Source organism: Rhizobium sp. BR 314 (assembly GCF_047445805.1).
In the GTDB taxonomy this organism is placed as follows: Bacteria; Pseudomonadota; Alphaproteobacteria; order Rhizobiales; family Rhizobiaceae; genus Rhizobium; species Rhizobium lusitanum_B.
In genome coordinates this window covers 230687-339047 of the sequence record NZ_JARWLA010000006.1, presented here as the reverse complement: position 1 = coordinate 339047, position 108361 = coordinate 230687, and the positions used below count along the sequence as shown (strand labels likewise).

At 59.8% G+C, this 108361-nt stretch carries 94 protein-coding genes and 5 pseudogenes (1 of these 99 only partly in view); 45 read left to right on the top strand and 54 right to left on the bottom strand.

Going from position 1 to position 108361, the window contains the following annotated elements:
* Positions 1-130: 130 nt before the first annotated feature.
* Positions 131-397 (bottom strand): hypothetical protein, encoded by a 267-nt coding sequence (locus tag QD461_RS11780; protein WP_414087926.1) that lies wholly within the window; start codon positions 395-397, stop codon positions 131-133.
* A gap of 248 nt (positions 398-645) precedes the next feature.
* The gene (locus tag QD461_RS11775; RefSeq protein WP_414087925.1) at positions 646-1107 is read right to left on the bottom strand and encodes an Lrp/AsnC family transcriptional regulator; all 462 of its coding nucleotides are present in this window, start codon (positions 1105-1107) and stop codon (positions 646-648) included.
* Between the two features lie 184 nt (positions 1108-1291).
* On the opposite strand from QD461_RS11775, the gene putA reads away from it, so the two are divergent.
* A complete protein-coding gene (gene putA, locus QD461_RS11770) occupies positions 1292-4996 on the top strand; it encodes a trifunctional transcriptional regulator/proline dehydrogenase/L-glutamate gamma-semialdehyde dehydrogenase (protein WP_414087924.1) in 3705 nt (1234 codons plus the stop codon).
* Positions 4997-5095: 99 nt separating this feature from the next.
* Here the strand turns inward: putA and QD461_RS11765 are convergent, their stop codons facing one another.
* The 11 genes from QD461_RS11765 to murA all read right to left on the bottom strand — a co-directional run bounded on the left by QD461_RS11765 (position 5096) and on the right by murA (position 19308).
* Positions 5096-7366: an FdhF/YdeP family oxidoreductase gene (locus QD461_RS11765; RefSeq protein ID WP_414087923.1), complete on the bottom strand. Its 2271-nt coding sequence runs from the start codon at positions 7364-7366 to the stop codon at positions 5096-5098.
* 117 nt (positions 7367-7483) lie between these two features.
* Entirely contained in the window at positions 7484-8434 is a 951-nt protein-coding gene (locus tag QD461_RS11760; protein ID WP_414087922.1) for a lytic transglycosylase domain-containing protein, read from the bottom strand.
* 109 nt (positions 8435-8543) lie between these two features.
* Positions 8544-9659, bottom strand: a complete 1116-nt coding sequence (locus QD461_RS11755; protein WP_414087921.1) for an anhydro-N-acetylmuramic acid kinase — start codon at positions 9657-9659, stop codon at positions 8544-8546.
* Positions 9660-9669: 10 nt separating this feature from the next.
* Positions 9670-10686, bottom strand: a complete 1017-nt coding sequence (locus QD461_RS11750; RefSeq protein ID WP_414087920.1) for a serine hydrolase domain-containing protein — start codon at positions 10684-10686, stop codon at positions 9670-9672.
* 21 nt (positions 10687-10707) lie between these two features.
* Entirely contained in the window at positions 10708-12447 is a 1740-nt protein-coding gene (locus QD461_RS11745; protein WP_414087919.1) for a dipeptide ABC transporter ATP-binding protein, read from the bottom strand.
* Entirely contained in the window at positions 12444-13283 is an 840-nt protein-coding gene (locus QD461_RS11740) for an ABC transporter permease (RefSeq protein WP_414087918.1), read from the bottom strand. The genes QD461_RS11745 and QD461_RS11740 overlap by 4 nt, the downstream gene beginning before the upstream one ends.
* Positions 13283-14242 carry an ABC transporter permease gene (locus QD461_RS11735; protein WP_414087917.1) on the bottom strand — a complete coding sequence of 320 codons (960 nt, stop codon included), beginning with the start codon at positions 14240-14242 and terminating at the stop codon, positions 13283-13285. The genes QD461_RS11740 and QD461_RS11735 overlap by 1 nt, the downstream gene beginning before the upstream one ends.
* Before the next feature lie 129 nt (positions 14243-14371).
* On the bottom strand, positions 14372-15892 hold the full coding sequence (locus QD461_RS11730) for an ABC transporter substrate-binding protein (protein WP_414087916.1): 1521 nt from the start codon (positions 15890-15892) through the stop codon (positions 14372-14374).
* Positions 15893-15968: 76 nt separating this feature from the next.
* Complete coding sequence (murQ, locus tag QD461_RS11725) at positions 15969-16892, bottom strand: N-acetylmuramic acid 6-phosphate etherase (protein ID WP_414087915.1); 924 nt, start codon at positions 16890-16892, stop codon at positions 15969-15971.
* A 272-nt stretch (positions 16893-17164) separates the two neighbouring features.
* Complete coding sequence (locus tag QD461_RS11720) at positions 17165-18055, bottom strand: BadF/BadG/BcrA/BcrD ATPase family protein (protein WP_414087914.1); 891 nt, start codon at positions 18053-18055, stop codon at positions 17165-17167.
* On the bottom strand, positions 18052-19308 hold the full coding sequence (gene murA, locus QD461_RS11715) for a UDP-N-acetylglucosamine 1-carboxyvinyltransferase (protein ID WP_414087913.1): 1257 nt from the start codon (positions 19306-19308) through the stop codon (positions 18052-18054). The genes QD461_RS11720 and murA overlap by 4 nt, the downstream gene beginning before the upstream one ends.
* Positions 19309-19548: 240 nt before the next feature.
* Between murA and QD461_RS11710 the strand changes: the two genes are divergently transcribed.
* Positions 19549-20409 carry a MurR/RpiR family transcriptional regulator gene (locus QD461_RS11710; RefSeq protein WP_414087912.1) on the top strand — a complete coding sequence of 287 codons (861 nt, stop codon included), beginning with the start codon at positions 19549-19551 and terminating at the stop codon, positions 20407-20409.
* A gap of 114 nt (positions 20410-20523) precedes the next feature.
* A complete protein-coding gene (locus QD461_RS11705) occupies positions 20524-21300 on the top strand; it encodes an SDR family oxidoreductase (protein WP_414087911.1) in 777 nt (258 codons plus the stop codon).
* 17 nt (positions 21301-21317) lie between these two features.
* On the opposite strand, the gene nadC is transcribed toward QD461_RS11705, so the two are convergent.
* The 5 genes from nadC to QD461_RS11680 form a co-directional block, all read right to left on the bottom strand.
* Positions 21318-22175, bottom strand: a complete 858-nt coding sequence (nadC, locus tag QD461_RS11700; protein WP_414087910.1) for a carboxylating nicotinate-nucleotide diphosphorylase — start codon at positions 22173-22175, stop codon at positions 21318-21320.
* Between the two features lies 1 nt (position 22176).
* Entirely contained in the window at positions 22177-23718 is a 1542-nt protein-coding gene (locus tag QD461_RS11695) for an L-aspartate oxidase (RefSeq protein WP_414087909.1), read from the bottom strand.
* Positions 23715-24686 carry a quinolinate synthase NadA gene (gene nadA / locus QD461_RS11690; protein WP_414087908.1) on the bottom strand — a complete coding sequence of 324 codons (972 nt, stop codon included), beginning with the start codon at positions 24684-24686 and terminating at the stop codon, positions 23715-23717. The genes QD461_RS11695 and nadA overlap by 4 nt, the downstream gene beginning before the upstream one ends.
* A gap of 69 nt (positions 24687-24755) precedes the next feature.
* Positions 24756-25658: an NUDIX hydrolase gene (locus QD461_RS11685; protein WP_414087907.1), complete on the bottom strand. Its 903-nt coding sequence runs from the start codon at positions 25656-25658 to the stop codon at positions 24756-24758.
* 113 nt (positions 25659-25771) lie between these two features.
* The gene (locus QD461_RS11680; protein WP_414087906.1) at positions 25772-26464 is read right to left on the bottom strand and encodes a GntR family transcriptional regulator; all 693 of its coding nucleotides are present in this window, start codon (positions 26462-26464) and stop codon (positions 25772-25774) included.
* A 226-nt stretch (positions 26465-26690) separates the two neighbouring features.
* On the opposite strand from QD461_RS11680, the gene araD reads away from it, so the two are divergent.
* Positions 26691-28427 (top strand): L-arabinonate dehydratase, encoded by a 1737-nt coding sequence (araD, locus tag QD461_RS11675; protein WP_414087905.1) that lies wholly within the window; start codon positions 26691-26693, stop codon positions 28425-28427.
* An 18-nt stretch (positions 28428-28445) separates the two neighbouring features.
* A complete protein-coding gene (locus QD461_RS11670) occupies positions 28446-29171 on the top strand; it encodes a ribonuclease activity regulator RraA (protein ID WP_414087904.1) in 726 nt (241 codons plus the stop codon).
* A gap of 52 nt (positions 29172-29223) precedes the next feature.
* Here the strand turns inward: QD461_RS11670 and QD461_RS11665 are convergent, their stop codons facing one another.
* From QD461_RS11665 to QD461_RS11655, 3 genes are all read right to left on the bottom strand, one after another.
* Positions 29224-29793: a DUF922 domain-containing Zn-dependent protease gene (locus QD461_RS11665; protein WP_414087939.1), complete on the bottom strand. Its 570-nt coding sequence runs from the start codon at positions 29791-29793 to the stop codon at positions 29224-29226.
* Between the two features lie 70 nt (positions 29794-29863).
* Complete coding sequence (recX, locus tag QD461_RS11660) at positions 29864-30439, bottom strand: recombination regulator RecX (RefSeq protein WP_414087903.1); 576 nt, start codon at positions 30437-30439, stop codon at positions 29864-29866.
* 160 nt (positions 30440-30599) lie between these two features.
* Positions 30600-31634 (bottom strand): aldo/keto reductase, encoded by a 1035-nt coding sequence (locus QD461_RS11655; RefSeq protein ID WP_414087902.1) that lies wholly within the window; start codon positions 31632-31634, stop codon positions 30600-30602.
* A gap of 93 nt (positions 31635-31727) precedes the next feature.
* Between QD461_RS11655 and QD461_RS11650 the strand changes: the two genes are divergently transcribed.
* Entirely contained in the window at positions 31728-32630 is a 903-nt protein-coding gene (locus QD461_RS11650; RefSeq protein ID WP_414087901.1) for a LysR family transcriptional regulator, read from the top strand.
* Positions 32631-32675: 45 nt separating this feature from the next.
* On the opposite strand, the gene QD461_RS11645 is transcribed toward QD461_RS11650, so the two are convergent.
* The 4 genes from QD461_RS11645 to msuE form a co-directional block, all read right to left on the bottom strand.
* A complete protein-coding gene (locus QD461_RS11645) occupies positions 32676-33335 on the bottom strand; it encodes a peroxiredoxin (RefSeq protein ID WP_414087900.1) in 660 nt (219 codons plus the stop codon).
* Between the two features lie 113 nt (positions 33336-33448).
* Positions 33449-34033 carry an RBBP9/YdeN family alpha/beta hydrolase gene (locus tag QD461_RS11640; RefSeq protein WP_414087899.1) on the bottom strand — a complete coding sequence of 195 codons (585 nt, stop codon included), beginning with the start codon at positions 34031-34033 and terminating at the stop codon, positions 33449-33451.
* A 57-nt stretch (positions 34034-34090) separates the two neighbouring features.
* The gene (locus QD461_RS11635) at positions 34091-34267 is read right to left on the bottom strand and encodes a hypothetical protein (protein WP_414087898.1); all 177 of its coding nucleotides are present in this window, start codon (positions 34265-34267) and stop codon (positions 34091-34093) included.
* A 64-nt stretch (positions 34268-34331) separates the two neighbouring features.
* Positions 34332-34892, bottom strand: coding sequence for an FMN reductase (gene msuE, locus QD461_RS11630; RefSeq protein WP_414087897.1), 561 nt, complete (start codon positions 34890-34892; stop codon positions 34332-34334).
* 416 nt (positions 34893-35308) lie between these two features.
* Here msuE and QD461_RS11625 point away from each other — a divergent pair, with 416 nt between their 5' ends.
* Together QD461_RS11625 and QD461_RS11620 are read left to right on the top strand one after the other, a co-directional pair.
* On the top strand, positions 35309-36304 hold the full coding sequence (locus QD461_RS11625; protein ID WP_414087896.1) for an ABC transporter substrate-binding protein: 996 nt from the start codon (positions 35309-35311) through the stop codon (positions 36302-36304).
* A gap of 206 nt (positions 36305-36510) precedes the next feature.
* Positions 36511-37947, top strand: coding sequence for a family 16 glycosylhydrolase (locus QD461_RS11620; protein ID WP_414087895.1), 1437 nt, complete (start codon positions 36511-36513; stop codon positions 37945-37947).
* 25 nt (positions 37948-37972) lie between these two features.
* Here the strand turns inward: QD461_RS11620 and QD461_RS11615 are convergent, their stop codons facing one another.
* The 6 genes and pseudogenes from QD461_RS11615 to QD461_RS11590 form a co-directional block, all read right to left on the bottom strand.
* A complete protein-coding gene (locus QD461_RS11615) occupies positions 37973-38623 on the bottom strand; it encodes a glutathione S-transferase family protein (protein WP_414087894.1) in 651 nt (216 codons plus the stop codon).
* Positions 38624-38703: 80 nt separating this feature from the next.
* Entirely contained in the window at positions 38704-40017 is a 1314-nt protein-coding gene (locus QD461_RS11610) for an HlyD family type I secretion periplasmic adaptor subunit (protein ID WP_414087893.1), read from the bottom strand.
* On the bottom strand, positions 40014-41750 hold the full coding sequence (locus tag QD461_RS11605; RefSeq protein WP_414087892.1) for a type I secretion system permease/ATPase: 1737 nt from the start codon (positions 41748-41750) through the stop codon (positions 40014-40016). The genes QD461_RS11610 and QD461_RS11605 overlap by 4 nt, the downstream gene beginning before the upstream one ends.
* 335 nt (positions 41751-42085) lie before the next feature.
* Entirely contained in the window at positions 42086-42859 is a 774-nt protein-coding gene (locus QD461_RS11600) for a siderophore-interacting protein (protein WP_414087891.1), read from the bottom strand.
* 271 nt (positions 42860-43130) lie between these two features.
* Positions 43131-45020 (bottom strand): molecular chaperone HtpG, encoded by a 1890-nt coding sequence (gene htpG, locus QD461_RS11595; protein WP_414087890.1) that lies wholly within the window; start codon positions 45018-45020, stop codon positions 43131-43133.
* 99 nt (positions 45021-45119) lie between these two features.
* Positions 45120-45356 (bottom strand): annotated as a pseudogene (locus QD461_RS11590) (nucleotidyl transferase AbiEii/AbiGii toxin family protein); the annotation flags it as partial.
* A gap of 110 nt (positions 45357-45466) precedes the next feature.
* On the opposite strand from QD461_RS11590, the gene QD461_RS11585 reads away from it, so the two are divergent.
* The 5 genes from QD461_RS11585 (at position 45467) to QD461_RS11565 (ending at position 48086) form a co-directional block, all read left to right on the top strand.
* Positions 45467-45991 (top strand): SIP domain-containing protein, encoded by a 525-nt coding sequence (locus QD461_RS11585; RefSeq protein WP_414087889.1) that lies wholly within the window; start codon positions 45467-45469, stop codon positions 45989-45991.
* Between the two features lie 351 nt (positions 45992-46342).
* Positions 46343-46552: a cold-shock protein gene (locus QD461_RS11580; RefSeq protein ID WP_184708194.1), complete on the top strand. Its 210-nt coding sequence runs from the start codon at positions 46343-46345 to the stop codon at positions 46550-46552.
* A 113-nt stretch (positions 46553-46665) separates the two neighbouring features.
* A complete protein-coding gene (locus QD461_RS11575) occupies positions 46666-46947 on the top strand; it encodes a cold-shock protein (RefSeq protein ID WP_414087888.1) in 282 nt (93 codons plus the stop codon).
* Between the two features lie 73 nt (positions 46948-47020).
* The gene (locus QD461_RS11570) at positions 47021-47251 is read left to right on the top strand and encodes a hypothetical protein (protein WP_414087887.1); all 231 of its coding nucleotides are present in this window, start codon (positions 47021-47023) and stop codon (positions 47249-47251) included.
* 661 nt (positions 47252-47912) lie between these two features.
* Complete coding sequence (locus tag QD461_RS11565; RefSeq protein WP_015342656.1) at positions 47913-48086, top strand: hypothetical protein; 174 nt, start codon at positions 47913-47915, stop codon at positions 48084-48086.
* Between the two features lie 77 nt (positions 48087-48163).
* On the opposite strand, the gene QD461_RS11560 is transcribed toward QD461_RS11565, so the two are convergent.
* Both QD461_RS11560 and QD461_RS11555 read right to left on the bottom strand, forming a co-directional pair.
* The gene (locus tag QD461_RS11560; protein ID WP_414087938.1) at positions 48164-48997 is read right to left on the bottom strand and encodes an alpha/beta fold hydrolase; all 834 of its coding nucleotides are present in this window, start codon (positions 48995-48997) and stop codon (positions 48164-48166) included.
* A gap of 342 nt (positions 48998-49339) precedes the next feature.
* Positions 49340-50344, bottom strand: coding sequence for an alpha/beta hydrolase (locus QD461_RS11555; RefSeq protein ID WP_414087886.1), 1005 nt, complete (start codon positions 50342-50344; stop codon positions 49340-49342).
* Positions 50345-50649: 305 nt separating this feature from the next.
* Between QD461_RS11555 and QD461_RS11550 the strand changes: the two genes are divergently transcribed.
* Both QD461_RS11550 and QD461_RS11545 read left to right on the top strand, forming a co-directional pair.
* The gene (locus tag QD461_RS11550) at positions 50650-51669 is read left to right on the top strand and encodes an alginate lyase family protein (RefSeq protein WP_414087885.1); all 1020 of its coding nucleotides are present in this window, start codon (positions 50650-50652) and stop codon (positions 51667-51669) included.
* Between the two features lie 97 nt (positions 51670-51766).
* On the top strand, positions 51767-52675 hold the full coding sequence (locus QD461_RS11545) for an acetamidase/formamidase family protein (protein ID WP_414087884.1): 909 nt from the start codon (positions 51767-51769) through the stop codon (positions 52673-52675).
* 14 nt (positions 52676-52689) lie between these two features.
* Here the strand turns inward: QD461_RS11545 and QD461_RS11540 are convergent, their stop codons facing one another.
* Both QD461_RS11540 and QD461_RS11535 read right to left on the bottom strand, forming a co-directional pair.
* A complete protein-coding gene (locus tag QD461_RS11540; RefSeq protein ID WP_414087883.1) occupies positions 52690-54432 on the bottom strand; it encodes a cation:proton antiporter in 1743 nt (580 codons plus the stop codon).
* 169 nt (positions 54433-54601) lie between these two features.
* Positions 54602-55648 (bottom strand): NAD(P)-dependent alcohol dehydrogenase, encoded by a 1047-nt coding sequence (locus tag QD461_RS11535; protein ID WP_414087882.1) that lies wholly within the window; start codon positions 55646-55648, stop codon positions 54602-54604.
* 257 nt (positions 55649-55905) lie between these two features.
* Here QD461_RS11535 and QD461_RS11530 point away from each other — a divergent pair, with 257 nt between their 5' ends.
* Positions 55906-56046, top strand: a complete 141-nt coding sequence (locus QD461_RS11530; RefSeq protein ID WP_414087881.1) for a hypothetical protein — start codon at positions 55906-55908, stop codon at positions 56044-56046.
* Between the two features lie 12 nt (positions 56047-56058).
* On the opposite strand, the gene QD461_RS11525 is transcribed toward QD461_RS11530, so the two are convergent.
* Positions 56059-57522 carry a DHA2 family efflux MFS transporter permease subunit gene (locus QD461_RS11525; RefSeq protein ID WP_414087880.1) on the bottom strand — a complete coding sequence of 488 codons (1464 nt, stop codon included), beginning with the start codon at positions 57520-57522 and terminating at the stop codon, positions 56059-56061.
* 467 nt (positions 57523-57989) lie between these two features.
* On the opposite strand from QD461_RS11525, the gene QD461_RS11520 reads away from it, so the two are divergent.
* Positions 57990-58733 carry a FadR/GntR family transcriptional regulator gene (locus QD461_RS11520; RefSeq protein ID WP_414087879.1) on the top strand — a complete coding sequence of 248 codons (744 nt, stop codon included), beginning with the start codon at positions 57990-57992 and terminating at the stop codon, positions 58731-58733.
* Positions 58734-58799: 66 nt separating this feature from the next.
* Here the strand turns inward: QD461_RS11520 and QD461_RS11515 are convergent, their stop codons facing one another.
* Entirely contained in the window at positions 58800-60296 is a 1497-nt protein-coding gene (locus QD461_RS11515) for an MDR family MFS transporter (RefSeq protein WP_414087878.1), read from the bottom strand.
* A 309-nt stretch (positions 60297-60605) separates the two neighbouring features.
* Between QD461_RS11515 and QD461_RS11510 the strand changes: the two genes are divergently transcribed.
* The 11 genes and pseudogenes from QD461_RS11510 (at position 60606) to QD461_RS11460 (ending at position 71379) form a co-directional block, all read left to right on the top strand.
* Complete coding sequence (locus tag QD461_RS11510) at positions 60606-61739, top strand: ROK family protein (protein ID WP_414087877.1); 1134 nt, start codon at positions 60606-60608, stop codon at positions 61737-61739.
* A 7-nt stretch (positions 61740-61746) separates the two neighbouring features.
* A complete protein-coding gene (locus QD461_RS11505) occupies positions 61747-63189 on the top strand; it encodes a M81 family metallopeptidase (RefSeq protein WP_414087876.1) in 1443 nt (480 codons plus the stop codon).
* Between the two features lie 151 nt (positions 63190-63340).
* Positions 63341-64030, top strand: a pseudogene (locus QD461_RS11500) (site-specific integrase); the annotation flags it as partial.
* A 56-nt stretch (positions 64031-64086) separates the two neighbouring features.
* A complete protein-coding gene (locus tag QD461_RS11495) occupies positions 64087-64422 on the top strand; it encodes a helix-turn-helix domain-containing protein (protein ID WP_098107539.1) in 336 nt (111 codons plus the stop codon).
* Complete coding sequence (locus tag QD461_RS11490; RefSeq protein WP_414087875.1) at positions 64415-65662, top strand: type II toxin-antitoxin system HipA family toxin; 1248 nt, start codon at positions 64415-64417, stop codon at positions 65660-65662. The genes QD461_RS11495 and QD461_RS11490 overlap by 8 nt, the downstream gene beginning before the upstream one ends.
* 266 nt (positions 65663-65928) lie before the next feature.
* Positions 65929-66312, top strand: a pseudogene (locus QD461_RS11485) (ABC transporter permease subunit); the annotation flags it as partial.
* Positions 66309-66981 (top strand): annotated as a pseudogene (locus QD461_RS11480) (ABC transporter permease). The pseudogenes QD461_RS11485 and QD461_RS11480, both read left to right, overlap by 4 nt.
* Before the next feature lie 22 nt (positions 66982-67003).
* Positions 67004-68791: a gamma-glutamyltransferase family protein gene (locus tag QD461_RS11475; protein ID WP_414087874.1), complete on the top strand. Its 1788-nt coding sequence runs from the start codon at positions 67004-67006 to the stop codon at positions 68789-68791.
* A 47-nt stretch (positions 68792-68838) separates the two neighbouring features.
* Positions 68839-69327, top strand: a pseudogene (locus tag QD461_RS11470) (ATP-binding cassette domain-containing protein); the annotation flags it as partial.
* Between the two features lie 253 nt (positions 69328-69580).
* Positions 69581-70132, top strand: a complete 552-nt coding sequence (locus QD461_RS11465; protein ID WP_414087873.1) for a glutathione peroxidase — start codon at positions 69581-69583, stop codon at positions 70130-70132.
* 185 nt (positions 70133-70317) lie between these two features.
* The gene (locus QD461_RS11460; protein ID WP_414087872.1) at positions 70318-71379 is read left to right on the top strand and encodes a class I SAM-dependent methyltransferase; all 1062 of its coding nucleotides are present in this window, start codon (positions 70318-70320) and stop codon (positions 71377-71379) included.
* Between the two features lie 43 nt (positions 71380-71422).
* Here QD461_RS11460 and QD461_RS11455 read toward each other — a convergent pair whose 3' ends face one another.
* The 7 genes from QD461_RS11455 to QD461_RS11425 all read right to left on the bottom strand — a co-directional run bounded on the left by QD461_RS11455 (position 71423) and on the right by QD461_RS11425 (position 79256).
* Entirely contained in the window at positions 71423-72508 is a 1086-nt protein-coding gene (locus tag QD461_RS11455) for an ABC transporter ATP-binding protein (protein ID WP_414087871.1), read from the bottom strand.
* Between the two features lie 3 nt (positions 72509-72511).
* Positions 72512-73414, bottom strand: coding sequence for a carbohydrate ABC transporter permease (locus QD461_RS11450; protein ID WP_210325682.1), 903 nt, complete (start codon positions 73412-73414; stop codon positions 72512-72514).
* A 5-nt stretch (positions 73415-73419) separates the two neighbouring features.
* Positions 73420-74358, bottom strand: coding sequence for a carbohydrate ABC transporter permease (locus QD461_RS11445; RefSeq protein ID WP_414087870.1), 939 nt, complete (start codon positions 74356-74358; stop codon positions 73420-73422).
* 73 nt (positions 74359-74431) lie between these two features.
* A complete protein-coding gene (locus QD461_RS11440) occupies positions 74432-75679 on the bottom strand; it encodes an ABC transporter substrate-binding protein (RefSeq protein WP_414087869.1) in 1248 nt (415 codons plus the stop codon).
* 208 nt (positions 75680-75887) lie between these two features.
* Positions 75888-77009, bottom strand: a complete 1122-nt coding sequence (locus tag QD461_RS11435) for a Gfo/Idh/MocA family protein (RefSeq protein ID WP_414087868.1) — start codon at positions 77007-77009, stop codon at positions 75888-75890.
* A 12-nt stretch (positions 77010-77021) separates the two neighbouring features.
* Positions 77022-77951, bottom strand: coding sequence for a sugar phosphate isomerase/epimerase family protein (locus QD461_RS11430; RefSeq protein ID WP_414087867.1), 930 nt, complete (start codon positions 77949-77951; stop codon positions 77022-77024).
* A 243-nt stretch (positions 77952-78194) separates the two neighbouring features.
* Positions 78195-79256 carry a LacI family transcriptional regulator gene (locus QD461_RS11425; RefSeq protein WP_414087937.1) on the bottom strand — a complete coding sequence of 354 codons (1062 nt, stop codon included), beginning with the start codon at positions 79254-79256 and terminating at the stop codon, positions 78195-78197.
* Between the two features lie 230 nt (positions 79257-79486).
* Between QD461_RS11425 and QD461_RS11420 the strand changes: the two genes are divergently transcribed.
* On the top strand, positions 79487-79633 hold the full coding sequence (locus tag QD461_RS11420; protein WP_414087866.1) for a hypothetical protein: 147 nt from the start codon (positions 79487-79489) through the stop codon (positions 79631-79633).
* 154 nt (positions 79634-79787) lie between these two features.
* On the opposite strand, the gene QD461_RS11415 is transcribed toward QD461_RS11420, so the two are convergent.
* From QD461_RS11415 to QD461_RS11405, 3 genes are all read right to left on the bottom strand, one after another.
* A complete protein-coding gene (locus QD461_RS11415) occupies positions 79788-80579 on the bottom strand; it encodes an HpcH/HpaI aldolase family protein (protein ID WP_414087865.1) in 792 nt (263 codons plus the stop codon).
* A gap of 492 nt (positions 80580-81071) precedes the next feature.
* The gene (gene rhaI / locus QD461_RS11410) at positions 81072-82364 is read right to left on the bottom strand and encodes an L-rhamnose catabolism isomerase (protein WP_414087864.1); all 1293 of its coding nucleotides are present in this window, start codon (positions 82362-82364) and stop codon (positions 81072-81074) included.
* 64 nt (positions 82365-82428) lie between these two features.
* Positions 82429-84525 carry a bifunctional rhamnulose-1-phosphate aldolase/short-chain dehydrogenase gene (locus QD461_RS11405; RefSeq protein WP_414087863.1) on the bottom strand — a complete coding sequence of 699 codons (2097 nt, stop codon included), beginning with the start codon at positions 84523-84525 and terminating at the stop codon, positions 82429-82431.
* Positions 84526-84745: 220 nt separating this feature from the next.
* Between QD461_RS11405 and QD461_RS11400 the strand changes: the two genes are divergently transcribed.
* From QD461_RS11400 to QD461_RS11370, 7 genes are all read left to right on the top strand, one after another.
* Complete coding sequence (locus tag QD461_RS11400; RefSeq protein WP_184708135.1) at positions 84746-85558, top strand: DeoR/GlpR family DNA-binding transcription regulator; 813 nt, start codon at positions 84746-84748, stop codon at positions 85556-85558.
* 53 nt (positions 85559-85611) lie between these two features.
* Complete coding sequence (gene rhaS / locus QD461_RS11395) at positions 85612-86607, top strand: rhamnose ABC transporter substrate-binding protein (protein ID WP_414087862.1); 996 nt, start codon at positions 85612-85614, stop codon at positions 86605-86607.
* 73 nt (positions 86608-86680) lie between these two features.
* Entirely contained in the window at positions 86681-88216 is a 1536-nt protein-coding gene (locus QD461_RS11390) for a sugar ABC transporter ATP-binding protein (RefSeq protein WP_414087861.1), read from the top strand.
* A gap of 112 nt (positions 88217-88328) precedes the next feature.
* Positions 88329-89333 (top strand): ABC transporter permease, encoded by a 1005-nt coding sequence (locus QD461_RS11385; RefSeq protein ID WP_414087860.1) that lies wholly within the window; start codon positions 88329-88331, stop codon positions 89331-89333.
* Positions 89330-90346, top strand: a complete 1017-nt coding sequence (locus QD461_RS11380) for an ABC transporter permease (RefSeq protein WP_414087859.1) — start codon at positions 89330-89332, stop codon at positions 90344-90346. The genes QD461_RS11385 and QD461_RS11380 overlap by 4 nt, the downstream gene beginning before the upstream one ends.
* Positions 90343-90669 (top strand): L-rhamnose mutarotase, encoded by a 327-nt coding sequence (gene rhaM, locus QD461_RS11375; protein WP_414087858.1) that lies wholly within the window; start codon positions 90343-90345, stop codon positions 90667-90669. The genes QD461_RS11380 and rhaM overlap by 4 nt, the downstream gene beginning before the upstream one ends.
* Positions 90666-92048 (top strand): FGGY-family carbohydrate kinase, encoded by a 1383-nt coding sequence (locus tag QD461_RS11370; protein ID WP_414087857.1) that lies wholly within the window; start codon positions 90666-90668, stop codon positions 92046-92048. The genes rhaM and QD461_RS11370 overlap by 4 nt, the downstream gene beginning before the upstream one ends.
* Here QD461_RS11370 and QD461_RS11365 read toward each other — a convergent pair.
* Positions 92045-92869, bottom strand: coding sequence for an aminoglycoside phosphotransferase family protein (locus QD461_RS11365; RefSeq protein WP_414087936.1), 825 nt, complete (start codon positions 92867-92869; stop codon positions 92045-92047). The genes QD461_RS11370 and QD461_RS11365 overlap by 4 nt on opposite strands.
* 408 nt (positions 92870-93277) lie before the next feature.
* Between QD461_RS11365 and QD461_RS11360 the strand changes: the two genes are divergently transcribed.
* Complete coding sequence (locus tag QD461_RS11360; RefSeq protein ID WP_414087856.1) at positions 93278-94384, top strand: branched-chain amino acid ABC transporter substrate-binding protein; 1107 nt, start codon at positions 93278-93280, stop codon at positions 94382-94384.
* Positions 94385-94465: 81 nt separating this feature from the next.
* On the opposite strand, the gene QD461_RS11355 is transcribed toward QD461_RS11360, so the two are convergent.
* The 4 genes from QD461_RS11355 to QD461_RS11340 all read right to left on the bottom strand — a co-directional run bounded on the left by QD461_RS11355 (position 94466) and on the right by QD461_RS11340 (position 98499).
* Complete coding sequence (locus QD461_RS11355) at positions 94466-95290, bottom strand: sugar phosphate isomerase/epimerase family protein (protein WP_414087855.1); 825 nt, start codon at positions 95288-95290, stop codon at positions 94466-94468.
* A gap of 29 nt (positions 95291-95319) precedes the next feature.
* Entirely contained in the window at positions 95320-96495 is a 1176-nt protein-coding gene (locus QD461_RS11350; protein WP_414087854.1) for a dihydrodipicolinate synthase family protein, read from the bottom strand.
* 12 nt (positions 96496-96507) lie between these two features.
* Entirely contained in the window at positions 96508-97665 is a 1158-nt protein-coding gene (locus QD461_RS11345) for a Gfo/Idh/MocA family protein (protein WP_414087853.1), read from the bottom strand.
* A 129-nt stretch (positions 97666-97794) separates the two neighbouring features.
* The gene (locus tag QD461_RS11340) at positions 97795-98499 is read right to left on the bottom strand and encodes a TetR/AcrR family transcriptional regulator (RefSeq protein ID WP_414087852.1); all 705 of its coding nucleotides are present in this window, start codon (positions 98497-98499) and stop codon (positions 97795-97797) included.
* 257 nt (positions 98500-98756) lie between these two features.
* Here QD461_RS11340 and QD461_RS11335 point away from each other — a divergent pair, with 257 nt between their 5' ends.
* The gene (locus tag QD461_RS11335; protein WP_414087851.1) at positions 98757-99974 is read left to right on the top strand and encodes a TIGR03862 family flavoprotein; all 1218 of its coding nucleotides are present in this window, start codon (positions 98757-98759) and stop codon (positions 99972-99974) included.
* Between the two features lie 45 nt (positions 99975-100019).
* On the opposite strand, the gene QD461_RS11330 is transcribed toward QD461_RS11335, so the two are convergent.
* Positions 100020-100787, bottom strand: a complete 768-nt coding sequence (locus tag QD461_RS11330; RefSeq protein WP_414087850.1) for a GntR family transcriptional regulator — start codon at positions 100785-100787, stop codon at positions 100020-100022.
* 183 nt (positions 100788-100970) lie between these two features.
* On the opposite strand from QD461_RS11330, the gene QD461_RS11325 reads away from it, so the two are divergent.
* The 5 genes from QD461_RS11325 (at position 100971) to QD461_RS11305 (ending at position 105894) form a co-directional block, all read left to right on the top strand.
* Positions 100971-101957 carry an ABC transporter substrate-binding protein gene (locus tag QD461_RS11325; protein ID WP_414087849.1) on the top strand — a complete coding sequence of 329 codons (987 nt, stop codon included), beginning with the start codon at positions 100971-100973 and terminating at the stop codon, positions 101955-101957.
* A gap of 88 nt (positions 101958-102045) precedes the next feature.
* A complete protein-coding gene (locus tag QD461_RS11320) occupies positions 102046-102825 on the top strand; it encodes an ABC transporter ATP-binding protein (RefSeq protein WP_414087848.1) in 780 nt (259 codons plus the stop codon).
* A 7-nt stretch (positions 102826-102832) separates the two neighbouring features.
* Positions 102833-103756: an ABC transporter permease gene (locus QD461_RS11315; RefSeq protein ID WP_414087935.1), complete on the top strand. Its 924-nt coding sequence runs from the start codon at positions 102833-102835 to the stop codon at positions 103754-103756.
* Between the two features lie 19 nt (positions 103757-103775).
* Positions 103776-105023, top strand: coding sequence for a kynureninase (gene kynU, locus QD461_RS11310; protein WP_414087847.1), 1248 nt, complete (start codon positions 103776-103778; stop codon positions 105021-105023).
* Between the two features lie 40 nt (positions 105024-105063).
* Positions 105064-105894 (top strand): alpha/beta hydrolase, encoded by an 831-nt coding sequence (locus tag QD461_RS11305; protein WP_414087846.1) that lies wholly within the window; start codon positions 105064-105066, stop codon positions 105892-105894.
* A 63-nt stretch (positions 105895-105957) separates the two neighbouring features.
* Here QD461_RS11305 and QD461_RS11300 read toward each other — a convergent pair whose 3' ends face one another.
* Positions 105958-106389, bottom strand: coding sequence for a VOC family protein (locus QD461_RS11300; protein ID WP_414087845.1), 432 nt, complete (start codon positions 106387-106389; stop codon positions 105958-105960).
* A gap of 270 nt (positions 106390-106659) precedes the next feature.
* Here QD461_RS11300 and QD461_RS11295 point away from each other — a divergent pair, with 270 nt between their 5' ends.
* Together QD461_RS11295 and QD461_RS11290 are read left to right on the top strand one after the other, a co-directional pair.
* A complete protein-coding gene (locus QD461_RS11295; RefSeq protein WP_414087844.1) occupies positions 106660-106818 on the top strand; it encodes a hypothetical protein in 159 nt (52 codons plus the stop codon).
* Between the two features lie 28 nt (positions 106819-106846).
* Positions 106847-108361, top strand: partial view of a glycoside hydrolase family 2 protein gene (locus QD461_RS11290; RefSeq protein WP_414087843.1) — the 5' portion only. 954 nt of this gene lie beyond the right edge of the window; only the first 1515 of its 2469 coding nucleotides appear in the window; its start codon is at positions 106847-106849; the stop codon falls past the right edge of the window.

The following is a 108361-nucleotide window of genomic DNA, read 5'->3' as shown; positions in this document are numbered from 1 at the left end:
CCACCGGAATCGGTGGAAATCATCATTACCGAGATTTCGAAGGATGCTTGGGCAACGGCGGGCAAGCTGAAATCGGATAGCTGAGCCAATTCGACAAAGCCATTCCTGCCTGACGGTCCGAACGCGGCCGTCAGGCAGGATCTGTCGCCAAATCCTGACGTCCCCACGCCTCGGCCCAATCCATCAACCGGGCCAGCTCCTGCTTGAGGGAATGCGAGTGAAGGATATCGGTGGCGTGATCAATATTGATGCGGGGATTGTAGAAGACCTCGATCTCCTCGCCGCTTTCCCGCCTTGCCGCTTCGAGGCGGATCTTTACATCCTCTACCTCGGCCTTGACAGCAAAGTACCGCTTCATAACCTCAACAAGGTCGCGGTCGCGTGCGTTCATTTCCATGCATACTCCACCTTACTAATTTTAGCCCTCGGCAATGATCCGATTCGGATGGCGAAATCTAGATCAACGTCTCGGTGACAGGATGGGGTATCGTCGAACGAGGCCAAATTGCCCCCCTGTTCGAAATGGCCTAGCAAAAGCTATTCAGCGCGCATCGCGATCCCCAAGATACGCTTGTTGCGCCTTAAGTCCTGGGTTTTACGCGTGCCGTCGCAGCAGAACCGCTCTACAGTCTTGCGCGACGTGCTCTAAGACCAGTTTTCCTTCACCGACTGCATCACCACATTCGTGGAGGTGCTAGCGACGAAAGGCAGGCTGGAGATCTTCTCTCCCAGGACGATGCGATAGCGCCGGATATCAGAGGTGCGCACCTTCAAGAGATAGTCGAAACGTCCGGCAATCATGTGACATTCCTCAATCTCCTTGATCTTCTTGATGGCATTGTTGAAGCTGAGCAAAGCTTCCTCGCGCGTGTCCGTCAGCTTCACTTCCGCAAAGGCGACATGGTCGAGCCCGAGCTTGATCGGATTGAGTACGGCCTTGAAGCCGTCAATATATCCGGAATCGATGAGCTTTTTCAGCCGTGCCTGGCAAGGTGTCTTGGAAAGACCGACTCGTTCGGAGAGCTCGGTGATAGACATGCGGCCATCCTCGACCAGCGCATCGAGGATCTTTTGATCGAATTGGTCAATTTCACTGGGTTTGATCATCTGCGTAGGCATTCCTATTTGAAATAAAGCAATTTGAAGTTCAATATGACTGGAAAGCCGCAGTTTCAAGGCGGAACGCTTTCCCGGAATGAAGTATGTTCTCGTCGAAGCAACGGGGAGGACCGGGAAGGGCGAAATCATCGCGCCTGCCTGGTTATCGGGACCCTTGCATTTTGAGGTTATCATGACTGTCTCTGCCCAGCTCGCCACCGAAGAACCAGCTCCAGACGCTGCCCCATTTTCGCAATTCGCACCGCCGATCCAACACCAGAGCCCGCTTCGCAAGGCGATAACCGCAGCCTATCGGCGCCCTGAGACCGAGTGCCTGCCCATGCTGGTCGAGGCCGCCACTCTGCCAGACGCTGTTCGCGAGGCTGCGAAGAAGACTGCAAAGACGCTGATCGAGGCACTGCGCGCCAAGCACAAGGGTGACGGCGTCGAAGGGCTGGTGCAGGAATACTCGCTTTCGAGCCAGGAAGGCGTCGCGCTCATGTGCCTTGCCGAGGCCTTGCTGCGCATCCCCGACACCGCAACCCGTGACGCGCTGATCCGCGACAAGATCGCCGGCGGTGATTGGAAGTCGCATCTGGGCGGCGGTCGCTCGATGTTCGTCAATGCGGCGACGTGGGGCCTGGTCGTCACCGGCAAGCTGACATCGACTGTCAACGAAAGCGGCCTTTCCGCCTCGTTGACCCGACTGATCGCGCGCTGCGGCGAGCCGGTTATCCGTCGCGGTGTCGACATGGCCATGCGCATGATGGGCGAGCAGTTCGTCACCGGCGAAACGATCGACGAGGCGCTTAAGCGCGCCCGCTCGCTCGAGGCAAAGGGCTTCCGTTATTCCTACGACATGCTCGGCGAAGCAGCGACCACGCATGCGGACGCCGAACGTTACTACCGCGACTACGAGACCGCCATTCATGCAATCGGCAAGGCGTCTGCCGGCCGCGGCATCTACGAAGGCCCCGGCATCTCGATCAAGCTCTCCGCGCTACACCCCCGCTATTCGCGCTCGCAGGTCGACCGCGTCATGGGCGAACTCCTGCCGAAGGTGAAGGCGCTCGCCCTGATTTCCAAGCAGTATAATATCGGCCTCAACATCGATGCCGAAGAGGCCGACCGGCTGGAATTGTCGCTCGACCTGCTGGAAGCGCTTTGCCTCGATCCGGAGCTTGCCGGCTGGGATGGCATCGGCTTCGTCGTGCAGGCCTATGGCAAGCGTTGCCCCTTCGTCCTCGATTTCATCATCGATCTTGCCCGCCGCTCCGGTCACCGCCTGATGGTGCGTCTCGTCAAGGGCGCCTATTGGGACGCCGAGATCAAGCGCGCGCAGCTGGACGGCCTGGAAGGCTTCCCCGTCTACACCCGCAAGATCTACACCGACGTTTCCTATGTGGCCTGCGCCAAGAAACTGCTCTCAGCAACCGACGTCATCTTCCCGCAATTTGCCACCCACAACGCCCAGACATTGGCGACGATCTACCAGATGGCCGGCAGCGATTTTTCGGTCGGCAAGTATGAGTTCCAATGCCTGCACGGCATGGGTGAACCCCTCTATGAAGAGGTCGTCGGCACCAAGAACCTGGACCGTCCGTGCCGCATTTACGCGCCAGTCGGCACCCATGAAACGCTGCTTGCCTATCTCGTCCGCCGCCTGCTGGAAAACGGTGCCAACTCGTCCTTCGTCAACAAGATTGCCGATCCCGCCGTTTCCGTCGTAGATTTGATCGCCGATCCGGTCGAGGTGGTGCGCGCCATGCCCGTGATGGGCGTTCAGCATGACAAGATTTCTCTTCCCGCCGACCTGTTCGAGGGCAAGCGACAGAATTCCGCCGGCATCGACTTGTCGAACGAAATGGCCCTCGCCGATCTTTCCGGCCAGCTGCACGCCTCCGCCGCCAAAGGCTGGATCGCCAAGCCGCTGCTTGCCGATGGTTCTGAGCGTGGCGAGACGCGCCCTATTCTCAACCCCGCAGACCATTCTGACGTCGTCGGCCAGGTTGCAGAGCTCGATCCCAATGATGCGGCCGAGGTGATGCGCCTTGCCGCAAACGCCACGGCATCGTGGGCATCCGTCAGCCCGGATGCGCGCGCGACGATCCTCGAACGTGCCGCTGACATGATGCAGGGCGAGATGCCCTTGCTCGTCGGCTTGACGATCCGCGAAGCGGGCAAATCGGCCGCCAACGCCGTCGGCGAAGTCCGCGAAGCCATCGACTTCCTGCGTTATTATGCCGCCCAAGCCCGCAAAGTACTGTCGACGGACAGCATCCCTCTCGGCCCGGTCGTTTGCATCAGCCCGTGGAACTTCCCGCTGGCGATCTTCACCGGTCAGGTTGCCGCAGCGCTCGTCGCAGGCAACCCAGTCGTCGCCAAGCCGGCCGGCAACACGCCGCTGATCGCAGCCCAGGGCGTTCGCATCCTGCATGAGGCCGGTATCCCGCACGACGTCCTCCAGTTCGCGCCGGGCAGCGGCAGAATGGGTGCGGCGCTCGTTGGTTCGCCTGAAACCGCCGGCGTCATGTTTACCGGCTCGACGGAAGTTGCCCGCCTGATCCAGGCGCAGCTTGCCGAACGCCTGTCGAAATACGGCAAACCGATCCCGCTGATCGCCGAAACCGGTGGCCAGAACGGCATGATCGTCGACTCATCGGCTCTCGCCGAGCAGGTGGTCGGCGACGTTATCGCCTCCGCCTTCGATAGCGCCGGACAGCGCTGCTCTGCACTGCGCGTGCTCTGCCTGCAGGAAGAAGTGGCCGACCGTACGCTGACCATGTTGCGCGGCGCACTTCGCGAACTTTCAGTCGGCCGCACCGACAAGCTCGCCATCGATATCGGACCTGTTATCGACGACAACGCCAAGCGTGGCATCGATGAGCACATCGAACGCATGCGCAAGCTCGGCTGCTCCGTGGAACAGCTCGACCTCCCCGCCAGCGCGGCAAAGGGCACATTCGTCGCCCCCACCATCATCGAGCTGAAGAAGCTGAGCGACCTCAAGCGCGAAGTCTTCGGCCCCGTGCTCCATATCATCCGCTACAAGCGCAAGGGGCTCGACAAGCTGATCAACGACGTCAACGCATCCGGCTATGGCCTGACGTTCGGTCTGCATACCCGGCTTGACGATACGATTGCCCATGTCACCAGCCGCGTGAAGGCGGGTAACCTCTACGTCAACCGCAACATCATCGGCGCCGTTGTCGGCGTTCAGCCCTTCGGCGGCCGCGGCCTCTCAGGCACCGGCCCCAAGGCGGGCGGCCCGATGTATCTGCGCCGCCTCGTCGTCTCCTCAACGGAACCGTTGCGCGATGCAAGCGTTCAGACCGATACGGCTGCGCAGCAATATCTCAACTGGCTCGACCATAACGGTGCCGCCGGGGCTGCCAAGCAGGCCAAGGCGCTTGCCGGTCAGTCGTCCCTAGGCTTCAACGTCGAGCTTCCAGGCCCGGTCGGTGAACTGAACCTTTATGCCCTGCATCCACGTGGGCGAATCCTGCTCGTCCCGCAGACGGTACTCGGCCTGCAGGTCCAGCTCGCAGCCGCTCTCGCGACAGGCAACTCGATCACCATCGACGCCGCCTCGGGTTTGCAGAACGAGCTTCGGAACCTGCCGTCCACGGTTGCGAGCCGCATTTCCTGGTCGAAGGACTGGGCGGCCGACGGACCGTTCGCGGGCGCCCTCATCGAAGGGGATGCCGACAGAGTCAAGCAGAGCATCAAGGCGATCGCTGCGCTTCCCGGCCCGTTGGTCCTCACGCAAGCAGCCTCAAGCGATGAGATCGTCAACAAGACCGATGCCTATTGCCTCAACTGGCTGCTGGAAGAAGTGACCACATCGATCAACACGGCGGCTGCCGGGGGCAATGCCAGCCTGATGACCATCGGATAATACCAAGCATAGTCCCAAAGAGACGTGCCGGCCGGGCGAGTACCGCCCCGGCCGGCAACTTCCTAAGCATCTCTGCGACGACCCTGTCGTCGTATCAGATCATGCCGCCTTGTTGATGCGCACCGGAATGGACTTGTAAGACGGCGTGCCGCTTTCCTTGTCCTGATAGTCGATTGGGATCAGACAATTGGCTTCGGGGTAATAGGCCGCAACCGAGCCCTCCGAAATATCGTAGGAAATCGCCGTCAGCTGCAACAGCCGCTTCGCCCCGGAAGGCAGCGCCGTTTCGATCTCGACAAGATCACCATGCTCCAATCCATTGGCGCGCAGATCCTTGTCGTTCATGAACAGCACGTCACGGCGGCCGAAGACACCGCGATAGCGGTCGTCGAGGCCGTAGATCGTGGTATTGTACTGATCGTGGCTACGAATGGTCGCAAGTTTGAGGATGCTGCTGTCCGAAAGCAGGATATCTTCGTTGAGGCCCGAGAATAGTTTGAACTCGGCCTTGCCCGAAGCAGTATGCCAGATGCGTTCCGTCGGCCCAAGCGGCAGGCGAAAGCCGCCAGGTACGCGGATACGTTCGTTATAATTCGCGAAATCGGGATAGACGATTTCGATCTTGTCACGGATCAGATCGTAATCGGCCACAAGTTCCATCCAGCCGACCTTGCTATCGGGCAAACTCGCCTGCGCCATGGCGGCAACAATGGCTGGCTCTGAGCGCAATTCGTCTGAGGCCGGCTTCAGGCGGCCGCGCGAGGCGTGCACCATCGACATGGAGTCCTCGATCGTCACCGATTGCGCTCCGGTCGCCTGAACATCCTGCTCGGTGCGTCCAAGCACGGGAAACAGGAAAGACTCCTTGCCGGTGAGCAGGTTCGAACGATTGAGCTTTGTATTCAGATGAACGGCTAGATCGAGCTTACGCATGCCCTCGGCGCACAGCTCGGGATCTGGGAGTGCGATCGAGAAATTACCACCGAGGCAGATCAATACCTTGGAGCGCCCCTCCGCCATCGCCTGCATGGCGGCAACGGCATCATGGCCGTGATGGGCGGGAGATTTGAAGCCGAAAGCGCGGTCGATGCCCTCGATCAACGCTGCGTTCGGTTTTTCGGTGATCCCGACGGTGCGGTTGCCCTGCACGTTGGAGTGACCGCGCAGCGGGCAGATGCCGGCGCCGGGCTTGCCGAAATTTCCGCGCAACAGCAGCAGATTGGCGATCTGCTGGACGTTAGCCGTTCCCCTGGCATGCTGAGTAATGCCCATGCCGTAAGCCACGATCGTCGCCTTGGATTTGACATAGGCGGCAGCAACGCGTTCCAGATCGGCCCGAGGCAGACCCGACACGCGCTCGATGTCGGCCCATTCCGTCTGTTTGAGATCGGCAACAAGCGCCTCGAAGCCTGTCGTGTGTTCGGCGATGAAGGCATGATCGAGCACGTCTTCGGAGGTCTCGGCAAGCGCAAGAACCGCCTTCATGATGCCTTTCAGCGCTGCCGCATCACCACCGATCCTAACCTGATAGTAGGAGGAAGCGATCCGCGTCGAACCGAAGGTGCCCATTTCGATTGGATTCTGCGGATCGGCGAAGCGCTCGAGTGCCCGCTCCTTCAACGGATTGAAGACGATGATCGGAACGCCTCGCCGCGAACATTCATGCAGAGTGCCCATCATACGCGGATGGTTGGTGCCCGGATTGTGCCCCATGGAGATGATGAGATCGCATTCGTCGAAGTCGTCGAGCGATACCGTACCCTTGCCGATGCCGATTGATTGCGGCAGCCCGACACTGGTCGCCTCGTGGCACATGTTCGAGCAGTCGGGAAAATTATTGGTGCCATATTCGCGGGCGAAAATCTGGAAAAGGAATGCCGCTTCGTTAGAGGCTCGGCCCGACGTGTAGAATTCGACCATGTCCGGGTCTGGCACGCTGCGCATCACTTCGCCGATGCGGGCGAAAGCATCGTCCCAGGCGACCGGCCGATAAGTGTCGGTCGCATGATCATAGACCATCGGGTGCGTCAAACGACCGGAATTTTCGAGTTCGTAATCGCTCCATGTCAGGAGTTCGCTGACGGTATGTTCGGCGAAGAACTCCGGTGTGACGCGCTTGTTCGTCGCCTCCCAGGTGACAGCCTTGGCGCCGTTTTCGCAGAATTGGAACGTGGAAGTATGTTCCTTGTCGGGCCAGGCGCAACCTGGACAATCGAATCCTGCGGGCTTGTTCGTGCGGAAAAGAAGGCCAGGCGCCTCCGTGATGTCCATCTGCTCGCGCACCGCATTGGCGGTCGCTTTTAAGGCTCCCCAGCCGCCTGCGGGGCTGTTATAGGGACGAATACCGGGGACGTCACGCTTCTTCGCCATCACAAGCTCCTTTGGTTACCAAGACTTCCTCCCAAAGGTCGGGCTTACAAGAAATAAGCTCGTGACATTAGCGAGTAAAGCGCAATCGAGCAGCGTCGCCTTCCTGCGCCAAGAAAACTAGTTCCTGAAAACCAGGCAGGAGCCACCCTGCTGCCGAACCTGGGTACAGATGGCATCGGCCTCTTCTCGCGTCTGACGCCCTATACGTGCTGCATACCGAATTCGGCGGCCAAAATCGGCATTGCGCTGGCGAACGATCAGGGGTTTTTCCGCGTTCAGCGGCGAAGGCAGTCTTCTGATATTCGCCGCAAAGATTCGCCGGGCCACATCGGGCTGGAAATGCTCCGCCAGTTGAGCACCCCAGGGCGCCCAAGGGCGCTCCTGCTCCAAAACGACGGGCTTCAGACGCCGGGTCTCGGCGAGCGCAACGCAGGAGTCGATGAAAGATCTGCCTTTGTCGAGCACGGGAGCCGCCGAATTGGGTGGATCATCCCGCCATTCCTCGACACTGTGGGCGGTGATTGCCGTCACATAATTGCGCGTCTCATAGGGAAGCCCGCCGGAGTTCAGGAAGTTGGCGAGGCCGCCCTCGCCAGCATTGTAGGCAGCCGCCGCAAGCCCCAAATTGCCGAAACGGTTACGCAATTCATCGAGGTAGGTCGCCGCCTTGCCAAGCGCTTCGAGCGCATCGTAACTGTCGCGAACGCCACGTAGCCGCGCCGTCCCCGGCATAAACTGCGCAATCCCGCGCGCGCCTTTCGGACTTACGGCATCGGAACGAAACAGGCTTTCGCGCCAGACCAGCCGCGCCAGATAATCCGGCGGCAAATGGTTGGCGCCGGCGAAATATTCGATGGCGACGCATAGATCGCGATTGTAACTATCCTTGCGCAGACAGAGCGTCTCACCGGTCACCGTCGCCATCGGACCGGAGACACAAACCGGTGGCGCAATACTCCATTCCGGTTGCGCTCTCGCTGGACAGCAGGTCGCAACGCCTATAGCGCATGCGACCATAATGCCGGCGATGGCGCCGAGGAAATTTGTCCGATTCTGCCTGCCTGCCATCCCAGCGATATCCGTCCGAGACCAATCGATCGCAAATTCGTGGCATGTTCATAGCATCGATGCGCGGCGGCGAAAACCTGTAGCGGCGTCCGGCTTCCAAACAGAAACTCTACCCGGCGAGACGTCCGCCTCGCATCGGCACCGGAGCTCCTGTTGTTCCCGGGAAGCTGATCGGCAAGCCCCTCAGCACGCGAACTGCCAGAAATGCGAAGCATTCCGCTTCGACGGCGTCGCCCCGCCAGCCCAGCGTTTCAGCAAAAATCGGCTCGACGCCGGCGCGGCTTTGCAGCATCGACATAATCGTCGGATTGTGCCGGCCGCCACCGCTGACGACGACCTTCTTCGGCCGGCGCGGCAGAAGATCGAGCGCCTTGCCGACGGCGCCTGCTGTGAAGGCCGAAAGCGTCGCGGCACCGTCTTCTGGGGTAAGGCCATCGGCCATGGACGCACCGAAATCGAAGCGGTCCAGCGACTTCGGATAGGGAGCTGTGAGATAGGGGTGTTGCAGGAGCTGTTCGAGCCTTGCCTCGTCAACCGCGCCGGCGCGGCCGAGCGCACCGTCGCGGTCCATCTCGCCGAGACCATGAGACTTGATGAAATCGTTGAGCGGCGCGTTCGCAGGGCCGGTGTCGAAGGCGATGAACGTGTCCTCGCCATCCCACCACGTGATGTTGGCAACGCCGCCGAGATTGAGGATGGCGGTTTCGCCGGCCGCACCCGCGCCACGCAGCAACGCAGTGTGGTAGACGGCGGCAAGCGGCGCCCCCTGGCCACCAGCACGCATATCCGCCGAGCGAAAATCATAGGCAACCTTGGTGCCGAGGATGGAGTGCATCAGCTCTCCGTCGCCGAGCTGACGCGTCTGCCCCAGCCGATCCTTCTGCGGCGCCCGATGCAGTACCGTTTGCCCGTGAAAGCCGACGACGCCGATGTCGGCCATCGTCATCCCCTTGCTTTCCACCAACTCTCTTACGGCCTCGGACTGAGCTCTCGTCAGGGCCTCTTCCGCTTCCTTGAAGATCGCCGGTTCCGGGCCTTCAAAATTCCAGGTCCGTGCCTGTCGCAGCGTCTCTTCCAGCAGCGTTCTTATCCAGCCGGGATAGGGAGCGAGCACATAGGAGCCGAACTCTTCGATCCGCTCGCCATCCGTCTTCAGCATGGCGACATCGATATTGCCGTCGAGGACGGTTCCGGTCATCAGACCAACGGCCCAAATTGGTTCCATTGTGAAGCTCCTATGCAGCGTTGGCGCGATCGCTGACGGCCTGGCGAAGCGGCAGTATGCCGCTGTCGAAATGACGCGTCGGATGAATGCGGTTGGTGAGCAGGGTCCAGGCCCTGCCCTTGTCGAAATCGATCCAGAGAGCTGTCCCGGTAAATCCGGTGTGACCGATGGTTCCCGGCGAGCAGAGAGCGCCGCCATGCCAGCCATCATATGGCCGTTCCCAGCCATGCGTACGTGTGCCGGAAAGCGGCGTCCGCATCAGCACGATCGAATGCGCCGCTGCGCCGCTGCCATCGAGCAGGTCCCTGGCGAAATCGAGAACCGCTGCCGCCGTTCCGAAGAGCCCGGCATGGCCAGCACCCTGCAATGCCGAGCAATTGTCGTCGTGAACTTCGCCCGAGAGGATGCGGTGGCGCCAGGTGCAATCTTCCGTCGCCGCTGACTCGTTGGGTGCTGCGGAAAAGGCAAAGCCCGGGCCGGGGTCCATGGCGCGGATCGTCTGTCCGGTCAGGCGCTCAAGTGCAAAGCCAAGCAGGATGAAGTTAATATCGGAATAGACTGGCGGGCCGGCCCGCCATTCACGCTGCAGAATGAAGGCGCGCAGAAGGTCCGGATCTCGGCCATAGGTGTAGATCGGCTCGACGGCAGGAAAAGGCGTCTGATGGCCAAGGCATTGCCGGAAAGTCACCTTCCGCTCCCAGGCCTCGGCACTGTACTGACGCAGATCCGGCAGCAACGTCGTCAAGGGTGCATCAAGATCGATGATGCCGGCCTCCGCCAGCGCAAGGATACGCGGCGTGGTGAAAATCACCTTGGTGAGCGAAGCGAGATCGAACCATGTGTCTGTCAACATCGGCCTGACGCTCGGGATCTTCTGCGCCGAACCGATGGCACGCACGAGCCGGTTGCCGTCGAGATCGACCATGCCGAGGACGCCGCCTGGAATGCGGGCCGACGCCACCGCCTGCTCGAGCGGTGCAAAGGCCCGATCGAACCGTTCTTCAAATTGCATATACCCCCCAGCCATATCCTACTCCTCGCCGGTTGCTCAGGCTTCCGCCAGAGCCATGTGATCCGGCGCGAATTGGCGCCATTCCGGCGCCGCCGGCTCAAAGCCGATCGGCCGCACAAGCGAAGGAACCTGACGCGTGTCGAGCGTGAAGTTTTCCTTGCGGCGCGCCACTGTCGGCACCGCCGAAATCAGCCGCCTGGTATAGGAATGCCTGGGTTCCGACAAGACGGAGGCGGCATCACCGATTTCGACGATCTGCCCGGCGTAGATCACAGCAATGCGATGCGCGATCCGCTCCACGACCGCCATGTCATGCGAGATGAAGAGGTACGCGAGCCCATATTCGCGCTGAAGCTCGATCAGCAATTCCAGGACCTGGGCCTGAACGGAAACGTCGAGCGCGGACACAGCTTCGTCGAGCACCAGCACGGAAGGATTCAGCATCAAGGCGCGAGCGATGCACAGTCTTTGCCGCTGGCCGCCTGAAAACTCATGCGGGTAGCGTTCAAGGGCATTTTCCGGCAGGCCCACGCGCTTCAAGAGCATGATCATCCGTTGCCGCGTTTCGGCTGAAACGCGACCACCTTTGGCGATCACCGGTTCGGCTAGGATGTTGTCGACGCGCAGTCTCGGATTAAGCGAGGCATAGGGATTTTGAAACACCATCTGCACGGCGCTGGTGCGATCCGCAGCCTTGCCGGGATTGGTCGTGAATGTGCCGCGAGTCGACTTGACCAGCCCGAGGATCGCCCGCGCGGTAGTGGATTTGCCCGAGCCGCTCTCGCCGACGATCGCCAGCGTCTCGCCGGGCATGAGATCGAAGCCGACGCCTTCGACGGCATGGACCGCACCGGTCGAGCGACGCAGGAAGCTGCCCTTGACCGGGAAGCGAACAGTCAAGCCAGCCACTTTCAAGGCCGGCTCGGCTTGCATCTCGTCACGCTGGAAATCCGTGCGCGCAGCCTGCCCTGAGGCAAAATGCGGGACGGAATGCAGGAGATGCTGGGTATAAGGATGCGTGGGATGATCGAGGATCTGGTTGAGTTCACCTTGCTCGACCGCCTCGCCGGACTGCATCACCATGACCTTGTCGGCTATGCCAGCGACAAGGCCGATGTCGTGCGTGATGAAGATCATCGACATGCCGATCTCGCGCTTCAGCTCGGCAAGCAGGGCCATGATCTGCGCCTGGACGGTGACATCGAGCGCCGTCGTAGGCTCGTCGGCAATCAACAGGCGCGGATTGCAGGCAAGAGCGGTCGCGATCATCACGCGCTGGAGCATGCCGCCGGAAAGCTGGTTCGGGCAATAGGTCAGACGGCGCGCGGCATCGGGAATGCGCACGCGATCCAAGGCATCCTTGGCGGCTGCCTTTGCCTGGCTTCCCGTCAACCCGCGATGTAACCGGAACGATTCCTCAATCTGCGTGCCGATGGTCAGGACCGGATTGAGGGAGGTCATCGGCTCCTGGAAGATCATGCCGATCTCGCCGCCGCGGATCTTCGTCAGTACCGCTTCGCCAGCCTTGGTGAGATCCAGAATGCTGTTGTCGGCACGTTTCAGATGGATCGACCCGCCGACGATGCGGCCGCCGCCGAAATCGACGAGACGGTTGATCGACAGCGCCGTGACCGACTTGCCCGACCCACTCTCGCCGACGATTGCCAATGTCTCGCCGGCGTCGAGATCGAAGCTGACGCCGCGCACGATGGGGTTGCTCTGCGGATTGCGGCCGAAGCCGACGCGAAGATCGGAAACCGAGAGAAGCGGTGTCATACCGTAGACCTCCGCATCTTCGGATCAAGGATATCGCGCAGCGCATCACCGAGCAGGTTGAAGCCAAGAATGGAGATCATGATGGTCACGCCCGGGAAGATCAGCAGCCAGGGCGCTGTTTCCATGAGATTGCGGCTGTCGCTCAGCATCAGGCCCAATGAGGAGGCCGGCGGCTGCGTTCCCAGGCCAAGGAAGCTTAGACCAGCCTCCGTCAGCAACGACCAGGCAAGCGCCAACGTCACCTGCACGGTCAATGGTGCGACGAGATTGAGAAGAAGATGTCTGGTCAGAATGTACGAGCGGCTGCTGCCGAACGTGCGAGCCGCGTCGACGAAATCGCGCCCCTTCAATGAAAGCGCCGGACCGCGCACGACGCGGGTAAAGATGGGCGTATAGACGATCGCGATTGCAGCGACACTGGTCCAGGTGCCAGGTCCGACGATGGCGATGATCAACAGCGCCAGCAGGATCGCCGGAAAAGCGAGCAGCACATCCATAGTGCGCATGATGACGCCATCCCAGCGCTTGCCCGACCACGCGGCGGTCAAGCCGAGCAAGGTGCCGATTGCGGTTGCGACGGCCACGGAGAAGAAGGCGACCGTGAAGGATTCACCGATACCATGCATCAGCCGGCTTGCGACATCACGGCCGAAAAGGTCTGTGCCCATCCAATAGGTCGGGCTCGGAGCGTGCAGGCGGTCGATGCGGTTCTGCATCAGCGGATCATGCGGAGTTACACCGAGTGTACCGAGGATGGCTAGCACGACGTAAACGAGGACGATGATGCCGCCGATCCGGCCGCTCACATGCCCGAAAATAGCCTTGAGGATCCGCATCAGCCTTCTCCCAGCCGAACGCGCGGATCGAGCGCCACATAGGCGAGATCGACGAGCAGATTGACGATCATGAAGTTAAAGGCAATGAACAGAACACTCCCCTGCACCAGCGCATAGTCGCGCTGCAGGATAGCGTCGAGCACCATGCGCCCGAGCCCCGGCAGGGCATAGATCTGCTCGACCAGCACGGCGCCGCCGAGCAGGTAGCCGAATTCGACGCCGCTCAGCGTCACCACCGGGATCAGTGCATTCGGGAGCGCATGCCGCCAGATGACGCCGCGCGCGGGAACGCCACGGCTGCGGGCCGTGCGAACGTAATCGTCGCTCAGGACATCGAGCATGGCGGAGCGCACGACACGCGTTACGGAGGCGGCGAAGGCGAAGCCCAGCGTCAGCGCCGGCAGGATCATCTGACCGAGATTTTCAATTGGGTTCTGCCAGATTGGCGTGAAAGCGCCCATGGTCGGGAGCACGCCGAAACCAGCGGACAAAGCATAGATAAGCAGCAGGCCGAGAACGAAGTTCGGCGTCGACTGGCCGATCATGGCGACGATGCGCACGGCAAGATCAGAAAATTTTTCATTGCGCGTGGCAGCAAAGACGCCGGCCGGCAGGCCTATGGCGAGCGCAATGACCATGGAAAGCAAGGCAAGCTCGAGCGTCAGCGGAAAGCGCTCCAGAATGATGTCGAGCACCGGCTTACCATAAGTGACGGATATGCCGAGATTGCCCTGGAATACCCCGAGCAGCCAATGCCAGTATTGGACTGGCCAGGACTGGTCGATGCCGAAATAGGCGGCAAGGGCCTCCCGCTGCTCTGGTGTCAAAAGACCTGCATTCGTTCCGAGCATCGCCGTGATCGCATCGCCCGGCACCAGCCGGATGGCGACGAAGACGAAGATGGACACGCCCAGCATGATCAGCGGGAATGTCATCAGCCGACGCGTCAGATATGACATTGCAATTCCTCTAGAGCAATTCCAGCAAATGTGCGAAGCGGCTTTGCGCCCGCAACTGCTTGAAAACAAAGAGATAGGGCATTTCCGCCACTCCGTTCGAAACGGAAATGCCCTAGGTCTCGGTTGCCGTTACTTGATCGAGACCTTGCTCAGACCGAACAGCGAACCGGTCGGCGTCGGAACAAAGCCTTCAACGTTCTTCTGCTCGGCCGTATAGCCATAGGCCGTGTAGAGCCAGATCCAGGGCGAGACTTCGGCGATATGCTTTTCGAATTCGGCGAAGATTTCTTTGCGCTTGGCCGGATCGGTTTCGGCGCGGCCCTTCTGCATCAGGCTGTCGAGCGTATCGTCGATATAGTTGGCGACCTTCTGCAGGTTGCCTGATTTCGTCCAGTAGCGGTTATACATCGAGTAGGGGTCGGCACTGCCGCCGTTGAGCGCAACAGCCATGTCGAAATTGCCCTTGAGCCAGGTATCGACGTAGACGTTGAGTTCCATCACCTTGATATCAAGCTTGATGCCGATTTCAGCAAGCTGCGACTGGATGACCTGCGCTTCAGCCGTTGCGGTCGGCGGTTCGCCGGTGGCGGCGATCACCGTCGCGGTAAAGCCGTTTGCAAGGCCGGCATCGGCCATCAGCTTCTTCGCCTTGGCCACATCGCGCGTGTAGCAGAAGAGTTTGCTGGCATCGGTCGCATAAAGCGGCATCGTCAGCGGCCCGGTCACCTTGCCTTCGCCAAGCGCCGCGGTATCCATCACGTCCTTACGGTCGATGGCGCAGGAAATCGCCTGACGCACAGCCAGCTGATCCATCGGCTTGCGCGAGGGATTGAGCTGCAGAACGTTGTAGGAGAGCACCGGCGTGCGCGTCAGCTGCAGCTTCGGTTCCTTTGGCACCAATGTCGCGACGAGCGGATCATTCAACAAGGCAAAATCGGTCTGCCCGGTGCGCAGCGATGCGAGGATCGCAGTTTCATCGGGCAATACGCTGATGTTGATGCCATCGACACCGACCGTGCCGCCGGCCCAGTCCTTGTTGGCGGTCAGGACTTCCTTGGAATTCGGAACCCAGCTGTCGAGCTTGAAGGGGCCGGAGCCGATCGCCTTCGTGCCAATGGTCCCAGCGGTAATCTCGCTTGCCGGAACGACGGCGGCATTGAGGCTGGTCATTGCCGTCAAAAGCGGAACGTCGGGCTGCGACAGATTGAAGACTACAGTCGTGGCATCCGGCGTGTCGATGCTCGCGATCGACAAGAAGTTGGCGCGGGCGACAGCGCCAGTCGCCTGATCTAGGATGCGCGTGAAGGAAGCCTTCACGTCAGCCGAGGTAACAGGGGCGCCGTTCTGGAACTTGGCCTTGGCGTTGAGCTTAAAAGTCAGCTGTTTGCCATCGGGCGAAAACTGCCAGCTCTCGGCGACACCGGGCACGATCTGCAGATTGCCGTCGAGGCGAACGAGTGGCTCGTAAATCAATTCCAGCAAGCGAATGGAAGAGAAGGCGGTCTGCTTGTGCGGATCAAGCCCGGTCGCGTCCTGCGACCATGCCATGCGCAGCGTTGCCGCCTGCGCCGGCATCGCGACGGCAGCTACGCCAACGCCCATCGCCAGCACCATCCCCGAGATCAGTTTCCTTGCAAAATACCCCTTCATTCTCATCCCTCCGTTTTTAAATGTCCCCGGCCGATTTTGGCCAATTGATTGCCGTCGCGGCGAACCGCGACGTCCATTAAGCACTCTTCGCGTTGATGGCCTTGCGCAGGAATCCATCAGCGTTTTGCAATGCCACGCGGGCTTCTTCAATGCCCATTCCGGTGATTTCCATGAGAATGGCGAGCTTGACGTCGTTTCCGGTCAGGTCGAGAACGCGGCGCGCTTCCTTCTGCGAGCAACCGGTCGCCTGCATGACGATGCGCGAGGCGCGCGCCACCAGCTTCTTGTTGCTGGCGCTGACATCAACCATCAGGTTCTGATAGCTTTTGCCGATACGGATCATGCTGGCCGTCGTCAGCATATTGAGGATGAGCTTCTGTGCCGTGCCGGATTTCAAACGGGTCGAGCCCGTCAGGATTTCCGGGCCGACGACCGGCGAGATCGCCAGATCGGCGATACCGGCAATGATGGAATTGGGATTGCAGGACAACGCGACCGTGAAAGCCCCGAGGCTCTTGGCATAATTCAAACCGCCGATGACATAGGGGGTGCGACCGCTGACCGCGATGCCGACGACGACGTCGTCTTTCGTCAGCTTGACGTCCTCCAGAGCCTGACGGCCCTGCTCCGGATCATCTTCAGCACCTTCGATCGAGCGGCGCAGCGCGTCGGGACCGCCTGCGATCAGGCCGATCACCATATTCGACGGAACGCTGAAGGTCGGCGGGCATTCGGACGCATCGAGAACGCCAAGTCGACCACTGGTCCCGGCGCCCATATAGACCAGGCGCCCTCCCTTCTGGAAGGCCGCGACGATCTGGTTGACGGCAGCAGCGATGGCCGGAATGACCTTCTCGACGGCAACGGGCACCGTCTGATCTTCATAATTGATCTCACGCAGGAGATCGAAGGTCGGCAGCAGATCGATATGCATCGTGTTCGGATTGCGGCCTTCGGAAACCAACTGCTCCAGTTCGGATATCAACTTCTGCTCTGTCATGGGACTGCTCTCGAAAGTGCGTTCGATATCAATAGATCAGGGATGACAAGTCCGACCGATAAGGCGCCGGGCCTGCCGTTGCAAAGTTCGGTTCTCAACAAAGCGGATAGCTGACATCAGCTAAGGCGCGACTGGCCGTTTCGGCTTCGTTCCGCACCCATTCCCTGTTTACCTTCGTTAATATTATGTCCATTTATTCCATAAGTCAATCCAAAATGGAATAAAATATTCCAATATGGGCGTACATAAGAAGCCATGCGCATTCCCGTCGCTCAATGCTGACAGATCGCCCTTCTGGCGAGGATGATGGCGCCCGACACGGCGTCGCCGTCGATCGGCTTGAGGCTGCGTCGCACATCCGGCGCAAGCCATGGTTCGAGCGGACTGGCGAGGCCGCCAAGCAGGCAGACACGCGGCGATCCCTTCTCGAAAAGGGTCCGGATCAACGTGTCGATATGCCCAGCGGCGCCCTGGACGATACGCCGCGCCACGGCGTCGCCCTGATCCGCATGGCGCAGCACCATGGGCGCGAACGTCGCATAATCCGTCGCCGATGCCCGATCCATCCAGGCAACGGCCTCCATCGGATCGTTCTGAAAACGCTGCAGGATCTCGCTCAGCAACGCCGTCTTTTGCTCACGGCCGTCATGGGCGCGCAGCGCGAGCTGCACCGCCTTTAGCCCCAGATAAGCGCCGCTGCCCTCGTCGGAGATCGGGAAGCCGTAGCCTCCCACCCGCAATTGCCGCCCCTCGACAAGACCGAGGCCTATGGATCCGGTACCCGCAATGACGATTGCTCCGTCGCGGCCTGAATGAGCCCCAAGACAAGCCCCCTCCCCGTCGCTAACGAATGTGATACTGGCGAAGGGATGTTCTATGGCCTTGAGGGCAGCCAGAGCTCCCTTGCGGCCAATGCCCGCCAAACCGATACCCGCGTGGATGCTGCCAATATCGGCAGCGGTCAAACCTGCCTCTTCAATTGCAGCGTCGAATGCTCTGGAGATGGATGCCCAAGCCTCATTTATGCCAAGCCGCGTCGTCGCCGGTCCGGAGAGCCCTTGCCCCAGCACGGTGCCGGCGCCATCCTCGATGCGGGCGCGGCAGCCGGTGCCTCCACCATCGACACCCAGAAAATAAGGGGTGCTGCTTGCCTTGTCGCTCATGACGTCAGCCGTTCGATATCGGCGCCGCAGAGGCGAAGTTTGCGATCGAGTTGCTCATAGCCTCGATCGAGATGGTAGACGCGATTGACGATGGTCTCGCCTTGCGAAACAAGCGCGGCCAGCACGAGAGAAACCGAGGCGCGGAGGTCCGTCGCCATCACCTGCGCTCCTTTGAGGGGAGCCCCGCCCCGCACCAGCGCTGTCGTGCCCTGCAGCGTTATGTTGGCGCCAAGCCGTATCAGCTCCGGCACATGCATGAAGCGATTTTCAAAGACAGTCTCACGGATCAGGGACGCACCCTCGGCGCAGCAGGCGAGCGCCATGAATTGCGCCTGCAGATCGGTCGGGAAGCCCGGATAGGGTTCCGTGGTAAGATCGGCGCCTTTGAGCTGCCCTTCTCGTGACACGACGAGGCCACGATCGCTCGGCCACACGCTGACGCCCATGGCTTCCAGCGCTTGGACAACCGAGGCAAGGTTTTCCAGCCGGGCGTGGATGAGTTCGAGCTGCCCACCGGTAATTGCGGCGGCAACCGCATAGGTACCAGCTTCGATGCGATCGGGAATGCCGTGATGTTTCGCCGGTCGCCAGTTGGTGTCGCCGTCGATCAGGATGCGGTGCGTGCCCGCCCCTTCGATGCGCGCGCCCATGGCACTCAGACACGCGGCAAGGTCTGCGACTTCGGGCTCGCGGGCTGCGTTCAGAATCTCCGTTTCACCCTTTGCGGCACAAGCCGCCATCATCACCGTCTCGGTCGCTCCGACCGAGGGAGAACTCAGCACGATGCGAGCTCCCTTCAGCCCATTTGGGGCGGAAGCAACAATCAGGCCACTTTCGATGGCAATATCGGCGCCGAGGGATGCAAGCGCCTTGATATGCATGTCCACTGGGCGGGCGCCGATAGCGCACCCCCCCGGCAGAGACACACGGGCATGACCGAAACGGGCAAGCAGCGGCGCCAGCACCAGAACCGTTGCCCGCATGCGCCTCACCGTATCATAGGAGGCTTCCTTGGAGACGATGGCGCTCGGATCGATCATTGTGCTTTGCGCCGTTCGGGTGATCCGTGCGCCGTGCAGCGCGATGACGCCGAGCATGTTCTCGACATCGCTTACCGAGGGCAGGTTGGTGAGTTCCAGCGAATGCGGGCTCAAAAGAGCAGCCGCGATCTGCGGCAGGGCGGCATTCTTGGCGCCCGAAATCGTCACGGCTCCTTGCAACCTTTTGCCGCCGGAGATGCGAAGTTTATCCATAATCCGAAACCCGTTAAGGCGAGATGCGCAATACCGAGGATTCCGCCATCCGCTTCCCTTTGAAGACTATTCGATCATTCCATCCTGTCAATTATCATTGGAATTTTTTATTCCAATTCCCTGTGCTAGTCTCTCATCGCTTGAAGCACGGTTGCCGTGCCTTGCCCGAATGCTATTTTGAGTACGTGGGTGATGATATGTGAACCGCCTCGATCGATCGAGGGGACCCAAAAGGACCAAATGTCTATCCTGAAGAAAATCAGCGCGCAGCTTGAAACCATGGCGCCCGCCGATCGCCAGATCGGGCAGTTCATCGTCGAGAACCCTGACCAAATGCTGCGGCTTTCATCGGCAGCACTCGCGGTCGAGACCGGGCGCAGCCAGTCGAGTGTCGTGAAGTTCAGCCAGAAGCTCGGCTATGCCGGCTATCAGGAACTGAAGCTCGCCGTCAGTGAGGCGAAAGCCCAGGAATGGCCCACACCGGCCGGCATGATTCACGGCACGATTGAAGTCGGTGACGGCTATCTGACCATTCTGCAGAAGCTGTTGAGCAGCAAGCTGCAAGCCATGCAGCAAACCATTTCGGTCAACAATGAAGGCGATATCGACAAGGCACTGGAGGCTCTTCATGATGCCAGGCGCATTCATCTGGCTGGCGTCGGCGCCTCCTCGCTGGTCGCCCGCGATTTTTCCTACAAACTGATGAAGCTCGGCCGCAATGTCCTGCATGACAGCGACAGCCATGTTCAGATGGCGAACGCATCGACGCTCGGACCGGACGATCTGCTCTTTGCTCTTTCCTATTCCGGCGCCAGCATTGAAACGCTGCGGATCGCCGAGCTTGCGAGCCAGCGCAAGGCGACCGTCATCGCCGTGACCGGCTTGCAGGACAACCCGCTCGCCCGCGTCGCCGACATCTGCCTTCACACCGTCGGCGACGAAGATCGCGTCCGCTCCTCGGCGATCACCGCGCGCGACGCACAGCTGATGCTGACCGACTTGCTGTTCATTCTATTAGTGCAGCGCCAGCCCGACGCCAACGACTATGTCCACAACAGCGAGACGGCCGTTTCGGTGCTGAAAGCCAAGCGGCTTTCTTAAACGGTCAAAAGCCGCATGCTACGCAGTAAACAAGCTGTGACGACGGCGAGCCTATACGGCTCGGATTTCCGCATCTAGCTTGCGAACCTTTCGCAACGCAATCGGAGACATGTCATGGATCTTGGCCTCAAGGGTAAAGTCGTTCTGATCACCGGCGGTTCGAAGGGCATAGGCTATGCCTGCGCCGAGCTCTTCCTGCAGGAAGGCGCACGCGTCGCAATCTGTTCGCGCTCGCAGGCCAATATAGATGAGGCGCTTGCCGAGCTTCCCGGTGCCCGCGGTTACGCTGCCGACCTGACATCGGACGAGCAGGCGCTTTCAGTCGTGGACAAGGTCGAAGCGGAAGTCGGCTCGATCGACATCCTCATCAACAGTGCGGGTGCCGCAGCACGCACGCCGGCTGACGATCTGACGCCGGCGATCTGGCGCGCCGCGATGGATGCGAAGTACTTCTCCTACATCAACGTGATCGATCCCCTCATCAAACGCATGGGTGCACGCGGCTCTGGCGCGGTGATCAACATTATCGGCAATGGCGGCAAAGTCGCCTCGCCCGTGCATCTTGCCGGCGGATCGGCCAATGCCGCTTTGATGCTCGCGAGCGTCGGGCTTGCCAATGCCTATGCCAGCCGCGGTGTGCGTGTTGTCGGTCTGAACCCCGGCATGACCGAAACGGATCGCGTTGCCGAAGGCTTGAAGGCGGCGGCAAAACTTGCCGGCTCGACAGAGAAGGAAGCACTGGCCGACGCCCTGAAGCGCATCCCTATCGGCCGTATGGCCAGCCCCACCGACATCGCCAATGTCGTCGCTTTCCTGAGTTCGGACAAGGCAGGTTACGTCACCGGCGTCGTGATCAGTATGGACGGCGCACAGGTGCCGATCGTGGTCTGAACTCAAAATCGGCGGCTCTAAGCCGCCGATCTCCAATCGAGCCCGATGTCGAGCGTCGGCGCGCTATGCGTCACCCAGCCGACAGATATGAGATCGACGCCGGCTCCGGCTATCGCGCCGGCAGTCTCCGGCGTGATGCGGCCCGACGCTTCGGTGATCGCCCGCCCCGCGACGATATCGACCGCCTCGCGCAATTGGGCAGGAGTCATATTGTCGAGCAATACGGCGTCGACGCCTTCGCGCATCGCTTCGCGAAGCTGCTCCAGAGTATCCACCTCGACTTCGATCTTGACCATGTGCCCGACGCCCGCCTTGGCGCGGCGGATTGCTTCAGCAATGCCACCAGCAATGGCAACGTGATTGTCCTTGATCAGAACCGCGTCATAGAGCGCGAAGCGATGGTTCATGCCACCACCGGCTCGGACTGCATATTTCTCCAGGGCTCTGAGACCTGGCGTCGTCTTGCGTGTGCAGACGATCGAAGCGTTCGTACCTGCGATGGCCTCGACGATACCGCCGGTCACGGATGCGATGCCGGACAGGTGGCCAAGGAAGTTCAATGCGGTGCGCTCAGCCGTCAGCAGGCCACGCGAAGGTCCTTCGATCATTGCGATCACATCACCAGGTTTGACTTTCGTCCCATCCGGCAAGTGACGGGTCATGACGATGCTGGGATCGACCAGTTGGAAAGCAAGCTCGGACGCATCGAGGCCGGCGACCACGCCCGGTTGGCGCGTCACCATCGCCACACGGGACCGATGTGCGGCGGGGATGACCGCTGTGGTCGTGACGTCACCGGCTAAGCCGAGATCTTCCAACAGCGCATTGCGCACCAGTGGTTCGACGATGAGGCGCGGGAGGGGAGCGAGGGTCATGTCAGGCACTCCGTGCAAGGGAATTGAAAGTCATGGAGGATGCGATATCGAGCGCATCCGACAGGTTCAGGCGGCGGCGCTCCGAATCCGGCAATTTCAAGGGAAAATCCGTGCGGGCATGTGCCCCGCGCGACTCCGTCCGCAAACCGGCGAAGACTGCAATCAGCAGGGCAACGAGAGCAGGATCGGCTGCGGGGCCGTCTCCATCGGCAAGCGGCAGCAGCGCTACGATCGCACCTTGAATGGACCCGGCATTGCGCAGCACGCCGAGATGGCTGGAGACGATCGGTCGAACCAGCGACGCGTCAGGCGCGGCAACATTCATCTGCCGTTGCGGCACCTTGACCCGGTTCGCAACGATACCGGCGATGTCGCGCCCCGTGCGCAGACCCATGACCGCGGCCTCAAGGAGCGAGTTGCTGGCAAGCCGGTTGGCTCCATGAAGGCCTGTCGATGCGGCCTCACCGATCACCCACAGGCCACTCACGGAACTGCGACCTTGCTCATCCGTGGCGACGCCGCCCATGTGATAGTGAACAGCCGGACGCACGGGAATGAGATTTCGCGATGGATCAACGCCAGCTTCACGGCAAAGTGCATCAATAACGGGAAACCGCCTGGTGAAACTGTCGCCAAGCGCCTGGCGGGCGTCGAGATAGACCCGGCCGCCGCGCGCGATCTCGGCGCTAATGGCGCGCGCAACGACATCGCGCGGCGCAAGCTCTGCCCCCTCGACGCCAGCCATGAAACGCTCGCTTCTTTCGTTCAGCAGCGTGGCGCCTTCGCCGCGAACGGCTTCGCTGACTAGCGCCAGCGGCCAGCGGCGGCTGTCGAGTGCGGTTGGGTGAAATTGCACGAACTCCATGTCGGCCAGCAGAGCGCCTGCCCGGGCGGCCAATGCAATGCCCTGCCCGAAATTGCCGGTCGGATTGGTCGTCGCATCGTAGAGACCGCCGATGCCGCCAGTAGCGAGCACGACGCGAGAGGACGGCAAAATAACTGTGCCCCTCTCGGTTGCGCACGCCAGGCCAGCAATGCGGTCGCCGTCGAGCAGCAAGCGCCTTGCCTCATAACCTTCGAGGATGGTGATCGATGGTGTCCGAGCGGCGGCATCCACGAGCGCGCGAACGATGGCCGCACCCGAACCGTCTCCCTTGGCATGCACGATGCGGCGCAGCGAGTGAGCCGCTTCGAGCCCCAAGGACAATGCGCCTTCGCCGTCGCGATCGAATGCAACGCCCGCCCGCTCGAGTGCAGCGATGGCAGCCGGTGCTTCAGCGAGGATTCCCGCCGCCACCTTCGCATCGCAGAGTCCGTCGCCGGCAGCGAGCGTATCGGCCAGATGCAGCGCGGCACTATCATCCTTGCCGATGCTGGCGGCGATGCCGCCCTGCGCCCAGGCGCTTGAACTTTCCCCACCAAGTGCCGCACGTGTCACGATGACGGTCGGTTCCGGCGCGAGCGTCAAGGCCGCCATCAGCCCGGCAAGGCCGCTGCCAACGATGACGACGCGGTCTTTCAATCCTTCGAGAATCTCGCTCATATCGCCAACATCCTTTCCACGGCACGGCGGGCGTCTGCCGCAATTGCGGAGTCGACCGTTACCTCGTGCCGCCCTTCCTCCAGAGCCTTGCGGATATTGCCGAGCGTGATGCGCTTCATATGCGGGCAGAGATTGCATGGCCGGACGAATTCCACATCCGGGTGATGGACGGCGACGTTGTCGCTCATCGAGCACTCGGTCAGAAGCACGACGCGGGACGGACGCTTCTTGCCGACATAGTCGGACATGACGGCCGTCGAGCCTGCGAAGTCTGCCGCCTCGACGACATCGGGCGGGCACTCCGGATGCGCAAGGACTGTTACACCGGGATAGTTCTCGCGAAGCTGGCGAATGTCATCCGCGGTAAAGAGCTCATGAACCTCGCAGTGCCCGTGCCAGGCAATGAGTTCGACATTGGTTTCGCGCGCGACGTTGCGCGCCAGATACTCGTCCGGAAGCATCAGCACCTTCGGCACGCCGAGTGATTCGACCACTTGCTTGGCATTGCCCGAGGTGCAGCAGATATCGGATGCCGCCTTCACCGCCGCCGACGTGTTGACATAGGTGACGACCGGAGCGCCCGGATGGGCCTGCCGCAGCAGAGCAATGTCCTCCGGCGTGATCGATTCCGCCAGCGAACATCCAGCCTTCAGATCCGGGATTAGAACCGTCTTGGTCGGGTTCAGCAGCTTGGCGGTCTCGGCCATGAAATGCACGCCGGCAAGGACGATGACGTCCGCATCGACCTCCACAGCCTTGCGGGCCAGCGCAAGACTGTCGCCGACGATATCGGCAACACCATGGAAGATTTCCGGCGTCTGGTAGTTATGCGCGAGAATGACGGCGTTGTGTCGCCGCTTCAGTTCAAGGATCGCCTCGACATCATCCTGGAATGTCAGCCATTCGGCCTTGGGAATGACGCGGCTGACGCGCTCGTAAATAGAGGATGCGGATATGGGAAGATTCATGGCCGGCTCCTAATTATGCTCATATTGAGTATATTTCGCGCAAATAGATATTCTCAATGTGAGTACATGTCAATTGCGGGAGAGCGGCAATTTCGTTCCGGCGAGCTCGCGTTCCTCGAGGACGGCGCGGCGGAAGCGGAAGAGCTTTGCCGGACGACCGCCGGTCTCGCTCTCGGTGCCGCCGCTTTCCTCCACCAAGTCCTGCTGCTCGATCAATCTGCGGAAATTCTGCTTGTGCAGGGTCAGACCAGCCAGCGCCTCGACGGCCCTCTGCAATTGCAGAAGTGTGAAGGTCTCGGGCATAAGCTCGAAGACAACTGGGCGATACTTGATCTTGGCTCTCAGCCGCGCCATGCCGGTGGCCAGGATGCGGCGGTGATCTGCAAACATGGGGCGACCGAATGCGTGCGATTGATCGCAGCGCGCCTCGACAACGAGGCCTGCCTCATAGAGCAGTTCATAGCGCTGCAGGACGAGATCTTCGTTCCAGGTGGCGCCGTTCAATCCAAAATCGAAGTCGGCGCGGCGGCGGCGCCCATAGGCCCTGGCTGCATCGTCTGCCACCCATGGCGCAAGCCGGGCGGCAATGTCGTCAAGGATCGCCGGCCTGCCTTTTCGGTGATCTTCCCAGGGGAGATATTCGTACCAGCCGTGCCAACCCGGCAAGCCAGCACCAGGTGCCGCCTGTTCACGCACGAGACCGAGATAGCTGATCGAAATCGTTCGGCCGCCGAGGATCTCGTTATTCCGATCACGGTCGGCGAAGGTGTAGAGTTGCTCGAGATAACCGACCGGATGAGCCGTCTGCTCCCTGATCCATTCGCGCAGCCCGCTCTGCAGCGTTCGATGCCCGAGTTCGAACGGACCTGATGGCAAGGCCTCGCCGGACCGCACCGTCATCACCCTGGGATCATTCCCCGTGACAGCCGTCAGAACCGCGATCAGTTCGGCATGCGCAAGCCCGATGGTCAAGCAAACTCCCTCGTCATGTCAATCCCATGCTTTCTCGCATGAAGCGGCGCGCAAGCCAATGCGTGCGGCAGCTCGGTCCACATCTCCCGGCAATTTTAAGGGGTTGATTGGGCCTATCGGCTCACATAGTCCGGATGCTGCTCGCAGATCAGATCGACGATCGACAAGGTGCCGGACAGATGCTCGCGCATGGCGGCAACCGCCGTCTCCGGATCGCCCAAGCGAACGGAATCGACGATGCCCTGATGATCGCCAATGATTTGCTGCAGCTTGCCCGGCATCGGCAGGTTCAGCATGCGCAGCCGATCAAGATGCACGCCTTGGCGCCGCACGGTCAACCACAGGCCCAGAATATCGGCTCTCTCGTAGAGCACCCGATGAAAATCCTTATCGAGGGTGTCGAAGAGATCATAAGTCTCCGGCGACATGACGCGCTTCTGCCGGGTCAGAACCACTTCCAGAGCCTCTGCGGTCTCGGCAGGCGATTCCAGCGTCAGCCGGCGCACAGCCTCAAGCTCTATCGACAGCCGCAGGAAGTGGGCCTCGGTCGCATTGCTTACATCGATGCGCGAAACAACGGTCGCATATTGCGGATAGACCTCGACCAGCCCCTCCTCCTCCAGGCGGATCAGGGCGTCGCGCACCGGCGTCTGGCTGACATTGAACTCGCTTTGCAGCGAAATGCGCGACAGCACCGTCGTTGGCGGCAAGGCCATGGAAAGAATACGCGAACGCAGGATTTCCAGGATCTGCGGCGCCACCTGGCGAGAACGATCCAGCGCGAATTCTTTCGGGTTAAGTTTCACCGGCGGCCTTTCTGACTGAGAATGTCGATCCATTAAGCACAGCTTCGGGCTTGATGCACTGATACATTAGTGCTTTAGTCCGTTTCTGCCAACGTCCTTTCTTGCAGTTGGCGCAATCGGGAGGATTGAGCGAACAGGCGTCGCAGCCAGCAATGGGAAATCAGCAAATGAAGCGACACTTGCGCCACTCGGTTCTGCCCATCGTCACGAACAAGGCTTGAACACAATGAACAGCAGGAAGAAGCCCTCGGAACTGCGCAGCGCCAGATGGTTCGCCCCGGACGATCTCAGAAGCTCCGGACATCGCTCGCGCACGATGCAGATGGGCTACGCCCCCGAGGAATGGATCGACAAGCCTGTTATCGCCATCCTCAACACCTGGTCAGACGCCAATCCCTGTCATGCCCATTTCAAGCATCGCGTCGAGGATGTGAAACGCGGAATCCTGCAAGCCGGCGGCTTTCCGCTGGAGCTACCCGCGCTGTCGCTGTCCGAGAGCTATGTGAAGCCGACCACCATGCTCTATCGCAACATGCTGGCCATGGAAGCCGAAGAGCTTCTGCGCTCGCACCCCGTCGACGGTGCGGTGCTGATGGGCGGTTGCGACAAGACCACACCCGGTCTCGTCATGGGGGCGCTCTCGATGGGCCTGCCGATGATCTATCTGCCAGCCGGCCCGATGCTGCGCGGCAACTATCGCGGCGAATATCTGGGATCCGGCTCGGATGCCTGGAAATTCTGGGATGAACGCCGCGCCGGCACCATTTCGGAGAAAGAATGGGTCGACGTCGAGGCCGGTATCGCCCGATCCTATGGCCACTGCATGACCATGGGCACAGCGAGCACGATGACGGCGATCGCCGAGGCATTGGGTCTGACATTGCCCGGCGCCAGCTCGATCCCGGCACCAGACGCCAATCATATCCGCATGTCCTCGGCCGTCGGTCGGCGCATCGTCGAGATGGTGTGGGAGGATCTTGTTCCCGCGAAGATCGTCACTGCGGCGGCCGTCAACAACGCCGTCGCCGTCGCGATGGCAACGGGCTGCTCCACCAATGCCGTCGTGCATCTGATCGCGATGGCCAGGCGCGCCGGCATCAACCTTTCGCTCGACGACCTCGACCAGGCCGGACGCGCAACGCCAGTGCTCGCCAATATCAGGCCAACCGGCAAGGCCTATCTGATGGAGGATTTCTATTATGCCGGCGGCCTGCGGGTGCTGATGGCGAAGCTTTCCTCCAAGCTCGATCTCTCCGCGCTTACCGTCTCCGGCGTCACCCTCGGCGAAACACTGGAGGGTGCAAAATGCTACAATGACGACGTAATCCGCTCGCTCGACAATCCGGTCTATCACGAAGGGTCGCTGGCGGTACTGAAGGGCAATCTTGCGCCGACAGGCGCGGTCATCAAGCCTGCCGCCTGCGACCCGCGCTTCCACAAGCATCAGGGACCGGCACTGGTCTTCGACAGCTATCCGGAGATGAAGGCGGCAGTCGACAATGAAGACCTCGACATCACGCCTGATCACGTCATGGTGCTGCGCGGCGCCGGTCCACAGGGTGGCCCGGGCATGCCCGAATGGGGCATGCTTCCGATTCCGAAGGCTCTGCTCAAGAAGGGGCACAGGGATATGCTCCGCCTGTCGGACGCGCGCATGAGCGGCACCAGCTACGGCGCCTGCATCTTGCACGTTTCGCCGGAATCCCATGTCGGCGGCCCGTTGGCGCTGCTGCGCAACGGCGACATCATCCGCCTCGATCTCGAAGCGCGGCGCATCGACATGCTTGTCGACGAGGACGAGCTGCAGCGGCGACGCGACGCCTGGGTCAAGCCGGCCGAAAAATTCGGCCGCGGCTATGGCTGGATGTTCTCGCGCCACGTCGCACAAGCCGATACCGGCTGCGATTTCGATTTCCTGGAAACCAGTTTCGGCCCAACGCCGGGGGAACCCGACATCTATTGATCGTAAAGGATATATCGCATGAGCAATTATGTGCTGAGCAATGAGACGCGCGACAAGCTGATGGGCGTGGCGACACCGACGATCGCCACCGCGCTGTTCCGGCGCGGCCTGCGCAACCAGTTCATTCAGGATGTGCGCCCGCTCTCACCGAAGAAGGTGAACATGGTCGGCCAGGCCTTCACGCTACGCTATATTCCGGCGCGCGAAGATCTGAATACACTCGAAGTCTTCCGCAACCCCGAGCATCCGCAGCGCGCCGCTGTCGAGCAATGCCCTCCAGGCTTCGTGCTGATCATGGATAGCCGCAAGGATGCGCGGGCCGCCTCGGCAGGCTCCATTCTGGTCTCTCGGCTGCAGGTACGTGGCGCAGCCGGTGTCGTGACCGATGGCGGCTTCCGTGACAGTCCGGAAATCGCAGCCCTCGATATCCCCTCCTATCACCACCGCCCTTCCGCGCCGACAAACCTGACATTGCATCAGGCGATCGAAATCAACGGCCCGATCGGCTGCGGCGATGTGGCGGTTTTCCCCGGCGACGTTCTCGTCGGCGACAATGAGGGCGTTATCGTCATCCCCGCACATCTTGCCGACGAGATTGCCAGCGAGACGGTGGAGATGACGGCCTATGAGGACTTTGTGACCGAAGAGGTCATGAATGGCGCGACCATCATCGGCCTCTATCCGGCAACCAGCGATGCTCCGAAACTCAAATTCGCCGAATGGCGGAAGCAGAAGGGCCGATAAAGCCACGTTAGGTCACGCAGCCGGCGGGTACAGCTGGCTGCGGTTGCCTCAGTTACTCTTCTTTGACGAGCTTCAGAACGAGCTGCTGGAGGTTGCCACCATCACTGAACTCGACCTTGTCGAAATCGCTGTTACGCCGCCGCTCCTTGTTGGAAATCTCACCGAGCCGCCTCGTCAGTTCTACACGGATCTTGCTGCATTTCGGATCATTGGGCACGGCAAAGCCGACGCTCATGGCCTCGATTTCCTTGACCATGTCCTTGATGTAGCCACCATGCACGCGCTCATGCGCCTCGACGCCGGCGATGAACCTCTGCCAGCTTTTGCGTGTCGATGCCGGCAATTGCGCCGAAGGCTTCGGCAATGTGTAGGAGATGATCAGTTTCGGTATGTTAACGGTGATCTTGCAAGCGCCACCCGGTTGCGGCTCGTATTTCCGCGTCCAGGTCAGCTTGAAATCGGTATGGGCAATGGCCCTGACCTTCGGTCCGAGTAACGGGCCACGTTCGCCGATGGAGTCGTAAAGCTCGCGGCCGGATGTTCCAGAAATCGCGTATGTCTTGGTCGTTTCCGTGGCCTGCCAGTCGGCATGAGCCGCCATCGGCAAAGAGGCAATTGCCATCGCCGCTGCAAGTGATCGAATATCTGCTTTCACGAACTTCCCCTGCGCATCCTAGTCAAGCGCGGCAAAGCTAACGGTTGCCCCCCGCCATTTCAATGAGCATCGAGCCTCCGAAGGCCGACGCCGATTGCAATAGCTCTTCGGCGTCCTCTCGCTCCATGTCGAAAACTCGTCTACCAACGGCAAAGCTGAAGCCGTTGCGGGCAAAGGCGGACAGTTCTTTTGATTTGCGCTTCTCATCGAGGTCACCGCGCCGGAAAGGCCCGAAGCCGCGCTTCCTGGCGAAGATGACGGCGGAATGGAGATCATCGACCTCCTCGACTGCCGCAACGACTGTTTCGCCATCAATGCCCTTGGATGCAAGTTTGAAGGCGATGGCCTTCTTCGATTTACCGGACCGAACCGCTGAGCGCGTGCTGATTTCGGCGAAGGCGACATCGTCGAGCACCTTCAACTCATAAGCGAATTTGACGGCAAAATCGGCGAGTGCCTTGACCTGCGTCTCGCTGATATCCTCGAATTTCTGCTTTGACTTCTTGGCGATCGCGTCGAACAGTTGCTTTTCCGTCATCATCCGACGTTCGAGGCGGTAGATCGTGGAGTTGCGTGCCCAGGAAAGCATGCGGCTGGTCGGCGTTTCATCCATGGAAAATGGCATTCGGCAAGAGAGGAATCAGTATTGCAAAACTAGCCGACCCGTTCTGCTTGGGCAACGAAAGCCACCCCACCTGAAGCGGCCTTACGACAAGCAGTCGGAGCGCTTCGCATTTCCGTGAAAGGCGAAGCGCTCTAAACACTACCCCCGATCAGACAAGCGGCGGGTTCAGCCGGGCAAACCCCTCCTGCCGTCGATAGGGGAAATAAGGATAGGGTGCGGCGACAGCGCTCACGTTATCGAGCTTCTCGATCTGCTGCGCAGAGAGCGTCCAGCCGATCGCGCCGAGATTCTCCCGCAATTGCTGCTCATTGCGAGCGCCGATGATCACGCTCGTAACGGTCGGTCTGTTCAGCAGCCAGTTCATGGAAATCTGCGGCACACTCTTGCCCGTTTCTGCCGAAATCTCGTCCAGCGCATCAACGATATCGAAGAGCTTCTCGTCATCGACCGGTGGTCCAAACGAGGCGGTCTCGTGCAGGCGGCTGGTCTCCGGCAATGGCTGACCTCGACGGATCTTGCCCGTCAATCTGCCCCATGCAAGGGGGCTCCAGACCAGCGCCCCGACCTTCTGATCCACACCGAGCGGCATCAGTTCCCATTCGTAGTCGCGGCCCGCCAGCGAGTAATAGACCTGATGGGCGATGGGGCGGACATAGGAATGCCTTTCCGAAACGGCGATCGATTTCATCAGCTCCCAGCCGGCAAAATTCGAAGCACCGACGTAGCGGACCTTTCCCGCCTTTACGAGACCATCGAGTGTGGAAAACGTCTCCTCCAGGGGCGTCGAGGCGTCGAAAGCATGCAACTGCAACAGGTCGATATAATCGGTGCCGAGGCGGCGCAAAGCGGCCTCGACCGATCTGATCAACCGGGAGCGCGAAGCACCCCAATCTGCCGGCCCATCGCCCATGGGTAAACCCAGCTTGGTCGAAATCGTCACCGCGTCTCGCATGCCACGCACCGCCTGACCGAGAATTTCCTCGGAGGCACCGGCCGAATAGACATCTGCAGTATCGAAGAGAGTAATGCCCGCCTCGAGGCATATATCGACGAGACGCCGTGCCTCGTTGGCATCCGTGGATCCCCACGCGCTGAATAACGGCCCGCTACCGCCGAACGTGCCGGCCCCAAAGCTCAACGTCGATACTTTCAGGCCGGAGGCACCAAGTGTTCTGTATTCCATCGTCCAACTCCTTTGCTATTACGAATAGATAGACGCGGTGCGCATGCTGATATAGATTGCCCGCAAGAAAGAGATTTGTGATTTGAATTCATCATGAGCCGTCAGGATGTCAATCGCTCCGGTGAAATGGAGGTCTTCGTCCGCGCCGTGGAGCTGGGTGGTTTCACCGCCGCTGCAACGGCGTGCGGGATGACGCCCTCGGCGGTCAGCAAACTTGTTACCCGGCTGGAAAAACGGCTGGGCGCCCGACTGATCAATCGCTCCACCAGACGGCTGCAGCTGACACCCGAAGGCTGCGGATTCTACGAACGCAGCGTCACGATCCTTGCGGATATGGCTGAAGCGGAACGCCATGCTTCGGCTGGCGAGCAGGTGGCGGGATACATCCGCATCAATACAAGCGGCTCCTTCGGCAATCACGTGCTGGCTCCGCTCGTTCCGATCTTCATGGGACTCTATCCAAAGGTCTCACTCGAGATCGTTCACACGGATCGGATCGTGGATTTGATGGAGGAGCGTGCGGATGTTGCCATTCGCACGGGACCATTGAAGAGTTCGAGCCTCATTGCACGCAAGCTCGGCGCGACACGCAATATGATTGTTGCATCACCGGACTATTTGCGCCGGCACGGTATTCCGAACTCGCCGGCCGAAGCCGAAAGGCACAGTCGTATCGGCTTTTCCTATTCCCGGGCGCAGGAGGGCTGGCCCGTAAAATTCGGTGACCGGCTGATGACGCTACCAGTAACGCGCAGATTGCAGGTGAGTGACGGTGAAGCCATGCGCCACTTGGCGCTCGCCGGCGCCGGTATTGCGCGTCTGGCTGCCTTCGCCATCAAAGCCGACCTCGAGGCCGGGCGTCTGGTTCCTGTCCTCGAGGAACTCAACCCCGGCGATATCGAGGAATTCTACGCCGTTTACATCGGCCAGGGCGGTCCGCTGCCGGCACGTGTGCGCGCGCTGCTCGAATTCCTCAGCGAAAACGTCAGGCTATGAAAGTGATGCGGCCTGCATGGCCGCATCACTCAGTGTCCCGCGCGCTCAACCGGCAGGTTGGCGGGTCTTGCGCAGATAAGGCAGGACCGCATCGAACGATCCGAAACGCGTGATCGCATCCTCGTTGGAAACGGCTGCGGTGATGATGACATCCTCCCCCTGCTGCCAGTTGGCCGGTGTTGCCACCTGATGCTTGGCCGTAAGCTGGATCGAGTCGATTGCACGGAGAATTTCACCGAAGTTGCGGCCCGTGGTCATCGGATAGGTAAGGATCAGCTTGATCTTCTTATCCGGGCCGATGACGAAGACGGAGCGAACCGTGGCATTGTCCGCCGGCGTACGCCCTTCCGAACTTTCACCGGCGCCGGCCGGCAGCATGTCATAGAGCTTGGCGACCTTGAGATCCTTGTCGCCAATCAGTGGATATTCGACGTCGAAACCGGTCGCAGTCTTGATGTCGCTCTTCCACCTGCTGTGGCTTTCGACCGGATCGACGGAAATGCCGATCACCTTGACGCCACGCTTGGCGAACTCCTGCTCCAGGCCCGCCATAGCGCCGAGTTCCGTCGTGCAGACGGGTGTGAAATTCTTCGGATGGGAAAACAGAACGGCCCAACCGTTGCCGATCCAGTCGTGGAACTGAAGTTCGCCCTGTGTGGTGTCGGCGGTGAAATCGGGAGCGATATCGTTGATGCGCAAACTCATTACCTTACCTCCAAAATAGCGGCCTTGCCGCATGCCCTGGACAGCGACAAAAGGCCATGGTCAAGAAATGCTAGCCGCACAATGGCGCTGAATGGCTCCCATGAAAAGCCCTTTCAAACCGAGGCAGCAATCGCCGTTGAGATTCGCTGCGGTCTGCGATGTCTCGCGCGGGTCTTCAGCGTCTCAAGGAAGCCATAACCGCTCGGCCACCGCCCATATCCGCTTGCAACGTTGATATGTCCGGCAAGCCCGATATTGCGAACTTCGGAATTCCACAGCCGCCCGAACATTGTGAGACGATCGAGCGACATATAGACGTCGTTCAAACTGCCGATCGTGATACTGGGAAATGGTAACGCCTCCGTCGGCATCGTCCCGAACGAAAGTCGGCCGGCATGCAGCCTCTCCGTCGCGGGAATGTCGCAGGGCGCAACGAGAAGTGCGCCTTTGACCCTTCGCGCCGCCGGACGCCCCGCCAGCCTCGCGGCCAGCAGGCAACCGAGACTATGCGCAACGAGATAGGCTTCGCCTGCCTCTTCAAGTGCAACCTCCAAACCGTCCATCCAACTGCCAAGATTGGGGAAATCCCAATCGCTCTGCTCCACGAGACGGACGTCGGAATGATCCTGAAGCCAATAATGTTGCCAGTGTCCTTCGCCCGATCCGAACAAACCCGGCACGATGAGAATTCTGCTCATGATATCCTCGCAGCCGATTTCAGCGAGCCTCGCAAGACGAAGCCAGTTCTTATTCGCTCAGTACCAAGGTGCAGGCGTAGCGCACCAATAGTAGAGTTCGTAGTCGCGGGCCGAAGGCTCCCGGTCAAAGCTCGCCGCAGGTGCCGCATACACTGCGGCAAACTCATCCTGCCTTTTATCCAACGGACGCAAACTGAAGAACGTCTTCAGGCGACTGATGATGCCAATTGTCATGCAACCCTCCATCCTGTTGAATTCAAAGCTGGATATTCGTGTCTGGCACACCCGCTTTGCGGCGTTACTCCGCAGCCGCCAAGGCGCTTACCGGATGCGGAAAGAAGGCGGCCAGTTCACCGACAACCTCACTGATCCGCGCCGCCAGAGGCTCAGAGGAAACCTTATAGTCGGTGAAATCGCGGTCCGAGGCATAAACCGCGGTCGGCAGCGTATGGGCCATGAAGAAGCCGAAGAGCGGCCGCAGCTGGTGTTCCACCATCAATGCATGCCGATCGCCGCCGCCGGTTGCCGTGATAATGATAGGCTTGGCGCGCAGCTCATGCGGATCGATGAGATCGATCAGGTGTTTGAAAAGCCCCGGATAGGATCCTTTGAACGTCGGAGAACCAATGATCAGCGCGTCAGATGAAACGATATCGTCGATCACGCTCTTCGCCTGATCATCAAGATCCTTGCGCCACTGGGCCGATCCGAGGGAGGGACCGACATCATGCAGATCGTAAACCTTGCTCGTGAAGCCGTAGCGATCACCTGCCAGATCAGCGACGGTCTGAACAAGCGTGTAGGTCTTAGATGGCCGGTTGAAGCTGCCGGCAATGCCGACCAGTTTAGGCGCACTCATTATCATCCCTTTCCGAACGTCGGGCACGTTTTCGATCATGCGAATATTGTCCACAAATTTAATAGATTAAAAGAAACAGCCATCTCTCCCTTCGCCGGAAAGGGGAAATCTGTTTCCCGCGTGACGACCTTGCCTCGCCTTCGGGTTTTTGCTGTGCAGCGCCTTGACGCCATCGTGGCCGCAGACCGGGTACAGTCATTTCCTGTGGGAAAACCTAAAACTTCATGCCGCCAACACATGACCGGGATGGGCATGTGGCAGTAATCCCGGGCGTCCCCGACGACGACAGTCGATGCGGGTTGGCCCTGGCGTGCCGTGATGAGGCCGCAGGGTATCGCAAGCGCGAAGGGACCTGAACGGCGGACTTTGCCGTGGAACCCTTCGACAACAGCAACATCAGGACCTGGGGGTCTGAAATGAAAAAGCATATCGCTGCCGCCATCTTCGCTGCAGCACTCTATACCTTTGCCGGCGCAGCCCATGCCGATTGCGGTTCGGTTTCGATCGCTGAAATGAACTGGGCGTCAGCCGGGGTCGCCGCCAATGTCGACAAGATCATCCTCCAGGAAGGGTATGGCTGCTCGGTGGAGCTCGTCACTGGCGATACGCTGCCGACCTTCACGTCCATGAACGAAAAGAGCCAGCCCGATGTCGCGCCGGAGCTTTGGATCAACGCTGTGCGCACGCCGCTCGACCAGGCCGTTTCCGAGGGCAGACTGGTCATTGCCGCCGGCATTCTGTCCGAAGGCGGCCAGGACGGCTGGTGGATTCCGAAATTCCTGGCCGACGCCCATCCGGAGATCAAGACCGTTCAGCAGGCGCTGGAACATCCGGAGTTTTTCCCCTCGCCGAACGACCCGAAGAAGGGCGTCATCTACAACTGCCCGCCCGGTTGGCAATGCCAGGCCTCGCTCGGCAATCTGTTCCGTGCGCTCGATGGCGAGAAGAAGGGATTTGAAATCGTCGAGACGGGTTCCGCCGCTGCCCTCGATGGCACGATCGCCAATGCCTTCGAAAGGAAAAACGGCTGGCTCGGTTACTATTGGTCGCCAACGGCTATCCTCGGCAAATATCCGATGGTGCGACTTTCCTTCGGCGTTCCCCATGACAAGACCGAGTGGGATGCCTGCACCTCGGTGATCGATTGCACCAACCCGAAGGTCAACTCCTATCCCGTCTCCGAAGTCTTTACCGTCGTCACCAAGAAATTTGCCGACAAGGCCGGCGTTGCGATGGATTATCTCAAGACGCGGAAGTGGACCAACGATGTGGTAAACAGCGTCCTTGCCTGGCAGACCGACAATCAGGGTACCAATGAGGATACTGCGAAATATTTCCTGAAAACCCACGAAGACATCTGGTCGACCTGGGTTAGTCCGGAGGTCGCCAAGAAAGTTAAGGCGTCTCTTTGATTGCAGACCTTGGCGGCGCAACGAAGGCTTGCGCCGCCAACCGATTTGGCTTGACGAGATCAGGGCCGACAAATTTTTCCGCGCCCAAGCAAAAAAACTTGTCGCAAGGGGTGGGCAGAAAAACAGAGCACGCTATCTGATGCAGATGAGTGGGGAGACATATCAAGTCGATCGGGAGGCAATTCGGCACATGGAAGAGACCTCTCATGCGTAACTCCGTCTTGAATGCCCTTGGACAGCCGCTCTACTACAGCGACACATCGACTGGTTTCTTTTCCGCCACCGGTTCAGGCCCGGTGCTAAATGGTACCGCAGGCAACGACTCGATGTGGGGCGACGCCTCCGTCAATGTGACGATGGCCGGCGGCACGGGCGATGACATCTATTATCTCTATTCCAGCCTCAACCACGCCTATGAGGCGCCAGCATCCGGCATCGATACCATCATCACCTGGATGGATTACGCGCTGCCCGACAATTTCGAGAACCTCACGGTCACGGGCAACAACCGCCACGCTTACGGTAACGCTGCCGACAATATCATCACCGGTGGCAGCGGCAGCCAGACAATCGATGGCGGCCCTGGCAACGACGTGCTCACCGGCGGCGGCGGCGCGGATACATTCATTATCACCAAAGGCAACGGCAGCGATCTGATCACCGACTTCAGCGATGATGACAAGGTCAGGCTCAACCAGTATGGCCTGACCTCATTCAATCAAGTCATCAGCCATTCGACCCAGGAGGGGGCCAATGTGCGGCTCGATCTCGGCAACGGCGAGAGCTTGGTTTTTGCCAACAAGACTGTCGCTGATCTGCACGAAGACCAGTTTCAGCTGGGGCTCGACCGGTCGTCGTTGACACAGACCTTTTCCGACGACTTCAATACGCTTTCGCTGCACCAGGGCACGCAGGGCACATGGGATGCGAAATATTCCTGGGCTCCCGAAAAGGGCAGCAGCCTGAACAATGAGCTGCAATGGTACATCAATCCGTCCTATGCGCCGACGGCATCCGCAAACCCATTCTCAATCTCCGACGGCATTTTGACGATCACGGCGAAGCAAACACCGGATGCGCTGAAGTCGATCGTCGAAAATCATGATTATACGTCGGGCATCCTGACCACCCATTCCTCATTCTCGCAGACCTACGGCTATTTCGAAATGCGGGCGGAAATGCCGCATAATCAGGGCGTTTGGCCTGCCTTTTGGCTATTACCGGAAGATGGCTCCTGGCCGCCGGAGCTCGACGTGGTAGAGATGCGGGGGCAAAATCCCAACACAGTCAACGTCACGGTTCATTCGAACGCCACCGGCCAGCACACGATGAATTCGATTCCGGTCGAAGTGCCGAGCACGGATGGCTTTCACAATTACGGCGTGCTGTGGGACAAGGACCAGATCGTCTGGTATTTCGACGATGTTGCAGTCGCCCACGCTGCCACACCTGCCGACATGCATGGTCCAATGTATATGCTGGTTGATCTTGCCGTCGGCGGTGTGGCGGGAACCCCGACCGATGGGCTGCCAAACGGATCCGAGATGAAGATCGACTACATCAAGGCCTACTCTCTGGACGATCATGCGGCCCAGCTTGCCGCCTCGGCCCAAACCGCCCACACGACGGACTGGCACATCTGACGATTTCGCGCGTGGAGCGGGCTCGTTAGCTGGCCGACGCGGCAATGAAAGCGGCCAATTGAGCAGCAAAGGCGCGCCGGTAAGCTGGTCGCGCTTCGCCCCGTGCGACGTAAGCGGAGAGGTTTGGATACTCGTCCAATAGACCCGCGCTCTTCAATCTGAGTAGTACTGACACCATCAAAAGATCACCGGCGCTAAATTGACCGTCGAGCCAATCGGCTTCCCCGAGGCGTTTAGACAGCTCGCCCAGTCGCTGGCGAATGCGCTCATCGACGATCGGCAGGCGTTGCTCGCACCAGCTCTCGTCGCGCTCCACTAGCCTGGCGACGGTGCGCTCCGCGATTGGCGGCTCCATCGTGGAGACTGCGGCAAACATCCACGTAATCGCACGTGCTCGGGCATTTGCATCGATTGGGAGGAGACCAGGATGGCGATCAGCGATGTAAAGGACGATTGCCCCTGACTCAAACAAGGCAAGATCGTCCTCCTCATAGGTTGGAATCTGTCCGAAGGGCTGAAGCGCGCGATGCGCAGGTTCTTTCATCGCCTGAAAGGAGACGAGGCGGACCTCATAAGGCTGCCCAACCTCCTCAAGCGCCCAGCGCAAGCGCATGTCGCGTGCAAGACCTCTACCACCGTCCGGCGAACGTTCGAAGGCGGTAATCCTGATCGTCATAGCGGTCTCCATGGCTTGTTCGCCTTAAAGACGCTCGGCGATACTATAATCCGACATCATCATCACAATCGGCCCCGATTCTAATCCTCCTTGAACGCGCGCCTGATCTGATCGGCCATCGGTTTAGTCAGATAGGCCAGAACGGTTCGTTCACCTGTCTGCATGAAGGCTTCCACCGGCATGCCCGGCAATGGCGTCAGCGGCCCCAGCCTCCCCCACTCGTCCTTCGATACCCTCGCCCTCACAATATAGTAGCTCTGGCCCGAATGCTGATCGGTCACAAGGTCTGCGGAGACAGTCTCGACACGCCCATTCAGCTCCGGTGTGATCCGTTGATTGAAGGCAGGAAATCGCAGTGAGACCGGCTGACCGACGGTGATCTGATCGATGTCCTGTGGCGCAAGTTTCAGCTCCGCCACCAACGCATCCTTGTCCGGGACGATCTGCATGACGGTTTCAGCCGGCGAGATCACCGCGCCTTGAGCGTGGACACCCAACTGATCCACGATACCTGCCTGCGGTGAGCGGATGTCGATCCGCTTGACATCATCCTCGGCCGCGACCATGCGCTCGGCGAATTGTCCCAAGTCGCTTTGCGCCTGGCGCAGTTGTTCGGACACTTGCGAACTGCGATCGGCATCGATCTGCAGGATCTGCAATTCCGTCTCAGCGATCTTGCCGCGGGTCTGGGCAATCGAGGAAACGAGATTGCCCAGATCGCCAGTCAATGACGCGCTCTCCCGCTGCAAAGAGTAAACCTTTGTTGCCGAGATGATCCCTTGATTGAGCAGTCCTTCGAGGCTGCCGAGCTCTTTGGCAATCAGCGCAATTTCACGGCGCTTGCCCTGCTCCTGCGCGATAAGGCCCGTAATCTCCTGGCGCAGCTGTTGAACTCGCTCGCGCAGCTGCGCCTTCTGCCCCTGGCTCGACGCCAAACGATCGCCAAAGAGTTGCTGCTCGCCGGTCAGGATGGCCCGGACATCCTCATTGCCGGCAGCGGAAAGCAGATCTGCGGGAAATTCGATATCGCTCTTGCCGTCGCGTTCGGCGACCAGACGCGCCGTGCGTGCCGAGAGTTCATTGAGGCGCTTGCGGATGATGGCGAGATTTGCCCTGGTCTGCGTGTCGTCAAGCCGCACCAATACCTGGCCCGCATCGACATGGTCGCCGTTGCGAACGAAAATCACACTCGCAATGCCGCCCTTCAGATGCTTCACCGGCTTGACATAACTGTCGACGACCAGGTTGCCTGAGGCGATCACTGCGCCCGAAATCCTTGTTGCGGCGGCAAGGCCTCCCATGACGCCAAACAACAGCACGATCGCGACCACCACAGACAGAGACAGGCGGCGGATGGCTCGATCGGTTGATGGCAATGGCCCGTCATCGCTCATCGCGCCTCTCCGCCAGAAATGGAAAGTGGTGCTGGCATGGCATGCTTGGGCGGCAATCCGAGAACCTCCGTCTTCGGACCGAATGTCTGCACTTGGCCGCCGGCAATGATCATCACCGTGTCTGCAGCGGCAAGCGCACTCGGTCTGTGCGCAATAACAATGGCAATTCCACCGCGCTCCCGTACCCCCGTCAGCGCCACGGTGAGGCATGCTTCGCCTTCAGTATCGAGATTTGAATTGGGCTCGTCGAGCACCACGAGGAACGGGTCGCCGTAGAGCGCGCGCGCCAAGGCGATGCGCTGCCTTTGGCCGGCGGAAAGCCGTGATCCCGCCTCCCCAACCATGGTGTCGAACCCATCCGGAAGCTTGACGATCATTTCGTAGACGCCGGCTGCCTTCGCCGCCCTTATGACCGGCTCCGCCGTCACGTCCTTGGAAAATCGCGAGATATTGGCGGCGATCGAGCCTTCGAGCAGGCCAACATCCTGCGGCAGGTAACCGATATGCCGCCCAAGTTCGCTTACATCCCATTGCGAGAGTGCAGCCTTGTCGAACCTGACGGTGCCTATTGCTGCCGGCCAAAGGCCTGTCAGTGCACGTGCAAGGGTCGATTTGCCCGACGCGCTCGGACCGATGACGCCGAGCACCGTCCCGGCAGTTAGCTTGAACGAGACATTCCGCAAAATCAGCTCTCGGGCACCGGGAGCGGTCACACTGATATTTTCGACTGCAAGCTCGCTGACTGGAGGGGGGAGAGAGAGGATATGGCTTTCGACGGGTGCTGCTCCGAGAAGAGCTGCAAGCCGCGCCCAGCCCTGGCGTGCGGCAATGAGGCCCTTCCATTGGCCGATCGCGACCTCAACCGGCGCCAGTGCCCGGCTTACCAGAATCGAGCTCGCTATGATGATTCCACCAGTTGCTTCCTGGCGAATGACGAGAATGGCACCAACCGCGAGCACGGCGGATTGGAGCATCATGCGGGCCATCTTTGCAGCGATTGTCAGCGCACCGACGACGGTGCCCGCCGCAACTTGATAACGCAGGTAATCCTCATTCATGGCCGCCCATTTTTCGGTGAGCCTTCCGGCAAATCCCATGGAGATCGCAGCCTCCCAGTTTCTCCGGGCGGCCTGCGCAAAACCGAGACGCGCCGACGACGACTTCGCCGCCTCAAGCGCCGGCCGCCGCGACAGCGCTTCTGCCAGCAAAGTGATAGCAACGAGAAGAACCGCTCCACACAATGCGGTCACGCCGATCCAGACATGGAACAGAAAGCATAGGAGCAGGTAGAAAGGCACCCAGGGCAGATCGAAAAAAGCGGCGGAGCCGTTGCCTGAGAGAAAGGAACGGATTTGTTCGAGATCGCGCACAGACTGCAGGCCATCGTCTGAAGTCTGCTTTCGCGTCGGCAGAAAAAGGAGTGAACGGAAAACGCTTCGGTTCAATTTTTCGTCGAGCGACATACCGATCCGCGCCAGCAGCATGGAGCGCAGCAATTCGAGCGTCCCCTGGAAGAGGAATAGGGTTGCGACGATTACCACCAGGCCGAGAAGCGTCGGCAAGCTGCGACTTGGAATGACCCTGTCATAGACCTGCAGCATGAAGAGCGAACCGGTCAGCGCCAGCACGTTGATGGATGCGCTTGCAAGCGCAATACTCAAGAACGCTTTGCGTAACGATCCAAGCATCAACATGACGAAGGTCTGCGGCGGTTCTTTCGGGACGGCAAGCACCTCGCTAGGATCCTCAATATTGGCCGTCGCGTGCGGCGGGGTATTGCGCGATGTTCATCGACGCCGCCTCCCGCTCGGCGCCTGGAACCTGCGGGGAAATGGCGACGATGGCGTCGCCATTTCCCCGTTGCAGCTAACCTTTGGCGATCTCACGCAATTTAGGAAGTCGAAATCCGCCCCGATTCCGGCCTCGGTGAACCCAATCTTAACATCGAGCGCCTCGTCCGTTTCCGACACAGTTGCGCAACAGATGGAGCAGTGCGTTTCACCGGCAAGGGCTATCGAATTGAAATCGCGGTCGGCGAGCGCCTTTTTCATCGCCCGCCGGATGGAGCCTATTCGAATTTTTCGGTCGTATCAGCTTTGCCCTTAACCCAGTAGCCGGAGGCCTTGATCCAGGCCAGCGGATATCCGCGCTTTTCGACGAGATAGGTTCTGATCGCCCGCGTGACCGAAGCTTCCGCTGCGATCCACACAAAGGTGCCTGGAGCAAGCTCCACCGATTGAAGTGCGGCGAGCAAGGCAGATGCATCGGTGGCGGCGGACAAGGGGCGATGCACCCAATGTGTGGTCACGTGGGCCTTGCTTTGAAAAAGCTGATGTTCGGCCGCATCGGCAACAGCCACAAGGGCGGCGACATGGGCATCGCCGCTGGCCTCTTCTATGCGGCGGCCGATGGCCGGCAGGGCTGTTTCGTCGCCGATCAGCAACCAGTTCTTGATCTCGGTTGAGACCACCGCCGAACCGCGCGGGCCACCAATTTCCAGCTTGTCACCAACGCTGGCTTCGAGCGCCCACTGTGTGGCGGGGCCTGCTTCGTGTATTGCAAAATCGATGATAAGCGTGCGCGCAGCGGTATCGTAACGCCGAGGCGTGTAGTCGCGCAGTTCCAATTCTTCACCCGCGCCGGGCACAATGACCTTGATGTGGTCGTCGGGCGCCAAGCTGACGAAGTCGGCAAGGTCCTCACCGACGAGCTCGATGCGCAACATTCCCGGCGTAATTTTTTCGACATTGGAGACAATGAGCAAGCGCCGCTTCAGCTCATGGCGCACGCGCTCGATTTTCGGAACGAAACCATTCGGGATCGACGTGTGAGAGGTATCCATCTGCATCCTTTCGAGGCTCGCTGGTCTCGATCTGCAGGACACAGTCGCGCAGACCGAAACCGCAGAGCCGTTCGATCATACGCGTTGAGTGACGTTAACGCTTACGTGGCGGGCAACACCCGGCCAAATCGGATCTCTCTATAGAAGAAGAAACCCGATCCCGCAATGAAAAGATGATTATTAAAGACAAGTTTTTTGATCGAGCCTCGCCGACCGCGCTCGAGCTGGATCGGCCGGCACGTCCCTTCGCGGATCGTGCCGGCCTCGTTGACTACTGCAGCGCCTTTTCCATCACCCGCACAAGGCGCTCGGCAAAGGCGCGTGGATCTGCGGGCTTGTCGCCGTCCAGAACACGGGCCTGGTCGAGCAGCAGGAACGCCGCATCGTCGCGTAGCGACGGTGCATCGATCTTGGCGGCAATGGCCTTGACGACCGGGTGCTCCATGTTGACTTCCAGGATCGGCTTGGCGCCGGACTGTAGGCGCCCTGCCCCCTGCAGAATCTTCTCAAGCTGACGGTCGTAACCCTGCTCGGACGCAACCAGGCACACAGCGCTCTCGATCAGGCGATCCGAGGCCCGTACATCGGAGACCTCGTCGGCCAGCTTCTCCTTGGCGAAGTCGATAAAGGCCTGCACCTCGGCCGGAGCAGTCGCACTTTCCGTCTTGTCTTCGTCCTGCTTCTTGAACTGGGCAAGATCGGCGGAACCCTGGGTGATGGACTTGAAGCTCTTGCCCTCGAACTCAGGAGCGTTCATCACCCAGAAACTGTCGACCGAATCCGTCAGCAGCAGTACTTCGATGCCGCGAGCACGGAAACCTTCCAGCTGCGGCGATGCCTTCAACTGCTCGAGACTGCCGCCGACGAGATAATAGATCGACTGCTGACCTTCCTTGGCATTCGCGACATAGTCCGCAAGCGAACGATAGCCATCTCCCGAGGCCGTCGTGCGGAAGCGCGATAGCGCCAACAGCTGCGAGCGCCGTTCGAAATCTTCATGGATGCCTTCCTTGATCAGGCTGCCGAAGTTCTCCCAGATCTTCAGGAATGCATCCTGGTCGCTCTCCGCCTGCTTTTCAATCGCGGTGATGATGCGGTTGGTGACGCCCTTTCGGATGGCCGACAGGATAGCGCTTTCCTGGATCATCTCGCGCGAAACATTGAGTGGCAGATCGGCCGTGTCGACAAGGCCGCGCACGAAGCGGAGATAACGCGGCAGCAATTCCGCCTCGTCCGTGATGAACACGCGCTTCACGTAGAGCTTCATCCGGCCCTTGCGATCCGGGTCGAAGAGGTCGAAGGGCTGCGAGCCCGGCACAAAAGCCAAGGCGGAATATTCATGGCGGCCCTCGGCGCGAAAATGCACCGTCAGCGCCGGCTCGTCGTATTGGCCGGAAACGCTGCGATAGAAATCGGTATACTCTTCCGCTGTGATGTCGTTCTTCGACTTGGTCCACAGCGCCGTGCCGTCCGTAAGCTGCGTAGCTTCCTCGCCGGGCTTTTCGGCAATCTTGATCGGGACCGGTACGTGGCCTGACTGCTCCTTGACGATGCGCTCGACGGTCCAGCGCGAAGCGTAGCTCTTGGCATCCTCCATCAGATGCAGCGTGATGCGGGTGCCGCGCGCCGGAGCTTCGCTCACATCGACGGGCGCAACGCTGTAGCCACCCTTGCCGTCGGAAGACCAGAGCCAAGCATCCTCAGCACCAGCGCGGCGCGAGACCACATCGACGCGATCAGCTACCATGAAGCAGGAATAAAAACCGACGCCGAACTGGCCGATGAGCTGCGCACCCTCACCCTGCTTGTTGGCCTCGATCCGCTCCATGAAAGCGCGCGTGCCGGAGCGGGCGATCGTGCCGAGCGCTTCGATCATCTCGTCACGGCTCATACCGATGCCGTTATCTTCCACAATGAGCTTGCCGCCGTCGACATCGAGCGTCAGCAGGATGCGGCTGTCAGGATCGCTGCCAAGCAGGCCAGGATGGGCGATGGCCTCGTAGCGCAGCTTCTCGCAGGCGTCGGCGGCGTTCGAGATCAGCTCGCGCAGGAAGACGTCCTTGTCCGAGTAAACCGAGTGAACCATCATATGCAGAAGGCGGGCGACATCAGCTTCGAAGACGTGGCTCTCGGCGATATTTTCTGCTGTGGTGGCTGTCATTTGCGTCTAGTCTCCCGGGAATGTTGAAAGTCGCGCCGCACAGGTGGCGGAAGAAGACACAAATTTCAAGCGGGCATTGTCAATCCAAGAGCAAAACAGACGAAGAGCTTCTGGTCTATCCTCATTCGCGAGCAGGTCTCTGACATCGAACAGATCTCGCGGGTGCTGCCGATCCAAAGCGGCGACGATCTTGCCTGCGTAAAGGTCCGGGAAGGACACAACTGGCACGTTGGCATAGCCGAAGAACTCTTCGACCCGGTCGCAAACCGAGCGTGTCTCGGGAGAGTAGATGCAGCCGCAAATGACGGGCGTCACCTCGATCTTGATCTGTGCACCGTCGGAGGCACTAGCACCTTTGTGGCTGCGCCTTCGCTGTGCAGCGGCACGGCCTGGGTGCGGCTGCGCGGTGCAGATGAACATCGACTTCGTAGTACACGAGGGCGACAATGTCCCGGGAGCCAGATAGCCCCTCATCGCCCGCCCAAGTGATCGCGCCGGCCTCATCGGTCCCGGTGGAGGCGGCGCGCCGGCGGGCCGCAAACTTATCCTTGAAGGCAATCGCGCGCATCGCCGCGGCCATGCCGGCCGATGCGGAACTGCGTATCATTCTCGAAGTGGCGGAGAGGTTTGAAGAACAACCCTTGACTTCCGAGGCATTCATTAATGTCACTTGGCCCCGCCGCGATGGGGGCGCCGGCCGGAACAACCCGAGAGTTGGAACGCAACTTCGGCAAGGCCGTACTGGCTTGCGATGCGGAAACCTATGTCTGGGTCGCCTGCGAACAGACCGAGGCCTGCGCCATCCGGTCCTTCATGAAAGGCGAGAGAGCCAGAGAGCAAGCAAGCTTCATAACAACAATGTGGGAGGAAGATACCTCCTCTTTCGATTATCACCTCTCTTGCCCCCGAGGACTGCATCGAGTGCGCCATTCCCGCGAGCTTTGAGATTGCCAATAATGCCGATAGACTGAGCCTGCTGGGTTTGAGTTAGCACCCGGAAACTAGCCAAGTGTCAGCCAAATGCGGCCGGCACGCCTCGCAAGCGGCGCCGAAATAATCGCGCTGAATGGCTTGTAAAATTTGACCACTTCACATCGATTTCTCTGCAATTCTTAGTCGTATTTCAGCTCAAACTGTCGACCTGAAAATGTAGCCTTGCCTTACCGCTATTTCGCCCCTATGTTATCAGGTGTCGATCTTGCTTGATGATCTTTGTTTGCCCGGAAGTGTGGCGCGAATTTTCTTTCAATTTCGGTTTGAAATACTGCTGAGAGAACCTCTCAGCAGAACGAAATTCTATGCCTAATTGAAAGGAAGTAACCATGACTTCAGGAACAGTAAAGTGGTTCAACAGCGCCAAGGGCTTTGGCTTCATCCAGCCCGAAGATGGCGCGACGGATGTGTTCGTTCACATTTCCGCCGTTGAACGCGCAGGTATGAACTCTCTCGCGGAGGGTCAGAAGGTGAGCTACGAACTGGTGCGCGATCGCAAGACCGGCAAGAGTTCGGCGGACAATCTGAGAGCCATCTAATTGTCATTCATCATGCTGACCACGGATGTACTGGCAGCACTGATTTAAGTGGCGGAAAGGTCGGGACAAACCCGGCCTTTTGTATTTCTGCGAACCATCAGCAAGGGGATGCGATGAGCGGAACAAAGTATTCGATCGGTGACCTGGTGGTCATGAAGGCCGATCTTACCCGACTAAAAGCAGCGCCGAGGGTATGCCGCATCTTAAGTCTGCTTCCCTCCGATACGGAAGACGCCAACTATCAGGTTCGCTTCACGCATGAGAGTTTCGAACGGCGCATTTCGGCGACCGATATCGAGAAACTCTATACGGAACCACTTGGCAGCGAACGGGGATCGGCATCATCCAAAGCGGAGCCATGGCTAAAGCCTCTTGGCAAAGGCCTCAAAAAATAGGCCATTCGATAAGACCGAATTTGTCTTAGTTCGACCGGCGGTCCGCATTGCCACTCAGCAGAAAGGAGCGATCATGTCCGCTACCAAAGGACAATTCTTCAAGAAAACCGCATCCATCCATAACGATAAGGCCACTGCGACCGATAGCCTGTCAAAGAGCATCGTTGCGGCGGAAACCATCGCCCGAGAAAAGAAAACCGAAGCGCTGCGCGCCTTGCGTCTACAACAGGAAGCCCTGGAAGAGCCGAAGGCTGTGAAGCCAGTAAAGGAAAAGAAAAAGGCCGTACGCCGCACTCGCGTATAATTATTCTTCCCTAAGAGGCCACAAGCGAGACCCCTACTCGCCGTGACGAGGGGAGTAAATCCAGCTTCGGACCGGCCTTAGATACCCGGCATCCATCGCCATGATCGTCGCGGCAGATCACAGGTTCGCGTCGCCGAACCATCGAAAATACTTTCACCAGTGGCGCCTCGATTGCCAATCGTTAGAAATAAATTTCTCAACACTTGCAATCATCGGAATGGTGGTCTATATATACTAGTAGCATTGCTGGTGAGCGCTGATGAAATTTGACGCTCGCAATGCTTTGTTCGCTTTCCTCTTCTGACCACGGATGTACTGGCATTGGTTTGAGAGCGACTTCAGGAAGGTCGGCGCGTTTCGCTCCGGCCTTTTTTGTTGCGGACGTGGCGGCGCGGTTTGAGGGCGCTTCCGGCGAGTTAATGGATCGAACGCCCTCCCTACCACTATGGCGACGAGAGCAGGTCTGACCGGGGAATTACCCCGTGAACTGATCGTAGAGTTTAAGTTCGATCTGCCACTTGAGCCGACAGACCGGCATCGAAGCATTCCGCACCAGTTCCGACCAACTCGAGATACAGGCAGCAGACGCTCTGGCGACGCTTACCAGCCTTGACATTATGGACTTCCCATGAGAACATAAAGTGAACAAATGGAGTTTTCCATGACCAAAGCCGAGCAAGTCATCGAACGTGCAATGACCTTTGTGGCTGTCTCGAAGGCCCTTCGGGAGCGCGAACAAGAACGGCGCGCCACCTGGACGCGTCGTGTCGAAATCAGCAGGCCGCTACCGCCCTTGCCGCGCGCCGTTCAGCTCTCGTTGAAACTCGACAGCTGAAATGGCGAGGGTGGGAACAGCACCCGGCAGGCTGTGAAGCGCCCGCCTTATGGCGGGCGCCCCGTCTCCTAGTCGGATCAGGCCTTGAAGAAGGCCAGCAGATCCGCATTGATGATATCCGCATGCGTGGTGGCCATGCCGTGCGGGAGCCCCTTGTAGACTTTCAGCGTGCCGTTCTTCAGCAGCTTGACGGAGAGGTGCGCCGAGTCCGCGATCGGCACGATCTGGTCGTCATCGCCATGCATGACGAGCGTCGGCACCTCGATCTTTTTCAGATCTTCGGTGAAGTCGGTTTCCGAGAAGGCCTTGATGCAGTCGTAATGCGCCTTGGTGCCACCCATCATGCCCTGGCGCCACCAATTATCGACCACGCCCTGCGATACGGCAGCACCTGGGCGATTGAAACCATAGAACGGGCCGGCCGGGATATCGCGGAAGAACTGGGCACGATTCGCGGCAAGCGCCGTACGGAAGCCATCGAACACTTCCAGCGGCAAGCCGCCGGGGTTCTGATCGGACTTGACCATGATTGGCGGCACCGCACCGATCAAAACCGCCTTCGCAACTCGTCCATGGCCGCCATACTGCGCCACGTAGCGAGCAACTTCGCCACCGCCGGTCGAATGGCCAACATGGATAGCTCCCTTGAGGCCGAGATGTTCCGTCAACGCCGCCACATCGGCGGCATAGGTGTCCATCTCGTTGCCGGTCGCCGTCTGGCTCGAACGGCCATGGCCACGGCGGTCGTGAGCGATGACGCGATATCCCTGATTGAGGAAAAACAGCATCTGGGCATCCCAGTCATCCGAACTCAGGGGCCATCCGTGATGGAAGACGATCGGCTGACCCGTTCCCCAATCCTTGTAGAAGATCTGAGTTCCGTCCTTGGTGGTGATCGTGTTGCTGCTCATTGTGTCCTTACCTTTCGAAGATTGCTTTGTAGAGGCTTGTGCAGGTTGAGCGAAGGGCGCGGCAACTGCGGCTGCAAGACCGAGCCCTGCTGCCATGACACCCCGGCGAGTAGCTTGATGGATCGACTGGCTCATTTCAATCTCCACTTATTTAATATCGCACGATTTATTATCGCACTATCTATATGCATAGCGAGCCGCCTTTGCTCTGTCTACAATAAAATTTATCTTTCGATTATTTATCGCGCTATTTAATTGACGCAATGACACCAGCCGATAGAACTCCGCCCCTACCGATCTGCATGAATGTCTGATTATCGAGGGTCGTCCCGCCGCCCGAGCTTATTGTCCAGGCTTGTCGGCAAAATGCGAAATGGCAAACTCCGCGGCTCTCCCGACCGCCCTTCTTGAATCGTCGAGCCAGAAGGGGAACAGCTGCCATTGATGGATCATGCCGGGCCAGACCTCCAGACTGACATCGCCACCGGCCTCCCGCACCTTATCCGCCAGCCTCCGGCTGTCGTCGAGCAGCGTCTCGCGGGATCCAACCTGGATAAGGAGAGGTGGGAAATTGGCAAATTTGCTATAGAGTGGCGACAATGCGGGATCCGCCGCGGAGTGGTTGCGTGCAAACGCATTGCGAATGATCGCCAATTCCTCCTTACCCATGAACGGATCTTCTCCGGCATTTGTTGCCAGCGACGCCCCCATCGCGGCGAAATCGGTCACCGGGCTCATGGCGATCACGCCAGCGGGGAGCGGTCCCGAAAGGCGCATCTGATTGAGGACGACCTCGATCGCCAGGGTCGCTCCCACGGACTCACCGGCAATCACGATGTTTCCCGGCCTGTATCCCGATGTCGTGAGCCAGCGGTAAGCGGCAACGCAATCGTCGATCTGTGCTGGGTAGCTGTAGTCCGGCGCGAGACGGTAGTCGATGAGCAACACATCTGCCGAAGCCGCCTTGGCTAGTGCCGAGGCGATATTTCGATGTGTCCTCAGTGAGCCGCTGTAGAAGCCGCCACCATGCAGATAGAGAATGGCGCGCCGGCCGATCGGATGGTGCAAGCGGGCCGGCCATATGAGATCGGCATCGACGCCGTTTGCGTCAACGCGGCGGATCTGCACGCGCGTTGCATCCGGTGTCGCCCCCATGAGCTTCTCGAAATCCGCCCGCCGTCGCAACAGATCCTTATCGGACATTGCGCCGCTGTCGCGCATGGAACCGATCAGTTTCTCGACCTGTTCGCTCGATGCCTTCGTTTGTGGCGGTAGATCCATCGCCTCGTCAGCCGATGCCGATGTTATAGGCGGAAGGCTTATCGCCGCCGCGGCAACAACCGTCATGGCAAGACGGCACAGGCAACGAAGTAACCGAAACTCATTCATAGGCGAGCCTTTTCCCTGAAGGCCGAACGGAATGTCGCGACGCTACGGTCGCAGAATTGCGTTTTTAGTCAAGCAGCGGGACCGACGGGATGGATGGAAAGGCGAGCGAATGAGAGACTGATCGCTGGCGACATTTACCGGTCGAATACGGACGCAAAATCGCCATCAACCGGGCAATAGTGACGTGGCCATCAGCCGCAAACACGCGATCACACGCCCGGTGTCAAATGTCACATTTGGATAAGGTACCTCTGAAATCCGCCATGCTTACCCTCTCGCTGCTACTTGCAGGTATCGCCCAGGGACGAGCCGCCGAATTGCGAAGCCCGTGGGATATGCCTGCCGCGATCCAGAAGAGAGACGCGTTTACCTGTCCGTCGCCGCCAGAGTTGCCAAACACGATCAAGGCGGCAGACTATTACACGGACGCGGCCCATTCCATTGTCGATCCCGTACGCAAGAAGGCCTATGATGAAGCAACGGGCGGTCTGCGTTCGGCAATGCGAGATGTCATCGATATGGCCGACCGCTATCAGGCCGACGGCGATGAGGTGAGTGCGCGCTGCACCGCACATTTCCTCGACAGTTTTGCCGCGAACGGCGCGCTGACCGGCGATACGGCTACGAACCAGGCTGTTTACTTGCAGGGTTGGACGCTCGGCTCCTTCGCGATCGCCTGGCTCAAGATCCGCTCGGATACTGATATCTCGGCGAAGGAACGATCGCGAATAACGGCCTGGCTGGCAGATGTCGCCTCGGGAAACATCGACTACTACAAGAAGCGAGACGACAAGAGCGACGGCCGCAATAATCACCGCTATTGGGCTGGCTTCACGGCCATGGCAGCCGGCATTGCTGCCGATCGGAAAGATCTGTTTGATTGGGGCGTGGGCAGCTTCAAGATCGGAGCGAGGCAGGTCCAGCCTGATGGAACCATGCCGCTGGAAATGGAGCGGCGATCTCGGGCGCTGCACTATCATATCTTCGCCGCCGCTCCGCTGGTGACGATGGCGGAACTGGCCTCGGCCAACGACATCGATCTCTATGCAGCCAACGACAATGCGCTGTCTCGCCTCGTACGATTGATCGTTGCAGGCATCGATGATCCCTCCCTCTTTGCAACGAAAGCCGGAGCGGCCCAAGAGGCAATGCATCTTCACGCTGACGACATCGCATGGGCGACCCCATTCGAACGCCGGTTCCCCAACTCAGAGCTTGCGGCATTGTTGAAAAAGTTGACCGCGCGCAGCATGCCCTATCTGGGCGGGATGCCGCCGGCGTGATGAAAAGCTCAACGTCTTGGCGTAACAGTCTTTTCGGTGTCGTCCCGGCAGCTTAGAAGATCTCTCGGACCCAAGCGCACAAGAGGTTACAAACGCAATGACCAAGCATCATTTCGTTCCGAATAGTTTCCACAACGTCATCGGCTCGCTACCGCCGGCCTTGTATATCGCCGATGGCGATACGGTCGTCACCGAAACACTCGATGCAGCCGGTTACGATAAGCATGATATCAATCGCATCTCAGGCCCGAACCCGATGAACGGCCCGATCTTCGTAGAGGGCGCGGAACCAGGCGATTCCCTGAAGGTCGAGATCCTGAGCATGGTGCCGACCCGAGACACAGGATTTACCCGTAACATTGTGGCCAGCAATGTCGTCGATCCCCAGGATGTACACACACTCCCCGCAAGCGAGAAGGTGATCTGGAAGATCGACCGCGAGGCTCTGACGACTAGGCTCGCCGAGCCGGTCGCGGGTCTGGAAGACTTTACCTTGCCGCTTTCGCCGATGATCGGCTGCTTTGGCGTTGCGCCGTCGCTCGGTCAGGCAATATCGACAGCGACCAGCGGCGAGTTCGGTGGCAACATGGACTATCGCCTGCTGGGACCCGGCACGACCGTCTGGTTTCCAATATCGGCGCCCGGTGCGCTCTTCTTTCTCGGCGATTGCCATGCCGTGCAAGGCGATGGCGAGATCGTCGGTACGGGGATCGAAACCACCTTCGAGGTGACGGTGCGTCTGAGCGTGGAAAAGAAGAGGATCATCTGGCCGCGCGGCGAAACCGCAGACGACATCTTCACGATCGGTAATGCCCGGCCGCTCGATCAGGCGCTGCAGCACGCCACCAGCGAAATGCTGCGCTGGCTCGGTTCAGACTACCGGTTGGACAAGACGGCGGCAAGCCATCTGCTCGGACAAGTCGTCCGCTACGATGTCGGAAATGTCTTCGACCCGGCCTACACCATGGCCTGCCGTGTTGCGAAGTCCTGGCTCAAACACCGATAGGGCGTCGGAAGCAATCAGCCCGCATCGAGCGACTGGTCGCGCCGCTGGCGTGACACGTTGCTTTCCTGTCGCTCCCTCGCCATCCGGCTGACGGCGGCGCGCAACTGCGGATGGCGCGACATGAACAGGTTAAAGTCGCGGCGTTCCAGAACGAAGAGCTGACAAAAGTCGACGGCAACGACATCGGCGGTGCGGCGTGCACCCGTCAGCAGAGCCATTTCGCCGAAGAACGACCCGGCACCGAGCGGAATTTCGTCTTCCTCGAGCTGCACTTCGACGGCACCGGATGCGATGAAGAACATGCTGTCGCCGCGATCGCCGGTACGGATGACGCGGTCGCCGGGAGAGGCCGAGCGCGGCCGGAAGAGCAGAAGGAGCTCTTCATGCGCATTATCGTCCAGTTCGGCGAACATCGGGAATGTCTCGATCAGTTGCTCTATCTCGAGGTGATGCTGGCGGTCTCTTTCCTCGCGCTGCTTGTTGATGACGGCCAATTCGCGGCGTAGCCCGTCCTGCTTTGCCATGCCGTATCTGTTCGCAAGCGACGGCCACCGGGCAAATGTCCATGTCTCGAGCTTGCCGATGGCAAAGAAAGCCAGCGGGTTAAGCGTGATCGACAAGATCGCGCCTGCGAGAATGAGATCCTGTCCCTCGCGGGACAGAAGCCCCAGCGAAACGCCAAGTCCGGCCAGGATGAAAGAGAATTCCCCGATCTGTGCCAGACCGGCCGCGACCGCAAAGCCCATGGTGGCGGGATACCGGAGCAAGAGTACGACGCCGAAGGCGATTAAGGACTTGCCCAGCATGATCAGCGCAAGCACGCCGATGATCATCAGCGGCTCGCGGATCAATACCGACGGATCGAACAGCATTCCGACCGAAACGAAGAACAGTACCGAGAAGGCATTCTGCAATGGCAGCGAGTCGGCCGCAGCCCTATGGCTGAGATGGGATTCACTCATCACGAGCCCAGCGAAGAACGCGCCGAGAGCAAAGGAAACGCCAAATATCTCCGCCGCACCGAAGGCGATACCGAGCGCAATCGCCAGAACGGACAGTGTGAAGAGTTCCCGCGAGCCCGTTCGGGCAACAGAAGTCAGCAGCCAGGGTACGACACGCGGGCCAAGGAAGATCGCAACGACGGCGAAGGCCGCCACCTTGAGGAGCGTCATCCCGATCGTCAGCCAGATCGAGCCAGATGCCGCGTGATCGCCCACGTCCGCATGGCCGCCCATCACACCGGCAAAGGCCGGCAGCAGGACAAGCGCCAGCACCATGGCCAGATCCTCGACGATCAGCCAGCCGACAGCCACGCGACCATTGGTCGAACTCACCAGATTGCGCTCCTCCAGCGCCTTCAGAAGCACGACCGTACTGGCAACAGCAAGGCTAAGCCCGAAGACGACGCCTGCGCCGAAGCTCCATCCCCAAAGTGAGGTCAGGCCGATACCCAGGAGGGTGGCTATCAAAATCTGACCGATGGCGCCGGGAATTGCGACGCCGCGGACCGCAAGGAGATCGGCGGCGGAGAAATGCAGGCCGACACCGAACATCAGGAGAATGACGCCGATCTCTGCCAATTGCGAGGCAAGCGAGACGTCGGCGACGAAGCCGGGCGTGGATGAGCCGATGATGACACCGGCAACCAGATAGCCGACCAGCGGCGGCAACCGCAGCCTGTCGGCCACATAGCCGAAAACGGCCGCGAACACGAAGCCAGCGGCAATCAATGCGATCAATGCAACGTCGTGCGGCACGGCAGTCCTTCCCGTTTCACGGCGTCAAGCCTATTCCCTTGTTTCCGGCTAACTAGCATCGCTTTTGCCAAGCCGTCTACCGCCGATATGAAACTCGGAGAAAACATCGCCTTACCGATGCGCAGCCCGATATCAGGCTGAAGGCAAGGCGATGTGACACAGCCGGAACCTACTGGTCCAGAACGATCTGCAGCTTCACATCCGTCGGCCGGGCTTCGACCGCGCGGTCGAACACCTTGATGGACTGTTCGAAGGCGAAAGTTTCCGAGATCAGAGGCTTCAGATCGACGCGACCGGAGGCAATCAATGCGATCGAACGCTCATACTGATGCGCATAGCGGAAGACCGTCTCGATGCGGATTTCCTTGGTCGAGGCGGTCGAAACGTCGAAGCCAACCGGATTGACCGGCAGGCCCACGGCAACGATCACGCCGCCCGGGCGGGGAAGCTCCATCACAGTCTCCCAGGCCTTGGGCGAGCCTGAGCATTCGAAGATTACATCGGCGCCCCAGCCGTCCGTCAAGCGGTCAACCTCTTCAAGCAGGTTCCTCTCGCGAATGTTGACCGGGATCACGCCCTGATACTGCGCTGCGATATCGAGCTTCGGCTGGGCCAGATCGGCAACGATCGCCCTTGCGCAACCGCCCGCCAGCGCCGCGATTGCCACCATAATACCGATCGGCCCGGCGCCAAGCACGACGGCCGTGTCGCCAGGCGTGATGCGCGCCTTGGTCGCCGCCTGCATGCCGACTGCAAAAGGCTCGACCATCGCACCTTCGGCAAAGCTGACATTATCGGGCAGCTTGAAGGTATAGTTCGCCGGGTGCACGACAAAGGGCGTCAGCACGCCATGGATCGGCGGCGTCGCCCAAAAGGTGACGGCGGGATCGACATTGTACATTCCGAGGCGGCTGGCCTTGGAGTTGGGATCGGGAATCCCAGGCTCCATGCAGACGCGGTCGCCGACCTTCAAATGTGTCACACCGGCGCCAACCTCGACGATCGTGCCCGCGGCCTCGTGGCCGAGCACCATCGGTTCGTTGACGACGAACGGACCGATCTTGCCATGCGTGTAGTAATGCACGTCGGATCCGCAAACGCCGACGGTATGGACCTTGATCTTGACCTCTCCTGGCCCGACCTTCTGCGGCAGATCGATATCACGGATTGCCAGTTCATGTTGACGTTCCAGTACCAGGGCACGCACCTTGCTCATCGCACTCTTCCTCTTTCAAAGCGCCAATGATCCCGCTGTCGCAGGATCGAATTTCTTGTCCTTTATACTCGCCCGATCGCATGCTAAGAAGCGACCGTCGCTCGGCAATGATCCAAGTGGCGCTCAATCGGCGCCGGCCAACAACGCCAAGCCGGCGAATATTAGGGAAGCCTGATTATTCAGCGACCCCATTGCCAATATTGACTGGAGTTCCATTTCTTGCCTTTCTAATAATCGAGGAACAGGAGGGGATCATCATGGCAGTATATGACTGGACAGGCCAGCGCGCCCGGCGGATGAGGCTGGTGCGTACCGCAAGGGTTGCAATGCTTCTGATCATCCTGATGGCGATACCCGCGCTGTTGCTGCACTACAATCTTATCCAGTACCCCCATTGAGCCAGAATAATCTTATGCCGCCTTCTTCGTGCTGACCTTTGGTTTGCGCGAAACATTGTCGCCAGCCTTGCGGTCGAGCGGCAGGCAATCGAGAACGGCCAGCAACGCGATAACTCCAAGCAGCACGAAGGCGATGCGAAATTCTATCGCGACGATGCCGTTCCCTCCGAGCGGAGCACTGATCGCCTGGCCAATGCGAATACCGATGGCACCGACGGCTATCCCCATGCCCATGGTCAACTGAAAAACAGTGCTGAACAGCGTGTTGGCACCTGTCATCTGCTGCGGTGGAATATCGGCAAAAGCGATTGTATTCAGTGCCGTGAAATGCATCGAGCGGCACATGCCGCCGATGAACAATACCGGCACGATGAACCAGAGCGGCGTGTCCGGCGAGAACAGAGCGCAGGCCGCGATGAAGATCGAATTCAGGATGCCGTTGACGATCAGCACCGGCTTGAACCCGAAGCGCCGCAAGATCGGCGTCGTGGCCGGCTTCATTGCCAGATTGCCGGCAAAGACTGCCAGGGTCAGCATGCCGGCATGAAAGGCGCTGAGCCCGAAGCCGACCTGGAACATCAACGGCAGCAGAAAGGGCACGGCACCAATGGCGACCCTGAACAGCGACCCACCGGAAATCGTGATCGCAAATGTCGACAGCTTCAGCCCCGAGAGATCGATGAGCGGATGTTCTGCCCTGAGGAAATGAAACACCGAAACGGCAAGCAGGATCAGTCCGGCAAGAACATAGGACCAAGCCTCCATCCAGACCGGATCTGGACGACCGATCAGTTCCAGCCCATACATTAAGCTTGCCAGCCCGAGACCACTGAGGACGAACCCCGCCCAATCGAAGGGCGGCCGCGCCGTCGTCTTCGTTTCGGGAATGAGCATCAGCGCGAAGGCAAATGCCAAAATGCCAAGTGGCAGATTAAGGAAGAAGATCCAGCGCCAGCTCGCATGATCGGTAATGAAGCCACCCAGCGGCGGCCCCAGGATCGGCGCGACGAGTGCCGGCCAGGTAATGGTCGCAATCGCCGAAATCAACTTGTCTTTCGGCGTGTTGTTCAAAACAACGAGACGGCCGACCGGCACCATCATCGCACCGCCGATGCCTTGCAGGATCCGCATCGCGACAAAAGAGCCAACACCATTGGCAAAGCCGCACAGAACCGAGGCAAGCGTGAAGATCACAACCGCCGTGGTAAATACCAGGCGCGCGCCGAAGCGATCACTGATCCAGCCACTGATCGGGATGAAGACGCCGAGTGTCAGAAGATATGCGCTCATGCCGATATTGAGATCAACAGCACGGGCACCGAAGGATAGGGCCATCTGCGGCAAGGCGGTTGCGATGACGGTACCATCCAAATTCTCCATGAAGAACGCACCGGCAACAAGCAGGGCGATCCACAGCGAGCGGGAACCGGCTGCCTCCATCTTCTCCTTTTCCCCGCGCGTAGACATGTCCGTCATCCGTCGATCACCTCGAATCCTCCTCGCACTCCACCTCATTTAATCGGTTCGGGAACGTTTACGATAGGTGAAAATCGCCACATTTCTCGCTTGGCCGATCACGTTTCGCTTAAGGGACAGTGGGCAACTTGATCACCGCACCGCCGCGGCCTGCACTGCGAATGGAGGCATTCGAAACGCTGTTCTTGAGCTTGCAACCGGAAACAGACCGGTCAACGAGAGCCAGTAGGCATTTACGTGGAAGACATGCTAGGCTTTTCCGCCTGAATACGCCGCATGAAGAACGACAGGATCGAAGCAAAAACACTATGGAACAGCCCGAGGCAGCCGAGACGCCGGTACAGAAATCTCCCAGCCGACAAGAGCTGACGGCTGGTGTCGCGACGTCGCATCAATAGGAACGAGAGCCCCGCATAATGAAACATGGCCCTGACGCAATGCCTGCTCCGGTCACTCCGGAGTCGAAATTGATCGTAGCGCAGTCACCATTCGATGCCTTTGTGCGAAAATACGGTACGACTCCGCGCCGCGGCGTCTTCGGCTATTTTGTCCACGAGCTCGGCCGCCGTATCGTCGGCGGACGCTATCCGGTCGGCACGACATTGCCGAACGAGCCGGACCTGGTCGAACAATTCGGTATTAGTCGCACCGTTATCCGCGAAGCAATGAAGTGCCTCGCCGGAAAGGGCCTGGTCGAGATCAAAACGCGCGTGGGCACGCGCGTCAAGGAACGCAGCAACTGGCATCACCTCGATACGGATGTCATGGTCTGGTACTATGAGACTGGGCCTTCCGTAGAGATCATGCGGGCGATCAAGGATCTCAGGCTGGCCCTTGAGCCGGAGGCGACGGCACGCGCAGCGGCGCGCTGCACGGATGAGGACATCGCCGCCATTCGCTCCGCCTATGAAGAAATGGTCGCCAGTATTGGCGACATCGACACCAATGCGGATGCCGACCTGCGCTTCCACACCGCGATCTTCGGCGCCACGCACAACATGATCTATTCGCAACTGATCGACCTGATCGCAGTCGGGATCTACGCCAACCGCACGCTCTCCGGCCATGAGGACGTTGCGGCGGGCCAGAAGAACGCCCTGCCTTATCACAAAGCCATCCTCGACGCGATTGCTGCGCGCGATGCCGAGGCCGCACTTCAGGCGTCACGGAGTCTGCTGGATTCCTGGCTGGTCAACTATCGCGACTTCTGATCGCCCTCATATCGACGCGGAGAGAAATGCCGGCAGTGCGATTGAGGCAATGCCGGCCCTACTGTATCAATGCGTCACCGCATCCTGCGCATCGGCCTTGAGCGTCGAGCGGCCGCCGGCATCGTGAGCAACCGGGATCAACCAGATCGTTGCAAAGGTCGTGACGGCGACGGCGACGACACCCCAGAAACTCCAATGCAAGGCGGCATCGAAGACATGTCTGATCGCCGGGTCACCGCCAAGGTTTGAAAGGCCCGTCGGCTGATTGAGGATATCGTGAAGCCTGCTTGCCAGTTCGCCGCTGCCGTAATGCACTATGCCGACATTCATAATTGCACCGAGCGCCGTCGCACCAAGCGTATTGCCGAGACTGCGTGAGAAAATGATCGACGCAGTGGCGCTGCCGCGCATCGACCACTCGACGCTTTCCTGGACGAGGACGACGCTGGTGAGGCTGATGAGGCCCATGCCGAAACCCATCAGGAAGGAGCCGATACCCGCAATCACAGGGCTGCTTTCAGGGGTGAGAAACAACAGAAACAACGCACCGAGCGGAAACATGAAGCTGCCGAAGCGCAATGTCCGGCGGATCCCGAAGGTGCGAAAGAACCGGCTCGAGAGCATGACCGCGAGCGGCCACCCGACGATCAGCATCGTCAAGGTGAAGCCGGCCTCCAGCGGCGAACGGCCGAGGACACCCTGCACATAGATCGGCAAAACTGTCGTCAGACCGATGAGGGCCATGCCTGCAAGCAATGTCGCGGCATTGCTGGTGGCGATCAGACGCCGGCTCCAAAGTGCGATCGAAATGATCGGCTCGGGCGCGCGTCGTTCCTGCCATAGGAACAGAATACCGCTGACCACGAAGACAATGGCAAGCGGACAGAGGACGGCAAAGCCGGCATCGGTCTCCGTCAGAATGACCAGCAGCGATATGATCGATATCGAGAACAGGATCGTGCCGAGATAGTCGATCTTCGCCTCACGCGGCGTGATGCGCTCGTGCAGAAAGAATATGAAGCCCGCAATGGCCAGAACGCCAACGGGCAGGTTGATCCAGAAAATCCAGGCCCAGGAGAAATGATCGACGATGAGGCCGCCTGCAAGCGGACCGATGACGGCCGAAACAGCCCAGACGCTGGCGAGCGCGCCCTGCACCTTGGCCCGCTCCTCCAGCTTGTAGAGATCGCCGACGACAGTCATCGTCACGGGCTGAATGGCGCCGGCGCCGAGCCCCTGAAGCAATCGGAACGCGATCAACGAGGCCATCGACCAGGCAAAACCCGCAAGCGCAGACCCCACCAAAAAAATAAGAATTCCGCCGATCAGCATCGGCTTGCGCCCGAAAATATCGGAAAGCTTGCCGTAAATGACCGTCGTCGTGGATTGTGCGAGCAGAAAGGCGGAGAACACCCAGCTGTAATAGGTGAAGCCACCAAGCTGACCCACAATATGCGGCATGGCGGTCGCGACAATGGTCGCTTCGACGGCAACCATGAAGGTCGCCAGCATGATCGAGACGATGACCAACGGACGTCTCGAACGGTCGACCGTAGTGGACATGGTGTTCCTTTCTGACTGCGGCGCCTGACATCGGACACGCGGGCCGCCGAGCGGCTAGGATCGGGTGTTGATTTTGGAATCGACGTCGAAAGACGAGGCGACGGGAGGGCTAGGCCTGCTGAATCGCTATAATAAGCATTGCATATTGGTAGGGGCCGATGTCAACTGTTTAAATGCGGACGCTGGTGATGGGAATTTCCGCAGAATTTGCCGGCTCCATGCTCAGTTTGGCCCCTAGAAAAATTTATTTCCGTTGATTTGTTCATTTTCTGAACTTATGGTCGGGAAAAATGCGGGCGGGACGTTGAATTGCTTACCTCTTCTCAACAACAGCTTCTGAGGGTCATCGGGCAATCCGGGCCGTCGAGCCGCACCGCCCTGGCTGCGTCCATGGGGCTCAGCAAGGCCGCCATGAGCGGGATCGCACGCGATCTGATCGCGCTTGGCGTCGTGCATGAGACAGAGACGGTCCAGGGCCAGGGACGCCCATCGATTCTGCTTGATCTGCATCCGGAAGGCGCCTTCTTCGTCGGCATATCCTTGTTGGAAGATCCAGCGCCGCTGGTGCTGAGCGACTTCAACGGCAATATTCTCGCACGGCAGACCATGCCGCTGTCGCGCGATCCGGGCGTCATTGCCGGGTTGATCGCCGATGCCCTGCCGAAGCTGCTGTCTGGGCGGAAGGATGCCAAGCGAAAGCTCTACGGTCTTGGTGTCGCTCTTTCCGGTTTCGTCGACGAGAGACAGGCAAACTGCGTTCAGTCCACTTTGCTTGGATGGCAGGATGTGCCCCTGGCTCAGATCATCAGCCAGAAGTGCGGCATCGACACATTCATCGAAAACGACGCCAAGGCGGTTGCCGTCAGCGAGAAGTTGTTTGGTAGCGCCCGCGACGTGCAGAATTTCAGCGTCGTCTCCTTCGATGACGGTATAGGCTGTGCTCACTTTATCGGCGGGAAGCTTTACCGTGGCAATCACGGCGGTGCTGGCGAGATCGCCCATTGCACCATAGAGCCGGGCGGTTCGCCCTGCCGCTGCGGTAAGCGCGGCTGCCTCGATACTGTCGCTTCGCTAAAGGCAATCAGAGAAATGGCCAAGGCAGAAGGCCTTTCCTGCCATTCGATCGAGGATCTGGAAACCGAATCGGCGCGCGGAAATGCAGCCGCCGTGCGCGTGCTGCATCGAGCGGGCAATGCCCTCGGGCTGGCCATTGCTCACCTGATCCAGTTCAACGATCCCGGCGTAATCCTGATCGCCCATGTCGAGGGACGCTTCGATGGCCTTTTTGGCACCGTCATGCGGCAGACGGCCGAGGCAAATGTATTGCCGCGCTACGCCGGGCAGACGCCGATCCGCACCCATCGCGTCGATCGTGACGTCTGGGCGCGGGGTGCCGCCAGCATTGCCGCTCATAATTTCCTGATTGGTCCCACCCCGAATTGAGGTTCCCATGCGCATTGCCGTCGGAGGCATTCATATCGAATGCAGCACCTATAATCCCGTTCTGAATGAGGAAAAGGACTTTCGCGTTCTTCGCGGCGAAGAGCTAGCGGCCGCGCCCTATTTTGCCTTTCTGAAGGATTACGACGGCGAATTCCTGCCAACCATTCACGCCAGGGCTATCGCCGGCGGCCCGGTCGCCCGCCACACCTACGAAGCGTTCAAGGCGGAATTCCTGGAGCGCCTGAAACCCCTCTTGCCGCTCGACGGACTCTACCTTGCCATGCACGGCGCCATGTATGTCGAGGGCATGGAAGATGCCGAAGGCGATTGGATCAGCTCTGCGCGCGCCCTCGTCGGTGACGATTGCATGGTCTCGGCCAGCTACGACCTCCACGGCAACGTCACGCAGCGCATCATCGACGCGCTCGACATGTACTCCACCTATCGCACCGCACCGCATATCGATGTCGAGGAAACGATGCGCCGTGCTGTCAAGATGCTGACGGAAAGCCTGAAGACCGGCGTAAAACCGATCCTGCTCTGGGCGCCGATCCCCGTCGTGCTTCCGGGCGAACGCACCAGCACGGTCGACGAGCCGGCAAAGAGCCTCTACGATCGGCTTCCTGAGATCGATGCCATCGACGGCATCTGGGATGCCTCCCTAATGGTCGGCTACGTGTGGGCCGACGAACCGCGCTGCACGGCAGCCGTCATCATGACTGGCACGGATCGCGCCGTTCTCGAACGCGAGGCAAAGCGCCTGGCACAAGCCTATTGGGACGTGCGCGAGGACTTCGTCTTCGGTTGCGAGGTCGGCTCTACCGAAGAATGCGTCGACAAGGCGATTGCCAGCGCCACCGCACCCGTTGTTCTGGCCGAATCCGGTGACAATCCCACTGGCGGCGGCGTCGGCGACCGCGCCGACGTACTAGCCGAACTTCTCGCAAAGAAGGCCGAAGGGGTCATCTTCGCAGGCATCGCCGACCGGGCTGCGACCGAGGCTTGCTATGCAGCCGGCATCGGCGCCACTCTTGATCTCTCTGTCGGCGCATCGCTGGACACCAAGGGTAGCAAGCCGGTCAAGGGCACTTTCACCGTCAAATTCCTGCTTGAGGCAAAGGACGCCAGCGACGCGCAAGCTGTCGTTTCGATCGGCGGCATAGACCTTGTGCTGTCCGCCAAGCGCCGCCCCTATCACAACATCGCCGACTTCACCCGCCTCGGCCTCGATCCCCACAAGGCAAAAATCATCGTGGTCAAATCCGGCTATCTCTCGCCGGAGCTAGCTCCTATCGCCAACCCAAATCTCATGGCGCTGTCGCCCGGCGTTGTCGATCAGTTCGTTGAGCGTCTGCCGCGACCCCGCAAGACGAAGCTCACCTACCCTTTCGACAAGGATTTCGACTTCACACCGGAGACGGCGCTTTCGGCGCACACCGTCGGTCGCTGAACCTTTCCCCCCGCCGGCGAGCGCCGGGGATATTCGCTCCCTCACCCTTCCCAAGGCGGCTGCACATCGCAGGCCGCCTTGAAGCATTGCGCACAAGCATTGTCCACAACCATCCCACTACTCCCCTTTCGATCACGCTGGGTCACGCCTAATCCCCTTCAATCCAGCGGCGGGTATTCCGACCGAACCCAAGGTCCAGGGCACGCGCTGGCTCGACGAAGACGAGTTCGTCCAGCTCAACCGCTGGCTGGAATGCCTCGATACGCCGGCCCTTCCGCCCTACACCCGCGCCGTCAGGATCATCATGCTCACCGGCCAGCGGGTCGAGGAGCTCGCGAGCCTCCACATCGACCAGTGGGGCGCCAGGGAAAAGATCATCGACTGGTCCTAGACCAAGAACGATCAGCCCCATGCCGTTCCGGTGCCAGATCTGGCCGCAGAGCTGATCTCGTCCATCAACGTCAACGAATATGGCTGGTTCTTTCCCTCTGCCACAGATCCATCGAAGCCGGTCAGCCACGGCACGCTCTACTCTTTCATGTGGCGCCAGCGGGACCGCGGCGTCATTCCTTATGTAACAAACCGCGATTTGCGGCGGACGTTCAAGACGCTCGCAGGCAAAGCGGGCGTGCCTAAAGAGATCCGTGACCGGCTGCAAAACCACGCCCTGCAGGACGTCAGCTCCAAGCACTACGATCGCTGGCACTACATGGTCGAAAAGCGCGCCGGCATGGCGAAATGAGAGAAGTTCGTCCGCGCCATGCCCGCCAAGAAGCACTTGAAGGCGGCGGCATATCGGAGCGGCCCTCCAAGCCTCGCTGATTACCTGTGTCGGGGCTAGAAAAATTGTAACCTTCGTGCTACATATTCCATCGATCTGTAGCGCGAAGGTGTCAAATGCCCACTCCCCATAATCCTCCTGCCGCCGTGCGGCGGGCATTGCGCAAGCTCGGGGCGGACATCCACGATGCCCGCCGGCGCCGACGGCTGCCGATGGCGGTCGTGGCCGAACGTGCGTTCACCTCCCGATCGACCCTGCAAAGGGTCGAGGCCGGCGACACCAACGTCAGCATCGGCATCTATGCCGGCGTCCTCCAAGCCCTCGGCCTGCTCGACGGATTGAGCCAGGTCGCCGACATCGGCAATGACAGTGTCGGGCAGGCGCTCGCCAGTGCCGAACTGCCCAAGCATATCCACCTCAAGCGGCCAACCGGATCGTCCCGCGATGGTTGACTTCGAGGTCCATATCGATCTGCGCGGGCGAACGCGACCGATTGGACTCGCGAGGAGCAATCGCGTCCGAGGCGCGGAGACCATCCTGTTCGAGTATGACGGCACGTGGCTCGATGACCCGGAGCGGTTCTCACTGGAGCCTGCCCTGGCCCTGACGCGGGGGGCCTTCGCCCCTCCTGCCGGTCTCGCAACCTTCGGCTCGATTGGCGATTCAGCACCGGACACCTGGGGTCGACGCCTCATGCAGCGCGCCGAGCGTCGCCTTGCCGAACGCCAAGGCCGTGCCGTTCGCACACTCGCCGAAAGCGACTACCTGCTCGGGGTCGCAGATGAGACACGGCTTGGCGCGCTACGGTTTCGCGGGGTCGGCGACGAGACCTTCCAGGCGCCGATCAGGGCCGGCGTGCCGGCCCTGATCGAGCTTGGCCATCTGCTTCAGATCACCGAGCGGATTCTCCGGGACGAGGAAACGGACGAAGACCTTCAACTCATCTTCGCGCCCGGCTCCTCCCTCGGAGGCGCGCGACCGAAGGCGTCTGTCATCGACCATCATGGCCATCTCTCCATCGCCAAGTTTCCGAAGGAGACCGACGACTACAGCATGGAAACTTGGGAAGAGATCGCGCTGCGACTGGCCGGCCAAGCCGGCATCGCCACCCCGCAACACGAACTCGTCGAAGTCGCCGGCAAGGCGGTGATGCTGTCGCGACGCTTCGATCGCGATGGCGCGATCCGTATCCCCTTCTTGTCCGCAATGGCGATGATGGGTGCCAAGGACGGCGATCGTGGCAGCTACCCCGAGATCGTCGACGCCCTCGCCCGGCATGGCGCGCAAGGAAAGACGGACGCTCGCGCGCTCTACCGGCGCGTCGTCTTCAACGTGCTGATCTCCAATGTCGACGATCATCTGCGCAACCACGGCTTCCTTTGGCTCGGCAAAGCCGGATGGTCGCTCTCGCCTGCCTATGATCTCAATCCGGTGCCCACCGATCTAAAGGCGCGGGTGCTGACGACGAACATCGACCTCGACGAAGGCACCTGCTCCCTCGATCTGCTCGAACAGGCTTCGGAGTATTTCGCGCTCACGCTGGCGCAGGCCCGCGCGATCATCAAAGAGGTTGCGACCGTGACCTCGACCTGGCGCGACACCGCAAAAGCCGTCAGAGCCCGGTCGGCGGAAATCACCCGCATGGCCAGCGCTTTCGAGCACGACGATCTGACGCGGGCGCTGGCGCTATGACGAGGACATTCCTTCACAGCTTCGAGCCAGCGACAGCGAGCCCCATCACCGGCGCCACCGTCGATCTGGAAGTATCAGACATCGAGGATGCCGGCATTCGGGAAGTGCTGCAGACACCCGGCGCGGCCTACAGCGCGTGGCCGATCCTCGACGCATTGCTTGCACCAACCGGCGTGGGAACGCCGTTCATCTTCAAAGAGCCGCTCGGACAAGCGCGCGAAGTCAAAGTCGCTCTATCCGGCCTGTTCGGACGCTTCGTCGCTCGCGCCTATCTCGAGCGCTATTTCAATTTCTCGATCTTCGCCCATCTCGGCAGCCGGACGATCGATCTCGATCGTCGACGGCGGATCCGAGACAAGGGCTTGCCGGAGACGGCCGTGATCCTGCGGCACAGTTTCCGCAACGCCATCCTCCCTGTCATCACTGTTGGCGCCCTGCTTTTCGGCAAGCTGCTTGCTGGGGCGGTGCTGTCGGAGCAGATCTTTACCATCCCCGGTTCCGGTAAGCTGATCGTCGATGCAGTCGTCAACCGGGATTACGCGGTCGCCCAAGGTGTCGTGTTGTGCACGGCCATCGGCTTCATAGCAATGAACCTGATTGCCGACATTCTCTACGTCCTCCTCAATCCGCTCATGAGGGCAGCCCTATGAACGCGGTCGTTCAGGCAAATGTCGCACAGCCTCACGCCAAGCGCGCGCCCAACCGGGCTTGGCGTAAGCTAAAAGCCAACGAGGGTGCCTTGGTCGGGCTTTGGATCATCTTCTTTTTTACGGCGCTTGCCGCTCTTACTCCGCTCCTGCCAATCGCTGATCCGATCGCGACTAGCTGGTCGGCGATCCGCAAGGCTCCATCGGCAGTCCCTCTGCTTGGCACCGACGATCTCGGCCGGGACATCCTATCTCGCATGATCTGGGGTGTGCGCGCATCGCTGATGGCGGGTGTGTTTTCTGTCGCCATCGCAGTCCTGATCGGCGTACCGTTTGGCCTGATCTCAGGGTACTACGACGGTTGGATCGGCCTGCGCCACGTCAGCATCATCACCCGCTATATCTTGCCGAACATCTTTGCTCCCATTCTCGTGCAGGCAAGGCTCACCATTGCCACTGCCATCATTGCTGAAGCCAGCCTCTCCTTCTTCGAACTCGGCCAGCAGCCACCCGCCCCAAGCTGGGGCTCGATGCTCAACGTCGCGAAAAACTATCTGGAACAGGCGCCCTGGATGGCCAAGTGGCCGGTGTGCCGCCATCTTCCTCGTCGTGATCGGCTTCAATCTCCTCGGCGACGGTCTGCGGGGTGCGCTGGACCCGCGCGAAGCGTGACTAAACCCAAAAGGATGCCCCTATGACTGCATTCACCACACGTCCAGAAATCCTCGGCACTTTCGGCGTCGTCACCTCAACGCACTGGATTGCGTCTGCCGTCGGCATGAGCATTCTCGAAAAAGGCGGCAATGCCTTCGACGCAGCGGTTGCCACCGGTTTCGTGCTCCAGATCGTCGAACCACATCTTTGCGGGCCAGGCGGCGACATGCCGGCCATTCTCTATTCGAAGAAGAAGGACAAGGTCGAGGTTATCTGCGCCCAGGGATCGGCGCCGGCCGGTGCGACGATCGAGCATTATACGAGCGAGGGACTGTCGATCATCCCCGGCGGCGGCCTGCTCGCCACCGTCATCCCCGGCGCCTTTGACGGCTGGATGCTGATGCTGCGCGACTATGGCAGGCTGGCCGTCCGCGACGTTCTCGAACCCGCGATCCACTACGCCGAGAATGGCCACCCTGTTCTTCCGCGCGTATCTGCGACCATCGAGGGACTGGCGGATTTCTACCGTGAGGAATGGCCAACTTCCTACGAGACCTGGCTCCCCGCAGGCTCCGCCCCTCGGCCGTGGTCCAATTTCAAAAACCCCGTTCTCGCCGAAACCTGGAAGCGCATCGTCGCCGAAGCTGAGAGAAAAACCGGTCGCGAGGCGCAGGTTGAGGCCGCCCGAGATGCCTATTACCGCGGCTTTGTCGCCGAGGCGATTGACCGCTACGTCAGCAAGACCGAAGTCATGGACGCGAGCGGTAACCGTCACAAGGGCGTGTTGAACGCGGAGGACATGGCCAACTGGTCCGCCACCGTCGAGGAGCCACTGACCTATGACTATCACGGCTGGAACGTCGCGAAGATCGGCCCCTGGGGCCAGGGACCGGTTTTCCTGCAAACCCTGTCTCTTCTGAAGGGCTTCGATGTTGCCGGCATGGACCCGGCCGGCGCCGATTTCGTGCATACCGTCACCGAAGCCATGAAACTCGCGTTTGCCGATCGCGAGGTCTATTACGGCGATCCGAACTTTTCGGCCGTGCCGGTTCAGACGCTGCTTTCCGATGCCTATGCCGAAAATCGTCGCAGGCTGATTACACCGGAAGCTTCACTCGCCTTGCGGCCGGGCAAGCTGGCGGGATTCGAGAGCCAGTACGACCTTACCATGCAGTTGCTCGAAGCGCCGGAGGCCAAGAGCGGTCCGGTCTATGAGCCGACCATGTCGCACCTCACCGAAAAGCGCGGCGATACCGTGCATATCGACGTGATCGACCGCGAGGGCAACATGGTATCGGTCACACCGTCCGGTGGTTGGCTGCAATCCTCGCCGATCATCCCCGGCCTCGGCTTCTGCCTGAATTCGCGCGCGCAGATGTTCTGGCTGAAGCATGGCCTGCCCTCCTCGCTTGCGCCGGGCAAGCGGCCGCGTACGACATTGACGCCGACGCTAGCGCTGCACGAGGGTCGACCGACACTCGCCTTCGGCACCCCCGGGGGCGATCAACAGGAGCAATGGCAGCTCTCCTTCTTCCTGCGCTATGTCCACCACGGACTGAACCTGCAGGAAGCGATCGACAAGCCATTGTTCCATAGCACGCATTTCCCGAGCTCCTTTTATCCGCGCACGCGCGAACCGGGCGGCCTTACGGCGGAAGCGAATTTCAGCGCGGATGTTCTTGATGCGCTGCGCAGAAAGGGCCATCAGTTGACGGTTGCTCCGGAATGGACGGTGGGTCGTCTCACCGCTGCAAGACGCGACGCGGACGGCCTGCTGCGCGCGGCCGCGACGCCGCGCTTGATGCAGGCCTACGCAATCGGACGATAGCTGCCGCTCTCAGCTGCGCCAAGCGCAAGAACGGGAAAGGGGATTTCATGACGACCACGAAGGTGCAGCAAGCCGATCCGGGGACTCGACCCGTTCTGTCCGTGTCCAATCTGACGACATCTTTTCTCGTCGATGGCGAATGGCGTCAGGTGGTCAGGAATATCTCCTTTGACATCATGCCGGACGAAACCGTTGCAATCGTCGGAGAAAGCGGCTCCGGCAAGAGCGTGACCTCACTGCCGATCATGCGGCTGCTTGCCAAAGCCAGCAGCCGCATCGGAGGCGCCGTCAAATTGAACGGCCGGGACATCCTCCCCCTTTCGGAGGGCGATATGCGCGACGTCAGGGGCAAGGATATCGCGATGATTTTCCAGGAGCCGATGACATCACTCAATCCGATCTTCACCATCGGCCGGCAGATTTCCGAGGCACTCACCTGCCATGGTGACATCTCCAAGGCAGAAACCCGGGCCGAGACGATCCGATTGCTGGAAAAGGTGCGCATCCCCAACGCATCCTCGCGCTTCGACGAATATACGAAGAAGTTGATGGCGGCCGTTCCTGTTCCGGATCCTGCGCGGCGCGGCATCAAGCGCAATCTCTCCGTCGATGAACTGAAGAGCCCGGTTCGGCCGGTCGGCTACAAGCCGCCCGTTCGGCAATATCGCGAAGTATCGAGCGGTCATCTGGTTCGAATTGACGCCACCTGAACTCGCTTCTGACCTTGACGGCGTTGAAATCCAGGCAAATATCGGCATCCTGTTTTTCCAAATGATTGGAGTGAAGGTTATGACTGACAGCGTGCTCGATATTCCGGTGAAAAGGATCGATGGCAGCGATACGACGCTTGCCGATTATCGCGGCAAGGTCATCATGGTCGTCAACGTCGCCTCCAAATGCGGACTGACTGTTCAGTATGAGGCGTTGGAAAAGCTCTACGAAGACAAGCGCGACGAAGGTCTTGTCATCGCCGGCTTCCCCGCCAACGATTTTAAGGGACAGGAACCCGGTACGAACGAAGACATTCTAAGCTTCTGCACGCTAACCTACGACGTGCAATTCCCGATGTTTTCCAAGATCGCCGTAACCGGCCAAGACCGGCATCCCCTCTATAACGGCCTGATCGCGTCAGGCGTCGAAGCAACCGGCGATGGGCCGATGCGCGAACGCCTTGCAAAGCACGATCTGGAAACCGGGCAGGACGGCGGCGTTGTCTGGAATTTCGAGAAATTCCTGATCGGCCGCAACGGCAAGGTCGTGGCACGCTTCGCACCAGACGTGACGCCGGACGACCCTCGCCTTCTGTCCGTTTTGGAGAAGGAACTGGCACGGGCAAACTAAAGCCCAAAGGTGCCTTTCTGAACGCCAGAAACGACCAATTGCGTCAATAGGTTGCATTTCCTGTTGGGCGGCTCCGAGCGCGCTTAGCCGGATGGCTTAATTGCGCGCCCGGCTGCCCGGGAGTATGGTTTCCCATCCGAATACATCATGACGGAATGCTGCATCAATTCTGATGGGAGGATGTCATGCGCGAACCTGATATGCAGAAACTCGATAGCCTCGTCGGACGCTTGGTCGGTGATCTCGGTGCGGCGGTCTCGGGCGTATTGGTAACACTCGGGGACCATCTTGGCCTGTTCCGGGCCATGGCGGACGGGACGCCGATGACGTCGGCGGAATTGGCCGACAAAGTCGGCGTGAAGGAGCGCTATGTGCGCGAGTGGCTGTCGGCGCAGGCCGCTGCCGACTATGTCAGTTATGATGATGGGACCGAACGCTTCTATCTGTCGCCAGAACAGGCGATGGTATTTGCCGAGGAGAATAGCCCAGCCTTTTTCACTGGCGCCTTCGATGTCGTGCAATCCATGTGGCTCGACGAGCCCAAAGTTGCCAATGCCTTCAAGACCGGCAGCGGCCTCGGCTGGCATGAGCACAACGCCTGCCTGTTTCGTGGAACAGAGCGCTTCTTCCGGCCTGGCTACAACAGCCATCTCGTTTCGGAATGGATACCGGCACTGAACGGCATGGAGGAAAAGCTAAAGGCCGGTGCCATGGTTGCCGATGTAGGCTGCGGCCACGGCGCCTCGACCATCCTGATGGCTGAGGCCTATCCGAACTCGACGTTCTTCGGCTTTGACTATCATCTGCCTTCCATCGAGCGAGCAAAAGCCGCTGCGAAGGAAGCAGGTGTTGCCAACCGCATCACGTTCGAGCAGGCAAGCGCCAAGGATTTCCCGGCCGTCGACTACGATCTCGTCGCGATGTTCGATTGCCTGCACGATATGGGTGATCCCGTCGGTGCCGGCAAACATGTCAAGGAATGCCTTGCGGATGACGGTATCTGGATGATCGTCGAACCCTTTGCACATGATTGCCTGAAGGACAATCTCAATCCCGTTGGGCGCGTCTTCTACGGCGCATCCACGATGATTTGCACTCCGGCGTCACTATCCCAGGAAGTCGGGCTGGGTTTAGGCGCGCAGGCGGGTGAATTGAAGCTGCGTAAGGTTGCGATGGATGCAGGCTATTCTCATTTCCGCAAAGCCACCGAAACACCATTCAACATGGTCTTCGAGGTCAAGGCATGAGGCGTTTGCCGCGCGTTTCCCAGCGCGCGGCAAACGTGACGCGCTATAAACGCTGTCCGTCTTCACCGAACAGCGACGCAAGCGTAGGCTGGAAGTAGACCGGCTGCTCGCTGTCGAGCGCGATCTCCTCATCGGCATCGATACGCACCGACAAGGTCTCACTGCCGACCTGGCCCCAAATCAAATTGTCGGACCCCATCGGCTCGACGATGGTGAACGTGGCCGGCAAGCTCGATGAACGATCGCTGGCCGGCTGGAACTGCATCTGCTCCGGTCGTACACCAAGCGTCGCCTTGCGGCCTTCGCCGGGCGCACCAGAAAACTCATAACCATTGAGATCTATCTTGCGGCCATCGGGCAGCGCAAAGGCGGGCATGCCATTGTTGCTCGTCAATTGGCCCGAAAGGAAATTCATCGAAGGCGAGCCGACGAAGCCCGCCACGAAGCGATTGACGGGCCGACGGTAGATTTCCTTCGGCGAGGCGAATTGCTGGATCACCCCGCCGCTCATGACGGCGATGCGGTCCGCCAGGGTCAGCGCCTCGATCTGGTCGTGCGTGACATAGATCATCGTCGAGCCGAGGCCACTGTGGAGCCGTTTCAACTCGACGCGCAACTCGGTTCTAAGCTTGGCGTCGAGATTGGAGAGCGGTTCGTCGAACAGGAAGACATCGACATCGCGCACCAGCGCGCGCCCGATGGCGACGCGCTGCCGCTGACCGCCGGAGAGTTCGCCCGGACGCCGCTTGCGCAACGGGTCGATCTGCAGAATCTGTACGGCGCGATTGACGCGCTCCGCGATCTCCTCTTTCTGCATGCCGGCGATGCGCAACCCGAAAGAGAGATTTCCCTCGACCGTCATCGTCGGATAGAGCGCATAGGACTGAAACACCATGCCAATGCCGCGATCCTTCGGCTCCTCCCAGGTGACGTTCTTGTCGCCGATCCAGATCTGCCCATCACTGATATCCGTGAGGCCGGCGATGGCGTTGAGCAAGGTCGATTTGCCACAGCCGGACGGGCCGAGCAGAACGATGAACTCGCCCGAATTTATCTCTAGATTGAGCGATTTCAGAACGTTGACGTTGCCGAAATCGATTGCAAGTTCGCGAATGGAAACATTGGCCATGAACTATCCCTTGACTGCGCCCGCCGTGATGCCCCGCACGAACCAGCGACCCGAACCGAAATAGACGATCAGCGGAATGAGAGCGGTCAAGATCGTTGCCGCCATGTTGACGTTGTAGAGCTTCTCACCCTGGGTGGAGTTGACGATGTTGTTGAGCTGCACGGTCATGGGGAAGTTTTCGCGGCCGGCGAAAACCACGCCGAACAGGAAGTCGTTCCAAATGCCGGTCACCTGCAGGATCGACGCCACCACCAAAATCGGGATCGACATGGGTATCATCAAGCGGAAGAAGATCTGCCATAGTCCCGCGCCGTCGATGCGCGCAGCCTTGAATAGCTCCATCGGCAGGCTGGAATAGTAGTTGCGGAACAAAAGTGTCAGCACCGGCAGGCCGAAAACAGTATGGGTGATGATGATGCAAGGCAAAGTCGAATAGATCCCGATATCACGGTAGATCAGCACCAGAGGGTAGATGAACACCTGATAAGGGATGAAAGCGCCAAGCAGCAGGACGGCAAAGAGCACGTTTGCTCCCCTCACCCGCCAGAAGGAAAGCGCATAGCCGGTCAGCGACGAAATGAAAATCGACAGGATCATGCTCGGGATCAGGATCTTCACCGAATTCCAGAAGCCCACGCTGATGCCGCCGCATTCAAGGCCGGTACAGGCGGTGCTCCACGCCTGTATCCAGGCATCGGCCGACCAGGCTTGCGGAAAGGCAAAGATGTTGCCCTGCCGGATTTCCGGCATGGACTTGAAGGATGTGACAAGCATCACATAAAGCGGCAACAGGAAGAACAACGCCGCAATGGCGAGAAAGAGATAAAGGCCTATGCGCCCGGGGGTCAGATGCTGCGGCTTGCGCCCGGTCGGACCCTGCATGGCGCCAGTGACGGAAGATGGCATCGTCATCAGTTCCCCCTCGGCTTTTCGCGGAAATATTCATAGTAGAGCCAGGGCGTCACGAGGATGACCACAGTGATGAACATCACGGTCGACGCGCCAGTTGCAAGCCCGATGTTACCGCGCCCGAAGAGGTAGTCCATGATGAACTTTCCGGGCACTTCGGTCGATATTCCTGGTCCGCCGCCGGTCGTTGCCAGCACAAGCTCGTAAACCCTGACAACGGCAATCGCCAGGAGGACGCTTGCGGTAATGATGGTTGGCCTCAGGATCGGGATGACGATGTGGAGATAGACGCGCCAGCTTGGAATACCGTCAATGCGCGTGGCCTTCCAAAGCTCGCGGTCGATACCACGCAATCCCGCCAGCATGATCGCCATGACGAGCCCCGAAGATTGCCAAATACCGGCAAGCACGATGACGTAGAGCGCAAGGTCGCTCTGAACGATCCAGTCGAAGCGGAACCAGGTGAAACCGATGCTGTCGGCGACCTTTTGCAGCCCAAGCGTCGGATTCATGATCCACTGCCAGACAAGGCCAGTGACGATAAAGGACATAGCGAAAGGATAGAGGAAGATCGTGCGGAAGGTGTTTTCGAAGCGCACCTTCTGGTCTAGCGCCACGGCAAGAAGAAAGCCGAGGATCAGACAACCGGCGATGAAGAGGACGCCGAATACCACGACATTTTGCAGCGATATCAGCCAGCGCGCCGTATCGAACAGTCGCTGATATTGCTTGGTGCCGACAAAAATATTCACTGGCAGCACCTTGCTGTCGGTGAAAGATATCCAGATGTTCCAGACGACCGTCACGACATAGGCCAGGACGACGATGGAAAAAGCCGGCAGCAGAGCCAAATAAGGCGAGAAATGCACCCGCCTGTGAGTGGCGGCTTTCGGCGCGACAGTCGCACCGACGGCGGCGGCGCTTGTTTCAGGTGTGGTCATAGGCGCGCTCCTCCTCAGCATTCATGAGAACCGGCGGCAGGCGAACCTGCCGCCGCATGGATGTCGGTGAAGCTTACTTCGCCTGCTCGATGACCTTGGCGAACTGATCGGCGAACTGATCGGCCGTCATGCTCGGGGTCGTCCAATACTGGGCGACAAGGTCCTGTTCGGTCTGGACGATATCCTGCGGCGTCAACACGTCGGAGGTCAGAATCTGACGGCTCGGATCCTTGAGCGCGGTCAAGCCCTTCTGTGCGCAGGCATCAAGCTTCGACGTATCGACGTCGAGACGCACGGGCACGGACCCCTTCTTGGAGTTGAAGGCGACCTGACCTTCCTTCGACATGATGACCGTTGCCAAAAGGGTCTGTGCATCGGTTGTCGCCTTGTCCTTCAGGACCGGAAAGACGAAGATGTCGCCGCCCATCATGAAGTTGGATTCGCCCGGTCCGAGGATGCAGCCGAAATCCTTGTCGGCGGCGAGGCCGGCATGGATGAATTCACCCTTGGCCCAGTCACCCATGAACTGGATGCCGGCCTTGCCGTCGATCAGCATGCCGGTCGCAACGTTCCAATCGCGGTTCGGGCTGCCTGCGTCCTGATAGTTGCGCAGCTTGGCAAAAACTTCCGCAACATGCTTGAACTTGTCGGACTTGACGGCGCTGGTGTCGAGATCCTTCCAGACCTTGCCGTAAAGATCCTTGCCACCTTCGCCAAGCAGGATGGCGTTGAACATCAACTGGAGCTGCCAAGGCTGGCCGCCGACAGCAACAGGAATCAGGCCTGCGGCCTTGATCTTGTCGAGTGCGGCAAACATTTCATCCCAGGTTTTCGGCTCGGCAGTCACGCCCGCCTTGGCGAAAACGGGCTTCGAATAGAACAGCCAGTTCTGACCATGGTCGTTGATCGGCGCACCGTAGATATGGCCGTTATACTGAATGGCTTGATAGAAGGATGGCGTCAGGACGGACTTCCAGTCCTGTTCCTTGGCCAGATCGTCGAGCGGCCGCAGCAGGCCCTGCTGGGCGAGATCGTTCATCTGCGTACCGGTGTTGAACTGCATGGCGGCCGGCGGGTTGCCGCCGATGATGCGGTTGATGCCGATCGGGCGGGCCGTCGAGCCAGATCCGGCGATCGCCGTATCCACCCATTCGCCGCCGGCGGCGTTGAAGGCCTTGGCGAGTTCCTTGACCGCAGCTGCTTCGCCGCCGGATGTCCACCAATGTAGGACTTCGGCCTTCTTGCCCTCGGCCAAAGCACCGGTCACGCTTGCTGCGACCAGCGCCGTAGCGCCGACCAATGCCATCATCAATTTGCGCATTCGTTCCTCCTCCTTTGACGGCGTTCTCCAAACGCCTCTGTTCAGCCGCCGCCGTCTCCAGACATCGGATGCCGAATTTCATGATCCTCCAAGGCGATGCAACAGAGCCTCCGTTCCCTGCAGCAAGCGAGCAATGGTTCCTCAGCCACTGCCCCTTCGTCAAGCCCACAGTCCAAAAGGACTGCATTTTCCCAACCTATAGCGCAGCCTATGAGAAACGTCCCTCATTAATTGTGCGCGGTATCGGGTCGGGGCGGCCGCAGCTGCTATGAATTGCAACCACGCCGCGAGATTGGGCAGATCGCTCAAAGGCTGTCATCACCTCGAGCGCATGAAATGCAAGCTCGGACGATACCCTGTGTGGCCGACCGGAGCGAAGGGAATCCACCATTTCGGCCGCGCCCAATCCGCGCAGGCCAAGATGACCGGGGACGCCCTCGGTGTAAGGATGATCGATGGGAATGTCGCGCCACGCTTCGTCGCCATCGTGGAAGATTTCGACCTTGCCGCTGAAATTGTTCGGATCGGGCGTCACCATCGAACCCTCTGAGCCGTAGAGCTCGATCTGATTGTGCTTATGCCTGATGACGTCGAAGCTGGTGGCGATGGTAACGGTTGCACCGCTATGAAACTCCATCACGCCAGTCAGGTGGGTCGGCACCAGAACCTTGATCGTCTCGCCGCGACGCGGATCGGTCTTCACCGTGCGTTCGATGCGGGTTATCTTTGCCGTGCCGAACACTTCGCGCACGGGGCCGAGCAGCGCGATGAGGTTCGTGACGTAATACGGGCCGACATCAAGCATCGGTCCGCCGCCTCGACCATAAAAGAAGGTCGGATTGGGATGCCAGTGCTCATGGCCGGGAAGCAGCAGCATCGCAGTCGCAGAAATCGTCTTGCCTATGCGGCCTTCGTCGAGCAGCCGGCGCGTCAGCTGGTGGCCACCGCCGAGGAAGGTATCGGGAGCGCAGCCAAGCCGCAGATCGCCAGCGCGTGCGATCGCCATCAGCTCTTCCGCCTCGACCATCGACACGCCAAGCGGCTTTTCCGAATAGACATGCTTGCCGGCCTGCAGCGCCTTCTTGCTGATGGCATAGTGCGAGACCGGCGTCGTCAGGTTGATAATCAAACCGATCTCCGGATCGGAGAGCATCGCATCCAGCCCAACGGCCTCCACGCCAAACTGTTCCGCGAGCTTGCGGGCGGATTCATGATAGAGATCGTAGACCGACTTCACGCGGATGAAATCGAACATATGCAGGGTCGCGACGTAGGTGGCGCTGATATTTCCGGCGCCGACGATGCCGACTTTCATGGGCTCATTATTCATGGGAATTGCCTCTTAAGAAATGGTGATATCAAGCTCGGCGGCTGCGGCGCGCAGATAGGCCATTCCACGCCGCATCTCATCATCGAATTCCGGCGTCGCTTCGCGGAAATGGGTCCAATGGGATGCTCCGGGCGCATCCTCCAGTTCGAGCGTGATCGGCCCCGAATAGCCAATGGCTAGAAGTGCGGAGAAGATCGCCTTCCAATCGATCTTGCCCCGTCCAGGCCGCCAATGGGCGTTCGTATGGCCCTCATTGTCGGAAAAATGCGTGTTGAAGATGCGGCTGCCGAGCGCCAACACGACATAATGCGGCATGTCGCCGGCTGGGAAGAGGTGGCTCGGATCGAAATTCAGACCCAGGTTCGGAGCGCCCGTGCGCTCGATCAGGCGTAACATGGCCTGGCCCGAGCTGACCCAGCGATAGGGGTGCGGCTCGATCGCAACCTTCAGACCTGCAGCCGCAGCAATCTCGGACGCCTGAGCGAAACCCTCCACCACCACATCATACTCGCCCGTCCAGTTCCATTGCGGCTCAACGGCCGCACCCCATTCCTGCGAGATCGGGCGCTGCAGGATCGGCTTGACCTCGGACTGAAACGGATAGGGCGTCATGCTGGTGACGATGGGCGTGCCGATTTCGGCTGCGACATCCATTCCACGCCTGTAGCCATCGAGATCGACGGTCGATACGGTGGCATTCGCGGCACGGCTGAACGGCAGATTGAAGAACAAGTTGGTGAGCACCAAGCCCTCACCCTCCGCGATCTCCTTTAGCTCGCGAATGGTTTGCGGCGTGTAGTAGCTCAGCATGTCCACCGACCATGCGGTGAGCTCGAAACCCTTGCAGCCGGTGCGCGCGAGGCGCCGCAGCGGTTTTTGATAAGGCGGGTTCCAGTTAAAGGTCCAAATTGGCGATCCGAAAAAAAGCGAGCCACTACTCACGTCATCCTCCCTGGGAATGCGGAGCCTGCCCTGCGGCATAGCTTCCGCACGCATTCCAATGGCTTCGTCGATAAGCCTCCCAGCCCGAAATCAACGATCCGTAACGTTACGATTCATCGAAAATGAGGCGCTGTCAATCGTCTATTTCCTGGGCGATAAGATATGATATTCATGAAATTCCGAAATTCGTAACGTTACGAATTGCTTCGCTGTGCGTGTTCATGTGGCGAACCACGGAAACATTCAGGCGTGAAGGATCTGGCTCCGGTGATCGACGAAGGCGGCACGGACCACCTCACGCAAGCCGGCGGGATCTTCGCCAGCAATCGCGCGATGCAGGAAAGTGGCCAGTCGCTCGCCGATCGCATGATTGGAGTAGTAGAAGCTGCTCAGCGGCGGATTGAAGAAATCGGGTAGCGCCGTGCCACCATAGGTAATCAGCGCGAAATCCCTGCCGGCCTGTCGCCCGGCATCGCGCAGACCCACAAGGAAGCCAAGAGCCGCCTCCTCGCTTGCCACGAACGCTGCAGTTGCCTTCGGATTGGTCGCAATCACATGCTTTGCCATCTCGCGCCCATTGTCAGGCGTTGTCGCGGTGCAGTGGATGAGATCATCAGGGGCAATAAGATGGCGGTCCGCAAAGGTCTCGCGCCAACCCCGCATGAACTGCAGGCTATAGGTGAAGTGGCTGCTTGGCGCTATCAGCAGCGGCCTGTGATGGCCCGCATCCAAAAGCAAGCCCGCCGCTTCGGCGCCGATAACCTCATGGTCGAGATCGACGCTCGGATGCGCACTCAACAGTTCTGTTCGCCCGAAGGTGACAAAGGGTATGCCAACCTCGAGCAGATATTTGACACGGTCGTCCTGCGGGGTCGTATGCGTTATGATAATGCCGTCGACCGACCCTTCTTCGACGATATCGCGCACGCCCGTCAGGGGATCGTCCGCCTGCGACTGCGGCACGATCGTGGTGCGATAACCCCTGGCTTTCATGTAGCGCGAGGCGCCTTCGATCAGCGAGGCGACGACAATGTTCATCTCGCCCTCACGGCCGAATGGCAGCACGATGCCGATCGCGTGGGTCTTTCCGGTGCGAAGGTTGATGCCGCCAAGATTCGGGCGATAGCCGAGCTCACCCGCGACCCGCTTGACCAGCTCGATCGTCTCGTGATTGACCTCAGGCCCTTCCTTCAGGGCCCGGCTGACTGTCGTGACCGAAAGACCCAAGGCAGTCGCAACCGTGCGCAATGTGACACGCTGGCCTGCCTCGCGCCGCACATTTCGCCCCGCCGCCAATCCATGCATTTTCGACAAATCATTCCGCTCCGCCACGTCGGCACGAGAATGCCCGCAGCCAAGCGTCGATGCAAGCGCGCGCTGAGATCCAAACCTCGGAGGTAGATGCCCGTTGGAGCAGCCTGTCCGATAGCGGCAGCGCCACTTAAGAATGCAACCTTGAGCGTCTTATTCAGGCAGCATCCAGAAAGCACTTTTAAAGTGCGGTTCGTTGCCAATTCCAGCATTGGGGGGAAATCATGGATAAGTATGCCAAGACCGTATTGACCGTCATTGCCTTCGCGCTCGTGCTGATCGCAACGCAAAATGCAATCACGCCGGCAAAAGCCCGCGGTGATTGTGGCGATGCGGACTACAATCCCTTCCACGTAAGGCTGGTAAAGTGATGGCCGCTTAACGCCGCCACGTAGTCTTGCACACCCAAGACTTCGGACCGCATTCGATTGATGATCGGCGATCCGAAAGGGCTCACCAACACCACATGCAGAATTGGCATGCCCGGCGACTCATCCGGACATGCCTTTTCGTCAAATTCACCAATTATGCTTCAACGATCTTGCGCGCAGCCTGAATGGCCGTGCGCGCGCCTGCCCGCAACTGTGCGGTTTCCGTGCCGGCGATGACGAGATCGAGGCCGAGCTTCAGATATTCTCCGGCGCGGGTACCGTCGCCACCGAAGGCGCAGATCACCTTGCCGTGGGCGCGGCAGCGTGCAAGCGCGGTCGCAAGCGCTTGATCGATCGCGGCGCTGTCAGGCGCGAGCCTTGCACCGTTCGAAAGCGCGATGGAAAGGTCTGAGGGACCGACGAAGATGCCGTCGATACCGTCAACGGCAAGGATCTCATCGATCGCGTCGAGAGCAGTGCGCGTTTCCACCATGGCGATGGTGACGGTCAGGCTGTTGGCGGTCTGTAGATACTCGTCTGCGGGGAGACCGAAGTGATTGATTGCCAGCGACGGTCCCCAGCTGCGCTCGCCGAGCGGGGGATATTTCGTCGCCTTTACCAGGGCGCGCGCGTCATCGGCAGAGTTGATCATCGGCGCGATGATGGCGGAGGCTCCGGCATCAAGAAGCCGGGAGGCAGCAGCAAAATCGCCGACTGGAATGCGCGCGACCGCCGGCTTGCCGGCTAGGCGCACATAGGCAATGCCGTTGGCGGCCGACGTCATGTCCCACATGCCATGTTGCATGTCCAGCACCACGGTATCGAAGTCTTCCTGCGCCAGATGATTGACGAGCATCGGGTCGGGTATGCCAACCCAGCCGGAGATCATGCCGCCACTCTCGCGGCGCTTCAGTCGTCCGGCAAAACCGCTAATATCAGTCGTCATTGTCTTTCCTCACCTATCAACACAGGCTCAATCTTTGAAGGCAGCCTCGCCGTCAAATCACGGCGAGCCGTTGCGAGCGACAATACTCAATTCTCGTTGCCGAACCACTCGAAAGTGAGCGAGCAGCATATACGAGCCGATAAATTGGCCTCCGCCCGACGCGGCTAAGAAGCCAAAAATCCATTCGGAATCTGCCAGACCAACATGACAAACATGCGGAATTCTTTGGCGTCTGGGCATTCAGCCAGAGCCCCGGGGGCATGCCGATGGAAGGGGCCTTTCCCCATGTACTTGTGCTCAGCTCGAGCAGGATCCATGAGGCATCGGATGAAGACGAAACCATGGGGATCATCTCGCCGGGTCAGCCCTTTGCTTGTAAGCGGTCAAAACCGATCAAAGGCAACGCGCTCGATGGTTCACCCGCAGACATGCGAACGGGTGCGGCCATAGGCAAATAGGTGCCGACCCACTTTCAGTCGACACCGGATAGCATCAGATGATTCCACCGCCGCCGGCAACGGACGCCGGACGTTCGGCGGCGACCTTGTCGCGATAGCCGCTCGCACGATAGGTCGCGACCGGATCGATGGAGCCACCAGCCCGACGGCGTGCTTCGGCAAGGATAGGTTCGACATCGGCGCGATAAGCGCGCTTCAGCGTTTCCGATGCCATCAGCGCGTCATTCGCATCCTGATATTCGCCGAGCGCATTGCGATCGACGATCAGCGCCTGCGCATAGGCACGGCGGATTTCGTTGGCGCTGGAAATCAGGCTTTCGATCGGGTCCGTAACATTGTGCGACTGGTCGATCATGTGGGCCGGATTGAAGTCGTTGACCCCACGCCGTTCCGCATCGACCAGTTCGTTAAAGACGAGGAATAGGCGATAGGGCTCGATCGCACCGGCATCGAGATCGTCATCGCCATACTTCGAGTCGTTGAAATGGAAGCCGCCGAGCTTGCCGAACTGGATGAGGCGCGCCACGATCATCTCGATATTGGTATTCGGCGCATGGTGGCCGAGATCGACCAGGCAATGCGCCTTCGGGCCGAGCGTCTGCGCGATCAGGTAATTGGTGCCCCAGTCCTGAACGACCGTCGAATAGAAGGCCGGCTCATACATCTTGTGCTCGGAGAACAGCCGCCAATCGTCAGGCAGCGCCTTGTAAATATCGGCCATGGCGGAAAGGTAGCGCTCGAACGCCCTGGTAAAGTTGGTCTGGCCCGGAAAGTTCGAGCCATCGCCGACCCACACGGTCAGCGCTTTCGAGCCGATCGCCTTGCCGATCTCAATGCATTCGATGTTGTGCTCGACGGCCTGGGCTCGGGTTGCCGCGCCGACGTGGCTGAGCGAGCCGAACTTGTAGGAATGCGCCTGACCGGGTGCGTCCGAGAACGTGTTGGAGTTCATGGCGTCAAAGCCGAGGCCAAGCGCCTCGCCCTTCGCCTTGAGCTCGCGCGGATCCGCCTTGTCCCAGGGAATATGCAGCGAGACCTTCGGCGTCGCGCGGGTCAGTTGCTGAATGACCGCACAATCGTCGAGTTTGTCGAAAATGCCACGTGGCTCGCCTGTGCCGGGGAAGCGGGCAAAGCGCGTGCCACCGGTGCCGACACCCCAGGACGGAACTGCAACGAAGAATTCGGAAACCTTGCGGGTGACAAGTTCGATATCGACACCGCGTCGTGCAAGTGTGGCGCCAAGTGCCTCGTAATCCGATTTCAGCGCAGCGGCGCGCTTGTCGTTTTCTGCAGCAACCAGATCGGGCGCAATTCTAAACTCGGCCATTCTTTCCTCCCAAACGATGAAGGCCCGCGCCGGCAAACACAGCGGCGGCGCGGGCCGCCTGATATCAGCGCGTGAAGCTTTGCGCGTTGCCGGCGTCGACGTTGATGATATTGCCCGTTGATTTGGCGGAAAGGTCCGAGGCCAGGAAGTAGATCGCCTCGGCGATGTCCTCGGGCAGGACATTCAACTTCAACATCGAACGCTTGCGGTAATGTTCCTCCAACTCGTCCACTTCGATCTTCGAGGAAGCGGCGCGCTGCTCACGCCATTCGCCGTTCCAGATCTTCGAACCACGAAGAACGGCATCTGGATTGACCGTATTCACTCGAATGCCGGCCTCGGCGCCCTCCAGCGCCAGGCAGCGGGCCAGATGAATTTCTGCCGCTTTCGCCGTGCAATAGGCGGCGGCATTCGGCGAGGATGCAAGGCCGTTCTTCGACGCGACGAAGACGACGTTGCCGCCGAGGTTCTGGCGGCGGAACAGCCGGAAGGCTTCACGCGAAACTAGGAAGTAACCCGTCGCGAGGATATCCATGTTGCGGTTCCACATCGAAAGCTCCGTGCTTTCGATCGGCGCAGATGATGCGATCCCAGCATTCGAGACCAGAATATCGACACCACCGAACTCGACGCACGCCTCCGCAAAGGAGGAAATGACAGCATCTTCCTTCGTCACATCAAGCTTGACACTGCGCACGGCGTCGGCGCCGAACATCTTTGCAAAATCCGCCTGGGTGCCCTCAAGTGCCGCCTGGTCGATGTCAGCCAGAACGACGCAGGCGCCTTCGCGCACGAGACGAGCGGCCGTAGCGCGGCCGATGCCGCCGGCACCGCCGGTCACAAAGGCGACGCGCCCGGCAAGGCTTTTCGGCTTGGGCATGCGTTGCAGCTTTGCCTCTTCCAGCAGCCAATATTCGATATCGAAGGCTTCCTGCTCCGGCAGGCCCTGATATTCGGAAACGGTGGAAGAACCGCGCATGACGTTGATGGCGTTGACGTAGAACTCGCCGGCGATACGGGCGGTCGCCTTGTCACGGGCAAAGGAAAGCATGCCGACGCCGGGAACGAGGAAGATCACCGGGTTCGGATCGCGCATGGCAGGCGAGTTATCATGCTTGCAACCATTGTAGTAGCGCGCGTAATCGGCGCGATAGTCTTCCAGTGCCTTGTCGAGACCGGCAATCACGGCATCGACGTCGGGCTTTTCCGGATCGAAATCGACGATCAACGGGCGGATCTTGGTGCGCAGGAAGTGATCCGGGCAGCTCGTGCCGAGCGCGCCGAGGGGACGAAGGTTCTTCGAGTTGACGAATTCGAGTACGGCGCCTTGATCGTCGAAATCGCCGAGCTTGCGCTCCGCCTTGCCGATGCGGCCACGGATTTCCGGCATCAGCCGGGCTGCGATGGCACGGCGTTCCGCCAGCGGCAGGCTTTCGACGACAGCGCCACCGAAAGCCGTCTTGCCTTCGGTCTTGGCGGCAAACCATTCGATCGCCTTGTTGATGATGGCAAGCGTCAGTTCGTAGCAGGTCTTGGCGTCATCGGCCCAGGTGAAGAGGCCATGGCTTTCGAGGACAACGCCCTTGGCATTGGGATGCGCCTTGACGAAGGCTTCAAGATCGAGCCCGAGCTGGAACCCAGGACGGCGCCAGGGCAGCCAGCCGATTTCGTCGCCAAAAATTTCGCGCGTCAGTTCACGCGAATTCTTCGCAGCGGCAATAGCAATGATGGCATCAGGATGCATGTGGTCGACATGGGCGAAGGGCACGAAGCCGTGCAATGGCGTATCGATGGATGCTGCGCGCGCATTCAGATTGAAGGTGCAATGCGGCAGGAACCCGACCATGCGATCCTCGTCTGCAACACCCTGATAGATGTTCTTCAGGCTATCGAGCTTGTCCTGATAGAGCGTCGCGAAGCCATCGAGCTTGATGGTGCCGACATCGCCGCCAGAGCCCTTGACCCACAGCACCTTGACCCTCTCGCCGGAAAGCGGATCAGTTTCCATGACCTTGGCCGACGTGTTGCCGCCGCCGTAGTTGGTGATACGCTTGTCTGCACCGAGCAGATTCGAGCGATACAGCAGTTTGCCCGGCTCATCGAGACCGGCCGCATATGCATCATCCCAACGGTTCTTCAGAAGCTGAACGTCAGCCGCCATGTCATCCTCCCTTGAAATCAAGTCTTGTAGATCAAGCCTTCGGGCGGATCGGATCGTGATAGAGCCGCCCTTTGTGAGCAGGGTATCGCTCACACTTTATCACGTTGTCAATCGAAAACGATCAAAATCGGTAATGTTGCGATGCAGTATGAAAGATTGTGATCGTTTATGATTGACACGTTGTCATATTTGCGAAATAACCGCCAATACGGAGGAACCAATGCACGAACGTGAACGCCATCGCATTATTCTGAGCGCCGTACAGGAAAAATCTGTCGTGACGATTCAGGATATTTCCGAGCTCACCGAAGCTTCGGAAGCGACGATACGTCGTGATATCGCTGCCCTGCATGTGCAGGGAAAGATCCGGCGCGTACGTGGCGGCGCGGAATCGATCCACCCTCCGCAGCTTGGCAATCTGGCGGCGCGGCCGTTCCGCGTATCCGAAGCCGTCAATATCGATAGGAAACGCGCAATTGCGCGCAAGGCTGCCGAGCTCTGCAATCCCGGCGACGCAATCATCATCAACGGCGGTACGACGACTTTCCAGCTGGTGCATTATATCTCAGCCTTCCGGCTGCAGGTGATGACCAACTCTTTCGCTATTGCCGAACATCTGATCAAGCATTCGAAGAACACGGTGACGGTGCCGGGCGGCGCGATCTATCGCGAGCAGAGCCTGATCCTCTCGCCCTTCGACAACGACACCATCCGGAATTTCTATGCGCGACGCATGTTCATCGGTGCGCAGGGCGTCGGCCCGCTCGGCATCATGGAAGCCGATGCGCTGGTCATCCAGAGCGAACAGAAGCTCATGCGCCAGGCAGACGAACTTGTCGTCATGGTGGATTCGAGCAAGTTCCGCCAGCGCTCAAGCCTGATCCTGTGCCCGCTCGAACAGGTCTCGACCATCATCACCGATGACGGCATCTCGGCCGACACGGTGCGAATGATCGAAGATGCGGGCATTTCGCTCATCATCGCAAATGTTTCGGCTGAGGCCGAGGAGGAAGATTCCCCATCGGTCGCATGAAATGCGCGGCTCAGGTGGGGTGAGCATGCCTATTAACTTTGGGAGGAAGTGACATGAATATTGCAAAGAAATTGGCGATCAGCGTTGCGCTCGCCGCAACGCTTTTTGCCGGCGCGGCCAGTGCTAAGGACATCAAGATCGGTCTCGTGGTGAAGTCGCTGGGCAACGGCTTCTTCGAAGCCGCCAACAAGGGCGCCCAGGAAGCTGCCAAGGATCTCGGCGGCGTGCAGGTGATCTACACCGGCCCGACCTCGACCACGGCCGAAGGCCAGATCGAAGTGATCAATTCGCTGATCGCGCAGGGCGTCGACGCCATCGCGATTTCCGCAAACGATCCCGATGCAGTCGTCCCGGCACTAAAGAAGGCCACTCAGCGCGGCATCAAGGTCATTTCCTGGGATTCCGGCGTTGCCAAGGCCGGCCGCATCCTGCAGCTGAACCCCTCATCCAACGAGCTGATCGGCAAGATGTGCCTGACGCTCGCCAAGGATCATCTTGACGGCGGCAAGGGCGACTTCGCCATCCTGTCTGCGACGACGACGTCGACGAACCAGAACATCTGGATCGGCGAGATGAAGAAGCAGCTCAAGGATTTCCCGGGTCTCAACCTCGTCACGACCGTTTATGGTGACGATCTCTCGGACAAGAGCTATCGTGAAGCCCAGGGCCTCCTGACCTCGCATCCGGAAGTCAAGGTCATCGTTGCTCCGACCACCGTCGGCGTACTCGCCGCGTCGCAGGCCGTCAAGGATGCCGGCAAGATCGGCAAGGTCTACGTGACCGGTCTTGGTCTGCCGTCCGAGATGGCCGGCGCGATCAAGTCCGGCGCAACGAAGGAATTCGCGATCTGGAACCCGATCGATCTCGGCTATTCCGCAACGCAGATCGCCTATCGCCTCGTCAAGGGCGAGACCGACGGCAAGCCGGGCAGCGAGATCAATGCCGGCCGTATGGGCAAGATCAAGGTTGGCGAAAACGGCGAAGCCGCCATGGCCGATCCGTTCGTCTACAACGCGTCGAACATCGATCAGTTCTCCAAGGTTTTCTGATCGAAACAAGCATCCGCACCTCTCCGGCGGCGTCAGCCGCCGGATCTGGCTTCATTGATCCGGTACATTGCTGATGACCACAGTCCTTCAACGACCCCTAGCGGACGCACCTGCCGCGAACAGTCAGGCCCTTCTGGAAATGCGCGGCATTTCCCAGATCTTCCCCGGTGTGAAAGCGCTGGATGGCGTCAGCATTTCGCTTTACCCCGGCAAGGTCACCGCTCTGATCGGCGAGAACGGCGCGGGCAAATCGACCCTAGTCAAAATCCTGACCGGCATTTATCGTCCGAACGAGGGAGAAATTCTCGTCAATGGCAAGCCGGCAACTTTCGCCAATGCCCAGGCCGCCATCGATGCAGGCGTCACCGCCATTCATCAGGAGACGGTGCTCTTCGACGAGCTAACCGTTGCCGAAAACATCTTCCTCGGTCATGCACCGCGCACGTCCTGGCGCACCATCGACTGGAAGACGATGAACAGCCGGTCGAAGGAGCTACTTCAATCCCTTGAAAGTGCCATCGATACGACAATTCGATTGAAGGACCTCTCCATTGCGCAACGCCATCTTGTAGCGATCGCGCGCGCCTTGTCGATCGAGGCCCGCATCGTCATCATGGACGAGCCCACCGCCGCACTTTCGCGCAAGGAGATCGACGATCTCTTCCGTATTGTGGAAGGCCTAAAGGCGAAGGGCAAAGCCATTCTGTTCATCAGCCACAAGTTCGATGAACTCTATGAAATCGCCGATAATTTTGTCGTTTTCCGCGACGGTCGGGCCGTTGGTCACGGCGATCTGAAAGCAACGCCACAGGACGAGATCGTTCGCATGATGGTCGGTCGCGACGTCAAGGACGCTTTCCCGAAGGTGCCGGTGACCATCGGCGGCACGGTTCTCGAGGTGGAGAAATACTGTCACCGCACGGAGTTTCGCGACATTTCCTTTAGGCTGCGACGCGGCGAGATCCTTGGCGTCTACGGCCTCATCGGCGCCGGACGCTCGGAGCTTTGCCAATCGCTCTTCGGCATCACTAAGCCGCTCTCAGGTCGCCTGACGCTCGACGGTCAGGAAATCCAGGTGCGGTCGCCGCAGGACGCCATCGGCGCGGGCATCGTCTACGTGCCAGAAGAGCGTGGCCGCCACGGCTTGGCGCTACCGATGCCGATCTATCAGAATATGTCGCTCCCGTCGCTCGGGCGCACCTCGCGCAAGGGCTTCCTGAAGGCTGCCAATGAGTTCGCCCTCGCCCGGAAATATGCTGAACGGCTCGATCTTCGTGCAGCCGCCCTGTCCGTGCCCGTCGGCACGCTCTCAGGCGGCAACCAGCAGAAGGTGGTCATCGGCAAATGGCTGGCGACACAGCCGAAGATCATCATTCTCGACGAGCCCACAAAGGGCATCGATATCGGCTCGAAGGCCGCCGTCCACGGCTTCATCAGCGAGCTTGCGGCCGAAGGGCTCAGCATCATCATGATCTCCTCCGAACTGCCAGAGATCCTCGGCATGTCGGATCGTGTGCTCGTCATGAAGGAAGGCCTGTCCGCGGGCCTGTTCGAGCGCGAGGGGCTGACGCCGGAAGCTCTGGTGCGTGCCGCGACGGGCAACGCATAGAACGTTTTGGCATTTCTTCGATCAGCCAGAACGCTCGTACTGTTTGTTTTTGCCGCATTTATGCGACGCCAGGTGAGGCCACCCGGCTGCATAATGCTCAAGGGAGGACAGGATGCCACGCATCCTCAAAAAGCGCGAAACATTGCTCGCCATCATCATCGCCGTGATGATCGCCGGCTTCGCCACGCGCGCGGCCGGCTTTGCCGAACCCGCCAATCTCGCCAATATCTTCAACGACACGTCGATCCTCATCATCCTGGCCCTCGCCCAAATGACGGTGATCCTCACGAAATCGATCGACCTGTCCGTCGCCGCCAACCTGGCGCTGACGGGGATGGCGGTTGCGATGCTGAATGCAGCCTATCCCGATGTCCCGCTGGCCGCATTGATCGTGATGGCAATCCTGATGGGCGCCGTTCTCGGTGCCATCAATGGCTATCTCGTCTGGGCACTGGAAATCCCGCCGATTGTCGTCACACTCGGTACCCTGACAATCTATCGCGGCATGGCCTTCGTGTTGTCGGGCGGCGCATGGGTCAATGCGCATCAGTTCACACCGATCTTCCTCAATGTACCGCGCACGCCGCTTCTTGGGCTGCCGGTGCTTGCCTGGATCGGCATCGCGATCATGCTGACGATGTATCTGGTGCTGCGCCATACCCAGTTCGGCCGCTCGGCGTATGCGAGCGGCGGCAATCCGGTCGCGGCGATCTATGCCGGCATCGATGTTGGTTGGACCCGCTTCCTCGCCTTCGTTCTCTCCGGTGCACTCGCCGGGTTGAGCGGCTATCTCTGGGTGTCGCGCTATGCCGTCGCCTATGTCGACATCGCCAACGGTTTCGAGCTCGATAGCGTGGCGGCCTGCGTCATCGGCGGCATTTCGATTGCAGGCGGCGTCGGTTCAGTCGCTGGCGCAGTGCTGGGCGCGCTGTTCCTCGGCGTCATCAAGAATGCGCTCCCGGTGATCGGTATCTCGCCGTTCACGCAGATGGCAATCTCAGGCACCGTCATCATCCTAGCCGTCGTCTTCAACGCCCGCCGCGAACGCAACCGCGGCCGCATCATCCTCCGGGATCAGGCCGCAAAAGACACCGCCAGTGAGGGAGCAATCGCATGAGCAACGGTTTGCAAGCGGCAGCGGCGGAAAAGCGCGCCATTCCGGATCGCCTCGGCACTCCTTTTAAACGCATCTTGTCGAGCTGGGAAACGCTGCTCTTCGGGGTTGCGGTCGCGATCTTCATCTTCAATTCGCTGGCCTCGCCCTATTTCCTCGATCCCTTCAACCTTTCGGACGCCACCTTCAACTTCACCGAAAAGGCGATGATCGCCTTTGCCATGGCACTGCTCGTCATATCAGGTGAAATCGACCTGTCAGTCGCAGCCATCATTGCGCTTGCCTCGACGGCGATGGGGGCAGCGGCTCAGTTAGGCGTCGGCACATCAGGCCTTGTCGCGATCGGTCTCGGCGTTGGCCTCGTCTGCGGCATCTTCAACGGCTTCCTTGTTTCCGTGATGAAGCTGCCGTCGATCGTCGTTACCATCGGCACGATGAGCCTGTTTCGCGGCATTTCCTATATCGTGCTCGGCGACCAGGCCTATGGCAACTACCCGGATAGCTTCGCCTATTTCGGCCAAGGCTATGTTGTCTGGGTCTTCTCCTTCGAATTCGTGCTGTTCATTGTGCTTGCGATCGCTTTTGCAATCCTGTTGCACGCGACGAATTTCGGGCGGCAGGTCTATACGATCGGCAACAATGACTTCGCCGCGCGCTTCTCCGGCATTCCGGTCGAGCGGGTGAAGTTCATCCTGTTTCTTCTGACGGGCATCATGAGCGGCATCGCCGCCGTCTGCCTCACCTCGCGCCTTGGCTCGACTCGACCCTCGATCGCGCTTGGCTGGGAGCTGGAGGTGGTGACGATGGTTGTGCTTGGGGGAGTGTCGATCCTCGGCGGCTCAGGTACGATCGGTGGGGTCGTCATCGCCGCTTTCGTAATGGGCCTTGTCACCTTCGGCCTCGGCCTGCTCAACGTGCCGGGCATCGTCATGTCGATCTTCATCGGCCTTCTCCTCATCATCACCATCGCGCTGCCGATCGTTGCCCGGCGCATCAGGACCATGAGCTCCAAATGACATCAGCTCTCGAACGCCACGCCTTCAAGATGACGCTCATTCCGGGCATGGAAGCGGAGTATAGAAGACGCCACGACGAAATCTGGCCCGAGCTGATCGAATTGCTGCATCAGGCGGGAGCGAGCGACTATTCCATCCATCTCGACCGCGAGACGAACACGCTTTTCGGCGTGCTGACACGGCCAAAGGATCACACCATGGCGAGCCTGCCAGAGCATCCTGTCATGAAGAAATGGTGGGCACACATGGCCGACATCATGGCGACCAATCCCGACAATTCGCCCGTCCAGAGCGATCTCGTCACGGTCTTCCATCTGCCATGACCAACACGAAAGCCTACCGGCATATCGCCGTGATCGACATCGGCAAGACCAATGCCAAGGTTGTCGTGCTGGAGGCCGAAACGGGCGGCGAAATCGCTGGTGTCAAAACCAGCAACAGCGTCGTGAAGACCGGCCTCTATCCGCACTATGATATCGAAAGATTATGGTCCTTTATCATCGAAGCCCTGAAGGATTTTGCAACTGTTCCCGGTTTCGATGCGATCTCCATTACTACGCATGGCGCGTCGATGGCGCTCCTCGACGCCGATGGCAATCTCGCACTGCCGGTTCTCGACTATGAACACACCTACCCTCTTCCCATTCAGCAGGCCTATGGCGAGTTTCGACCAGCATTTGCAGAAACCTTCTCGCCAAGCCTCTCTGGCGGCCTGAATGTCGGAGCGCAGATCCACTACCAGAAAAACGCATTTCCCGAGGAATTTGCGCGCGTAGCAACCATTCTGACCTATCCGCAATACTGGGCCTTTCGCTTGACCCGCACTGCCGCCAACGAGATGACCTCGCTCGGATGCCATACCGACCTCTGGAATCCGACGAGCGGAGACTATTCATCCCTCGTCGCCAGGCTTGGCATTCGCGCACTGATGGCGCCGGTACGCTCAGCATTCGACGCTCTCGGGCCAATCCTGCCTCAACTTGCCGGGCAAATCGGCCTTGTGGAGCCGGTGCCAGTCTATTGCGGCATTCACGATTCCAACGCATCGCTGCTACCGCATCTGATCGAAAACGAAGCACCTTTCGCCGTCGTGTCGACGGGAACATGGGTAATCAGTTTCGGGGTCGGCGGCGATCTCGAACATCTCGATCCCAAACGCGACATACTTGCCAATGTCGATGCCTATGGCCGCGCCGTGCCGTCGGCTCGTTTCATGGGCGGCCGCGAGTTCGAGATCCTGGCGGCAGAGATCGGCACGGCGCCAACCGATGCCATCGAGGTTGCGCTTGAAAGGGTGATCGAAAAAGGCCTCATGCTGCTGCCCAACGTGGTCGAAGGATCCGGCCCCTTTCCGGGCAGGACCAGACGCTGGATCGGCGACGCGACGGATCAGGCAGAGCAGCTTGCCGCCGTCAGTCTCTACCTTGCGCTGATGACAGAAGCCTGCCTCACTTTGATTGGCGCAAAAGGGCCAATCTTCGTCGAAGGTCCCTTTGCCTTCAATCGCGCCTATCTCACCGCCCTCTCCGCAGTCACGACAAGGGAGGTCATTGCCTTGCCGGGTTCGACCGGAACCAGCCAGGGAGCTGCCCTTTTGACGGGTATCCGCCCACCTGCATCAGCGGAGAACGCGCCGATCCGCGCCGAACTTCGCGGCTTGGAGCGTTACCGGCAAGCCTGGCACGACGCTCTGAGCCATTAGACAGCAATGCTGTCGAGTTCCGCAGCAGCAATATCGGCGATCTGCAAGGTCGGCCTGATATGCTCGTCCAAGCCATCCTCGATCAACCATGCGGCCGAAAGACCTGCCCAGGCAACAATCCACTGCAGCAGGCGTCGACGTTCGAGCCGCGCCGCATCGATGACGACATCGACCTGGCGCGCGAGACGGCCGGGCGTGGTGGCGACCGAATGGTCCGGGTTGCAGAAGAGGTTGGCATAGTCAAAGCCACGTTCACCAACGAGGCCCTTCGGATCGATCGCGAGCCAGCCACGCCCTGTGAAGTCCAGAAAATTGCCGTGATGAACATCGCCGTGCAGCGTAACGATATCGATAGGCTCTGCCAGCAGCGCACGGGCGATGGCTGCAGATCGCACGAAGGCACCGCCTTCGCGGTCGGCCGCTTCTTCGAGCGAACGAAAACGATGTGCCAGCGGGATCAGCGACGTCAGAAGCGACCCACGCAGGGCGTGAAGGCCTTCGACGGCCCGGCAGATGATGCGGCTTGCCTCGTCATCTCCGCCATTTCTGGCCATGTCGATCAGAGACCGCTCGCCGGTTGCACGCTCGAGCAGGATCGCATCGCCCTGATGTTCGAGAACATGCGCGGCGCCGACACCGTTCCACCAGACCATGAGCGCCGCACCCAATTTCTCCTCGGGCGCGACCGCAAACTTGAGCATGGCCGCCTTGCCATTTCGCCGCACCGGGAAGAGCTTACTCGAATGCGTCACAATCGGCTCGCCATCAAGAGAGAGGTGCCAGAGGTCAAGATAGGCTTTCGCAACATCATTTTCGGTCATGCGGACATCCGGCTCCTCGTCGCGGATCAGGTCGTTCGGCATTTTCGGTGCCGATCGGCGCCTCGGTCTCTCCGGTTCGAGGGGCGGCCGTATCGACCTTTCGAGCCACCGTACCCGACCGATGTTTCAGGTAGGTGTTGACGAAAAGGATACAACAACCATCCCTCGTCAAAACGACACGAAAAATCGTCAAAATTGCTGCCGCGACGGTTATTTTCTTGCGGAATCGTCGCAACATTCCTAGAGGAAATACTCTTATGAACGCTTTCCAGGTCAAAAATGACCGAAAGCGATCATCGGCTTCGATGCCAGTCCTGTCTTATCAGGGAGCACTTACGGCAGTTTGCGCTTCGAGGCAGGCTAGGGGGGTTCAAAGGGCGCTGCCGCGCCCATCCAAGGAGAGATAATATGAGTCTGAAGACACTGACGGCCGCGACCTTCGTCGCTTCGCTGGCCTTCGCACCTCTCGCACATGCAGACATCACGATCGGCCTTATCGCGCCGCTGACCGGTCCGGTCGCCGCTTACGGCGAACAGGTCAAGAATGGCGCACAGACCGCCGTTGACGAAATCAACAAGAGCGGCGGCGTTCTCGGCCAGAAGCTCGTTCTGAAGCTCGGCGACGATGCCGGCGACCCGAAGCAGGGTGTTTCCGTCGCGAACGGCTTCGTCGGCGACAGCATCCACTTCGTCGTCGGCCCGGTTACGTCGGGCGTTGCCATCCCGGTTTCCGATGCGCTCGCCGAAAACGGCATCCTGATGGTCACGCCGACTGCAACGGCTCCGGATCTGACCAATCGCGGTCTGACGAACATCCTGCGCACCTGCGGCCGCGACGACCAGCAGGCCACGGTCGCCGCCAACTACGTCGTGAAGAACCTCAAGGACAAGAAAATCGCCATCCTTGACGACAAGGGCGCATATGGTAAGGGCCTGTCGAAAGCCTTCAAGGAGACACTCAACAAGGGTGGTGTGACCGAAGTGGTTGACGACTCCCTTACCCCCGGTGAAAAGGACTACAGCGCCCTGACGGCGAAGCTGAAGCAGGCTGGCGTCGAAGTCATCTACTTCGGCGGCTATCATCCGGAAGCCGGCCTCCTTGCCCGCCAGCTGCATGACATCTCCGTCAAGGCACAGATCATCGGCGGCGACGGCCTCTCCAACACAGAGTACTGGGCAATCGCCAACAGCTCGGCTGCCGGCACGATCTTCACTAACGCGTCCGACGCGCTGAAGAACCCGGACTCAAAGGACGCAGTTGCTGCCCTAAAGGCACGCAACATCCCGGCTGAAGCCTTCACGCTCAACGCCTATGCCGCCGTACAGGTGCTAAAGGCTGGCATCGAGAAGGCCGGTAAGGCTGACAGCGCCGACGCAGTCGTTACCGCTCTGAAGAAGGGCGAAGCTATCGATACCGCCATCGGCAAGGTTACCTATGGCGAAACCGGCGACCTGACTTCGCAGAGCTTCTCGCTCTTCAAGTGGGAAGACGGCAAGATCGTTTCGGCTGAATAAGCCATTACGTCAACGCTTTGCAATTAAGCCGGGCCATTCGTGGCCCGGCTTTCTTGATGGTTCGTTCCAGGCCCTCCCGCGTCAGCAGGCGCTGCGGAAACGCTCGACACAGGTGGACAAAACCTCTTCTCCCGGTCGCGTCCACCAGTTGCTCTGGGAGAAAATTTCGACTTCCTGCAGCCCGAAAAAGCCCGCCTTCTCGATCTCGACACGGATGCCCTTGAGGTCGATGACGCCGTCGCCCATCATGCCGCGGTCAAGAAGCAGGTCCGTCGTCGGCACTAGCCAGTCACAGATATGATGCGCGAGGATCCGGCCACCGGCACCGGCGCGAGCAATCTGCTGATGAAGCTTCGGGTCCCACCAAACATGATAGACGTCGATCGCAACACCGATGCCGTCGCCCAGGAGATCGCAGATGTCGAGCGCCTGTTCGAGCGTGTTCACACAGGCACGGTCGGCAGCATACATCGGGTGCAGCGGCTCGATCGCGAGAGGAATGCCGGAGCTGCGTGCATGCGGCAGGATCGCAGCTATACCGTCGGCCACCATCTCACGGGCGTGAGCAATGTCTCTCGATCCTGCCGGAATACCACCCACTACAAGAACGAGGCAATCGGCGTTCAGCGCAGCCGCTTCGTCGATGGCCCGCTTGTTGTCGTCAATTGCCGCCGCCCTGCCCTCGGCATCAACAGCCGGAAACATGCCGCCTCGGCAAAGCCCGGTGACCTTGAGCTTGTTGTCTGCAACAATCCTGGCAGCTTCGGAAAGACCTATCTTGTGAACCTGATCGCGCCAGGGCGCGATCGCGACGATGTCCTGCTTCAGACAGGCTTCAACCGCCTGGCGCATATCATACTGCTGGCGCACCGTCGCCAGATTGATGGATAGTCCCTCGACTGTCATTGCGATGCTCCTCCCCAATCCTTTGTCCACTATTCGACGCCCACGGTGGCAAGGATGGTTTTCATCCGACGCACCGCCAGATCCGGATCGCGCAAAACACAGGCCGCATCCGCCAGCTGGAAAAGCTCGGAGAGATGCACGATGGAGCGCGTGCTCTGCTGGCCGCCAAGCATCTGGAAATGGTCCTGGAAGCCATTGAGATAGGCCAGGAAGACGACGCCGGTCTTGTAGAAGCGTGTCGGCGCCTTGAAGATGTGACGCGACAGCGGAACAGTCGGCGCCAAAATCTGTTGAAACGCATCGAGATCGTTCGCGGCAAGTTTCGCCAACGCCGCACTTGCGGCAGGCGCGATCGCGTCGAAGATGCCGAGTAGCGCGTGCGAATAGCCTTGATCGTCACCGGCGATCAGTTCGGCATAGTTGAAATCGTCACCCGTATACATCTTCACCGACGGATCGAGCCGGCGGCGCATGACGATTTCCTTCTCGGCCGACAGCAGCGAGATCTTGACGCCATCGACCTTGGCGGCGTTCTGATTGATGATCGCGACGGCTGTTTCCATCGCCTGCATATCATCCGTCGATCCCCAGTAACCTGCAAGTGCCGGGTCGAACATCGAACCGAGCCAGTGGATCATCACCGGCTCCTTGACCTGTCCGAGAATGCGGTCGTAGACGCGGGCATAATCGTCTGGGCCTTTGGCGGCGGCGGCAAGCGCCCGGCTTGCCATCAGGATGATGCGACCACCCTGCCCTTCGACATAGGCAACCTGCTCCTCATAGGCGCGAATGACATCGTCGATCGTGACCTCAGGCCCTGGCGGCAAATGGTCCGTGCCGGCGCCATAGGCAATCAACGCATCCGGTCGACCACGCGCCGCCGATTGCGCATGGGCGACCAGCTCCCGGGCGCCAGCCCAGTCGAGACCCATGCCACGCTGCGCCGTATCCATCGCCTCCGCGACGCCGAGACCGAGATCCCAGAGATATTCGCGAAATGCGATCGTACGTTCCCAGTCGATATTGCGGTCAAGCCAGGGATCATTGTCTGCGAAGGGATCGACGACAACGTGAGCTGCGGCATAGGCGACACGATTGAACTGATGACCACCCGCCGGTTTCAGCGGAGCGCTCACCGGCGTATTGGTGAGCGCGAAAGCGGCAAGCTTGCCACCGGCTATTGGCAAGCGAAGGCTTCTCGTCATGATGTCGACTCCTTAGAGAGCAGAAAGTGCAGGTACATCGACCCAGCGGCGCTCGGCCCAGCTCTGCTGCGCCAGTTCCGCCAACTGCACGCCCTTGGCGCCCTCGCGAAGCGTGAACTTCCACGGCGCATCCTCAGCGACATGGCACAGGAACTGCTCCCACTGCGCCTTGAAGCCGTTGTCGAAAAACTGCGTGTCGGGCACCTCGTCCCAGGTGTCGAAGAAGTTGATCGGTTGCGGTTGATCAGGGTTCCAGACCGGCTTCGGCGTATTGACACGATGCTGGGTCCAGCAACGCATCAGGCCGCAGACGGCCGAACCATACGTGCCGTCCACCTGGAAGGTGACGAGATCGTCGCGACGCACGCGAACCGCCCAGGAGGAATTGATATGGGCGATAACGCCGCCTTCGAGCTCGAAGGTGGCATAGGCGGCATCATCGGCATCGGCGACATAGGTCTTACCGTTCTCATCGACGCGGCTTGGGATATGGGTCGCGCCGAGGCAGCTGACGGACTGGACCTCGCCGAACAGATTATCGAGCACATAGCGCCAGTGCGGGAGCATATCGAGGATCATACCGCCGCCCTCTTTCTTCCGATAGTTCCAGGAGGGACGCTGTGCCTTCACACCCCAATCGCCTTCGAAGACCCAGTATCCGAACTCGCCGCGCACCGAGAGAATCTTGCCGAAGAAGCCGCTGTCGCGCAGCATGGCAATCTTACGCAGGCCTGGCAGGAACAGCTTGTCCTGCACCACACCGTTCTTGACGCCTCGGCGTTCCGCGGAAGCGGCAACCGAAAGTGCCTCTTCCAGCGTCTCGGAAATCGGCTTTTCGCAATAGACGTGCTTGCCGGCCGCAATTGCCCGCTCAAGCAGCTCAACGCGCATCTGCGTCGAACCGGCATCGAAGAAGATCGCATTGTTCGGATCGGCAAGAGCGGCGTCGAGATCGGTCGTCGTCTTCGAAAGACCGTGCTTGTGCGCAATCGCCTCGATCTTTTCGGCGTTGCGGCCGACAAGTACCGGCTCGGGCATCAACCGATCGCCGTTTGCCAACAGAACCCCACCCTGCTCGCGGATCGCCAGAATCGAACGCACCAGATGCTGATTGTAGCCCATGCGGCCGGTAATACCGTGCATGATGATACCGATCGACTTCGTCGCCATTAGAGTCATTCCTCCCGTAAATAACTATATAGTTACATAACTGACATGGCGAAGCGGTGCTGTCAACGGCCTAGGTCAATGGTCGTAGTGCAGGTCGGTGGAGATGTCGGGCTTGCAGCGAAAGGGCGCTTAAGGGCGCAGATAGGCGAAGATGACGTCGACGATATGTTCGCCCCAGGCATCGATCTCGGCTTTGTCGGAAAGGTTGCGCCGGAAGATCGTCGAAAGCGTCCAGCGGTTCGTCAGAAAGAAGGAGCCGAGCGCCGCGATGCTCATATAGATCTTGACGGGATCACAGTCTGGACGGAAGTCGCCGGCGGCAGATCCTCGATCAAGCAAGCCGGAAATCTCGGAAACCAACGGCGAGTGCAATTCGAAAATGCGTGCCGACCGTTTGAGGAAGCGGGCCTTGTGCATGTTCTCAGTGCTGAGAATACCAAGGAATTCAGGGTGATCCAGAAAATACTGCCAAGTGAAGACGACAAGCTCCCGCATACCGTCGGCGGGCGAGCGATGGGACAGATCGAGCCGTGCCTCAGCCGAGCGGATGGCGATGTAGCTGCCTTCCAGAACGGCAACATAGAGCGCATCCTTGCCGCCGAAATAATGATAGAGCATGCGCTTGTTGATCTTGGCGCGCTCCGCAATGGCGTCGACGCGAGCGCCGCCATAGCCGCGCTCGGCAAATTCCTTCGTTGCCGCCGCAAGGATCGCCTTGCTGGTGCGCTCCGCATCCCTGAGACGGGGCCGTTCCGATGAACTGCTGGATGCCTGATCCGCCCTTGCAGAGTCCTCGCTCTTCGTGCGGCGCTTTACAGTTCTGGCTTCCGGCATCATGGCTCCTGGCGACGTCTCTGAAGGCCTCGGCGACCCTTCCTGTCGCCGATAAGTAACCGATCATCGCGCAAGTTGACAGTCCCTCGCCATTTGGCAGCCGTAGTAACTGGACAGTTATATCGATTGAAATGTGGATATCGACCCGGCTCACAATCCGCTGGGGTGCGGATTTCGTCGAGAAATGAAAACGGCGATCTTGCTTTCGCTGCCGAGCCAGCCATAGAGAACGTATAGGAACGGACATCGGATGGCTCATGGCTGAGAAGCATATCGCAATCATCGGCGGAGGCCCCGCCGGGCTCATGGCGGCAGAAGTCTTGTCTTCATCCGGCCATCGCGTAACGGTATATGACAGCATGCCGACCGTCGCGCGCAAATTCCTGCTGGCGGGCAAATCCGGGCTGAACATCACCCATTCAGAAGACTTCGCACTTTTCGCCGATCGCTTTGGCACGGCATCACAGCGGCTGCGCGCCGCTCTGGATGGCTTCAAGCCAAGCGATATCCGAGCCTGGGCCGAGGATTTGGGAACAGAAACATTCATCGGGTCGAGCGGCCGTGTTTTTCCGAAGGTGATGAAGGCATCGCCACTGCTGCGCGCCTGGCTCGCTCGGCTGGAGGCACGGGGCGTTAGCATCCTGACGCGGCATCACTGGTCCGGCTTCACCCATGAGCGACTGGTGTTCGAGACGCGGCAGGGCCAAAGCTTGGTCGAATGTGACGCCATGCTGCTCGCGCTCGGCGGAGCCAGCTATCCCCGATTGGGCTCGGACGCCGCATGGGTCGACTGGCTTGGCAACCGGAAAATCGACATCGCCCCCTTTCAACCGGCCAATTGCGGCTTTGAGGTTGCCTGGAGTGAAGCATTCCGGGACCGTTTCGCCGGTGCGCCGCTGAAGGCCGTTACGGCGACCTCCGAGGCCGGAACATTTCCCGGCGAATTCGTCATTTCAAAAACGGGTATAGAGGGCAGCCTCGTCTATGCGCATGCCGCCGCACTCCGCGACCGGCTAGCCAATGAAAACAGTGCCGCGCTGATCATCGATCTGGCGCCCGGCCGCACCACCGAACGGCTGGCTCGCGATCTGGCGCGACAAGATCCGAAAGCCAGCCTGTCCAACCGCCTGCGCAAGGCTGCCGGAATAGAAGGCGTGAAGGCTGGCCTTGTTCGTGAGCTTGTCGGGCCGCCTGCCCTTTCGCAACCGGAAGATCTTGCTCGCCTGCTCAAGGCCTTGCCCATTCCATTGCTGAGACCAAGGCCTATTGCCGAGGCCATATCGTCAGCCGGCGGCATCCGCTGGAGCGAGCTGGACGACAATTATATGGTAAGGAAGCTTCCCGGCGTCTTCGCGGCCGGAGAAATGATCGACTGGGAGGCTCCGACGGGTGGCTACCTCCTCACCGCTTGTTTTGCCACCGGACGAATGGCAGCCAAAGGCCTGGACGCCTGGCTCGGGCGGCAGCGGCAGTAGGATCGGCCTCAAGCCTCATCGATCGCGCTGAGAGGTCAGAAACGTCTATGGCCGCGCGCCAGCAAGCGGCTTCGACCCTTCCTGCTCAACTGTTTCATCTTCCGAACGAATATAGACCTGAAGAGAGTAGCCTATGTGCTCGGTCATCAGTTCCTTCGCACGCGGGAGATCACGGTCGAGAGCTGCCTCCATCAATGCTGTATGGTGCTCGAGCGCCATTGCATCTTGCAAGGCGGCCGCCGCCTTCTCGTAGCCGATCGTAAGACCGGCGGCGGCGCGCTGAGTCGGCGCGAGACCGAGGAAACGGTGATGGCGCCGAAGCTGATCGCTGATCGTAGCCTGGAAGCGCAGCAGCCAGTGCGAAGTGGCTGCGCTTAAAAGTGCTGCGTGGAAGGCCGTATGCTTCTCGTCCCAATCATCGGCCATCTCGTCGGACGCGTCATCCGGCACGATCTTGCAGCGCGAGAGCCGATAATGCGCCGTGACGACAGCCGATTCCCAATCCGAGCCGCCCCTTTCGATCGATTCCATGAGCAACGGCAACTCGACGATCATACGCGCGCGCATCAGGTCTTCCAGCTCTTCACGCGAGACCGGTGCGACGGCAAAGCCACGATTGCTGACCGCCGTCACCAGCTTCTCAGCCTCCAGCCGCGAAAGTGCCTCACGAAGCGGCGTCCAACCAACTCCATAGCTGTCTCGCAAGGCCCCGAGCCGCAAGGATGCGCCGGGCCTCAGCCTCGTATTGAGGATATCGCGCCGCAACAGCGCATAGGCCGCCTCCGTTTTGCTCAACGCGTCCTTGTCTTCCATGCCCTCATCCCATCATCTCTCGGCCAGGATTATATATAAAATCGCCGCATAGGGAAAATATATATTAAAGCTGCACGCCCTGCATATCATATATCTCAAATTGACAGGAGTTCAGCAGTCGCTATGATCCCCGCCAAGCGAGCCTGAGGGAACATGGCTCCTTGACACATCCGGGAGGGAAATATGCGTAAATCTACGTCCAAATGGCTGTCCAGCCTCGTGGTCGCCGGTGCATTTATGGCGGGCGTCGCCACGGCGTCAGCCGAACCCATCAAGATCGCAATCGCAAACTTCGGCGAGCATCCGCAGCTCAACGCCTCGATCGCCGGTTTCAAGAAGGCGCTTGCCGAGAACGGCTTCGTTGAAGGCAAGGATGTCGTCTATTCCGAAAGCAATACGAGCTTCGACGCATCGCTCGTGCCGCAGATGATCGCCAAGCTCCAAGCAGAACATCCGAAGCTGATGTACACGGTCACAACGCCGGTATCGCAGATCGCCAAGAAGGCGCTTGCCGGCTCCGGCATTCCGATCGTCTTCACTGCGGTCACCGATCCGGTCGCCGCCAAGCTCGTCCCGTCTTGGGATTCAGGTGATGTCGGCATCACCGGTTCGAGCGACCTGCAGGACATTTCCGCCGTCTTGACCTTCACCAAAAAGCTGCTTCCGAATGCCAAGCGCATCGGCGTGCCCTACAATCCGGGCGAAGCCAACGACGTCGCACTCATCGATAAGGTGAAGGCAGCCGCTCCAGCGGCCGGCCTCGAAGTGGTGCCTGTCGGCGTTGACAACGTTAACGACATCCAGCAGCGCATTGCCTCTCTCGCCGGCAAGGCTGACGTGATCTACACGCCCGCCTCCAACCTGTTGCAGCCGGCGATTCCCGCCGTTGCCGCCGCCGCTCGCCAGGCGCAGATCCCGATCGTCAATTCCGACGACGCCGCAGTTCGCAACGGTGTCGTGCCGGCAAGCTTCGCCGTCAACTACATCCAGGTCGGCGAGAATGCCGGCAAGATTGCCGCGCAGATCCTGAAGGGCGCTGACCCGAAGACGATCAAGCCCTCCGTTCCAGCCTACAAGGACCACGCGCCGCTGATCAACAAGGCCGTCCTGAAGGCATTCGGTGCCGAAGTGCCTGCTTCGCTTGCCGATTGCAATTGCTTTACGAAGTAATAGGCGGCATTTTCGAGGGATCAATCCGATCCATGGCGGCGTCAAAGGCGCCGCCATTTCATAACCCTACACTGCAGGGGAGGCACGGATGCTGGATATCAAATCCGCGCGCAAGGTTTTCTACAAAGGCCAGCCCGACGAAAAGGTCGCGCTCAATGGCTTGACGCTCTCCCTCAAAACAGGCGAATTCGGTGTCGTTATCGGCTCGAATGGCGCGGGCAAGAGCAGCATGCTCAACGCGATCTCCGGCGCTCTCAACCTCGATTCCGGTCAGATCCTCATCAACGGTAACGACGTCACCGGCATGCCGGTGCATAAGCGTGCCGCACGCCTCGCCCGCGTGTTCCAGGACCCCATGAAGGGAACCGCAGCCAGCATGACGGTCGGCGAGAACATGCTTCTGGCCGAGCTACGCGGCAAAAGCCGGGGATTTCGCCCCGGCCTGAACGCAGCCCGTCTCGCTGCATATAAAGAACGGCTCGCCGTTCTCGGCCTCGGCCTGGAAAACCGCCTCGACACCAAGGTGGAGCTTCTTTCGGGCGGCCAGCGCCAGTCGCTGTCGCTCATCATGGCGGTCGGTGGATCGCCCGACGTATTATTGCTCGACGAGCATACGGCCGCACTCGATCCCCGCACCGCCGACATCGTCATGCAGGCAACGGTGCGCACCGTCGAGGCGCTGAAGCTGACGACATTGATGGTGACGCACAACATGCAGCACGCCGTCGATTTCGGAGACAGCATCATTATGCTCGATGCCGGGCGTGTTCATCTCGAAATTACAGGTGAAGGCAAGCGGCGCATCACCGTGCCGGAACTCATTGGTCATTTCGCCGTCAAGACCGACCGCATGCTGCTGGTGAGCTGACATCATGATGGATTTCATTCAATCGACCGTTTCGAGCTTCGTCTCGCTTATCCCGGTCACGCTGGCCCAGAGCTTTATTCTGAGCTTCGTCGTCCTTGGGATCATGATCCCATTCCGGATGCTGAGTTTTCCGGACCTGACCAGTGAAGGCGCATTTCCGCTCGGCGGCTGCGTCTGCGGCATATTGCTGGCAGCCGGTGTCTCGCCACCGCTTGCGATCGCCGTTGCCTTCGTCGTCGGCCTTGCCGCCGGCTGCTGCACCGCCTTCATTCACCTTCGCTTCCGCATTCACACGCTGCTGGCCGGCATCCTGATGTCGACCATGCTGTACAGCGTCAACCTCGGCATCATGGGCAAATCCAACCTCTCCGTTTTCGGCTCGCCAACCGTCTTCGACGTCGTGCCGTTCACGGAGCCTGGTTTCCCCGCCAGCAAGATCGTCATTGCCGGCCTGCTTGCGGTCGTCGTGCTGATTGGACTTAACCTCTACTTCAAGACGGAAAAGGGCACGGCTATGCGCGCCGTTGGCTCCAACCCCGACATGGCCGAGGCGCAGGGCATCAACGTCTGGGCTGCAACCATCGGCGGCGTCGGCATCGCCAGCGCATTCTCCGCCGCCAGCGGCGCCCTGATGGTACAGTCGCAGGGCTTTGCCGACGTCAACATGGGCATCGGCATCCTGATCAACGGTCTTGCGGCCCTCATGATCGGTGAAGCTTTCACCGGCAAGCAAACTGTGCTGCGTCAGCTGCTGGCACCCTTCGTCGGGGCAATCATCTACTATCAGCTCGTATCGCTCTGCCTTGCAGCCGGCATGCCACCACCGAATTTGAAGCTCGCAACCGGTCTGTTCGTACTGATCATGCTGGCCTTGCCCAGCATCCGCCGGAGCCGCGGCGGTGCAGCCACCCGGGAAACCATTCGCGAATAAATCAAGAGGCCATAGTATCATGGACAGCCTTCCCGATCTCGCAGCCATCGAGGCTATGGACGAGACCGATCCACTGCGCGCATTCCGCAGCCGTTTTGCTCTGCCGTCGGGCGTCATCTACCTCGACGGCAACTCGCTCGGCGCGGCATCGCATGAAGTCTTCGCCGAGCTGCGTCATGCAGCGATGGAAGAGTGGGGCAATGGCCTGATCCGCAGTTGGAACAGCGCCGGCTGGTTTCATCTGCCGCTCGAACTCGGCGACCGCATCGGCCGGCTGATCGGCGCGGCGGAAGGCCAGACCGTCGTGACCGACTCGACCTCGATCAACATCTACAAGACCCTGCATGCCGCGTTGGCGATGCGGCCGGACCGCAACGTCATCGTAGCCGAAGGCGACAGCTTTCCGACCGATCTCTACATGGCCGAGGGCGTCGCCTCGACCCGCGCCGGCGTCACGCTCCGTCTCGAGGGCCGCGATGCGGATACGATCGAAGAGCTGATTGACGACAGCGTCGCCGTCGTCCTCATCAATCATGTCAACTACAAGAATGGCGAACTGCGCGACATGGCAGCGCTGACCAAGCGCATCCAGGCATCGGGCGCGTTGGTCATCTGGGATCTCTGCCACAGCGCCGGTGCTCTCCCGGTCGATCTCGATGGCGCGCATGCCGATTTCGCCGTCGGTTGCTCCTATAAATATCTGAACGGCGGCCCTGGTGCGCCGGCCTTCATTTATGCGGCGCGTCGCCATCACCAATCGATCGTCCAGCCGCTCAGCGGCTGGTGGGGCCATGCCCGCCCGTTTGCCTTCGAGCGCGGCTTTGATGGCGATGTCGGCATCAGGCGTTTCCTCTGCGGCACGCAACCCATTCTCTCCCTGAGGGCGCTGAAGGGTGCGCTCAGCATCTGGGACGAAGTGGATATGAACGCGTTGCGCCAGAAAAGCATCGCCCTTAGCGATCTCTTCATCCGGTTGGTCGAGGCAAAGTGCAGCCAGTACGGCGTCGTGCTCGACACCACCCGTAACAGCGAAAAGCGCGGCAGCCAGGTCTCCTTCACCCACAGCAATGGCTATGAGATCATGCAGGCGCTGATCGAGCGCGGCGTCATTGGTGATTTCCGCGCGCCTTCGACACTGCGCTTCGGCTTTACGCCGCTTTACGTCAGCTATCGCGACGTATGGCTGGCGGCCTCAGTGCTCGAGGAAATTCTGAGCAGTGGATCTTGGCGCGATCAGCGTTTTGCCGTTCGCTCGGCAGTGACCTGATCCCCGTCATGTTGGTCGGCGAACCGCGCAGGAGCCGCAGATGAGCTATTTCAATGTCACCGATTGGGACAGCGCCTACACGAATAGCGCCTACATCGTCGATGGCGACCAATGGCCAGAGGCCTGGATCGAGCCGGCTCGATCGTTCCGAGACAGCATGGCGGCGGCCGGTCGCGCGAAACTCGACCTTGCCTATGGTTCCGGTGAGCGCAATCGCTTCGACCTCTTTCTGCCCCAAGGAGAGCCCAAGGGACTGGTCGTCTTCGTTCATGGCGGCTACTGGCTGCAGATGGATAAGAGCTATTCGTCGCATCTGGCAACGGGCTCGATTGTGGCCGGTTATGCGGTGGCGATGCCTTCCTACACGCTTTGCCCGGAAAATAGCATCAGTGGGATAGGCCGGGAAATAGGCGCAGCAATCACGGCAGCGGCCGGAATGGTCGACGGCCCCATCATCTTGACGGGACACTCGGCCGGCGGGCAACTGGCGGCACGCATGATGACGACCACATCGCCGCTTGGCGAGCCGATCCTCAAGCGTATCCGTCATGTCCTGGCCATCTCCGGCGTGCATGATTTGCGCCCGATCATGAAGCGTAGCATGAACAAGGAGCTTCGTATCGATGATGCCGAAGCGAGGGCCGAAAGCCCGGCGCTGCTGGAGCCGGTCGGGACCATCCGCTTGACCTGCTGGGTCGGCGGCGCCGAACGCGCCGAGTTTGTCCGGCAGAATGCATTGCTCGCCAATATTTGGGTCGGGCTTGGCGCCGCAACGGCTGTGGTGGTCGAGCCGGACAAACATCACTATTCGGTATTGGACGGCCTCATGGACGCTGATCATCCGCTGACGCGAACCCTGCTCGCGGTATAGAAATCTCGAAACAGCAGTGAAAACATGCCCTCGGCACAAGCCTGCACCGAGGGCATTTCAGCATCATTCGTTGACGGGTGCGTTCATGGCCCAGATGACACCAAAGGGATCACGCATCTGACCCCAGCGATCACCCCAGAACATCACCTGCGGCTCAACGACGACCTCCAGTCCCGCATCGACGGCTCGCTTCCACCACCTGTCGAAGTCTTCGACCACCAGCTGCATGACGAAGGACTGCGGCTTCTCCAACGCATGGCCGTACTCAGGATAGGCGTCGCCCAGCATGACCGAGCTGCCGTTGATATAGAGATGGATATGCATCGTCCGGCCCTTTTCATCGGCCGGAAACATGAACGCCTCCTCCGCGCCGAAGGCACGCTTATAGAAATCGGCTGCCTTGACCGCGCCATCCACCGTCAGATAGGCCACCACGCCGCCGCGAACGGGCACACGTGGCTGAGAGGATTGCTTCTGGTCTGCTGCATCAGTCATGTTCGTCTCCTTGCGAACGGGATTTGATTATCGCCCTTTGAGATGGGCTAGCCCAAGGACGTTGGCATAAGCAACTTTCCGACAGGGCGGATGATTTTTATTTTTCGGAAGGCGTGAAGACATCGTCAATGCAATCGTTATGCCTGAACGGATTTGAGAGGTGAGTGCCATGCGCCGCCTTCTACACCTGGTAAAATTATCAGGAGCACTGCGACCTTTCGCTCCGATATCGCCGGCCGGTTGGCTTGACAGCTTTTGTCGAGCGACAATATGTCTTCAAACAATGGAGGACTGATGGTGCTTGGCATCGCTGACATCGAGGAGAAGCGCTCATCGATCGATCGTCGGCTGAGCGACGTGATGTCGCGACGGATACACCAGCGCCATATACGAGCCGGCATAGATTTCATTGCGCCAAAGGCTGTTTGAGACATCAATTTCATCACGGACATATGACATGAAAAGACAGACGCTCGACACCGGCTGGACCATCTCGCGCCTTCGCGCGCCCTCCACCGCACCGTCACTACCCAATGCCATACCGGCGGCGGTCCCCGGCAACGTGCATCTCGACCTCATGGCGGCGCAGCTGATCACCGATCCCTATCTCGACGTCAATGAGATATCGCAGGATTGGATTGGCCACTCGGCGTGGCGCTACCGCCTCGCTTTCGACTGGGACAGCGACAGTGCCGAACGCATCGATCTCTCATGCCTCGGCCTTGATACGGCGGCGCGCCTAGAACTGAACGGCACGCTCCTCGGCGTAACCCGCAACATGCATCGCAGCTACCGCTTCGACATCGGCGACAACCTCAAGAGCGGGCGCAACGAGCTGATCGTTGATTTTCAATCCGCCTACGAGCATGGGGAAGAGGTGCGCAAACAGCTCGGCAGCGCCGCCGATATCCCGCAAAACTATCCTGGCCCGAGCAATCTCATCCGCAAAATGGCCTGCAATTTCGGCTGGGACTGGGGCCCAACTGTCGTTACCTCAGGCATTTGGAAACCGATCGTCATCGAAAGCTGGTCGAAGGCGCGTCTCGGTGCCATCCGCCCCGAAATCACGCTGCAGGGTAGTCAGGGCGTTGCGCGTCTGCATGTCGAGATCGAATGGGCGGAGAAAGGTACGGACAGCGTAGCACTCGTCTTGTCCGTTGGCGGCAAACGTTCGGAGGTTCGGGTTGCGCAAGGCGAGACTCACGCTCTGATCGAGTGCCGCATCGACAATCCACAGGTCTGGTGGCCTCATGGAATTGGCGGACAGCCGCTCTACGATCTCGAGCTGCAATTGCTCGGCTCGGATGCAACGGCACTCGACGGCTGGAAGCGCCGCGTCGGCTTCCGTTCCGTGCGGCTCGATACGACGCCGGATGAAATCGGCTCGGCCTTCACGCTCGTCGTCAATGATGTCCCTGTCTTTGCGCGCGGCGCGAACTGGATCCCGGACGATTGCTTCCTGCCACGCGTGACCCGCGAGCGCTACCGCGAAAGGATCGCCCAGGCCCGCGATGCCAACATGAACTTGTTGCGCGTCTGGGGTGGCGGCATCTACGAAACCGACACGTTCTTCGAGGAATGCGATGCGGCGGGCATCATGGTCTGGCAGGACTTCCTGTTTGCCTGCGCCACCTATCCCGAAGAAGAACCGGTTTATGGCGAGATCGAGGCGGAGGCGCGCGAGGCGATCACCAGGCTGATGCCCTACGCCTCGCTGGTCATCTGGAACGGCAATAACGAGAATATCTGGGGTTACTTCGACTGGGGATGGCAGGATGTACTCGGCAACCGACCTTGGGGTGCCGGCTATTATCTCGATCTCTTGCCGAAATTGGTCGCTGAGATCGATCCGACCCGGCCTTATTGGGCAGGCAGCCCCTATTCAGGATCGATGGAAATCGCGCCGAATGTAGACGAGCATGGCTGCAAGCACATCTGGGATGTCTGGAATGAGGTCGGCTACGAAACCTAC

Coding starts and splice junctions, on each gene's coding strand:
- QD461_RS11780 (WP_414087926.1), bottom strand. CDS start 397: ATGGAAATGAACGCACGCGACCGCGACCTTGTTGAGGTTATGAAGCGG.
- QD461_RS11775 (WP_414087925.1), bottom strand. CDS start 1,107: ATGATCAAACCCAGTGAAATTGACCAATTCGATCAAAAGATCCTCGAT.
- putA (WP_414087924.1), top strand. CDS start 1,292: ATGACTGTCTCTGCCCAGCTCGCCACCGAAGAACCAGCTCCAGACGCT.
- QD461_RS11765 (WP_414087923.1), bottom strand. CDS start 7,366: ATGGCGAAGAAGCGTGACGTCCCCGGTATTCGTCCCTATAACAGCCCC.
- QD461_RS11760 (WP_414087922.1), bottom strand. CDS start 8,434: ATGGCAGGCAGGCAGAATCGGACAAATTTCCTCGGCGCCATCGCCGGC.
- QD461_RS11755 (WP_414087921.1), bottom strand. CDS start 9,659: ATGGAACCAATTTGGGCCGTTGGTCTGATGACCGGAACCGTCCTCGAC.
- QD461_RS11750 (WP_414087920.1), bottom strand. CDS start 10,686: ATGGCTGGGGGGTATATGCAATTTGAAGAACGGTTCGATCGGGCCTTT.
- QD461_RS11745 (WP_414087919.1), bottom strand. CDS start 12,447: ATGACACCGCTTCTCTCGGTTTCCGATCTTCGCGTCGGCTTCGGCCGC.
- QD461_RS11740 (WP_414087918.1), bottom strand. CDS start 13,283: ATGCGGATCCTCAAGGCTATTTTCGGGCATGTGAGCGGCCGGATCGGC.
- QD461_RS11735 (WP_414087917.1), bottom strand. CDS start 14,242: ATGTCATATCTGACGCGTCGGCTGATGACATTCCCGCTGATCATGCTG.
- QD461_RS11730 (WP_414087916.1), bottom strand. CDS start 15,892: ATGAAGGGGTATTTTGCAAGGAAACTGATCTCGGGGATGGTGCTGGCG.
- murQ (WP_414087915.1), bottom strand. CDS start 16,892: ATGACAGAGCAGAAGTTGATATCCGAACTGGAGCAGTTGGTTTCCGAA.
- QD461_RS11720 (WP_414087914.1), bottom strand. CDS start 18,055: ATGAGCGACAAGGCAAGCAGCACCCCTTATTTTCTGGGTGTCGATGGT.
- murA (WP_414087913.1), bottom strand. CDS start 19,308: ATGGATAAACTTCGCATCTCCGGCGGCAAAAGGTTGCAAGGAGCCGTG.
- QD461_RS11710 (WP_414087912.1), top strand. CDS start 19,549: ATGTCTATCCTGAAGAAAATCAGCGCGCAGCTTGAAACCATGGCGCCC.
- QD461_RS11705 (WP_414087911.1), top strand. CDS start 20,524: ATGGATCTTGGCCTCAAGGGTAAAGTCGTTCTGATCACCGGCGGTTCG.
- nadC (WP_414087910.1), bottom strand. CDS start 22,175: ATGACCCTCGCTCCCCTCCCGCGCCTCATCGTCGAACCACTGGTGCGC.
- QD461_RS11695 (WP_414087909.1), bottom strand. CDS start 23,718: ATGAGCGAGATTCTCGAAGGATTGAAAGACCGCGTCGTCATCGTTGGC.
- nadA (WP_414087908.1), bottom strand. CDS start 24,686: ATGAATCTTCCCATATCCGCATCCTCTATTTACGAGCGCGTCAGCCGC.
- araD (WP_414087905.1), top strand. CDS start 26,691: ATGAACAGCAGGAAGAAGCCCTCGGAACTGCGCAGCGCCAGATGGTTC.
- QD461_RS11670 (WP_414087904.1), top strand. CDS start 28,446: ATGAGCAATTATGTGCTGAGCAATGAGACGCGCGACAAGCTGATGGGC.
- QD461_RS11665 (WP_414087939.1), bottom strand. CDS start 29,793: ATGGCAATTGCCTCTTTGCCGATGGCGGCTCATGCCGACTGGCAGGCC.
- recX (WP_414087903.1), bottom strand. CDS start 30,439: ATGGATGAAACGCCGACCAGCCGCATGCTTTCCTGGGCACGCAACTCC.
- QD461_RS11655 (WP_414087902.1), bottom strand. CDS start 31,634: ATGGAATACAGAACACTTGGTGCCTCCGGCCTGAAAGTATCGACGTTG.
- QD461_RS11650 (WP_414087901.1), top strand. CDS start 31,728: ATGAGCCGTCAGGATGTCAATCGCTCCGGTGAAATGGAGGTCTTCGTC.
- QD461_RS11645 (WP_414087900.1), bottom strand. CDS start 33,335: ATGAGTTTGCGCATCAACGATATCGCTCCCGATTTCACCGCCGACACC.
- QD461_RS11640 (WP_414087899.1), bottom strand. CDS start 34,033: ATGAGCAGAATTCTCATCGTGCCGGGTTTGTTCGGATCGGGCGAAGGA.
- QD461_RS11635 (WP_414087898.1), bottom strand. CDS start 34,267: ATGACAATTGGCATCATCAGTCGCCTGAAGACGTTCTTCAGTTTGCGT.
- msuE (WP_414087897.1), bottom strand. CDS start 34,892: ATGAGTGCGCCTAAACTGGTCGGCATTGCCGGCAGCTTCAACCGGCCA.
- QD461_RS11625 (WP_414087896.1), top strand. CDS start 35,309: ATGAAAAAGCATATCGCTGCCGCCATCTTCGCTGCAGCACTCTATACC.
- QD461_RS11620 (WP_414087895.1), top strand. CDS start 36,511: ATGCGTAACTCCGTCTTGAATGCCCTTGGACAGCCGCTCTACTACAGC.
- QD461_RS11615 (WP_414087894.1), bottom strand. CDS start 38,623: ATGACGATCAGGATTACCGCCTTCGAACGTTCGCCGGACGGTGGTAGA.
- QD461_RS11610 (WP_414087893.1), bottom strand. CDS start 40,017: ATGAGCGATGACGGGCCATTGCCATCAACCGATCGAGCCATCCGCCGC.
- QD461_RS11600 (WP_414087891.1), bottom strand. CDS start 42,859: ATGGATACCTCTCACACGTCGATCCCGAATGGTTTCGTTCCGAAAATC.
- htpG (WP_414087890.1), bottom strand. CDS start 45,020: ATGACAGCCACCACAGCAGAAAATATCGCCGAGAGCCACGTCTTCGAA.
- QD461_RS11585 (WP_414087889.1), top strand. CDS start 45,467: ATGTCCCGGGAGCCAGATAGCCCCTCATCGCCCGCCCAAGTGATCGCG.
- QD461_RS11580 (WP_184708194.1), top strand. CDS start 46,343: ATGACTTCAGGAACAGTAAAGTGGTTCAACAGCGCCAAGGGCTTTGGC.
- QD461_RS11575 (WP_414087888.1), top strand. CDS start 46,666: ATGAGCGGAACAAAGTATTCGATCGGTGACCTGGTGGTCATGAAGGCC.
- QD461_RS11570 (WP_414087887.1), top strand. CDS start 47,021: ATGTCCGCTACCAAAGGACAATTCTTCAAGAAAACCGCATCCATCCAT.
- QD461_RS11565 (WP_015342656.1), top strand. CDS start 47,913: ATGACCAAAGCCGAGCAAGTCATCGAACGTGCAATGACCTTTGTGGCT.
- QD461_RS11560 (WP_414087938.1), bottom strand. CDS start 48,997: ATGAGCAGCAACACGATCACCACCAAGGACGGAACTCAGATCTTCTAC.
- QD461_RS11555 (WP_414087886.1), bottom strand. CDS start 50,344: ATGACGGTTGTTGCCGCGGCGGCGATAAGCCTTCCGCCTATAACATCG.
- QD461_RS11550 (WP_414087885.1), top strand. CDS start 50,650: ATGCTTACCCTCTCGCTGCTACTTGCAGGTATCGCCCAGGGACGAGCC.
- QD461_RS11545 (WP_414087884.1), top strand. CDS start 51,767: ATGACCAAGCATCATTTCGTTCCGAATAGTTTCCACAACGTCATCGGC.
- QD461_RS11535 (WP_414087882.1), bottom strand. CDS start 55,648: ATGAGCAAGGTGCGTGCCCTGGTACTGGAACGTCAACATGAACTGGCA.
- QD461_RS11530 (WP_414087881.1), top strand. CDS start 55,906: ATGGCAGTATATGACTGGACAGGCCAGCGCGCCCGGCGGATGAGGCTG.
- QD461_RS11525 (WP_414087880.1), bottom strand. CDS start 57,522: ATGACGGACATGTCTACGCGCGGGGAAAAGGAGAAGATGGAGGCAGCC.
- QD461_RS11515 (WP_414087878.1), bottom strand. CDS start 60,296: ATGTCCACTACGGTCGACCGTTCGAGACGTCCGTTGGTCATCGTCTCG.
- QD461_RS11505 (WP_414087876.1), top strand. CDS start 61,747: ATGCGCATTGCCGTCGGAGGCATTCATATCGAATGCAGCACCTATAAT.
- QD461_RS11495 (WP_098107539.1), top strand. CDS start 64,087: ATGCCCACTCCCCATAATCCTCCTGCCGCCGTGCGGCGGGCATTGCGC.
- QD461_RS11490 (WP_414087875.1), top strand. CDS start 64,415: ATGGTTGACTTCGAGGTCCATATCGATCTGCGCGGGCGAACGCGACCG.
- QD461_RS11475 (WP_414087874.1), top strand. CDS start 67,004: ATGACTGCATTCACCACACGTCCAGAAATCCTCGGCACTTTCGGCGTC.
- QD461_RS11465 (WP_414087873.1), top strand. CDS start 69,581: ATGACTGACAGCGTGCTCGATATTCCGGTGAAAAGGATCGATGGCAGC.
- QD461_RS11460 (WP_414087872.1), top strand. CDS start 70,318: ATGCGCGAACCTGATATGCAGAAACTCGATAGCCTCGTCGGACGCTTG.
- QD461_RS11455 (WP_414087871.1), bottom strand. CDS start 72,508: ATGGCCAATGTTTCCATTCGCGAACTTGCAATCGATTTCGGCAACGTC.
- QD461_RS11450 (WP_210325682.1), bottom strand. CDS start 73,414: ATGCCATCTTCCGTCACTGGCGCCATGCAGGGTCCGACCGGGCGCAAG.
- QD461_RS11445 (WP_414087870.1), bottom strand. CDS start 74,358: ATGACCACACCTGAAACAAGCGCCGCCGCCGTCGGTGCGACTGTCGCG.
- QD461_RS11440 (WP_414087869.1), bottom strand. CDS start 75,679: ATGCGCAAATTGATGATGGCATTGGTCGGCGCTACGGCGCTGGTCGCA.
- QD461_RS11435 (WP_414087868.1), bottom strand. CDS start 77,009: ATGAATAATGAGCCCATGAAAGTCGGCATCGTCGGCGCCGGAAATATC.
- QD461_RS11425 (WP_414087937.1), bottom strand. CDS start 79,256: ATGCATGGATTGGCGGCGGGGCGAAATGTGCGGCGCGAGGCAGGCCAG.
- QD461_RS11420 (WP_414087866.1), top strand. CDS start 79,487: ATGGATAAGTATGCCAAGACCGTATTGACCGTCATTGCCTTCGCGCTC.
- QD461_RS11415 (WP_414087865.1), bottom strand. CDS start 80,579: ATGACGACTGATATTAGCGGTTTTGCCGGACGACTGAAGCGCCGCGAG.
- rhaI (WP_414087864.1), bottom strand. CDS start 82,364: ATGGCCGAGTTTAGAATTGCGCCCGATCTGGTTGCTGCAGAAAACGAC.
- QD461_RS11405 (WP_414087863.1), bottom strand. CDS start 84,525: ATGGCGGCTGACGTTCAGCTTCTGAAGAACCGTTGGGATGATGCATAT.
- QD461_RS11400 (WP_184708135.1), top strand. CDS start 84,746: ATGCACGAACGTGAACGCCATCGCATTATTCTGAGCGCCGTACAGGAA.
- rhaS (WP_414087862.1), top strand. CDS start 85,612: ATGAATATTGCAAAGAAATTGGCGATCAGCGTTGCGCTCGCCGCAACG.
- QD461_RS11390 (WP_414087861.1), top strand. CDS start 86,681: ATGACCACAGTCCTTCAACGACCCCTAGCGGACGCACCTGCCGCGAAC.
- QD461_RS11385 (WP_414087860.1), top strand. CDS start 88,329: ATGCCACGCATCCTCAAAAAGCGCGAAACATTGCTCGCCATCATCATC.
- QD461_RS11380 (WP_414087859.1), top strand. CDS start 89,330: ATGAGCAACGGTTTGCAAGCGGCAGCGGCGGAAAAGCGCGCCATTCCG.
- rhaM (WP_414087858.1), top strand. CDS start 90,343: ATGACATCAGCTCTCGAACGCCACGCCTTCAAGATGACGCTCATTCCG.
- QD461_RS11370 (WP_414087857.1), top strand. CDS start 90,666: ATGACCAACACGAAAGCCTACCGGCATATCGCCGTGATCGACATCGGC.
- QD461_RS11365 (WP_414087936.1), bottom strand. CDS start 92,869: ATGACCGAAAATGATGTTGCGAAAGCCTATCTTGACCTCTGGCACCTC.
- QD461_RS11360 (WP_414087856.1), top strand. CDS start 93,278: ATGAGTCTGAAGACACTGACGGCCGCGACCTTCGTCGCTTCGCTGGCC.
- QD461_RS11355 (WP_414087855.1), bottom strand. CDS start 95,290: ATGACAGTCGAGGGACTATCCATCAATCTGGCGACGGTGCGCCAGCAG.
- QD461_RS11350 (WP_414087854.1), bottom strand. CDS start 96,495: ATGACGAGAAGCCTTCGCTTGCCAATAGCCGGTGGCAAGCTTGCCGCT.
- QD461_RS11345 (WP_414087853.1), bottom strand. CDS start 97,665: ATGGCGACGAAGTCGATCGGTATCATCATGCACGGTATTACCGGCCGC.
- QD461_RS11340 (WP_414087852.1), bottom strand. CDS start 98,499: ATGCCGGAAGCCAGAACTGTAAAGCGCCGCACGAAGAGCGAGGACTCT.
- QD461_RS11335 (WP_414087851.1), top strand. CDS start 98,757: ATGGCTGAGAAGCATATCGCAATCATCGGCGGAGGCCCCGCCGGGCTC.
- QD461_RS11330 (WP_414087850.1), bottom strand. CDS start 100,787: ATGGAAGACAAGGACGCGTTGAGCAAAACGGAGGCGGCCTATGCGCTG.
- QD461_RS11325 (WP_414087849.1), top strand. CDS start 100,971: ATGCGTAAATCTACGTCCAAATGGCTGTCCAGCCTCGTGGTCGCCGGT.
- QD461_RS11320 (WP_414087848.1), top strand. CDS start 102,046: ATGCTGGATATCAAATCCGCGCGCAAGGTTTTCTACAAAGGCCAGCCC.
- QD461_RS11315 (WP_414087935.1), top strand. CDS start 102,833: ATGGATTTCATTCAATCGACCGTTTCGAGCTTCGTCTCGCTTATCCCG.
- kynU (WP_414087847.1), top strand. CDS start 103,776: ATGGACAGCCTTCCCGATCTCGCAGCCATCGAGGCTATGGACGAGACC.
- QD461_RS11305 (WP_414087846.1), top strand. CDS start 105,064: ATGAGCTATTTCAATGTCACCGATTGGGACAGCGCCTACACGAATAGC.
- QD461_RS11300 (WP_414087845.1), bottom strand. CDS start 106,389: ATGACTGATGCAGCAGACCAGAAGCAATCCTCTCAGCCACGTGTGCCC.
- QD461_RS11295 (WP_414087844.1), top strand. CDS start 106,660: ATGTCTTCAAACAATGGAGGACTGATGGTGCTTGGCATCGCTGACATC.